Genomic DNA, 115,343 nt, shown 5'->3' with positions numbered 1-115,343 from the left:
ACATTTGAATGAAATTGAGGATAAACGCTCTTTTGATATTGGTGTGTTGTCTGGCGCACAACAATTTGGTAACGGCTCAATCCACCCAATCTGAATCTGTACGCTCATCTGGTGGGATGTATGTTGATCATGGCACGGCCATCACTTTGGACGAAGATGGAAACATGTATGTTACAGGAGGCTTCCAGTCTGAGGTACAATTTGGTGGAACTCGACTGTCATCCAAAGGTGATAGCGATGCGTTTATTGCAAAGTATAATGCCATGGGAGAGCCAATTTGGTGTAATCAAGTTGGCGGTGATACCGTACTAAGATCCAGTCTCACAGAGTATGGGGCTGACATTCTATTTTACGATGGCTTCATTTATGTGACTGGAGTTTTTCTTTCGTCTGCCAAATTTTCAAATATTGAGGTCGTATCGCATGGAATGGATGATATATTTCTTGCGAAATACGCCTTGAATGGGCAACTCATCTGGGTCAAAACGGCAGGCGGTGCAAGTCAAGATGTTCCCCATGCATTGGCCATCGACAATTTGGGGGGGATCTATCTTACCGGTTCTTTTCAGGGCAAGACAAAATTTAGTAACACGCAGTTAGAATCACAGAATTCTACGGATATGTTTTTTGTGAAATATAACACAAATGGAGACTTGCTCTGGGCAAGACAATCGCAGAGTGAACAGGAAGGTCTTGGAAGAAAGGTGACTTGCAATGAGCAGGGGTGTATTGTTGCAGCTGAGTTTAAAGGGAGATTTAAACTTGGTGACATCACCTCCACTAATACTCCAGAGCGAATCGGTCTTGCGAAGTATAGTCTGGAAGGAAAAACCTTATGGCTAAAGGAAATAGGGGAAAATAATCACGCAACCGTTGAAGATGTCGTCCTGAACAACAAGAATCTCTATATGGCAGGATCTTTTAATGGCGTTATGAAATGGGATGCGAACATGCTTTATTCCAAGGGATTGCAGGATGCCTATCTAATCAGACTCGATGAAAATGGGAATTTTGTATGGGCTAAGTCATTCGGAAGTGTAGGCAACGATACTGGCAAATCAATATCAATCGATCGGGCAAATACAGTGTGTCTCGGTGGGAACTTTCAGCAAACAATTGATTTCAACGACGGGTCCGTGCTTGAGAGCCGAGGTGCCGATGATATTTTTTTAGCTCAGTTGACTGGTGACGGAGCGCTGTTGTCATTAGAATCTATCGGAGGAGCGGGACAAGATCATCTCAATGACGTAGGCATGGCAAATGATCAAATATTTTTGACCGGATTTTTCAGAGAGTCGATCAATGTTCGTGACTTTACACAAAAATCAAATGGATATTCAGATATCCTTGTGGCTAAAATCAATAAAGAAACTCGGGAACATATTATTAGAGGCGGTGACCTTGTGAAAATATATCCAATACCATCGAAGGGAGAATTCAATATAGAATCGACGACTAAAATTTCGTCTTTAGAGTTGATTAATGAATTGGGTCAGGTCGTTAATAACGTGTATGTTAATTTTAAAACGGCAAATTGTGCTGAAGTAAAGCTCGGAAGGAACAAGGGTGTGTATTTTATTTCAGGATATGTAGATGGAAAAAAATTCACTAGAAAGGTAATTGTGGAATGAGTTGCTCAGGGTCGAGCATGGTGTCACCCACACTAAAATTTAAAAATCAGATCCTAATTTTAAATTTTTATTTGTTAGCTTTTTTAATGGCAAAGATTGGCTTTGTGGTTGCCCCAGCCGGATTCATCCAGGCAGCCACCGCCATGCGAAAGACCATCGATGCCCAAGCTAATCGCCGCCTGGTCAAATGAACCTTCTTCCCAACGATCGCCTGGAGCATTCAACCGTTGTAGCAAACAATCGGATGAATAGAGAGCGCAACGCAACAGGTGTAAATAGCTACGAACGCGACATCTGGCTGTCGCCCGTAGAATTTCTGGCCGATCGTTGCCAGAAGTCGAACGCTGTTGCATGGATGGACATCTGTTGTGGACGAGCCAAAGCACTCATTCAAACCACACTACATCTCAACCCCCAATTTCCCAGCCATCATTTCCGCATGGTAGGTGTTGACCTGGTCGATGCCTACGATCCAATACCCGCCGACCTCAATTCCATCACACTTCTCACAGAATCTTTTCGAAGCCTAAGCACGAATTTCAAATTTGACCTGATAACCTGCGTTCATGGACTACACTATATTGGCGACAAGCTAGGCGCCATTCAAAAGGCGTGCAGCCTACTAACACCCGGTGGAACATTTGTAGCCAATCTGGATCTACAGAATTTCAAAAGCCTCTCGCAAAAGAATTTTCACAAACACATATCAACCTGGCTTCACGACAGTGGGTTGACATATAACAACAAACGTCACCTGCTCACGGCAACAGGAAACCGTTCGCTAAACATTCCTTTCACATACATCGGTGCCAACGATCAGGCCGGCCCCAACTACACCGGCCAGGAAGTTGTGGATTCGTACTACGAACTTCAGTGAGTGCCCCGCACAGGGTTGCATTCTTCATTTCATCCAGCCGTCAAAAAACATGCTTACTCAGCCTTGTTTGTTTGCGCTTGCTATCGCCTAAATCTCATATCTTTGAATAGCAACGCTAAAAACTCACGGGCATGGTCTACAATATTTTAAACGGCGACGCCCTTGCTATAGTTTTCCAACTGCAAAATTGAAGGGGAGATTATGGTGGTTAGAGAAGGTCTTATTGACGGAGACTTATCCGGCGATGGCCTCCATGACTTTTGGCGATCAAGAGCCCAATATATGGGAATAACCAAAAGCGAATACCATAATTCTGTTGTAAAAGAATTTAAAAAAATAATGAATGCACCTGATCACTCTGAGTTTAATCTCTGGTTTGAATATGACTTGTTCTGCCAAGTAAATATGTGGTTCGTTATTTCAATTATTCATAGTTTGTCAATTACGAGAAACGTCTTTGTCATTTCCACTTCTTATTTAGACAAAACCAGTAAACATTTTTGGAATGGCTTGGGGCCAGCAAATTCAGATGAACTTAAGGTTGTTATTCGGATAGAATTCAGTTAAGCGAAGCCGATATTAATTTCGGGCAAACGTTGTGGACGGCTTACAAAAATGGCAACCTGGAAGAGTTGACAAATCTCTCAACGCATCAATCTTTAGCTTTTCCCTATCTGCAAGAAGTAGTAAAGGCACATGTTGACCGCTTTCCAAGAGATGGCACAAACGGAAGGCCCGAAAGAGTTATTGAAGACATCACAAAAAATATCTCCACCGATTTCCATAAAGTGTTCAAAGAATTTTGGAACCGCGAAAGCAATTATGGTTTTGGTGACACGCAACTAAAAAGTCTGTACGACAAAGTAATGCACTCGCGCTAGCAAGTGTATCTGCTGCAATGATTTGAAATTGTGCTGTCACGTGAACTTGAAAGGGAATCTCAACTAAAAATTAGAATGCCAGAAAAATTATTCACCCTCACCCCTTGTGCTTCTTTTATCCTTTGATTGTTTCGGACAATCAAAATCCATCACACATCATTTTTCCTTTAGCGAAACAGGCGATACTGTTAAAACCATAAGGGAGACCAATGAATATGATACAAACGGACGAGCGATCAGAACAACATATTTCGACAATGGAAAAATGATCAACAACTCGGAGCAAATGTTTAACGAGCGTGGCCAAGTAGTGGAGAAAAATTACAAATGATTGGATTTTCCGGCAAACTGGAATCATCTAAAACGCTCTTCTTTTATGACCAATTGGGCAGGCTCAAAAGAAAAATGGTCAACAACGAAAAGAATGAAGTCGGTAATACAGTTTATTATTACGACAGGAACGACACGCTCCTTATGAAAGAAACGCGGAGCAATGGACTTGAGGCCATCTACAGCTACGACTCTCTACGGAACAATATCCAGATACAATATTTCAGAGACGGTCGGCTTTACTACGTCATCAAGTATGACTACAATGAAAAGGCCCAACAAATTCACTATACAACGTCTTCATATCCGGGATGGCACAACTATACCCTATTTGACCGGCAAGGAAACCTCGCTGAATTTCTCAGATTTGATGAACAGAGGATCTTGACACAAAAGATAAAATATTTTTATAACCGGCAGAATAAGCTCATCCGAACGGAAGAGTTTAACGAAGTACTGAATGAACCCGAGAATGTTTACGTAACAACGTATAAGTAGAATAGTATTTGAATCAAGATCAAACCTTGATGGCATGAAAATTCAAGAAGTTGTTGTCAGGTAACAAAAATGAAAGCCCGTTCCGATTAAAATCGGAACGGGCTTTTTATTCGCAGTGAACCAAACACCCTCACTCAAACCAATCCTGTCATCCTTCGCTATAAAAAAAGTCCGCCAGCTCTTTTGAAAAAACCTGTGGCGCATCCAGTGCGGCAAAGTGTCCGCCGGTTGTCATTTTGTTGAATCGTTTTGTGTTCACTTTCCGGTTTACCCATTCCATGGGAAATGGAGCCTCGCCAGGAAACAATGATACACCTGTGGGCACATCCACTTTTTGATTTGACTTCAAACCTCCCGACCACGCTGCCTGCGCCTCCAGAGCATACGTGCGAATGGAGGTGTTGATGGTTTGCGTTACCCAATAGATCATCACGTTGGTGATGATCTCATCTTTTGTGAAGTGGTCATCCAGGTTTTCGGGGCTGCCAGACCAGCCGTGAAATTTCTCGACCATCCACGACGCTAACCCTACCGGCGAATCGTTCAAACCATAGCCCACCGTCTGGGGTTTGGTGGCTTGAAGGAGACTGAAGGCACCCTCCGAAAAAAACCATCTCTGAATAAATTGGCCAAATTCCTGTTCGGGCGCGGTCATGGTCGACCAGTCTTCCGATCCGTTCGGATACCCCACGTCGGTTAAGTGGATAGCCTTCACAAGCGACGGAAACTGATTGGCAAGCGATTTGGTTATGGTCGACCCCACGTCGCCACCGGCAGCAACAAAAGATGTGTAGCCGAGCACTTCCGTCATGAGCTTGGCCCACAAGACCGCTGTGGCATCGCTGTTGTGGGCAACTTTGTCGGAAAAGCCAAAGCCCGGCACCGACGGCACCACCACATCAAACGATTCGTCGGGGTTGCCGCCATAGCTTGCGGGGTCGGTAAGCATCGGAATCACCTTATAAAACCGGTAGAAGCTATCGGGCCAACCATGTGTTAAAATGAGTGGCTTTGGATTTTTGCCTTTTCCCTTGGCATGGATGAAATGGATGGACACGCCGTCGATGGTCACTTTAAATTGCGGGAGTTTATTGAGGGCGGCTTCCTGTGCCCTCCAGTCGTATTGATTTTGCCAGTAGTGAACCAGCTCGCGCAGGTAGGCAGGATTTGTTCCAAAATTCCATCCCGAAGATTCCGGGGCGTCGGTCCAGCGGGTTTGTTTCAAGCGTGTTGACAGATCGGTTAACACTTCGTTCGGCACTTCAATTTTAAAAGGTGTGGGCGTTTTCATATTGTTTTTTTTACAAAGCTATAGCCGATGCCTGGGCGGTCATTGTAAAAAATTTACCTCCCCAGGACCCCTTTCCAGGGCGTGGATGGACTCAGGCTATTGTGTCTGTGGGGGTTAGCGCGTGGGAGGAGAAAGGATCATGTCGGTCACCAGCTGGTTTCCTTCAATTTCCAGTTGCGACCTCAGGTATTCGGTGGGCGTGATGCCGGTGAAGTGCGCAAATTCTTTTACGAAGTGGGCTTGATCGTGGTAGCCATAGCGTTGAACAATGGTGAGCCAGTCGGTTCTTTCCCGAAGCAATTGTATTTCATTCACCACGTTTTGAAACCGGTTTAGCCGTTGAAGGTATTTGGGCGAGAAGCCGGTTTGTTTTTTCACCACACTGATAACATGCTTTTGAGAGTAGCCCGATTTATTGATCAGCCAATCGATGGGCCGGGCAATATTTTTGTCGATAAACCTTACGAGGGAGCTTTCAAACGAGGCCTCGATCGCATACTGCACAAAATAGTTTTCGATAAGGGCAAATACCGCATCTACATCCGCCGCTTCAATAAGTTTTTGATACAAATGGTTAAACGAATTACCAAAGATCGACACCGCATCGAGGCCCACATGGCCAATGGCTGTGATGGGTGTTTTGCTAAGGGCATAGAATCCACCCATGGTGAAGCGAACGCTGACAATGGTTGACTCGGGGTTGTTTTTATAATAGATGGCTTTCGCCTGCACGCCCGATATCCAGGCATTTTTTACGATATGCTTGCCACTGAAATCATGCTCTGCGAAAATAGTATTGCTGGTTTTTTCGTTCAGATCGATGACCAGGTTGATGCCACTCCCCGGCAGCTCTTTGATATATGGAATGGCCGACGAACCTCCCTTAACATATACCATATGCTGGATCACATTGCAGAGGGGGTAAGCCGGTATATGTTTTCTGAACAACATACAAAGTCAAGTCTTGAGATGTCTTTGGAAAGATACACAACGATGCCCGTGGGGCAAAATGGTTTCTGGCTGCCTTATGCCAGCGCCAATCCTAGATCACCTTTCTGTGATTCTTTCCCCAATTAATCATTTCCCGGATCAACGGCCAAAGTGTTTTTGAATATTCGGTTAGCGCATATTCGATCATTACCGGCGTGTCGTGGGTGACCTTTCTGGAGATGATTTTATTTTGTTCCAGTTCTTTCAACTCCTTCGACAACATTCGGAAGGTGATGAGGGGAATACTTCTGGCGATTTCGCGGTAGCGCGTATTTCCATTTCGCAGAGAAAGGATGATGAGCATCTTCCATTTTCCATTCAGCACATACAGCGTGTCGTGGATGTACTTCATTTCGGGACACGAATATTTGGCGGCCGGTTCTTTCAATGCCGTTTTTTTCACTTTCACGATACGGGTCTTTGCTTCCTTCACCATGGCTGATATGTGCTATACAATAGTATACTGCACACAAATGTATAGCATTCCGCACAATACATTTGAAGAAATATTTAAACCATGAAAACATTAGAAAACAAAACAGCCGTTATCACCGGCGGAAACAGCGGCATAGGACTTTCGACAGCAATTTTGTTTGCCGAACAGGGTGCCAAAGTCGGCATCACCGGGCGCAATCAAGCCACCCTTGACCAGGCCGTCAACGAAATAAAGCACGGTGCCATCGCAATTCAAGCCGACGTGTCCAACGTGCGTTCCATCACAGATTCCTACGAGCAGCTTCACAGCAAGCTTGGCAAATTCGATGTGCTCATTGTCAATGCGGGATTAGATGTCTCCGGTCCGTTCGACCACGTTTCGGAAGCGGATTTTGACAAGGTGAGCGATGTGAATTTCAAAGGCGCATTTTTTTCTATTCAGAAAGCCTTGCCTTTTCTCAACAACGGCGCTTCTGTTGTGCTTACCTCCAGCGCCGTCAACGAAAAGGGATTTCCAGGCGTCGCGGTTTATTCAGCCACCAAAGCGGCCGTGCGATCTCTGGCGCGCACGTTGTCACAAGAGCTTAGTGCCCGAAACATTCGTGTCAATGTGCTGTCTCCCGGCGCCATCGACACGCCGTTCTTTTCCCGGGGTGGTGCATCAGACGAGCAGGTTGCCGGAATAAAAGACTACATGGCCACAATCATTCCTGCAAAGCGATTGGGAAGTTCTTCAGAGATCGCCAATGGATTTTTATTCCTCGCGTCCGATCATTCAAAATATATGCTGGGTGCAGAGATCGTGATGGACGGCGGCGTAAAGACACTGTGAAGAAAAAAAACAGCCTTGACTGGTTGGCTTTTTTCGTTGATGGAGTGCTTGTTCAAATCCAAAATCAGACTAAGCATTGCCTCGATTAAACTAACTCCAGCGTAGCGCAACCCATGATCTTTGTGCTATAAAACAAAATTTAAAGGTCATGAATAGAAAATTGGGGAAAAACGGTCCGAATGTATCGGCGGTAGGACTTGGATGTATGGGTATGTCTGGCGCATACGGACAAAGCAACGAAAAAGAGTCGATTGCAACCATTGAACGGGCACTGGAACTGGGTCATAATTTTTTAGACACAGCAGACTACTACCTGGCAGGGCACAACGAACTGCTCATCGGAAAAGCCATCCGGGGCAAACGCGACAAAGCGTTCCTTTCTGTAAAAACCGGTCAGATGGTTTCGCCGATGGGACCCGGTCCTGTGAATGGACATCCTGACTACATCCGGAATATGGTTATGCATAGCCTGCAGCGTCTTAAAACAGATTATATCGATCTCTACACCACTGCGCGCGTAGATCCAAACATTCCGATTGAAGAAACTGTCGGGGCCATGGCAGAACTTGTTCGTAAGGGATTGGTTCGCTACATCGGTTTGTCTGAGGCCTCGGCCGATTCAATCCGCAAGGCCGCGGTTGTCCATCCCATCGCTGCACTTCAAATCGAATATTCCCTATGGACCAGGGACATTGAACGTGAGGTGCTGCCAACAATCCGCGAATTGGGTATTGGCCTTGTTGGTTATGCTCCGTTGAGCCGGGGGTTTCTGAGCGGCGAGTTCACAACGCCAGAAGACATCAAGGACCACCGTGCAAATATGCCACGCTACCAGGGCGAAAATTTTTACAAAAACCTTGAACTGGTTGATCAGATCAAAGCCCTGGCCGTTGCAAAAAGTTGCAGCCCGTCGCAGTTGGCCATTGCATGGGTGCTCGCACAAGGCGACGACATCATTACGATCCCCGGCACAAAACGCGTCAAGTATCTGGAGGAAAACATTGCCGCCGAAAACATACTACTCACGCCGCAGGATTTAAAAAGTATAGAGGCCATTGTGCCCGCCGGAAGTGCAGCCGGCACACGCTATCCGGAGAAGTTCATGAACGCTCTGAACCGCTAGGTAGTTTACCAGGTATGAGATGCGTAAATTAATGACATGAAAAAGGAAGAAAACAATCCTTATAAATTTGAATCCTTATCCGAAGTGCATCGGCTGCTCGGGTTGCCAAAACCCTTGCATCCGCTGATCAGTTTGGTAGAGATAAAAGACATTGCAATAGATTCAAGCAGGCTGCCGCATTCTTTTGTTTATAATTTTTACAAAATATCATTCAAAAAAAATCTCACAGGAAAATTAAAGTACGGACAAGGCTACTACGACTTCGACGAAGGAGGACTATTTTTTAAAGCCCCAAACCAGGTAGCCGCTACAAACGGAGAAAACAATGGCGACCATGCTGGTTTTACGCTACTCGTCCATCCTGATTTTCTATTGAATTACCCGTTAGGAAAAAAGATCAAACAATACGGTTTCTTTTCCTATTCGGCCAATGAGGCGTTGCATCTCTCCGAAAAAGAAAAGGACACCATCACAACGATCTTCAAAAACATTGATGATGAATTGCAGACCCGAATCGATGATTTCAGTCACGATGTGATTATTTCTCAACTGGAGACATTGCTGAACTATAGCAATCGTTTCTACAAGAGGCAGTTTATTACCCGGAAAGCCGTCAGCAATGATCTGTTGCGGAAGCTGGAAGAGACTTTGGATGAATATTTCTCTAATGATACTGTACAAACGAAGGGAATTCCTACGGTTCAATTTCTTGCCGATGCCTTGAATCTTTCACCCAGCTACTTAAGCGACATGTTGCGTAGCCTAACAGGCCAGAGTGCACAACAGCACATCCACCAGAAGCTTATTGAAATGGCAAAGGAAAAAATATCTACTACTTCGCTATCCATCCGTGAAGTCGCTTATCAATTGGGCTTTGAACATCCTTCATCCTTTAACAAATTTTTTAAGTCGAAGACGAAGCTTTCGCCTCTGGAATTTAGACGAACATTTAATTGAACGGACCAGGCTTTGTGGCCTGTAGAAACGACCACATTCGGACGGAGCAGCCACGTAAACGAACATGCCTGATCTGAAAAACGCCTCAAAATCGCAGTAGCGCCAATTGGTATGACCTTTGTCAAAGCTCGTGCAAGACCGAACCTTATGCTGAAGAACTATGCCCTGCTCTTTGTCCGCAACCTGAAGCGGCAAAAACTTTTCTCCTCCATCAACCTCCTCGGTTTGACTGTGAGCATGGCCAGCACGATGCTCATCTATCTGTATGTGAAACAGGAACTCACCTTCGACAATTTTCATCCGCATAGCGACCGTCTTTACCGCGTTAACCAAACCTTTATCTGGTCCGACAATCGTACCGATCAATTTTCGCGTACCGGTCCGGGCGTGGCACATGCCCTCATCGAAGAACTTCCCGAAGTGGAAATAACGACAAGCCTGCACACAGCCGGAGATTTTATCGTCTCCTATGAAAAAACCAACAGCGACGCGGTGGTCTTTGAAGAAACCCGCGTGCTCTCGGCCGACACCAACTTTTTTAAGGTACTGAACTTTCCCCTTATACTCGGCGACGAAGCCACCGCCTTTAGCCAGGCCAACACCATGGTGATGACGCGCTCGACTGCAACAAAGTATTTCGGCACTGAAAATCCCATTGGCAAAATGGTGCGGCTGCGTGGGCGGCAAAATAAAGAATACCAAACGTATGAAGTGACCGGCGTTATGGCCGACGCTCCCGGAAACTCAACGCTGCAGTTTCCGCTGTTGCTCTCTTCGAAAGGGTTTGCTGTTGACCGGATGCATTGGAGTTGGGTGTGGACGCAGTTGGAAACCTTTGTGCGTCTGTATCCCGGCGCCGACATCCATGCAGTGCGCGAAAAAATAAATACCATCCCCCGAAAGCGCGCAGAAGAATCTATTAAAGCAGCCATGGGCATGACCTACGCTGAATACATTGCCTCCGGAAAAAAATGGGAACTGTTTCTGCAACCCATCAACACGCTGCACTTGCCTGAATATTCTGTCGTGGGTTCGTTTCCCGACACGGGCGACCGGAAAATAATTTATTCATTCATAGGCGCAGCGCTCTTCATCGTGTTGCTGTCGTGCATCAATTTCATGAACCTGTCGACCGCGCAATTTACGCGACGCATCAAGGAAGCCAGCATCCGAAAAATACTGGGACTTGCTAAAAAAGAGTTGGCGCTCGGCTACTTCTTCGAAGCCCTGGGATTTTGCATGATCGCCCTCGTTGTGGCAGTGGCGATTTCGCAAGCGTTCTTGCCTGCGTTCAATTCCATTACGGGCAAACATCTCGTGCTTTCCCTTTTCACCGATCGTTGGCTTGTTGTTGGTGCGCTGTGCCTCACAATAATGATCGCCTTGATCTCTGCCAGCTACCCGGCGCTGTTTCTCACCACGTTTCACCCCGTAGCGGCAATCAAGGGAAGAACAAAAGTTGGCCGCACAGGCAAATCATTCCGCGATGTTCTGGTTGTCTTTCAATTCTGTGTGTCTATAATTCTCATCATCGCCACGGCCGTCGTTTTCCAACAGCTTAGGTTTATTTCTGAAAAAGACCTGGGTTTTGATAAGGAAAATCTCGTGGTGCTTCATCATGTGGAGCATGCCGACAGCCGCAAAAGCCTGGCACGAGATGTTGCCCATGTGCCGGGTGCTATCGACGCATCGTGGTGTGCTTCGGCACCGCCGTTCATCTACGGTGGCGATTCTTTTAGTGCAGAGGGAAAGACAGAACTTAAATTCCCGCTCAACTATACCTCGGGCGACGAAAACTATCTGCCCACGCTTGGCATTCCGATTTTATTGGGTCGCAATTTCGACGTTGCCATGCCGGCAGATTCTAACCGGGTGATCGTTAACGAGGCAACTATAAGACGCATTGGCTGGCCTCTTGATGAATCGGTGCTGGGAAAAAATATTCTGTATCCGACCGGACAAAATACGTTTGCCTCATTCGAGATTGTTGGCGTGGTTAAGGATTTCAACTACTGGAGCGTTGAAAGCGTGGTGGAGCCTCTGGGCATTTTCCACATGGACAACAAAATTCTGGAAGACGATGCTGTTGATTTTGCCGTTGTTAAAGTCGTACCCCAATCCAGCGAAGCGTGGCAAAACACATTGGTCGCACTGCAAAAAGTATGGAAACAACATGCCGGCAACACACCATTTCAATATTCTTTTCTAGATCAGAATTTTGAGTCACAATTTGCCAGGCAGCAACAATTCGGAAAAATATTGAGCATCATGTCCTCACTGGCCATCCTCATTGCCGGTCTTGGGTTGTTGGGCATGATTGTGTATTCGCTTGAACAGCGCACCAAAGAGATCGGCGTACGCAAAGTGGTCGGTGCATCGGTCTACAACATTTTAGTGTTAATATCCGCAGGCTATACCAAGCTTATTGTCATCGCATTTCTCATTGGGGCACCCGTTGCCTATTGGATGACGAAGATCTGGTTACAGGATTTTCCGGAGCCCGTCAAACCTTCGATGTGGATATTTTTAGCAACTGGTGCAGGCACGCTGTTGTTAGCCATGATCATTACGGGATATCACGCACTAAAAGCGGCAGCCACAAACCCGGTTGATGTCTTGAAGGATGAATAGAAAAGCTACGGCCCAATGTGGTTATCCTGGCCAGGCAGTCCTCTTTCCTAACTGAATACAAAAAAAACGTGGCAGTGACTATGGCGGTTTTTGACAAAAAACTTGATAACTTCCATTGCACAAATAACCTGTATGCCGCGCCCCTATTGTCATACATTGATCGTTGTTGCAATCATGCTCGGCGCGATTTTCTCGCCGGCCGTGCAGGCACAACACCCTTTTGTTCCCTTCCGTCATTATTCCAGTTTTCACGGCCTGTCGCACGATAAAGTGCTCTCCATCATAGAAGACCGCCAGGGCTTTATGTGGTTTGGGACCGTCGAAGGGCTCAACCGTTTCGACGGCTACACGTTCACTTCGTTCTATCATAAGAACGGCGACACCACCTCCTTGTGCGACAACGCATCCACCGCGATGCTCGAAGACCGGCAGGGCGACCTGTGGATAGGCACGACGGGCGGGTTGAGCCGATACAACCGGGCCTCCAACGACTTCACGTCCTACGTACCAAACCCGTCGCGCGAGGGCAGTATTTCCAACGGGCGCATCAACCAAATCCTGGAAGACGAAGACGGCAACTTCTGGCTTGCCTTCTCCAATGGCTATGTCGATTACTTCAACCGAACCTCAGGTAACTTCCAACATTATCGTATCGACGAAAACGCGTTCGACATAACCTCGCTGGAGTTCGACCGCACGGGCAACCTCTGGATCGGTACACGCATTGGTGTGGTGGTGATGAACAAGGCGCGGCAAATCACCAAACGCTTCTCGCACAATGCTGCCGATGCCGGCGGCCTCCCCCACAACAACGTGAACGATCTTTTCCTGGATCGCAACGGCGCGATGTGGGTGGGATCCGATGGCGGCCTGAGTCGCTATGATCGCGATCAAAAAACATTCATACACCATCGCCACCAGGCCGACGATGCCAACAGCCTCGCGTTGGACGTGATCCGTTGTGTGGGACAAGACCGTGTCGGCAGAATTTGGGTGGGCACTGAAAACGGGGGCCTGGATATATTCGATCCCGTGGCCGACCGCTTTTATCACTATGTGAACGACGAGCTCGACATGCGCAGCATCAGCGACAATTCCATCTATGTGATCTTTCGCGACCGGCAAAACAACATCTGGGTGGGTACCAACAGCCGTGGCATATGTCTGTATGACGCAAACCGAAAGCCTTTTGTGATCTATCAGAAAAACCTGAGCCATCAGCCCAATCTACCCAACAATAAAATTTCCGCCATCGTAGAGCAGCCAGGGGTTGGGTTGTGGGTTGGGTCCGACGGCGGTGGGGTCGGTTTTTTTGACGAAGCGAGCGAAACGTTCACCTCGTTCCGGCACGATCCAAAAGATCCCAACAGCATCCCGAGCGACTTTGTGGTAGACCTGGAGTGGGATGAGAAAGCCCAATGCCTGTGGATAGCGACCTGGGGAGCCGGCCTTGGTCGATTTGACCCCGTCACAAAAAAATGCCGGCGCTTCACACCCCGCGAAGGCGACCCGACCACGCTGGCGTCTGACAAGCTTTGGTGTCTTTACCTGGACAACGAAGGAACACTTTACGTTGGCACTCTCGGCAGCGGCTTCAACATCTTCAACCGAAGCACCAACACCTTTAGCACCTACAACACCACCGACGGCCTGCGCGAAGAAAACGTGGTCGCCATTTGCCGCGACGTAAACGGTTTGCTCTGGCTGGGCAGTTGGGGCAATGGCGTGAGCTGCTTTGACCCTGTGACTCGACAATTTGTGGCCCGGCCCGACGCCCTCACGCTCAAGAATGCCGAGTCAATTTCGGCTGACTCGTCGGGCAGGATTTGGATGATGGGGAGCCCGGGCTTTGAAGTGTATGATCCCGCAAGCGGATCGGTGAAACACTATGGAGACAAGGAACATGTACCCGAAACCACCATCAACAACTTTTTGCTCGACCGGAGCGGCAACCTTTGGCTCGCCACCAACAAGGGCATGGTGCGTTACAATCTCGCTACGCAGAAGGCGACCGTCTACACCGAAGACGATGGCTTGCCCACAAGCCAGTTTTATGGCAGACCCATTTATGCTTCGAGTGGAAGAATGTACCTGGCCAGTGTTCAGGGCCTGATCGCGTTCTATCCCGATAGCATTAAAGAAAACTCGATCATTCCCCCCGTGCTTATAACCGACTTAAAGATTTTCAACAAGTCGGTGTTTGCCGATAGCAGTGAAAGCCCGTTGCAGGATGTGATCAGCGAAACAAAAGAAATCTCGCTGTCGTCGCGCTACGATTTTATCTCCCTCAACTTTGTTGCATTCAACTATTCGGGGCCGGAAGGAAATCATTATGCCTACAAGCTGGAGGGCTTCGACGACGACTGGATTGCTGCCGACGTGCAACGGTCGGCCACCTACACGAGTCTCGAACCTGGCAACTATGTGTTCAGGGTGAAAGCCAGCAACAACGACGGGATATGGAACGAAACCGGCACGTCGCTGATCATCCACATTCTTCCGCGTTGGTACGAGACGCTGACATTCAATATCGCGTTGGGGTTGGCGATCGCGGCGGCGGCGTATGGTTTTTATCGTTATCGGGTGCGCACAATTGCTAACCAGGCACGGAAGCTAAGCACGATTGTGAAAGAGCGCACGCATGAGCTGCAGGAAATGAACAAAGACATCACGAAGAAAAACCAGCTCCTGCAAGACCGGCAACAGGAAATTGAAATGCAAAACGAGGAGCTAAAACAAAGCGGCGATGAGATCCTGGCCCAGCGCGATATCGTGTTTGCACAAAAAGAAAAGCTGGAGGAAGCCTATGCTACCATCGCCGAACAAAACGATGACATCCGTGCCCGCAACGAAAACCTCGAACAGGAAGTGCAGTTGCGCACCAAAGAGCTCCTGGATTATAACCAGCAACTGGAACAGTTTGCGTTTATCTCGGCCCACAATCTGCGGGCACCCGTTGCGCGTATCCTGGGGCTGGGCAACGTGCTTAATCTTGGCGATGTAAGCGACGAGGAACGTAGCATGATCTACGAAAAAATGGTTATCACTGCGGGCGAGCTGGACCGTGTAGTGCGCGACCTAAACACGATTCTCGAAATCAGGAAAAACAACGAAAGTCCCGTCACCGAAGTGCTCTTCGACGAGGAACTTGTGCTCGTGAAACGTTATATCGAAAAGGAAATTGAAGACACGCACAGTGTGATACGAGGCGATTTCTCCGATGCTCCCCGTATCTACAGCGTAAAGCCCTACGTAGAAAGCGTGTTGCAAAACCTGCTGAGCAACGCCATCAAATATCGCCACCCGGCACGCAGACCGGTGATCAGCCTGAAAACAGAAATGGTAAACGGATACGTGTGCCTCACCGTGACCGACAATGGTCTCGGCGTAGACCTGGGCCAGTTCCGGAACAAAATCTTCAGCCTATACCAGCGTTTTCATAGTCACGTTGAAGGAAAGGGTTTAGGGCTTTACCTGGTGAAGAGCCAGATACTCGCCCTCGGCGGCAAGATCGAGGTAGACAGCAAGGTGGATGAAGGCACCACGTTCAAAATATATTTCAAGAACCGCTGGCACCCAACGAATACGCCTCACATTTGACAACGCTCCTATTTTTTCAGCTTGCTCTTAAAGAGCTCGATTCGCTTCTTATATTCATCTTCAATATTTTGCCTCGTTTGGGAATCCCACTCCGTTCGTTTCTGATCTAATGCGATGGCGAGGGTAGCACAGTCAATCGCTTCCTTGTATTTCATTTGTTTCTCGAGGATGTCAACTTTTTGTCTGTAGTACCAGGATTGACTTTTCTTTGCGATGGCTTTGTCTATGAGAATCAGTGCCCGGTCTAAATTCTTGTCTAAGTAAAAATAATATTCTGCCGCGGCTGCATACTCGTCTGCATCGCTCGACTTGTCTGTCAACAAATGGTGCTGAATAAAATCATCCGCCACCTTGTCCGATTCTGTTTCCACCAAAAATGAAATCCGGGTCCTTTCCCATTCAATCGAAACAGAAGCATTGTTGGGTATCACGTCAATGTCTATTGTCAAGGACTCGTAATACCGATCTGTTGGTTGACTCTTTGTTTTGAAACGAAGTAAATCTTTCTTTTCGTCGTAGGATCCTACTCCGTACAACGTTGTGTCTGTATTTAATATTACGGTCCATTCATTCGCTTTTGGAATCGTGAACACCGAGTAGGTTCCTTGGTCTATTTTTTTATTGTCAATGGTAACGGGCTTGCTGAATTTGATCTTTGTGCAATGGCCTGCCCCAGTCCTCCACAATTTTTCATATTCGATCAACCCTCCAAATACTTTACGCCCCCGGGATGCGGGGCGCTCATAGTCAACGGAGATGTCTGTGAGTCCAATCCTTTGTTCAATTCTTCCTTTCGGACTTAAACTCGGAAAGATTGACTGCGAAAAGGAATGGATTGTTGTTGTCAGAAAAACTACTGTTAAAAGTATCTTCATTTCTTCTGTTTTTGATCGTCTGATTTGCAATAACCGCTTTTGTCACGCCAGTGTTCAGAGGGTGGCGAGATACCTAACTTTATGCATCATCATCAACGACATTTTGTATATCCAAAACCAAAACTACAAATTTATGCCGGAATAATCATTGATGAATCACGTTGTGGCCCGTTCGTGCATTCATCTTACTAACATTATTTATTAAATTCGAATTATAATCACCCCCGAGATGGACAATTCAAGAGTGTTTAAAATGTCGTTTGCCGGTGTATATCCGCACTATATTAACAAAGCCGAGAAGAAGGGGAGAACAAAAGCGGAGGTCGATGAGATTATCTTTTGGCTGACGGGATACAATGCCCAAACGCTGCAACACCACATCGAAAAGAAGACCGACTTTGAAAACTTCTTTGCCCAGGCACCACAACTGAACCCCAACGTTTCAAAAATCACCGGTGTGATCTGTGGCTATCGCGTTGAGGAAATCGAAGACAAACTGATGCAGAAAATCCGCTATCTGGACAAGCTGATTGATGAACTTGCAAAAGGCAAACCGATGGAAAAGATTTTGAGGAAGTAGGTGTTTCCTATTCTGAGTCTACATTTTTACCTGTGGCACATAACCCGCCCGAAAAGCATTTACGATTGACCTGGGCGTCAGAATGGTGAGAGGAGACTCGGGCAACGCGACACTGTTCTCGTATCCAAATGGAGTCCAACGATGAAGTCTGCCTTTCACCAGAACATAAGCATTGTCATCCAACAAGAAGAACGTCCCTTCGGGAAGGCCTGAAGCCGGAGCCTGATGCGTGATTTTCTTATGATCGCGATCAATCCTTTCGCTGTGTATGACTTCATCGATAAACTTAACCGATGTTTTCAAATTGAATTGATGTGTTGGGTTGCCGTTTATCCAGCACGCCTTAAATCGTTTTGCATCGTCTCGCCGACATTCGAAACAAGGCCTGTGGCCGGCAGCAAAGGCGGTGGCCTCATCCAGGAAAAAAAGTTCTGTCCAGCGACCAGGGGTCATCACCTCTCTTCTTCTTTCCTTAAACTCCAGCACGCATGTGATCCATGCTTTATGGTTGAAGGCTTTCTTTATTTTTTTATCGACATGAATAACCCCGCGATTGCCCATCCACAAACCGCGTGCGCTGGTTTTGATGAATTTTCCCCATGGGTCAACGCGGTTTTGAAGCATGCTTAAATTTAAAGGATTTTGGGTGTAGTGGTGAGTTTGTTAAAAATTCTTATTTTTGTATCGAACACTACAAATATGAGAGGCAGACCCACAACATTCAATCAGGACCAAATTCTGGAAAAGGCGCAACGTGCCTTTTGGGAAAAGGGGTTTGCCGCAACTTCGCTCGACGATTTACTCAACGCCACCGGCATGGGCAGCGGAAGCTTTTACAATACCTTTAAGGGAGGAAAGAAGGAATTGTTCAGCAAGGCCCTTCAGCAACGCCGGCAGGTCTTTCAGGAATTCAAAACACAGCTGAAGACAAGCCCCTCGCCTATCGACGATATCAAAGATTTTTTCAGGAGCATTGCCACTGCCGATCGCGACACGCACTTGCGCGGTTGCATCATCTCGAACACCGTGGTTGAAATGACCTTTCTGGACGATGCCCTTGAAAAAGAAGCCGTCACCATCTTAAAAGAAGTAGAAGCCATGTTTACGTGGGCCATCAAACAGGCACAGGAAAACGGAACGGTGAAAAACAAAACAGCACCCGAACTCCTGGGACGTTATTTGATTACAGTCTGGAACGGCTTGAACATCAGCAGACGCATGTATCCGAACACCAAAGCATTATCGGATCTAATCAATTTGCAATTATCAGTCATCGGCTGATATTTTTTTTGTCTATTTTGTATTAATCGATACAAAAATAACTTTAATACTTATATATGGATTTGGAATTGAAACAGAAGACGGCCTTTATCAGCGGGTCAACACAGGGAATTGGATTTGCCATTGCACAGAAGCTTGCCGAGGCCGGTGCCTCCGTTGTCATCAACGGCCGAACAGAAGAAAAAACACAACGCGCCGCAGAGCGTCTCCGTGGCCTCGTGCCCGGCGCAAATGTATCGGCTCTTGCTGCCGACTTTGGGAAAGCTGATGACGTGAAGCATTTGTTGTTGGCGCTCCCGGCCATTGATATCCTCATAAACAACGTCGGCATTTTCGAGCTCAAGGCCTTCGGCGACATTGACGACCAGGGGTGGATGAATATTATTGAAATCAATTTCATGAGCGGGGTTCGGTTGTCAAGAGCCTTGTTTCCTTCGATGTTGAAGAATGGCTGGGGACGGATTCTTTTTATCAGCAGCGAATCGGGCTTGAATGTACCGGGCGACATGATACACTATGGCATGACCAAGACCGCCTTGTTGTCGCTCAGCAATGGTTTGTCGAAACTGACTCGCGGAACGGGCGTGACGGTTAACACCTTACTGGGCGGACCAACCTATTCGGAAGGTGTGGAGCAGACTGTAGAACACATCGCGAAAGCAAAAAATATCTCGGTTGAGCAGATGAAGGCCGCCATTGTTCAGCACACCAATCCCAATGGGCTGCTGCAACGCTTTATCACTCCCAACGAAGTTGCAAACCTGGCAGTCTATCTTTCCAGTCCGCTGGCGTCCGCTACCAACGGTGCTTCCATGCGTGCCGACGGCGGAGCATTAAATGTTTTGTGACAGGTTTTAGGATACAACACCCCCCGGAAACGGATACGCTTCACGGTTGAATGGTGATCATCTTTGTGCCCGTAAAAAAAAATGAGAACGTATGAACAAGACTAAACATGCAACGCAAAAACCTGACGAGGCAAAACACAGAACAGCATATCTACAATCATGTTATCGAAAAAACACGGGAGCTGCTGACGCGGACAAACCTTTCGGTAAGTGAAATTGCCTTCGAACTGCGGGTTTATTTTCCGCAGTCTCTCAATAAACTTTTCAAAAACAAAACGGGTGCAACGCCCCTTCACTACCGGAATTCTTTCAACTAGTGATTCAGACCCTAACGCGGTTTGTTCGTTTCCCGGACGTCTGGAAACACTATCGGACCAGGGCAGTGGCAAAAGAAAATATTAACGCGTATCTTTCAGAGTCGAAATAATTATCCGTTGACTCCTAATTGAAGGAATATGCTAAGTCTGATCAAGCGCTTTTGTCCCAATCTGTTTTTTCTATTTTTCATTCTCGTCTTGTCGTGCGACACGTCGGAAGATCCGGTGAAAACAGTCGTAGATCCTACCATACACGTCAGCTCGGTAACCGTCGATCAAACACAACTCATATCCATCGTCACATTAGGCAAACAACTAACCGCCACGGTCTCGCCAGGCAACGCGGCCAACAAAAGCGTGACATGGACCAGCAGCGATATTTCGGTTGCCACGGTGGATGCAAACGGGAAAGTCACGCCAATCAAATCGGGCACCGCCGATATTGTTGTCACCAGCAATGACAACCCCTTGGCAAAGGCAACGGCCAAACTAACCGTCCTAAAAAACTACGATGTTTATGTTGTGGGCAAAGGCCTCACATCGGTTTGGCTGTCGCAAGCTGTCTCTTGGAAAAATGGTGTCAAAACCGGTTTACAGGGGGACCAAGCGTTCGCACCAGAAGCCTTTGCTATTATGTTTTCCGGGGATGATGAATATGTGGTAGGAAATGTTGTAGACGAAAAAAATTTGACTGTAGCAACGTACTGGAAAAACGGTGTGCCTCACAACGTCGGCAACAAACCCATGGAATACTCCTCCTTTCCAAAGGCAATTGCTGTTCACGACGATAAAGTTTACCTGGCCGGATTTTCATTTAACAATACAGAATGTCCGGACTATTGCAATGGGCGATTCCGGGGCTGGTATATTACCGACGATGCGGGCGTAATCACGCAGACCGATTTGTTTGATAGCAAGTCGTCGTCAGTGGCCAATGGCATCATCCTGAAAGGAAACGATGTGTTGGTCGCCGGCGGTCAGGCAAACGACAAAGGATATCGCTGGTCGGCGCTGTGGAAAAATAGTCTGGACGATGTTGCTGTGCTGTCGGAAACCACCGGATTTTATGAAGCCACTGCCATCGGGCAACGAGGCGATGATGTGTACCTCGCTGCAAACGGCGGCTGTGCCGACGTGGGTTGTAATGCCAGAGCGGTGTTGTTAAAAAATGATGCTGCGCATTCCATTCCCCTTACCGACGGGGCCTTCTATGCACAAACCAGTTGCATCGCCTTTTCGGGCGACGCCATTTATGTGGGGGGCTATGAGAAAAACGCGGCTGGCAGACCTGTTGCAAAATACTGGAAGATTGTCGGCAACACCGTGAGTGCACACGTTCTGGAGGACGGCACAAAAAATTCGTCAGTTCACGGCATTGCCGTTATGGACAATGATGTATTTCTCGTTGGCGACGAAGTGGGCGACGACTCAAAGGATCCTGTTGCCAGGTGCTGGCGCGTATATGAAGGCGTTACTCCTGCGGCAACATTGGATCTATCTGACTATTATGTGTCAGACGGCCACCGCGCGAACGGCATCTGTATCCGATAACCGGCCGACGAATCAACGATCGGTCTGTTACCTGCTGCCAGACAATTCGCCTATTTTTTTTCGTTGTTAGATTTTCTCCACGCCACGACACCACCCGATGTCCGGCTTCCGGCACACAACTACCCGAAACGGGTGATTGACTATGTGTCTTCATAAGACTTATTTACGTTTTTAAAAGCACGCCATGCGACGAAACATTGTTCGTCGGTCTCACAGTTAATAGTCGCAGGCACGTACGTGTTGACATCCGTTGAATAGGGAGTTGCAGGGTTTAAGGACATTTCTCATACATAAAAAGATAGCACTATGAAAAAGTTAAAATTGACGTTATCTCTTTCGGCTACGCTATACGTGGTATCCGTCTTTTGTGCCGGCGCTATTTTTGGGCAGACCAAAAACCCACACCTGGTTCCGGGAGAATTAAAATTCACCACCACGGGTGAACTTGAAATTCGCGCGTCCGCTACATCGTCGCAGAATGATTTTGATTTTCTGGTCGGCAACTGGGTGTTGAAAGACAAAAAGCTGAAGTCGCGGTTGACCAACAGCACCGAATGGATCGAGTTTGAATCAACCGTTGAAATGCACAAGCTGCTTAACGGAATTGGCAACATGGATACTTATCGAACGGTGGTGGACGGCAACCCTTTTGAAGGAATCGCTCTTCGCTTGTTCAATCCCAAAACAAAACTGTGGAGCATCTATTGGGTCGACAGTAATGTTGGTGTAATAGACGCACCCGTGGTTGGGTCGTTTGAAGGAAACATTGGCAAGTTCTATTGCAAAGACAAGTTCAAGGGGAAAGATATTGTGGTGGTTTTTGTCTGGGATAAAACCGATCCCGAAAACCCGGTCTGGAGTCAGGCATTTTCTCCCGACAACGGCAAGACCTGGGAGGTGAACGCTACCAACACCTCGCACAGAGCCAAGTGACGGCCGAGCTTTGTAACAAAAAAAATACAGTACTATTTCGCAATTTTCCACCACGCCAAAGCACCTTTCAACCGTTTGCTATAGGCCAAAGTTGAATGGACAAGAAAATGACAAAAGTTACCGCGTGACGTTGTATCTTTTGAGGCTTTAATTAGAGGCATTGCCGTGATGAGTTATGAATTTTTAGCGTTACCTCCTTCCAGGGAAACAGAACTTGTTGTGAAGGCTTTTTTCAAAATCACCTCTGCCGAGGGCGATGTTCGCAAAGACTTTCTGTTGCCCGATGGACTTCCGTCTTTTTTTTATCTTCAATCTTCCCAACCCATTGAAACAATTTTTGGGGAAACCGGCCAGCCCATTTCCTTGCAGAACGGGTTTTATGTTGGCTACAGCAATACACTCGTTGAGTTCATGCATGCGGGTATGAACATCGTTGGCGCGTCTATTTATCCGGTTTATTTCAAAATGATTTTTGACATAAGCCCGTCCGAAATAATAAATCGGTTTGCTCCCGTCAGGATTGAGGCGTTGCAGGCTGTGGCGGACCTTATGAACTCCGAACGCGATACGATGACTGAGATTGTGAACGTGTTTGAGCAGTATGTAACGCAGCAGCTAACTAACCATCCAGGCAACTACGATTTCGAAACGTTATACCGAAAGCTGATTGGCCCTGGTGGATACACACTAGGAGTAGAACAATTGGCCGAGAGCCTGGGATTTTCCACGCGCGCTCTCAATTCGTGGTTCAAGCAGCACTTCGGCATGTCGCCCAAACAATTCATGAAGCTGGTGAAGTTTAATCAGGCTTTAAAACATATCTACGAGCGCACAGCCGATGTGAAGTTGTCTGATATTGCGCATGAGGTTGGCTATCACGATCAGTCCCATTTTATCCGTGATTTCAAATCGATTTGTGGAAAAACGCCCAAGGAATTGCTCGGAACTTCGAACTCGTTGTCCAACCGGTTCCGTTTGTTTTAATCGATTTCCGAACCGCATTTTTTTATCCAGGATATCCCGATCCGATCCTCAAAGTAACCACTCTCTTCATCAAACATGCCTCGGCTGAGGCCGAATGATTTTCCGAAACGTACAATTTTTTGTTGCCGGACTGGTGTTTCTTTGCAAGGTAAGTTCAACGATGTGCAACGCATGGCATACACGTTTTTTGAAAATTTAAATAAAGCAACCGGGCAGTTGCCTCTCCACCACCAGGTGCCACAAGGTATCGTTTGCCTTTTTTTCTTTATCGTAACATTCCTCGCCAGGGCACTTAAGATGGTATTTAAATATTGGCTATGACAGTTGTTGGAAGGATTATCGCATTGGGTTTGTTTGCCTTCGCTTCGGCATTCGGTCCGCTTCTTGCACAAACTGCACTCCCGACTCCAGCGCCATTTAATCCCATCGACGGTGCTACGAAGGTCGACCTCTGGGCATCGCTTGTCTGGTCGTTCCCCTATGAAACGGATATTTCCGGATACACATTCGACTTGTATTTTGGAACAACGCCGACGCCGCCACTATTTCGGGCCGATGTTTACGACGGCTGGTCGCATCCCGATGGCTCGGAAGGCGTGTATAAAGTCGCCGACGATCCCCTGGTGATGATGGAGTTTTTGTCGTTCGTGCCGTTGATCAATCCCGAAACAACCTACTACTGGAAAGTTGCCGTGAAAGATGGAAGCGGACATGTTGCTGAAGGTCCGGTAGCGTCATTCACGTCGGCACGTGAAAATCCGCTTCCGTCTGAGCCCACCTTGCTCTCTCCCTCAAACAAAGCCAGCGACGTGTCGCGCAACATCACGCTGACGTGGAAGAAAAGTGTCGACCCCGATGGTGATGCCGTGTTCTACCAACTGTTCTTCGGCACAAACGCATTGAACACAAGCTACCAACCGTTGCTTGCCGACAACCTGACCACAACATCCTATTCGTTTAGCAACAACCTCTCCGATCAACAGACCTACTATTGGAAAGTGGTGGCCGTTGACAAGTATAGCGGAACACTGGTAAGTCATGATGGCACAAATGAAACCTGGTCGTTCACCGTTGAGAACTATGTAAACGACGCGCCCGGCGCACCAGCCCTGGTGGCACCAACACAAGCCGCACAAAATATTGGAAACAACGTGCTGCTGGCCTGGAGCGCATCGACCGACAAAGACGACGATGTGGTTACGTATGATCTTTACCTGGACAAAACACCCGCACCTTCAACATTACTTGCACACAACCTGGACCGTACACGTCATTCCGTTCGGCTCGACGATGCGGGAACGTACTACTGGAAAATTGTCGCGAAGGATGTACAAGGCGCCTCAACGTCGAGCGATGTTTTCTCTTTCACAACGTGGACAACACCTCCACCTTTTTCGTATGAACTGGTGCCTGTAGAGGGTGGCACGTTTACGATGGGTCAGTCCGACACAGACAAAGTGCTTTTTGGGTATCACGTGGCCACAGGCGCTCCCATCTATATGGATGCAACGATGGAGCAGCCTGCACACAATGTGAGCGTGCCCAACTTTGCGATTGGGAAATACTTGGTCACCAATGCGCAGTTTGTTACGTTCCTCAACGCTGTCAAACACATGATTACGCTGGGCGACAGCTGGACGTTTTCGGCGCATCCGCGCAAAGGTTTCTATTATACCGATGCGTTCCTCAAAGACGAAAGCACGGAGGCAGGCCAATCAATTCCCATAGGGCAGATTTATGACGCGACCCGCACAGACAGAGCGGTGGGCTACGAGAAATATTATGACTCGCCAATTATCTGGAACGGACAATCATTTTCAGTTGATCCTGGTTTTGAAAATCACCCGGTGCGTTTTGTTTATTTTGAAGCGGCGCGACATTTCGCGCAGTGGCTTGGCATGGATCTTCCCACCGAGGCCGAATGGGAGTATGCCGCCATGGGAGGCAAGTTTTCGCATGGCTATACTTTTAGTGGCAGCAACACACTCACGGATGTGATGGCCGACAAGGTGCCGGAGATTTTTCCCGGTCAATCAACACAACCTGTAGGCACCAAAATGGCCAACGAGCTCGGCATCTATGATATGTCTGGCAACGTAGGCGAAGTGTGTTTTGATTTTTATGATCGCGACTTCTACAAACGCACTACCGGTCCGGGGCTTCCCATTGGGTCAACGTATTTGCTGCGCATGGGACACACCGTGCGCGGGCTGGCCTCGCATGTTTCGGGACGGGTGAAGGCGCGCAGCTATGATGCGAACGACAGCTATGCAGAGTTGGCGGGCATCCGATTGATAAAAAGATCGACCCGGATTTTTTCGGTGTCGGGATATGTGCGTGGCAAGTCCGGTCGCATCGGCGATGTGACGTTCGACGGTTTGCCTTTCGAACTTCGCACGGAGCAATTTGGAAGTTACTTCACGGGGCTTCCAGAAGGATGGTCGGGCACCATTACGCCACGCGCCCGAGGGTATATTTTTTCACCGGCCAGTATCACCATCAACAACCTGCAGGCCGATCAACAGTTCGATTTTACCGGCACACTATCGAGTAGCTATACCGTGGCCGGAAAAATCACAGACGCAGCAGGGAAGCCCATTGCTGGTGTTGCCATTCAGGGAGCGCTGAGCCCAACCGTTACGGATGAAAACGGAGACTACACCTTTCAAACCTATACGGGATGGTCTGGAACCCTCACGCCCCTGCTCACCGGATACAATTTTTCTCCCGCCGCGCGCACCGTGGTGAATCAAACAAGCGACATAAAGCTTCAGGATTTCAGCGCCTCTTTTTCCGGCGTGTTCTTGCTGTCGGGCAAAATAGCGGATCAGAACGGTGATGCCCTGGCCGCCGTACTGCTAAAAGGATTTCCGCAGGAGGTCACCACCGATGGCGACGGCAACTATCAGACGTCAGTCACGGGAGGGTGGTCGGGCAGTGTTGTGCCGGATCTGGCGGGTTATGTGTTTGCTCCCGCCCAACGAGAAGTAACATCGGTGAATGCAGACATAACCCACTTGGACTTTAGCGGAGCGTATGTGGGCAACTATTTAATCTCAGGGATTGTAACCAACAACGAAGGAGAACCTTTGCCGGGAGTTTCAATCAGCAATGGATCGCAGTCGGTGGTGACAAACGCTGCGGGACAGTATGTGTTTACCGTCCCTCCGGATTGGACAGGAACACTAACGCCCGGATTGCAGGGATACTTTTTTGAACCTGATCATATCAGCTTATCAGCAATCAGAAACAGTATCGGTCATCAGGATTTTACAGCCCAGGAAATTCCGTTGGCCAATGAAGAAGATGTGGCAAGTGCTGTTACGATCTATCCCAATCCAACTTCCGGATCTTTTTTCGTGAAGTCGCGTTACACGAATGCTCACTATTCTGTCATGTCGGGGTTAGGCAAACCGGTTCCCATACAGGTCAGAACCTTTGAAGGTTATGTTCAGGTGACTATGGACAACATTTCGCCTGGCGTTTATGTCTTGACCATTGAAACACTGACGGCTACTCTGTCGAAAAAAATTGTTCTCACGCAGTAGTCGACGCCTGAGACACGGCTTGCGGCAATGCGCGGAATTTTCTGGCAGCCTAATATTTTTCCCAGGAGAATTTACATTTCGTTTACATTCTTTTACAATTCATTTACAAGCGACACCGCTGTGATTTTTAAGTTTGTTGAAATCAAAACACGATGTTCAAAATCATAGTCATTCTTGTTGGTCTTCTGTTTACCAATGGATTTGTTTTCGCCCAGGAGAATGCTTGGGTTAAGCGCCCTAAAGAAAAATGGCCGCCGATCGCCATGATCAACGAAGTTTGGTATCGCAACGGGGAACGTTATGTTCATTCGTCTTTTGAATATGTGACCACGGGTTTCCTCATCGATACCGGAACAGATACGCTGGCAGCAACGGTTAAACACTCGTTGTGGGTGGCCAAAACAAAAGCCATGAACACCGTTGACCTTCGCCACCTGCAGCGCTGGATCATGCATCCCAAGGGAGTTTTAAAGGACTCGGTGGTGATCGACTATTTAATCAACACCGACACCACGGAAGTGCTGAACGGGAACGAATCGACCATTACGCAACGTGATTGGCTGGTGTTCAAAACCAGATTCCGGTCTCCAGCCATCCAGCCTTTGAAGCCACGATACACCAGGATTGAAGTCGGCGAAACGATCTATTTTACGGGATGTCCCTACTCTGAAAAATCATGCGTTACCCACGAAGCCAGGGTTATTGAAACCGAGGGAAACAGAATCATCTTCACGAGACCCGAAAATTTAAACCTTGGCGGGTTTAGTGGTTCACCGTTGATTGATAAAGATGGTTATTTGATTGGCATCCTGGGCGGTTCCTCATTCGACAGAAAGCGTGGTGAGCCCGCGCTCTATGGAATATCGAACCGCTATCTTCAGGATGTGTTGAGACACAAAAAACCGCTCAACGTTCCTTTGATTCCCATTGACATCATTACCACCTCTGTCATTTCCAGGAAAGGATTAAAAGCCGGCGTGAAAGATCTCCGCGAACGGATGGCCGTTGACTCCCTTCACTATCGTTATGATTTTTCGATGGAGAAACTAAACAGTGCGGGCGACTATTTCATAGAACAGAAAAAACCCAAGTGGGCCATTGAGCTCTACAAGGTGAGTGCCGAGCAATTTCGCGCAACGGCTCCCTACCTGAAGCTGGCCAACGCGTACATATTGGCCGGAAAAAGAAAATGGCCGGGAAAACCTATCGCCAGATTCTTGCATGGTGGCCCGACGACAAAGAAGCGACCGAGGGATTGCGTAAACTTAAATGACACAACCAACGTGTCCCCCATAACAAACAATCACCAGAAATGCTTCAAACGATTTCGGATGTAATCTAGGCTCTTTTCTTACATGCTTCCGAAACGTACAATTTTATGTGACCCACACCCCGTTTCTTTGCTCGTGAAATCACAAAAAGGCACTCTCTCTAATTCATTTTTTCGACGCCTCTATTTTTTAAGTTATGTTCAAAAAAATTTCCGTTTTCTTGTTTGCGATGCTGGCCCTGGCGTGCTCCGACGAAGATTCGGCACCTGCGCCACTGGTCTGTGAGAGTGTGCTGGCGAGCGGAATTGGAATTTCCGAATCGTATGCTTACACCGGAGACACCTACACCATTGCCGGCACAAAATTTTGCAAAGCCGACCTGGTGTCTGTTCTGTTCAACGACACAGAGATAGCCCTCACAGAAACGCTGGAAACAAAGATCTCCTTTGTTATTCCCGAAACCATTACATCCGATTCGGTCGCGATTAAAATCAAAACAAAAACGAGCACCGTAGATCTGCACAAAAAAATCGCGATTTTTCCGGGCAGCGGGTCCTGGATCACGGCCCAGGCATTTCCCGGTGGTGAACGTGCATTCACGCAAGCCGCTGTTCTGAATGGGAAAGGGTATGTGTTTGGCGGCGAACGTTTCTTAGGCTATTCAGAAGGCACGTATCCAAAAACGAAGTACAACGATTTGTATGAGTTCGATCCCACGGCAAATTCGTGGACGCTGGTTCATGCAGACGACAAGTTCATAGACAAGGCCGCGACGGTTGGGTGGAACAATACTTTATTTCTGTTCTCCAATCTGGTTTCTGGTCCCGCGACAACCTTTGCCCTGGATGGAAAAGTTTTTAGCGAAACCAAATCGTATTCAACCGCGTGGGCCCTCAACGTGAAAGGATTCACCTTGGGCAACGATTTGTATACGGCCGTGACTGAAAACTCCACCAAAAAAATCGACATACGGAAATACAACATAACCACCAAGAATTGGGACATCGTTCAGTCAACGGATTTTAGCGCAACAAACACGTTTGCGGACTTCGCCTTTGAATATGACGGCATGGCATACCTGGGAATAAATGCACTCAACTCCTCAACGGTTGAATTGTGGGCCTACGATGCCACTGAAAATAAGTTAACCAAGATCAACACGATCACGCCTGTGGGCAACTCAAGCCTCATCAGCATGCGCCATCTGTTCACCATCAACGGCCTTGCCTATTTTATCGAAAACGGAGATGCATCAATCGGCCCGGACGGTGCCAGCGTTGTCGACCCAACGTCCAATCTTTATATCTATAACCTGAAAGCAAAGGCGTGGAGACAAGTGAGCCATACGTTTCCCGAAAATTTTTACGGCATCATTTCCTTTGGTGTGAATGGTCGCGGCTTTGCCGGCATCAGTGCCGACTCGGGCAAGCCGAGCTATAAGTATTCCACTAAAATTTACGAATTCAAGGCTAAATAAAATCACTTTGTGTCACTCCATTGCCCCGGCGTGGAGATCGTCAAAGCCCAAGGAATCTTCGTTGTGTATAGTTCAAGGACTTTTCGAAAGAGAAGTCCTTTTATGTTTTTGGACATTTCCTTTCTCTATGCTAAAATTTGTTGCGGGGAGCTATAAAAAAAAACATATGACGCTATGGAATTACCGGCATTGTTGCATCGTTAAAGCAAATTGATTTTCACTATGATTACAGCAAATGTTTTACGTTTCCTCCCGATATGTTTTTTGGTCCTACCCCTGCATTGCAAATCGCAGGGTCAGGTTAGCGACTACGACCTGCAACTGGCGAAGGCCAAGTTTGAAACCGAAATCATACGCAAAGGGTATTGGGAGGAATTCTCAACCGAAAATGGCAGGCTATATTTTTCACATCGCCGCGATTTCCAACTTCACGGAAGCATCAGGGTTGTACCTGTTCTGAGGCCGGTGTCACCACCTCGTTCAACCATTTCTATTAGCGATTTTCAAAGTGACTATTCCACGTTTGTTGCAATAATATACCGGAACAAGAAACTTAAAGACGTGATGTTCATCACACATGCTTACGACAAACAGGAGCGGCTCATTGAAGTGCCTTCGGTGGGCATGAAGCCAAAAAAAATCAAGTCCATTTTTCGAAAGTATGCGAACAGTGTTTTTTACGACGACAGCGCCAATGCGTTTTGCCGTTTCGAAGGGAATTCCGTTTTTGCCTGGGACGACAGCCGGGGGAGGTTTGTTGACTATTTTAAATATATAAACAGAGCCGTTTCGCCGATGCGCAGAAGATAACTTCCCCTGGGTAGCCGCATGCCGTTTGATGAAATCATTTACAAATCAGATTTCCATCGTACTTTGTAAGTATTAAACTAACGGCGCAATGCACCTCCAACAGCTCACCACCCGTCTCTTCGCCTACAACCTTTGGGCAAACGAACGCATCACGTCCTGGCTGATGACCCTTGACCGAAGCATCCTCTATGAAAAAACAGGTTCGAGCTTCGGAACCATAGACCGGACACTTCAGCATATTCTCTCCGCACAAGTCTATTGGCATGCCATCATCTTCCACGGCCAGATCAAAGACTTCCATCTGCCGGTAAAAGAAAACGCTGTCGACGAAGTAATAGCCGATCTCGTAGCAAGCTCGCAAGCGTTGGCCAGTAGCCTCACAACCTTAACCGAGCAACAATTGATTGAACGTATCCAGGTTTCCGACAGCACGCAGAGCCGATACGAATATATCCTGCACGTAGTCAACCACAGTTCATACCACCGGGGCCAGGTTGTGACGCTGTGCCGCGCGTTGGGAGTAACAGAAGAAATACCGGTAACTGATTATGATGCGTACCTTTGGTGGATAGAGAATATGTGATGACGGGCTGTCATTTCTTTGTTGCAAAAGCGGACGAACTCCTTGTTCAGATTTGAACACGTTTTCAAAAGAAAACATCAAATAAATGCCATTGCGCTGCATGGAATTGGGGCATACCAATTGCAGAGGAAGAAAATCAAAACACCTTACATGACACCAAAGATCTTCCTTCTGGCAACAGCCACGTCCACGTTGCTCTCCTTAACGCTCAGTGCTCAAAGCACCGCGGAGCTACAGGATTTAACCAAGACCATTGCTTCCATGGATAGTACTTTCTTTCACGCGTTCAATATGTGTGATGTTGAAACGTCAAAATCACTTTTCACAGAAGACCTGGAGTTTTATCACGACGCCGGAGGGCTAACAAACTACACCCAGAACCTGAATTCTATTACGCGGAGATGCGATGGGGAAACCAAAGTCAGACGAGAACTGGTTGAAGGCAGCCTTGAAGTTTTTCCGATCAAAGATTTTGGAGCCATCGAAATTGGACGTCACAGGTTTTACTATACCGAAAAGGGTAAGCAAGAAAAGCTGGACGGAACTTTCAAATTTGTTCATATCTGGAAAAATGTAAAAGGCAGTTGGAAAATGTGCCGGGTGATTAGCTATGATCACTAGTTGTGAATTTAAACGCGACGATCGAAACAAGCTCAACCTATCAGGCCCAATTTCAATAACACCAGCACCTTTCGCGTTATTCAAGTATTGCACAGTCAACGCAAAAAAAAGGACAAACGCGTTGTGACCCGTTTGTCCTTTTCAATTTCCGATTTCCTATTCAACTCATGGTTTCGTCATACAAATCATGCTGGCCAAATAGACCAATGCGTCCGGCGATTTTTCATCGATCCTCAGTACCAAATCTTTTCGCTTCTCCGGGTCAATCACCGAAGCTTGCAAAGTTATATCGGCATACTTCCAGGCTTCCGTGAATTGTTGTTTTATCGCTTCCGCTTCCGATGTCTTTCCTTGTGCGACAAGACTTTCGGCAAGGCCGTTTAGGGCAAATCCATTTTTGGGCCAGTGGGCCAAATCTTCGCGATATATTTTTTCGGCTTGTTCGTAGTCCTTGGTTTTAAGCAACACGTTTCCCAGGATGTGCCTTACGGAAAAAAACCAGTCGGGAGGTTCGTTGTAGTTCAGGCTGTCTTCGATGTGTATTGCGTCGCTCAGCAGTTGAATGGCCTCTTTGTGTTTTCCTTCTTTTATGTAGAGTTCAGCTTCCAACACTTTTGAAGATATCTTGCAGACGTCGGTCACCTTGTTAATTCCCCAATTCAGTTGCTCCGCTATAGCTGGCGACGCGCTGAGTTCGTTCAGCTTCTTCAGTTCTTCGCGGGCCTCGGCAGCTTTGTTCAGATTGGCATAGGCCATGCCTTTTGTGTAGTGCCAGATGGCCGTAGGATAAATCAAATCATCTGTCGGTTGGGGCAGCGTCAAGATCTTTTCCCATTGGCCAAACTTGATGAGGATGTGGTTGGGGATAGTCAGATAGTGTTGCACCATCTCATAGCCCGGCTCATGATAATATTTTTTGTCGATGAGGCTCGCGGTCTTGTAAGCAGCTTCAATCGAACGTGCGCCGCGACCTTCAAACGCTGCGGTGGCGGCAAGGAAGTGATAGTTGTGCGGATAATACATCTGCGGATAATATCCTTGCGACTGGCATTCGGCTATGTAGATGCTGTCGGCAAGCACCGCAGCCTCGTTGGCAACAGACCCTTCATGATAGTCGCCCGTGTTGATATAAATGTGCGAAGGCATATGCACCAGGTGGCCGGCCGACGGCACCAGGGTTTTTAATCGTTGCGCGCTGATCAACGCTTTCGACAAATCCGAACTGGCTTCGGTGGCATGGAGATAAAGATGATTGGCCAGGGGATTTAGCGAATCGATCGAGATAACTTTTTCAAGAAGCGACACCAGTTCGGGTGTCCACGCTCTGGGCGCTCCGCCTCTGCCAGCATAAAAATCCCAGGGATGCAAATTCATGACCGATTCGGCATAGAGGGTTGCCACAAACGAATTGTCTGGAAACTGGGTGAAGGCCTGCTTCATTGCATCCGCAAAACCTTCGGCGTCTGTTGCCGCGGTGTCCATCGGAAATTTGATCTGAATGGCTTTGATCACGGCTTGCTCCCAGGGAGAAGCACCGTCACTTAAGCTTACGGCTTTTGTTACCGCTTTCCGTATTTCGTTCACGGTGCCCATGTTGTCGACAGAATTAAAATTGGGTCCCAGCACGTAGGCGATTCCCCAATAGCCCATGGCAAACGTGGTGTCTTGCCGGATCGCTTCTCTGAACGACCGCTCCGCTTCCGCATGGTTAAAATTATTGGCCATGATGACGCCCTGGTTGAAGAACATCTGCGCGTGCTTCGACTCCGTTGTGACGGGAACACTATAGTGGCCAATGTTCTTTAAAACCGGCGCTTCAAACGACGGCTGATTTTGTTTACAGCCGATTGCCCACAGAAATGTGGCGGCCAGGAGAAAATGGATCTTTATGGTTTTCATATGTGGGGGATTAGGGTCAATCCGTTTTATCCAGTTACATACAATTTGGTCAGGTGCAACCTGATCCGTTTTCTGCCCCACAGCTACCGGACATCGATGAAACTAAAATACAAAATAATTTTTAGTCCCCAACAGCGCAGGAAGGGATTGTCCCTCTCTCATTCATGCTTCAACGCCTTTATCGGGTTTGCTTTCGACGCTTTGAAGAGCTCATAACTCACCGTGAAGAGCATCAACAAAAACACCAAGCCGGCACCGACAACGAAAGGCATGGCGGTGAGGCCGATGCGGAACGTGAAGGTGTTAAGCCACTGTTGGCTGAAATACCAGGTCACTGGCAAGGCGATCAGCACGGCGATCACAAACATCTTCAGGAACGTGGTGATCAGCAACACCACAATCTGCGCCGACGATGCTCCCAATGATTTGCGTATGCCGATCTCCCGCGTCTTCTGTTCGGCCATAAACGACGAAAAACCATATAACCCCAAAATGGTGATGCAAAGGGAAAGCAGCGAAAACCATTTTGCCAGGCCCGACACCTGATTTTCCTTTTTGTATAATTTTCGAAACTCATCGTCTATGAACCAATAGTCGAAGCCAACGCCGGGCAGCACTTTTTTCCAGGTTGCTTCGATGGCGCGAATTTTCTCGGCCACGCCCTTCTCCGGGAGGCGCACATATAAAATCCGATCCTGCATGCGCAAGCGTGGCGATATCACCAGGGGATTGATGGCATGGTAGGCCGACTGAAACGGGAAATCTTTTACAACACCTATCACCGTGCTACGGGTTTTCAAAAACACGTTGTCGACCTGCATGCCTAAAATGTTTTCGTTTGTTCTGTTGAGTATTTTCACGGCCTTTTCGTTGAGCAGCACCGTGTTTGAATCGGATGGAATGTTGTTGTCAAAATCGCGGCCCGCCACCAACTGCAGGTTGAAGGCCTTGCAAAAATCGAAGTCGGTGCTCATCCTGGCCCACACATATTCTTTGTCATCTATTTCCGAAAAGCGGAACGTGTTGTCCATGCCACCAAAGTAGTCGTGGCGCGGCAAGTGGTTGCTCATGGTAACGTAGGCCAGGTCTTTGTCCCGCAAGAGTTCGTTTTTTAGCGACGGATATTTTTCGTTTGGTGCCACGGTTCCAAAGCGCACCGAAAGAATGTGCTGCCCGTTTTCATTCAACTTCGACTGTTGTATAAAATCCATCTGACCCAGAATGATGATGGACGACACCGAAAGAATGACCGCAGCAGCAAACTGAAAAGTGACCAACGCCCTTCGCAGCAACTCCGATCCCTTGCCCACAACCTTGCCCTTGAGCACTTCCGTTGGTCTGAATCCCGAAAGGTAAAATGCCGGATAGCTACCGCCGAGCACGGTCACCACCAGCACAATGCCCAGTAGTCCCAACACAAAACGAATGTTGAAAAGACTGAGCACGTCGAAGTGTTTATCGGCAATCTGGTTGAAGTAGGGCAGCGCGAGCACGATCAGGATCAGGGCCAGCACCAACGACAGGGCTGTGTTGAGCGCCGATTCAAGAATAAACTGAAAGGCAATGTCGCGGCGCCGGCTGCCCAGTGTTTTGCGCAGGCCCACTTCCTTGCCGCGGGTGCCGGCGCGGGCGGTGGCCAGGTTCATGTAGTTGATGGAAGCAATCACCAGGATCAGCACACCAATCACCGACAGCGTGTACACAGTTTGCAGATTGCCCGGCGCTTCAAACACCGCCCAGTTTATCTGCGAATCGAAATGCATGTCGTCGAAGGGACGGATCACCGACCCGATTTTATTTCCCTCCGCGCGAAAAGCAGAATCCGACTCCTGCGTGATGAGCGACAACCGCTTCAGTTCCTCGTTCATGGCGTCGATGGGTGCGCCGTCGGGCATGTAGAGGAAGGTGAAGAAAAAATTTCCGGCCAGTGTGTTTCCGTCCATGGACTCGGCAAAGTTGGTGCCGCTGCTCTCGTAGGTTGTTTTCAGCCCGTTCATGTTCAACAAATATTTGGGTCTGAAAAATGTGTTGGCCGGATAGTCTTCGAACACACCCGTGACCTGATACTCCACCTCTTTGCCAAACGTGGAGAAAGGATGTTTGATGGTGAGCAACTTGTCGATAGGCGACTGGTCGCCAAACAACGTCTTAGCGGCCGACTGTGAGATGATCATGCTGTTGATGTGTTCCAATGCCTTGGAAACATCGGTGCCGCTGGTCATTTTCACATAGAGGATGTCGCCAAGCGATTGCTCTACCCAATAGAGGTCGCCGTCCTGGTTGAGGATGATCTTGTCGGTTTGTTTGTCGTGGATCGAGTGAGGAAAGCCGGTGATGAGCAGGCGTGTGTAACTTTTAACGTTCCCGAATTTTGCCTTGAGCTCGCGAGGATATCCGCCGGGCACAGCACCAAACGAATCCCGGTTTCCATTCTTGTCGGTAACGGATCCGCCGAGGGAGTAGAGTGCGTTGTGGCGCGGGTGAACGGTGTCGTAGGTGAGCTCATCGAAAACATACAGATAGATGAGCGACGATGTGGCGATGCCGATGGCTAAACCAACAACGTTGATTAGCGAGAAGATCACATTTCGCCTGAACGCGCGAACGGTGATCAATAAAAAATTCTTAAGCATGAGAGAGAGGGTTTGAGGGTTTTTATATACGTGCTTGTGGCAAGTAGCTATGGAAAGCCGTAAAGCGATGCCACCGTTTTCGGAATGGGTCATGCACGATAATGTCAACACAAATCACCCACGACTCAGTTTACGGTGGTATTGTTTTTTCTCGCTATTAATGGATACATCGATAAACCAAGCGCTGCTCTCGGGCGTCTTCTCTCACATCATTTTCAAAAGCAGACGATTGATTAAGGTCGATGATTGACGGGCAATTGAATGTAGTAAATCGGGAAGTGAATCGCAAAGGATATGGCGGGTATTCGTTGCTGCTCTGGGGAGAAATCAAACTGAGCGTGTCAACATTAATAATGCTGCTCAATGAAAACAGGGGTTTGGGTTTTCATCCGGAATGATGAGGTCTTTTCTGATTGTTGTAACTCGCCAACCTAATCTCCAAGTGTCCGGTACCAATTCTCCTCAATTTTCCAGTTGTTGTCAGCGTCACGAGAAATCCTTTTTTCAAACTCTTCTATTCTTTTTTCATCCGTTGTATACATAAGACGGGTTGATGGCGCTTCAAAATAATTTCTGAAGATCCAGAATGAAATCGTCATTCTTTCCTCGTCACTTTCCCAAACCGATATGTCGTTTCCTCCATTTGAAACAACGGGGAATTCATAAGGCAATTCACAGATCCCATTTTTTGAACCTCTGTGTGGACGCAATTCCTTTCTCTTTACTTTATCAACGACGGCCATGCGTCTGTCATATAGAATAAACCAGTCAGCTCTTTCAATAAGTCTATTTACAGGTGCGTGTTTAAATGTCAAAAAGAACAAAATTGAAAAGACCAGTACTTTCATGATTCTCAGTTTGGTAAGCGAGTTCCGTTCCTTAACTGATTTCACAATTTGAATGATGGCGATTCCAAGAAAGCCAATTGACAACAATAGCCACAACAGGGCGACTATAAAACATGGAATAAAATAAAATTCAATAACTGTCAGAACACACCAGCCAACTACTATGTAAATTAATATCCTCTTGCTCATTAAAGACTATCCTCCACCTCGCACAACACATGCGTTTATAATATTGACGAAATATAATAGCATCCCTTTTAAGGACCAACCAGCGCGTTAAAACTATCGCAAACCCGGCGGCTTTTGCGGATTATGGATTGTTTTAGGCAGCGAAGGTCAGCATAGGGCAGGATGGTTCTAATGATGAATTTGATCGAAATTAAACCTCTGAATGCTGCCGACACGGTCGTCGCAATGTGCAGACAGGGGCAGGTCGGATGGTTAAACTGTAGAGATTAAAATGGAAGTATTGTTTTTCACTGGCAATCACTGCCATATGCTGAGTGGTGTCTTTGGTTTTTGGATGTGGCAGTTTCTGGGCAGACTTCATCCGCTCATGGTACATTTCCCCGTGGCATTGCTCGTTGTGGCACTCGTGCTAGAGGCCATTGCATTTCGAAAAAAAAATGACGTGTTGCGGCCGGGCATTCAGGTGGTTCTGGCGGTAGGCGCCGCAAGTGCCGTGCTGGCGGTGATGTTTGGTCTGCTGCTGATCGCCAACGACGACTACAGCGGCGATGTTCTGAATGCTCACTTGTGGTTTGGTGTTGCTACGGCAGCTCTCTCCGTGGTCACCCTGTGGTTTCACACAAAAATTTTCAAACATCAAAAAATCAATTTCCTGAAATTGTATCGCGCCGGTTTGCTCCTCACGGTGATTGGTGTGACCGTGGCCGGGCACCTGGGTGCTTCGCTCACGCATGGCGCAGATTTCCTCACCGAAGTGTTGCCTCAGGCTGATGATGAGTCCGGGCCGGAAACGGAAAGTCCGGCGAGCATGGCGCTCATAAAAGCCGGAGGCGACCACACCTTCACCGAAAAAGAGCTCGACCTTCTCTCATTGGAAGTGCGCACCATCTTCGCCCACAATTGCTACAAATGCCACAGCGCCGACAAGATTAAGGGCGAACTGCGCCTTGACAAAAAAGAGTTTGTGATGAAGGGCGGTGAATCAGGGCCCGTCATCGATTTGAAAGATCCCGACAACAGCGAGCTTGTTCGCAGAATATCGCTGCCCAGAAGCGACGAAGATGTTATGCCTTCCAAAGGAAAATCGTTGAGCAAGGATGAGATCGCCATCATTAAACTGTGGATCAGCAAAGGTGCGCACTGGCCCGACAACGCCGGCGAGATCAAGCTCTTTCCGATGGCCGCCCTCGCACCACGAACACCCGCGCTGCCACCCGCCCGACCCGGAGACAACAACGCCGTGGACCGTTTTGTAGGCGCCTATTTTGATAAAAACAAGATTGAATGGCCAACCTTGATTGACGACAAGCTGTATATCCGCAGGGTATACCTCGACATTGTCGGACTCTTGCCGCCGCCCGAAACCATCGACGCGTTTGTCGCAAACAAAAATCCGGACAAGCGAAACCAACTGGTGAAAGAGTTGCTGGGCATGAACGACGCCTATGCACAACACTGGCTGACCTTCTGGAACGACGCCCTCCGAAACGACTACACCGGCACCGGATACATCACCGGCGGACGCTTTGGTATTACGGATTGGCTATACGAATCGCTGCGCGACAACAAACCGTATGATGCTTTTGTGCGGGAGTTGATCAGCCCGGGAAAGCGATCGGAAGGGTTTATCCGCGGCATCCAATGGCGGGGCACCATCAACGCCAGCCAGCGGGTGGAGATGCAGGCCGCACAAAATGTGTCGCAAGTGCTCCTGGGTTTAAATCTTAAATGCGCTTCGTGCCACGACAGTTTTGTGAGCGACTGGAAACTGAAAGATGCATACGCCTTTGCCAGCATCTTTTCCGACACAACCCTCGAGATCAACCGCTGCGACAAACCAACCGGAAAAATGGCCGGCACAAAAATTCTTTTCGAAGAACTGGGCACCATCGACAGCACCGTGAGTGTGGAAGAAAAACTGAAACAGCTTTCGGTTTTCCTCACCTCACCAAAGAACGGCCGTCTCTACAGAACGCTGGTGAACCGCATGTGGGCACAACTGATGGGCCGCGGCATCATTGAACCGGTTGACCTGATGGATAACAAACCCTGGAGCCAGGACTTGCTCGATTGGCTGGCGTCAGACTTTGTTGAAAACAATCACGACATCAAAACACTGATCTATACCATCGTCACCTCGCGCACTTACCAGTTGCCGTCTGTGGCGCTGGACGATGAAAATAAAATCAACAGCGAAAGCTTTGCCTTCGGAGGCCCGTTGCTCAGGCGGTTGTCGGCCGAGCAATTTGCCGATGCCGTCAGCACGGTTGTTTACCCGCTCTATCCGGACAGCACACGACAATATGTTCCCGCAGTTCCGGCATCGTCGTTTGCGCGATCTTCCCTGGTGAAGAACGACAATCTGTTGACTGCGCTGGGGCGACCAAACCGCGAAAACGTGACAACAAAACGATCATCGCAAGCCAATCTTTTGCAGGCGATGGAGCTTACCAACGGTGCCATGTTCAACACGGTGCTGGCCAGGGGCGCCAGGCAGTGGCAGGTGAAGTATGCCACGAGCGACCAGTTGGTGCACGAGGTGTATAGAAAGGCGCTGGGAAGAAATCCTGCCGAAGCAGAACGGAAAGCCGCGGTGGCTATTCTCGGACCCAAGCCCGAGGCAAACGGCGTAGAAGATCTTTTATGGTCTGTGTTGCTGCTGCCGGAATTTCAATTGATCCAATAATCATAAAAAAACAAAAAACGTCGTCGCATCACTATGGCACATACTTGGAATCGCAGGGAATTTTTGAAGAGCGCATCGGCCGCGACGTTGGGCGCATTGGCAGCAGGGGCACCGTTGTCGATGCTGAACTCGTGCGGCAAGCCTGCCCTCACCAGCACGGCCGATACGGTGATCCTGTTGTGGATGGCTGGCGGCATGGCCCACACCGAGACATTCGACCCCAAACGCTATACACCATTTGAGAAAGGCATGTCGGCCAACAGTGTGCTGAGCACGTTCAAATCAGTACCCACAGCGTTGGATGGGATCAGTTTTTCGGAAGGCCTCGAAAGCATTGGCAGTGTCATGAACCTGGGAACGATCGTGCGCTCCTATGTGGCGGCAGACCTGGGGCACATTCTGCACACGCGACATCAATATCACTGGCACACGTGTTATCAACCCCCGCAGACTGTAGCGGCGCCACACATTGGATCGTGGATGGCGCAATTGTTAGGACCAAAAAATCCCGTTATCCCCGCGTTCATCGACATCGGGCAGCGCTTCTCCGTGGGCGAAGGCGAAGAGTTGAAGGCGTTTCACTCCGCCGGTTTTCTGGGAAATGAATTTGCACCGTTCTTCATTCCCGATCCCAGCACCGGGCTCGACAGTGTGAAGCCGCCGGTGGGCATGGACTACAAACGTTTTGAAAGACGCAACCAGCTCTACAACGAACTTATCAGCAAGGGGCCGGTTGGCGAATTCGGAAGCGACTATCAGAAAGAATCGCTTCGGCGTTCCATGGAACAGGCCTATCGCTTGCTGAACTCGCCCGAAGCCAAAGCCTTTGATCTCAACAGTGAACCGAAAGCCAGCTACGACACCTACAACACCGGCCGCTTTGGCCTGGGATGCTTGCTGGCCAAACGGTTGACGCAACAGGGCGCGCGCTTCATCAGCGTGACCACGGAGTATGAGCCCTTCATGGGATGGGACACACACGAGAATGGTTTCACACGCGCCTCTGCCATGAAGAAACAGATCGACAAACCGATCGCACAATTGATCAAAGACCTCCAGCAATCCGGACACCTGGACCGCACGTTGATTATCGTGGCCAGCGAATTCAGCCGCGACATGATGGTGGAAGGCCGACCCGATGCCAAAGTGCAGGAACAGGTAAATCAACCGGATGTGATCAACGACATCAAACACTACGGCATGCATCGCCACTTCACCGACGGCTGCTCGATCCTGATGTTTGGCGGCGGCATCAAGAAAGGGTATGCCTATGGCAAGACTGCCGATGAGCGCCCCTGCAAGTCGATCGAGAAACCCATCCGCATCGATGAAATTCACCAGACTGTTTACCACGCACTCGGCATTCCCGAGGATACGCACTACGTGATCGAGAAGCGTCCGTTCTACACGACACCCGATGGAAAAGGAAGGTGTGAGATGGATTTGCTGAGCGGCACACAAGCCTAGATAACCTTATTCGAAAAAACGAATTCTTACACAAGGGCGTCAGGCATTGCGATCAGGGCGTGCACATCCTAAAAGTCCCATAAATCGACACAACGCAGGAATTTTTTCATTAAAATGAAAATTTTATTCGGGGACACATAAGGGTATTTTTGAGCGACCCAAGAGAAAATATCAATGGTTATTTGCAAACCACATTTGTATTTTATCCCATGACAGTCTTGATTCTACGATTGATTTACCGATCACGGACCAAACTGATCGGGCCCTTGTTTGCGTGCTAAACCTACCATCGCACTTGTAACAAACCTAAGCGCTATCTTCAGTGTTAACAATGTGATACAGTCATTCGATACTAAACTGAATTGTATGAAAGCGCGTCCATCAGATTCAAAAGCAACGTTGCATGCCCATCACGAGCATGTTGTTGAGATCACGATCCGGAAAGATCAGCTTGAGAAAAAAGGGTTTTCCACCTTCCCTGCATTGAGTGCATGTGCGCTCCAGCCGTTGCCCAGAATGGCTGATAAAGGCGACACCCTTTTGTTCCGGTTCCACCTCGAAGACTGGAACAATGTTGTGAATGATTTCCTGGATGACCGCACGATTTCCTTCGACAACTTTCGCGTTCTCCAACACGAAACCAATCGCGCGAAGGGCATTCAGTTCCTCGCTGAATAAATCATCTAATAGCGTATCACAAATTCATCGAACTGTGCATCCAGCGACACAGGCCCACTGAAGTGGAGTCCTGCACGTGGACTTCGGTCCCAGGGTGGCAGATAACTTATGGTGGTTAATGCGCTTGCCGAAATTTCGGTCCAGTCACCAGTTTGTTGTTTATAGAATGCCTTGCATGTGCGGTCGGCATAGGTGGCAAACTTAATCTTTACCGGCAGGTTTGCACGTATCGTGGCCGTGCCAAGAACAACACGCTTATTTTCTCTTACCATCCACAATTCCACTTTGTCGTTAACAACGCCCACGCCTATCGCAGCATTTGCATCGCCATAAAACACAAGTCCCTTCAAGGCAGCGTTGCTGTTGACCACGGTTGTTTCCATCTCGAACACATCGGAAGCAGGTCGCACAGCGAGTGCAACACCCGAAGGATTTGTCGCCTTGACTTCGCCTGATAAAAATAGCTTGCCCTGTTGTTGCTTTGCCTTGACGCTGGCATTTCTGAAGTCGCGCTGCCAGCCGACAGCCAGCGTGGTGCCGTTGAAAGAATCGTAGAATGCGTCAGGTGTTTTTTCGGGTTGGGCTATGGGCGTCAGCGATGGCCATGCGTTGTTGGAATTCCATGTCAGGCTGGCCAGCATGCCCTGCCGACCTGTGAACACATTGCTGCGTTTGTTGTAGGCATGGTAGAGATAATAAAACGTGTCGTCAGCAGCGTTAACGAAGGTGCCATGCCCGGAGCATTTCCAGAAGTCGTCTTCCTGTAGCAACGGTGTGCCGCCACGCTTTTCGTATGGACCTTTAATGTTGTTGGCTTTGGCAACGTTCACGTTGTAGCTGCACTCTGCTCCGCAGCAATTGCCCGCAGAATAGAACAAATAATAAACGCCGTCCCTTTTAAGCAGGCTTTGTCCTTCCATACCGATCCGCTCGTCGTCTTTCAATAAGGAAAATACTTCACCCTCCATTTTCAAACCGTCGGCGCTAAGCTTGCTGCCCAGCAACTCGATGGGGTGGTTGTCGAGTCCATAGGCTTTGAAGGTGATGAAGAGCTCGCTGTTTTCCTTAAACACAAAACCATCAATGGCTTCTTTGCCATACGCAACCACGATGCCCTGGTCTTTAAAATCCTTGTCGGGATATTTTGATGTGGCCACACCAATGCACGACACGTTGTCGGATTTGCGGCGGGCCGTGTAGTAGAGGTAGTATGTATTGTTGTGAAAAAAATACTCAGGAGCCCAGAACGATCCGGAAGTCCACCCGGGAAGTTTATCGAACACGTAGCCCGTCTGTGTCCAGGCTTTCAGATCGGTGCTGCGATAGATTGGAAAATGGGGCGCCCACTCCGACGATGTTCCCACGGCATAGTATGCCCCACCTGCTTTGATGATGGACGGATCGGCAAAGTCGCCGGCGATTACAGGCGATGTGCCCTGGCCGTGAACAAGCGTGACACACAGCGACAGTGTTGACAAGATGAGGAAGAAGGAAATGCGAAGGACTTTCAAAGGCAGACGATTTTAGTGTGCCTTGAAAGTAGGAGATTAATGTGAGAAATTAAACAACGAGACGGCGACGGATCAGAGCGATGACCACTTTCTTCACCTCCCTTCTACTCGCCTGACAGCCACTTCAGAAATTGCGGCATTTTCTCTCTGCTAATGGTGATGCTCTCTTTCACAGGAACAGACACATTGACCCACAACTTTCTACCCATCTGATTGGACACATCGGTCACAGCGTTTCGATTGACGAGAACCTGCCGGTTGGCGCGAAAGAAATTTTTTCCACTGATTTTCTCCAGCTCTTCCAGATTTTTTCCCGGAAAGTATTCCTTTTGATTGAAGGTGATCATGTGAACAACGTCGTTTTCCAGAAAGAACACGGCAGCGTCCTGCAGTTTTACCGGGATAATCTTATCCTTATAGGGCACCAGAATGGACGTGGCGGTTTCGGCGCCGCGATTGTCAAAACGTTTCATGATCATTTCCAACGGACCTCATTATGCGTCGCGGTCGACTGGGTGAGTCTTTTAAACTTGTCGAGTATGGCGCTGACGGTAGCGCGTGTGAAAGGCTTTAGCAGGTAGTCGATTCCGTTGGTGCTGAACGTGGTGAGGGCATATTCGTCAAATGCCGTACAAAAAATTACCGGCACGTTCAGTTTTATGGTTTTGAAAATTTCGAAGCTCAGGCCGTCGCCCAGCTGGATGTCGCTGAAGATTAGGTCGGGTTGCTCGTTGTCTAGAAAATAACGGATCGCGTCTTTCACCGACAACAGTTTAGCCGCTACAACAATAGCCGGGTCATACTGAAAAAAGTGTGTCTTCGAGGTCGTTTGCCGTGAGGCGTTCATCTTCAATGATGACTATCTTCATTGTCGAGTAGTTTTATCTTGACCGAAAATTGCGTTTCACTTTGTGTGATCACTATTTCCTCGCCTGTCAGCAAGCGATAGCGTTCCGACAGGTTGGACAAGCCCTGGCTCGTAGAGTTAGAAATCTATTGAAATGTCACCCAAAAGAGAAGCCCCCGAATTTACATCCGGGGGCTTCTCCACCACATTCAAAATTCTGTTCTCTAAAAACTAATCATCAGAAGTAATTGGGATAATCCGTAATAATCCCGTCCACCCCAAACCCGACAAGCTGCAAAATCTCTTCCTTCGTGTTCACCGTCCACGGAACGATCTTCATCTTTTGTTTGTGGCAGGCGGCTACCACATCGGCATTCACCGTTTTGTAGTAAGGGCTGTAGATGTCGGGTGTGAAGCCGAGCGTTGTCAGATTTTCGGCCAGCGTTTTGGCGTTTGCTGTGAGGTATGACAATTTCACCTTGGGATATTTCTCGTGAATGATCTGCAAGGGGCGCACGTCAAACGACTGGATGTTGTAGCGTCTTCCGAGGCGTGTCTTCTCGCAAATGGCCAGCACCAGTTCCACAAATTCTTTGGGCTCCGGGTGGGCGATGTTGTCGGACGCGGGCGAGCACTTTATCTCGATGTTGTAGTTTGGCAACGGCAGCTTGTGCTGGCGGGCGTAAGTGTCCACAGAGTCGAGCAGGTCTTCGAGCAAGGGTTTGTGTGCTTTCATTTTCTTTTGCTCAGGGAAGTTTGCTAATGGCCGCAGTCCCACGTCGTATTGCCGGATGGTGGCGTAGGGCATCTTGAATAAAAGTATCTGCTTTGCTTCTTCCGCTGTCACGTCGGTGCCGTCGGGTTTGCGCGAGATCTCGGCCGACATGTAGGTGTCGTGCGACACCACCACTTTCTTGTCTTCCGAAATCACCACGTCAAGTTCGAGAGTGGTCACGCCAAGCTCCATCGCCTTGATCATCGCAGCAACGGTGTTCTCGGGCATCAGGCCGCGGCAACCTCGGTGACCTTGTTTGTCTAACGTTGTCTGCGCACGCAGCATGGCGGGGAGCATTAACAACAAGAATAGTATTTTTCTCACGGCAGTGTCGTTAATGATTAAAAGCTGTAGCGAAGTCCAAACTGGAGTTGGTAAGGATTGCCCGAAGGTGTTACCACTCCCGCGGTGTTCACGCGGTAAACAAACTTCTGGTTTGCTTTGTCAAAGCCAGACACAGCGGGTGTTGTGGCCGTGGCGGGAATACCCAACGCATAGAGCGCCTGGCTGCCCAGCGATTTGTTTGTGCCCCACTCCTTGTTGAGCAGGTTGGCTACGTTGAAAACGTCAAGCGAAATTTCGATGGCTTGTGTCTTGTGAATTCTGAATTTCTTCATGGCTCTCAAATCCCACACGCCAAAGAAACCGTTCACGCCTCCATTGCGCTCGGCAATCTTGCCGGAGTATTTGTTGATATAGTCTTTCACACTCTGGCTGGCGTTGGGGTTATCCATCAAAGCCTGCAGGCCCGCTCTCACATTTTCTGGAACGTTGGCGCCGTTGGGATCAAAGATAAACGCGAGGTCGTTGGTGCCCGACACAAAGTCGGCGTTGCTGTTTGCGCCCGACAACAACGAGTAGCGTGTGCCGCCAATGCCCGAATAGCGCACGCCGATGCTGATGCCCCAGAACGAAGGCAACGCGCCATAGACCACCACTTTGGTGCGGAACTGGTTGTCGGAATACGTCATGGCATTCAGGTTACGGGGATCATCCTTCACAGGCAACGACAGCGTAGCGGTGTTGGCCACGTTGCCGTTGAACGAGGTGTTGTCTTTGGTGTCGTTCCAGGTATAGCTCACGGTGATCACACCGTCTTTATAATATTGGTATGTGGCGTCGGCCACCACGGCAAACTGATTGATCTTGCCATCGCTCACCAATTCCAGCACGCGACCAAACTTGGTGCTCTTGCGGCCTTGCAGCCAGTCGCCTGCACCGTTGGCCGGCATGGAGGCGAGCGGAACATATACGCCACGGCCACCTTCATCGCTCAATGTGAAGAACGGTGCATCCACCATGTTGCGATCAACATAGGTATAGTTGTTACGTCCCAGTGTAGCATAGCCGGTAACACCCACTTTCAGATGTTCGGTGATGTAGCGGTTGTAAGATGCGTTTGCCTTGTAGATCACAGGCACGCGCGCATTGGCGCTGTTGGTGTTGATGGTAGGCAACTGGAAGGCCGCAAGGCTGGGGATGTTGTTGTAGTTGTTCCGGTAGGCATTAAAATCAGGCACTGGCAAATTTGCACCGCGCACGTCAACAGTGGCCAGGTGCTTGCCGTCGAACGTGAGGTTGTTGATGAGCATGTAGTTGTTGATGTCGGAAGCAAAGATGCCACCACCCAGACGGAAGATGTCGGTGTGGTTGTCGTTCACATCCCACGTGAATTGCAAACGGGGCTGCACCACAAACGACTTGAGACGGTTGTCGGTGCGGATCTTCAGTTCGTCATACAACTCCTGGTTGAGCGGCGACTTCGGATAGAAGCCATAGTCAAATCGCAAGCCGGCGGTCACATCAAGACCGGGTGCCAGTGTGGTTTTCATTTGCGCATAGGCGCCAGCGTTGAAAATACTTCCCGTCACACCCCAATCGTCCATCAACGGCACTTCGCGGTAGTAGCGATACGGTTGCAGCGCGTCAAATTTATCGAGCGCAGTTTTGCCGGCGGCGGCGTCTACGGTATAATGGAAACGACCGTTCACTTCGCTGCCATAGACAGAATGCGAACGTGTATACATCAGGTCAACACCAAATGTGTAGTCGATCTTGTCGGTGGTCACATAGAGGTTGTCCACAACCTGCAACACGTTGTTTTTAAAACTCTCTTGTGCAAAGCGGTGTCCGCCCATCTGGATGTTGGTGGACCGTGTGGTGCCGTCGCTCAATGTTGACACCACGCCTTCCACGATGGCGCGGGGAATGTTGGCATCGGGAAGCTGGTCGCCGGGGCTGCTCTTCTGATAGGTGTGCAGGTGTTGAAATTTCAATTCGTTGGTCACACGCGAGCTAACCGATGTGCGCAACGATGCCAGCAAACTGTTGTCAACGTTATAGTCATTGCCATACGACTCATAGATGTTGATGGCGGTGTTGTCTGCAAGACCCAGCTTGTTGCGGTCGCTGGTAAAGTTGTCGCGAATGGTGAGCAGGTTTTTTTTGTTGATCTGCCAGTCGAGGCGTGCAAACCCAGCGTCCGAACCACGGCCTTTGTCGAAGCTTCCGAACTGTGGTTCTTGCGACACACCGTATTTGGCGCGGGCGATGTCGATAAACTGGTTGAGTGTGTTTTGGGTGATGTTGAAACGATTTTCATCCACGGGGCTTTTGATGTCAGCAATAATCAACGGACGTGTGTCCTGCTGGTGATCCCACGCCACAAAGAAGTGAAGTTTGTCTTTGATGATGGGGCCGCCCAGGGAGAAACCAAACTGGTTTGTCGAAAACTTGTTGTCGATTTTGTTACCGCGAATATCATACGGGCTCGACAGCCAATTGGCACGGCTGTAGAAAAATGCACTACCGCTCAACTGGTTAGTGCCCGACTTGGTCACGGCGCTGATAGTGCCACCGCCACTGCGACCATAGGTAACGTCATATTGATTGGTGACCACCTGAAACTCGCGAACGGCTTCCATCGAAATGGAATAGGGTGCACCGCTGCGGCTGGTTGTTGCACCGGCCGATGTCGGGTTCTTTGCGTTCATACCGTCGATGGTATAGTTGGTGGATGAACCCAGTTGACCGGAAATATTTCCACCGCGGCTTAATGGCGAAAGATCCATGAGCGATGTAAAGTTTCGTCCATTCACCGGAAGTTTGGTGATGTCGTTGGCCGTAATGGACGTAGACGCGCCCAGGTTCTCAACTTGGTTTCGCAAACTCGACGCCACCACTTCCACTTCTTCAAGTGCCTGATCCGTTTCCTGCATGCCCACTTTCACACGGATGGCATCACCCTGGTGAAGCACATAGCCGGTTTGTTTTTGTTCGGCATATCCAACATAGGTAACGGTCACGGTATACGGGCCACCCAACGGCAGCTCCTTAAACAAATATTCACCGCGCACGTTGGTTAACGTGCTGGTGGTGAAACCGGTCGATTCATTTTTCACTTGCACCGACGCACCAACAAGCAAAACATTTTGCTGATCGGCTACGGTGCCCGAAATAGTAGCTTGCGTATTCTGCGCCATCACGCCGCCGAAGGGAACGGAGACACAGGCACAGACAAAGAGAATAAGAAAAGTAAATTTTCGCATCATGAGTTAGGGGGTTACAACTTCAAGCGCGAAATAACCTTTTTAAAATAACCCCTATGTTAACGCATCATTATTCTATTCAAAACTTGACACCGATTTCTTTACTGCTGATTATCCGTTGTGAACTCACCGGACATCACACTCCTCTCCCGAAAATTGCGTGACGGGTTTACCTATATCACGAAAAGAAAGTGTAGAATATCTTATACAGATGCACTTCATACATTCATTCACACGAATGAAATTTCTGTTTGACTATGACAAATGCAAAACCCTTGGCTGTTTGAAAATCCCATTTGATTTTCAAACAGCCAAGGGTTTTAATATACAGACCTTCCGCGAAGGGGCAAACGCGGTAGTCTACTTCGTAATCACAAGATTGGCAAAACCTCCGGGCAGACCTTCGTTCCACAATCCAATCTTCCCGGTTTTGCGTGTGTTCAATTTTTTGACAACCAGCGACGGGGTAGTGGCGCGGTTCACGTATACTTTGATATCGTCTTGCAGAATTTCGATACGGGCATGAAACCACTCGTCGGCTTTTGGAGCCGGGTTTACAGCCTTTTCGTAGATGCCGTTGCGTTCGTTGCGCAGACGGTCCCAGGGATAGTCGGGCAGAGTCATGTATTGCACGGCGTGGATCTTGCGCACTGGATCGTCGGCCTGGAAATTGAACGGACGGAAATACACCACATCGAAGGTCGCGCTATCCACACCATGGAAGGCAATGCCCAGAAAGCTGCGTTGAAAAACATCCTGGCCCCGCAGGTCAAGCTCGATGGTGCCTGTTGAGAACTCCACTCCCGTGAGCCACGCGATGCCGGAAAAGAATATTGCATCTTTCCCACTATCGGTATAGGGAAATGGTTTCGGAAGATCAAGGGTGAACTTCTTTTCTTTCAGAAGCTGTTGCACGTTGTAGGTGGTCTGTGCAAAACCGGTTGCCGCAAAAGCCAGCAGCATGATGACAAGGATGGATCGTTTTACGTTCATGGGATTCTTTATAGAAATGGTTTAGTTGACTTGCACGCAAAGATTCGCGCGTAGTCTGGGAAAATGGCGTTCGTTAAAGGTCCATTTCCCGTTCATTTCAATATCAAAAGATCGAATTCACGTGCGTAACGATACATTTCGCATCATTCCCTGGTCGCCAGATAGTCAGAGCCGGTTTAGGCCGGGCAGTGAACAACCTGAAAGCTGTAGCCTTAAATCCTCGGCTACTTTATCCGCATCATTTCACTATTCGGCAGTTTGATTATGTTCAGGTCTTTGTCTTCCACCAGCTTGGGTAGCTTGAACAGGGTGTCATCTACTGGACCGGTCTTTTGAGAAACCAGGGTCAGCGTCACCGCCGAAAGCTTGCCGACGCGCTTCACGATTTTTAGCGGGAGTGCTTTTGCAATGGTGAGATAGTCGGACCAGCCATCGTAAATGTGTTTTGCATAGAGAGCAGGATCGATTGTGTTTTTGGTTTTGTTAAAATAATAGTCATACGAGCCGGTCTTCCATTTCACGCGCACGATCTCACAGGGCACACCGTCAACGGTTGCCGTGGTGTCGAGTTTGGTGATGGCGGGTTTGTTGCCGGTTGCCTTGAGTTCCAGGTCCACCGACATATCCGAAACCGTGCAGATGTCTTTGGCTTCTCCGTCCTGGAATGTGTAGAGTTTGTTGGCATCGTTTCGGTAGATCAACCACGCGCGCGGGTTCGAATTTATGTCGCTGCGATAGTTTCCTTGTTTGTACGTAGAACGAATGGTGTCTGTATAAGAGCCATCGGATTTCATGCGCTCCATAATCTGCTCGGCCGTGATGCCTCGGGCCTTCATTTTTTCGGACACATTTAACTGATAGTCCACTTTATAGACCAGTGTTCCTTCGAAGGACTGCGCCTGCGAAAGCAATGTTGTGCACAACAACAGAAAGGTTAACAATTGTTTCATGGGGTTGGTATGATTGGTTATTGAATTCGGGCCCAATGTTTTGATACGTGGCCGTTTAAAATGGTATATCTTCGTTCAATCCTGGATTGCTCAGGCCGGTAATATTTATCCCAAAAGCTTGTTACTGAACTTGTGCTCAGACCACAAAAGAAGCTTACTCCCGCGTCTCAAGCATCTGGTAATTCTCCGCGTGCTCCGTCTCACTATTTCCAAAAAATGTCCGCACAAAGTGTATCGTGATTTTCGCACCGTAATCGTTGCTGATGGAGAACGTGCCATTGATGTCGCCGGCCAGTCCTTTGATCAGTTTCAGGCCCAACGTTTTAACAGCATTAATATCAAAACCGGCGGGCAAGCCCACTCCATTGTCGGTGATGGTGAGCACAACCTCATCCGGCGATGTCAGATGAAGCGACACCTTGATGTTGTTTTGCACATGTGGTGGTGGAAATGCATACTTGATGGAATTGGTGATGGCCTCATTCAGAATCAACCCAATGGGCACTGCCTGCGACACGTCGAGCTCCACGGGCTCTATGTCGAGCAGGTAAGCAATTGATTTCTCCGAACGAAAGGTATCGCGCAACGACAAGACCAGGTCTTCGATGTAGACCTTCATATTGATGGAGGCCAGGTCTTCTGACTGATACAGTTTTTGGTGGACCAGCGATATGGCGTGCACACGGTTCTGACTTTCCTGTATCGCCGCCAGGGCATCGTTGTTGAGGTAGGCCGACTGTGCCTCGAGCAGACTGACTATGATTTGCAGGTTGTTCTTAACGCGATGGTGCACTTCCTTTAACAGCCACTCCTTTTCTTCTACCAGCCGGTTGAGCGTGGTGTTCTTCCGGGCAATCTCAGCTTGTTGCTGCTTTAGGTCCTCGTTGCTTTTTTTCTTCTGCTTATACTGACTGAAGAGCATGGCCAGAAAGATGATGAGCACCGCCACACCGCCGAACGTCAGGTTTCGCACCATGGCGTTGTTGCGTATTTCCACTTGCTGCAATTTGCTTTGATTGCTCAGCGACTGTATGTGTTGCTCTTTCTTTTCGGTTTCGAATTGCACCTGCAATGCCGAGATCTGTTGCATTTTGGTGGAATTGAAAATGGAATCGCTCAGCATTTTGTGACGGGCAAAGTGTTGCATGGCGGGAATGTAGCGACCGGCAGCAGAGTCTATCCGGTACAAATAGATTTCGATATCATTTTGCCAGGCCCGGGAGGCATTGTGCTGAAGGCTTAGCGCTTTTTTGAGGTAGGATTCTCCACGGCTAAACTTCTTCTGGTCAACATAAAATGTTCCGATGCAATAGTTTGCCTCGACCAGTTCGCTGATGCGACTATTTCCGAGCGGCATGTATGGTACCTTTTCCAGACTTTCCATCATCTTTAAAAATTCACCCTCCGCATTCTTATATTTTCCGATGGCTTCAAAGTAGAGTCCTTTGCCTCGCGCCACGATCGCCTTTTCGGCCCAGCATTTTATGCCCAGCTCCGGCAAGAGATCGTCTAGCGCAGCGCGCGCCTCGTCGTATTTTTTCTCTTGTACCAAGGCCTGTTGCAAACCGACTGCCAGCGAATACAACGTGAACGTATTTAACTCCCGTTGCACCAGATGATTCTTGCGCCATTCCACACACGCCTGCCGAAAATATTCAACACCACTTTCGTTCTGGCCCGTGTTGCCTGACAAAATTCCCATGTTGAACAAAACATTCGGGTCGTTGAGGGTCTCATCGTTCTCGTCTTTGGAATACTTCAGAGAGTATTCCATCGCCTTGTTCACATCCCCTTTATACCGATATAAAGATGCAAGTGCCAGATACGCCGGCGACAACCCATAATGATCCGGCGACAGTGCTGTGTAGAGTTCAACCGCCTTGGTGTATTCGCGTTCGGCCGAGTCGAGCGCGTATTCTTCGAGCCAGGAAGCGCCCAGCATCCGGTGCATTTCTGCTGTCTTGTCCGCGTCGCCTTCGGCGCTGTAGAGTTGAAGGGCGCGTTTGAACCCTGCGCGTATTTCAGCGTGGGGTGTCGTGATCACATTCAGTTTTTTTCCAAGACGCAGCCACGTGCGCGCCTCGCGTTTTCGGTCGCCGGCTTTTTGATAGTCTTCAATCACGTCCATAAAAAAACGCTTGCCACGCACATCGTCGCCCATTTGGAGGTATGTTTCTCCCAGGCGCAAAAGTGTTTCATATCGCCCCAGGCCCCGATCAAGTTTCATCTTCTTACTGAGGGTGAGGGCCTCGTTAAAAAAATAGATCGCGCTATCCAGGTCGGCGCGTGTTTCGCCGCGACGAAACAAATAGTTTTTTCCCAGGGCATGCAACGCTTCGAGGCGAACGGAGTCGACACGCGCACGGCGCAGTATGATCGTTAACTCGCCCGGGCTTTTATCGTCCAACGCCTGCCCGTGCAGCCCCGTGGTCAGCAGGAGCAACAACACGGTCGTTAAACTATAGGATAGAATTTTGAAGGTTCGAAACATGCGACCTGATTTTTTGCTAGTTGGCGAATCGCGCAAACAAATTTACTATACGCAGCGATGAAAATGCTACACTTTTCTATCTGGCGTTGTTGTTCTGCCGATTGTCCATCATCAGCTCCTGGTGGTTGTATACATATTTCACCAGCTCGCTTGTGGCCTCGTCGAGCTCTTGCGAACAGATGATTAATTTTTCGGCAATGAGTTCGAATTCGTTTTGGTCAACAACATTTTTTATCACCAGGTGGGAGAGTCCGTTTATTCGCGCCAGTGGTCCGCGAATGCCGTGCGACGCCCGGAAGGCAATGGATTCGAGCAGGGTGATGGTTTCCTCCTGAAGTTTGTCGTGCAATTTCCGCTCGGTGATTGACAACCCCAGCGTCAGAAAACTCCGGATCACGCCATTGCTGTCGCGTATCGGAATCACGATGCAGTCGAACCAAAGCAACGTGCCTTGTTTTGTTTTGTGTTCCACTTCGCCACGCCACGTCTTGCCTTGCATCAGCACTTGTCTTCTCTCGTCGAAGAACGCCTCGGGATGGTTGCCCGACGCTAATAAATTATAGTGTTTGCCCACAAGCTCCTCCTGGGTGTAGCCCGAAATGGCCAGCACCTGTTCATTCACTTTTATGAAGTTGCCGTCGAGGTCGCTCACGGTCGAGTAGATGCTCACGTCAATGGCATCGATGTAGGCCTGCAGCTGCGCGCTTTTTTGGCGCACCATCAGGTCAAGGTTTTCAGAGAATGCGGTCAGCTCTTCATTTGTGGCCTGAAGCTCTTCGTTGATGACCTGGGTATCCAGATTCGCCTTTGCCAGTTTTTCGGCATAGTCGCGGATGAGCCATCGGAACACCAGCGACTGGGCCAGCACAATAAAGCCGGAAAGAAACATGATTGAATTTTGCGCTATCGGATAGGGCACCGTCGGGTTGGGCACAAACGGCTCGTGGCTGTCATACCACTGATAGGCAACATAGCACAGGAATGCGAACAAAAAGGAAAAGACAACATTCCTCAGTTTATTGAACACCACCACAGAGCAACACCCCAGGGCAATGAGCAGATACTCTGTGCCGGCCCTCCGTTCCAGGATCGAGAGCGTGAGCACCATGCACATGAACCCGTAGGAAACGAGGATTCTCGCCGCGCGAAAATGGAATCGCGAATGCAGAAAAAGCACCAGGAGGAGCATGGGCACATAGCCCAACGCTTGCAACACACTCAGGGAACCCATCGACACAAATACCAGCACAAAGGCTACGGTGAGAAACAGCGACATCACCAGAAAGGCATTGATGGACACCAGTCGCGCACGCTCCGACTGATCCATCCCCACATGGTGGCCGAGGTGGATAAGCTTGTTCAGGTATTCTTTCATTTGCCGCAGCGTGTGTCGCTCTGGGTTGCCTAACGCTTTCCACGTGGGACATCCAGAAGGGTTGTTCAATCTTAAATATAGTAATTATTCCAAGGTTAGGATGGCTTCTGATTGCCGGTTTATGGCTCTGAATGGGCGCTTCAAAACCGGAGAACCCGGCTTTTTGCCACTGGTCAACCCCGACCTGCGCATCGCGACCGGTCGGCAACCCTTGCGCTGGCTATTGGTGATCAGAAAGGTTTATTGATATGTGCAAATGCGGAACCCAGTTCATAGCCGAAATTCACCCAGTATCTCCTGGTCGTAGTCATACCCTGCGTCGTTCGGAAAGTGTCCTTGTGTATCGGGATAAATTACCTGCACATACTCATAGTTCCCGTCCTTATAATACCAAACGCTGGACAACACATAGTCGGTCAATCGTGAGGTTGGTACGTCGATTAAGAATATGGGAAATCTGCCGCTCAAGTGCTGCAACTTTTCATTTCTTGGAACCACCCGTTTATCCTTGAAAGCTTTAACATAGTTGTCGGCTATTTCACAGCAAAGTCCGTGAGGCAATGACGGTATGAATATCTCCGGCAGGTTAAAGCTCTTATAGATGCCCGTTGAATAGAAGAACGATGGTCTTTCTTTTGATTCGAAAACATTTGTAAGATGATAGCCGAACTCATTAATGTTCTTGTCTACCTTGTCAAAGTAGTCCTTTCGTTGCTGCTCAGTCATCTCAACAATTCTTTTCTGTTATCCTTTTTCTGATTGTGCACTCATAGCCAACTGACTAGCGTGATCTTCTTCTGTAAACAACTACTCCTGCAAATGCCACAACGCCAAGCATAACAGCAATTCCCCAAAAACCGAGCTTTGCTTTCGCGCTATACGGCTGTGCCTCGTGCTCTGCATTTTTTTCACTCAGCGTCAACCGGCTTTCAATTAATGCGCCGTTAAATCCATATAATTTTGCCCGATCATAGTCACCGGCTGCATCTTTGTAGTGGCCAAGCAAGAATGCCATGTTTCCCAGATCAAAGAGCAATTGAGCCACTATTTTATCTTGGGGTTGGACAAAAGAAACCCTTTCGTTCAGCTGATAAAATAAAGCTTTGGAAAGGTCTTCCAATTCTGCATCCGACAACTCGGAAACCGGAGTATCATCATCCCCAAAATCAGTGTTCAATAAATGCTGCGTGGTTATGTATTGATCTCCTTTGATCTTTGCTTCCAGAATTTTAACATGTATCCATTCTGAGTTGTGGTGCGAGCTGGCATCAATCTCGATTGCTCTGGTAATCCACTTCAAAGCATCCTCATTTTGCCCGGCAAGTTCGTAGGCAGTTCCAATATTTGATGCTGTTGAGTAGCGGCCGGGGGCTCTCTTTTCTATGTCGAGATACAGCGCGATGGCTTCTTTATAGTGCTCAAGAATGATCAGCAGAACCCCCTTGTCAGACAAATAGTCGAAGTCTTTTGTGGCGTCAAATAAACTGTCCAACTCCGCCAGTTCTGTGTTATTTTCATATTCGCTAACATAAAACTCGTGCCCGTAAGGCACATTGCCCGGGAAGTCTTCATAGACGATAGTGCCGTTCTTGAGCAACGTTGTCTCTCCATTCAAGCACCCATAGGTGACGTAAGAAAGTGTCAGCAGGCCGGCAAGCAATACTATTGTTTTCATGATAACGAATACGGTGCTTTAGATTTTTAATATCAAGTTGAACGCAGCCTGGATCGGCATCTACAAGCTGTACTACCATCACTGCTCAACCGGCCTAAATATCTGAAAGAATGCGCAATTGTCTTAGTACCTTGCGCGCTATGCAAGAACGCCCGAGCGTAGTCTACGCCGAATTCCTTAAAAATCTATCTTTTGCCGAATTTAACCCGATGCAGGAGGCTGTCATTGAAAAAGCGGCGGCAGTCAACAACCTGATGCTGCTGGCACCCACAGGCACGGGCAAGACGCTCGCGTTTTTGGTCGCTGTCTACAACCGGCTAAATGCAAACGACAAGAAAGTTCAGGCCATCATTGTGGCGCCGTCGCGGGAGCTTGCGTTGCAGATCGAGCAGGTTTTCAAGAGCATGAAAACGTTGTTTAAAGTGAGCTGTTGCTACGGCGGTCATTCCATGAAGATCGAACAGGACAGTTTGAGCGATGCACCCGCCGTGATCATTGCCACGCCAGGCCGACTGGCCGATCACCTCGACCGCGATTCGTTTGATGCGTCGGGCGTGAAGATTGTGGTACTCGATGAGTTTGACAAATCGTTGCAGATGGGCTTTCACGGGCAACTGGAAATGCTCTTCAAAGCCCTGAACGGCAAACAGCAACATGTGCTCACGTCGGCCACCAACATGGAGGTGGTTCCAGATTTTATTCCGTTCAAACAAGCGGCGACGTTAAATTTTTTAACAAACGAATCCAGCGTCAACCTACAGCTGAAACTGATACACACCAAGAGCGCCGACAAAGTGGAAACACTCATGCGACTGGTGGCAGGATTTAACCAGGAAGTTTGCCTCGTGTTTTGCAATCATCGCGAAGCGGTGGAACGCATCAGCGCAGTTTTTAAAAGCAACAAATTTGAACACGGCATTTTTCACGGTGCCATGGAACAGATCGATCGCGAAAAAAATCTGATCAAGTTCAGGGGCGGCGCCCACAATGTGCTGATCTCGACCGACCTCGCCGCGCGCGGGCTTGACATTCCCGAGATCAAACACGTGGTGCACTATCAGCTGCCTCCCAAAGAAGATGCCTTCATTCACCGAAATGGTCGCACGGCCCGCATGCATGCCCATGGCCAGGCCTACCTGGTGCTGGGCGATGACGAATCGCTGCCACCTTATCTCGACAAGGAACTGGAAGTGCTGGCAGTGAGCCCAACCCTGAAGCTTCCTCCCCCACCCGCCTATGCGTGCATCTATATCAGCGCAGGCAAAAAAGACAAGATCAACAAGGGCGACATCGCCGGGCTGTTTATGAAAAAGGGTGAACTTCAAGCCGACGACGTGGGACTGATCACCAGTCTCGATCACGCTTCGTTTGTTTCGGTTAAGCGAACGCTGGCATCCAAGGTCGTGGCAAAGATCAAGGACGAGCGGATCAAAAAAATGAAAGTAAAAATTGAAATCGCGAACTGAACGCTATCTCGCAGATAAGTCGTTATTGCTTGCCCAGAATCTCCGCTAAACTTCCGTTCACCACGGTGATCTCAAAAGGATCGTGGGTTATCCGGTACAGATTTTTCTGATCGTCGATGCCTACAAAATCGCCGTCACCATTTTCAAGGTCGGCCAGGTGATAATATTTCTTTCCGTTGAGTTCGAGCTCATAGACATCGCTGGGGTTTATCAATTGTGCGTCTTCTTTGCTCAACAATGCCTTTGCCGGGTTAAAATTATCTTCGCCCGGATAGTGGATTGTGAAGCGGTCCACTTGCACGTTGTCCAAAACAGGGCTTGTGAGTGGGTGAAGTTTTGGAAAGAAACCCATAACAATTCCGTAGCCAACGTTTATCTGGATTTCGACATACGCATTTGCCGTTGCCTCGAATACTTTAATGCCTCTGATGGCCAGGTTCCTTCCCTTCTTGTCTTCAAACCTGTTCAACACATCGGTGTTGTAAGCAAAGGATACATAACCCGGCACGGGCGTGTCTCTCTTTTTTGAACCGACAATCAACCCTGCCTCCAGTTGCTGATGAAACTTTGCAAAGTTGCTGCCCATTGCGCTAAAGATTTGTTTCAACAACGCAACATCAGATAAGTAATCTGATGTGTTTTCCGCTTTCTTTTTCTTGAAGAGTCCAAACATATCGGTTTATGGTTTAGGTTGGTCAAATCCAAAATACAACAGGTTCCTGGAAATCCCATCGGGTCCAGGCGTGTTTTTTTTGTTGATACCTCAACTATCGCCCTATGGAATCTTATGCCGCTTGCCTCGTAATCCAAAAAAGAATTATCTTCCACATTGGTTTAACGCGACCTATGACAAAACTCATTTGCCCCGACAATAAGCCAGGTCGATCTCACGTTGAAGTGCGTTGTTGACGATTTGACCAAACCTCTTGCTCCATGCCAATTCAGCTAACAAACAAAAACCTCTAATCAATACTCTATGGGATCCGTAGCACAACCTTTTGCCGTTGACCTGGAAAGTGTCAGAAAAGTCCTTGGCTCAAACGACGTAGCCTTCATCGAAAAAGTGAAGAAAGCCAAACGCTACGATACGTACGCCGACCAGTCGGAAGATGTCGATTTCGACGAACTACTGGAAGATCTGATCGTGCGGTATATCAAACCCGAAAACAGACGACCACTCGACGGCGTTGTAGGAGTCGTGAAGGGCAAGACCGCTTCCGGGCTTCGTCGAAAATATGCGCATGAATATGGCTATGCTCTTCTTGTTATCTGCGATGCCCTCGGCACCTACTTGTCGCCGCAAGGCGATATATTTTATGCCGGCAAGGTGTGGAAGGAGGCCAATGCGCTCTTCAAAAGCAAAGGGATGAAACTTGATTTGGACAGGATGTGGAAAACCGAAAAACTTTTTGACATACCCGACATTGAGGACTTCCCGGCCATCAGCCACTACACAAAAGACGAGGTCAGCTATCTGTTGACCGAACTCAACAAGATTGGTATAGATGAAAAAAAGGCCAACCACGAAAGTGATGACTTCAGTCCGTTGCAGCAATTGTTAAAAGCCTTCCGCGACGGTCTTCAGATTTGCAAAGACAAGAATGTGGAATGGGTGTCGTTTCTTCATTGAGCGCACGTCTGCTTTTGTTTTCTTTTTTTAAGTAGAAAATAAAGATCGTTCAAGACTAAATTTACATTTCTCAAAAACAGGCAGCCGAATGACCAACGACATCACGCTCACCACCAACAGGCTCCTGCTTCAACCGCTTTCCGAGCAAAACAGTGAGTTGATCCACACCCTGGTGAACACGGACGGCTGGTTCAGGTTTATTGGCAACCGAAATGTGAACTCGAACGCCGACGCCATCACCTACATTCAAAACATCATGGCAAACACCACCACGATATACTGGACCGTAACCCTCAAAGAAACCCAAACCGCCATCGGCGTGGTGACGTTGATCAAGCGAACCTATTTGGAACACACCGACATTGGCTTTGCGTTCCTACCGGAGTTTTTCAACAAGGGCTATGCCTATGAAGCCACGCATAAAATCCTGACCCATCTGCTCCACAACAATCTCGCCACGCACATCCTCGCCGTGACCTTGCCCGACAACAGCAGTTCCATCAGGCTTATTGAAAAACTGGGACTGAAGTTTGAACGAGAAATGGAATCGAACAACGAAGTGCTGCATGTCTACAAAATATCAAAGACGACATAGAAATTTTCAGGGCGACAAAATAAAAAAGCAAGAATCCACAACGTGAATTCTTGCTTTCCTTACATGAACCAACGGTCCACGCAGATGATTCTTACTCTTTCTGTGTCGCGATAAAACTCAACACGTCTCTGATCTCTTTCTTCGTCAACAGCAGGCGCATGGGCGGCATGCTCGACGGGGCATCGGTGCGTTTCACTACATCCTGTTTTTGAACAAGCGTGTCGGGTTTGTTTCCGATCTTCAGTGCAAGCGTGGTCGGTTTTTCCTCTTGCAGGATGCCGCTGATTTTTTTGCCACCTTTTATTTCGAGTATCACCATGCCATAGCCCGGTGCCAGTCGGGCGCTGGGGTTGATAAGGGCTTCGAGCATTTGTTCGCGCGTGAGTCGTTTGGCCACACCGTTGAGGCGGGGACCGGCGTTGCCACCATAGTCGCCGAGCGAGTGGCAGCGAATACACTGTGCTGTCTGATGTTCGTAGAAGATGCGTGCGCCACGTTCTGCGTTTCCGCCCAGCAGTGCGCCGGCATAAGCTGCTTTAAGCGTGTCCTTGTCAAGCGAAGCACTGATTTTTTTGAAACGTGCTTCCAGGTCTTTGGAATGTGTGCTGTCGATGGCTTCCGACAGTTCAAGATTTATTTCGGAAGGCAGTTTCTTTTGCTCGAGCTGTGTCAACAGATTGTTGAAGACGGGCAGTGTGCTTTCGAGGGGCAGGTTGCCGAGTGTGAGCAGCGCAGCCTGTTTTTCTTCGACCGTGCGTGTGCCAATCACATCGCCGAGCATCGAGACCATGAGTGCCTTGTCGATCTTCATCTTGGGCAACAGGTCGAGCGCCGTGACGCGCACATTTTTTTCCTTGTCGGCCAGGGCCACTTTGATGGCATCGCCGATTTTGGGATCGGTGATTGCCGCCAGGGACTTCAGCGCTTCTTCGCGCACCGAAGGGTCGGCATCGGTTTTCAGGCGCGTCAGCAATTGTGTTGACGCAGACGCCACGTGAAGTTTGCCTATGGCCTTCACCGCCGCAAGCCGCACCTGCGCGTTTTTGTTGCCGGTGAGGGTGGTGAGCGCTGCGGCCGATTTTTCTTTCACCACATTTGCATCGCGATCAACTTTGCCGCGGAAACGTCCGTCCACACGATCGAGCACTGAGGGTTTTGCCCATGTGCTCAGCGCGGCCAAGGCCTCGGCACGCATGGGTGCGGGTGCTGTTTCGTTGCTGGCATAGGCAATCAGGTTTTGCATAGACGCATCCGTGCCCACACGCAGGTTGGCGTTGATGGCGCGACGCAACAATGCTTCCGATGTGAATTTTGTATCCTTCAACACATCGCCCAACGGGGCAAGCGCCCCTTCAATAGAGAGGTCGTCGTTGATGGCACGTGCGGCTTCGGTGACCACGAGTTGGTCGCTGTCTTTCAGAAATGCCGCAATGCCCGTGTCGCTCATGCGGCGAAGTGCTACCACAGCAGCCAGTCGCACCGCGCGCGAAGCATGGGTTGACAACGCCACCACGGGCGCCGCTTTTCCGATGCGCGCCAACGCGAGACTTGCGCCGTGGCGGATGTAGATGTCTTCGTCGTTATTGGCCTGCAACAATTCCACCAGGTTTGGGATAGCCGCTTCATAGGCGATTCGTCCCAGGGCTTCGGCTGCAAAGAAACGTGCGCGGCTGTTGTCGTCTTTCAGAAGTGGAATCAACGCGGCGCCGGCATCTTTGTAGCGCACATCGCCAATCCACTTGGCCGCTTGTGCGCGAATCTCGGGGTCGGCATCCTGCAGCAACGGCACCAGCACCGCGGCGTGTTTAATGTCTTTGCGGGCCAGCTGACTGATTCCCCAGATGGCGTTTACGCGTGCCAGCTGATGTTCGCGTTGCGCGATGCTTTTCTTGAACACGGTCAGGCCTTCTTCGCCACGTGTCGCCAGTTCGAATTGTGATTTTTGACGCACACGCATGTCGGCGTGTTTCAAAAGTGCTTCCAGTTGTGCGGCGTCGAGCTTGGTGAAGTCGGTCTTCAATTTGGCTTCGGTGTCCTTGCGTTCGGCGGCGTTCGGGTTGCCCACGTCGAGCTTCCACACACGGCCGTGATCTTTGGTGCCCCAGCCTTCAATCCAGTCGGCCACATACATGGCACCGTCAGGACCAAAATCGATGCCGGTGGCCAGCACGCCGCCCAATATCTTTTTGTTTTCGCCCAGCTCGAACGTTGCGCCTTTGGGGTTCAACTTGAAGGCGTGAATGCCCGACTGTGCAGGGTTACCCACAAACTCGGCAATGAAGAATGTGTTTTTCCATTCCGACCCCAGTGCGGTGCCGGGGTTATAGAGCATGCCGGTTGGTCCGTTCACATAGTTCGCGATGGCGGGTGTGATGTAGGCGGCTTGTCCTTCGTAATGGGGCACATACATCTTCTCGTCCATCCATACTTTGTAGGTGTTGTTTTCGGGGTCGCGATATTTTCCAAACTGCCAGTTGGTGCGCCAGCCAATGTCGGCGCCGTTCACCACATAGACAATGCGTTCGCTTTCGCCGGGATGATCGCCGTCGTTGTCTTCGCTGATCATGTTACCATATTCGTCAAACACAAACTCGTGTGTGTTGCGATTTCCATAGGCAAATACTTCAAAGTCGCTGCCGTCGGGATTGGCGCGCACAATCACGCCGCTGTTGGGATGGTCCCACAATTTTCCGTCTTTATCTTTGCCACTGAAACCTATATCGCCGATCTGCCAATACACTTTTCCCTCAGGGCCAATTTCCACACCCGACATGCCGTGACCGCTAAAGCCCACGTGAATGCCATAGCCGTGCGACAGTGATTCTTTTTTATCGGCAGCGCCATCGTCGTTGATGTCGTTCACGCGCCAGAGGTCGGGGCCAATGGCCACGAACAGATCTTTTCCATGTTTCATCACACCGCCAGCAGCGTCGGTGGTTTCGTCGTGAAAGTCTTCGATGACCAGCTGTGACTCATCGGCAACACCATCGCCGGAAACGTCCTGCACCATAAACACCTGTTCTTTTTCCAGGGTCATGTCGCGCCAATCGTGCGAGCCGTCTTTGTTCAGGTCGGCAAGCCAGCCGTTCTTCGCGCTGTTTTCGGGTGAGAGTGTGCGGTGAAGGAAGTCGCGTTTTTCTTCGATGTTCTTCAGGGAGATAGACTCTATTTCCCAATCCTGATGGCCGCGTATGTCGAACTCCGAATGTTTCTGACGAACGGTACGGGTGTAGTAGAGCTTGCCGTCGTCGTCGATGTCGATCGACACCGGGTCGGCAATAAGGGAATCAACGCCCCACAATTTCAGCGTGAGCCCTTCGGCCAACTGGGGCGTGACAAGAGCCTCAACGGCCGACGCCATTTCGGCGGTTTGTTTTGGATCGAGCTTCTTGATGCGAACCTCGGCGGTTTTTTCTTTGGGTCCGCAGGAAAAAATAAGCAATGCCGTCATTGCCGTGGCGGAAAGCCGCAGTGTTTTCTTCAGGGGAAACATTTCGTTCATTAGATTCATGCGTGGCGTCTGGATGTTTGACTGTCGTTTTGAAATGATTGGTGTCATAAAATTTTGTCGGCACAATGCGATAACGGCCCGACAGCCCCGAATGACCTTCGGGGCATGGCAAACCAATTTCGAAGGTACTGAAAATGGTATAAAACGTGTCCTGAAAATTTCCCTTTTTATTAGAGCGGCGCCTTTTCCGGCTATCTGCATGCAACGGGGTGCGTCGATATCGTTCTCGCTCCTGGTTTCATCAGTCCAAATGTGTCCTGATCGTGGGCTAATTACTTACTGAATCGCCCGCTCAGCAAAATCGTGCAGGCTCTTGCAGATCAAATTGTCATCGGCATACCCGTGGCCTTTGCCGTCGTAGAGTTGAATTTTGAATGTGGTATCGGGTCTGCCTATGTCCTTCAGTCGCTGCCGAAGATGTTCTGCATGCCAGGCCGTGGTTAACACATCGTTCCTTCCCTGGTGCACTTCAACATAGGGCAGGTGTTCGGCAAAATAGTAGGGTGAGCTGGCAATCATTTTTTTTCGGATTGAGGCGGGTGGGGTTTTTGGTGTATAAAAAATTTTTGGATAGTCGGAACCGACGCGTTCGTTCTTCAGCACGTCAGCGTTTACAAAATCGGTGTGTGTCGAGATCGCGATGATGTGATCGAGCTTGTCTGTTAACCCACCCACCAGGAGAGCGACCGTCGCACCCCGGCTGACGCCTACTGCCAAAATTTTTTCGTCTTCTCTTTTATGATACATCGTCTTCACGGCTTCCAGAAACGAAACGGCATCTTCTGCGGCGCCTTGCCAAACATCGCCGGTATAACCTTCCGATCTGAAACAAAATTCTTTTCCGCGCGCTATGTCGCCCCGAAACGACGGCGCCACGATCAGATAGCGGTTCATTTCATCCTCGCACGTTCCGCCGGCGATGCGATATAAAAATTCCGTTTCCAGCACGTCTGTCTCCGCACCACCACCGTGAAGCACAAGAAGAATCGGTGCTTCATCCAGGCGAAGGCCAAGGGGAATGCGAATCATTCCGTAGTGTTTTTTCCCATCCACCACATGTGAGATCACTTTGATAGAATCGCCATTCAACTGGCGTTCCACATACTCCACGCGAACCTGGCGAGGACTGAAATCTTTCGTGCGCCATTCGTCTCTCACGTCTTCAACCTCTTCCGGCGCGGGGGTTTTAAATAATTCTTCTGTCGGAACGCCGGGGTCGTTCACTATAGGGTATTGTGTTGCATTTTCAAACCCCACACATCCCGATGCACCGGTGTTGACCAGATACCGGAAGTCTCTATCGAACGAAATAAAATACAGATCCGACACGATGGCGTACAGAATGAACACCGTTAGAAAGTGCATTTTCCGAAAAAACAGAATCGCTACAGGAAGAACAATGACGGCGACAAACCCGATGTTCACAACAATGCGGTAGATGCCGGGAGGTATCAGCTCAGGCGTTTGCCATCGCACAATCCAGAACATCAGCATTAAAACCGACAACACCAGTCCCGCCTTTTGTTCCGCGCTATTGGATCGATTTCGCTTGAGACGCAACCATAAAAAATAGCCGAGGTAAAGGAAGATGAGAAATACAAAACTGTGATAAATAAGTCTGACCGTGTTGGGCAGAACTCTTGCAAAACCTAAGAAACCAATAAAGCTTATGAAGCCGGAAAGACCAATGACGGTGAGTATAAAATTTAAACTCCCTTCATCCTCGCTCTTCTGTGCATACACAACCGTGCCGTAGACAAATAGTCCGAGCAAAATAAATCCCGACACCGTGTGGAGCTGATAAAATCCAGGCAGACTAAACACGCTGCGCGCGATGGCAATGCTATAGCCCTGAAGAAAAATTTCCCCCACCACCAACACCCCCAGGCTATAGGCCAACACATCCCAGGTCAACAACCGCCCCGTCTTGAAAGCACGGTAGAGCGTAAACCCATAGAGGCACAGGATAACGGCCGACGCGGCGAGCACAACGATCGCTCCGGTCCCATATCCAACAACAATCGCACAAAGCAATCCGGCTACATAAAGAATGAAAGCCAGGTTCAATAAGACTAAACGTTTCATCTATGTATTCTGGTTTGGAAGAAAATGCCTGTCACATTTCAGTGCACATATTCAAACAAGTAGGAACTGAGGAAGACGATCAGGTAGGCACGCATGGTGTCGTGCTTTTTACAAAGAAAAATAGCAGCCACAAGCAGGATCAACACGGGCAGATTAAAAATAAACCTATCTACACTTTCGGGAATCACGCCGAGTCTCACCATGGCCCAACCCAAAAACAACACCGGAACAAAACATGCGATGAACAACGACACACTCGTGTTGCCTTCTTCCATTTTGAAAGCAAGCCAGGCAGAAACAACACTGTAGGTTGCAATCATCATCATCCGGATGTTCACCGGAATGCCGTTTCCCAGGAAGACCAGCACAAAACACGTAAACGAAACGATCAGGCCCGCAAGAACATAAGGATTTCGATGGACGGCATTTCGCTCAACGGCCCGCCAGAGCAACGCAACGAGTTGAAGACCCGCACCAAAAATAATTACCAACAATACCAGGCCACCGGCAAACCGCGGTTCACCTTGCACAATGCTGATGGTTTTGAATAGCGTGAGCGGGAGGAGCAAGAGCAACAGAAAACGTTCGATGCCGGGTGTGTACTTCTCGTGCAGGTGGGTGAGCAAATTTCCTTCGCCCGTGGCATGTCGGAAAATAAAAAACGTGTTGCTCACCAACGACCCCAGGGTGACAACCACCGCCAGCAACACAACGGTATCGGCGCCGGCCAGGTGCAATAGCCTGAAGCCATAGCCGATCATGAGGAGCACCGTTCCCAACACAACGCCCAGCACATTGAACCGTCCTGTTTTTTTCCGATTCCAGTAGAGGCCCGACACCGAACCGGCCACCAGCGAAACGGCCATCACCACAAACGAAAGCAGCAACAACTGGCCGCCAAACTGCAATTGAAATATTTTGAAAACCACACTCAAAAAAAGCAACCCAAGCGACAGGTAAGACAACCACTGCAACAGCGTAAAGCGCTTGCTCATAGACTCCACAGTGTCGCGCTGTATGATTACAAAATGATCATCCGGAATATCGTGGAGTGTGCTCTTCAGCGCTTCTTCGAACGACATCCCTCCGGCCATTTTCTCTTCTATTTCGCAGCAGGTGTGATCGATCATTTCCGCCAGCAGCGGTTTGAAAGTGAGGCCCTGACGTATCAGCAGTTCCTTCACTATGTCGCGTTGTTTCTCGCTGATCATGCTTACAAAATTTTCAGGCTAACCCTGGGCCCTGCTTCACTCAGTATCGACGATAGTATCCGGTTAAACTCCTGCAACTCCGACACCTTTACCTTGGCCACTTTTTTACCTTCGGGTGTCAGCGCATAATATTTCCGGACGCGGTTGTCTACAACCTCGGTGGTGGTGATGAGCAGCCCTTCCGATTCCAGTTTGTACAACACAGGATACAAAGCACCATAAGAAAGAATGATTTCCTTCTGAGAAAGCTCCGCCACGTGCTGGGTAATTTCATAGCCATACATCTTCTTGTTCTGCGCCAACAGTTTCAGAATAATGGTTTTTATGGTGCCGCGAATAAATTCTTTTGGAAGCATCTATATATATAATTTACTTAAATATATAAAAACAATCATATTCCTCCAACAAACCTGCTGATGAAATCGTGACGGGCTAAGGTTTCTTAGACAAAGGAAGTGTCTAAATCTCGGTTGATTTTTTGAACCACGCTGTCTATATTAATATGTTCTCCAACCCTCCTATGTATAAACTCACAATTACCATTGCCCTCATCGTCGCCCTCACACATGCCATCGCCCAACAGCAACCCGCCGTTCATGTGAAGGTGATGGACGGATTTCCACCCAATCGCGAGAGCCTTGTGACGATGAAAAATTTTCGCGAACATCCGTTCAGCCAGTGGTCTTTCCGAAATGCGGGTGCAGCACTGCACGTGTTGATGATGCCGCGGTCGGGCGCCATTCATGCGTTCCGCGAAAAACCCGACCACACCATTGCCACCACCGTTTCGCCCGACACAGAGGGAACACCAATGTCGTTTGAGGTGATGTTCAGAGAGCACGATGCCGATGGCGTTATCGTGGTGAAAGACAACACGGTTTTATATGAGCAATACTGGAACGGACTCTCCCGCGACTATCAGCACATCTGGTATTCGGTTTCCAAATCGATGGCCAGCACAGCACTGGGCATTCTGGTGGAAAACAAAAAAGTAGACCTTACCGCGTCGCCTGCACACTACATTCCCGAACTGAAAGGAAGCGCCTTCGAGCGCGTGACCATTCAAGACGTGTTGAACATGTCGACGGCCATGGGCTACACGGAGTCTTATACCGACACTGCCAATTTCTATTTTAAATACTACGCTGTTGCCGCAAATGCTCGCGAAGCCAAAGGCGCAGAGGCCGATCCGAAAACGGCAGAGGTGTGGAGCGTGTATGACTTTCTGACCAAGAAGGCGTTCATCAACAAGAACCTGGAACCCGGAGTGAAATTTGAATACTCATCGCCAAACGTCGACGTGATCAGCTGGTTGATTGCCCGCGTGTCGGGCGTGCCCTATCAGGAATTTTTACGCGAAAACATTTGGGCAAAGATCGGTGCGGAACACGACGCCTTCATCACCGTAGACAAGTCGCACACACCCATCGCCACGGGTGGCGTTAACACCACACTGCGCGATGCTGCCCTGTTCGGCCACCTGATTCTGAACCGTGGAAAAATTGACGGCAAACAAATCATTCCCGCCACGTGGGTAGATGAAACCCTCAGGCTCACTGCGGCGGATAAGGAACGCTATTCGAAAAACCATGTTTATGTCAACGCAAAAATGCCCTGGGTGAGCTACAAAAACTTCTGGTGGATACTCGACGAAACAAAAGGCGAATATGCCGGGGTCGGCATTCACGGCCAGGTCATTTACATCAACCGTAGCGCAAACTGCGTGATCGCCTATTTCTCCAGCCAACCCGTTGCGTCTTCGGTGGGCGCCTACAAGGCATTTGTTTCAAAGCTCAACGCATGCCGGGCATTGGCAAAGGGGATGAGCCGGTGAGGCAGATGTCACGCATCCATTTTCCGCCATCATCGTTACGGTAAATTATGCACCTTGCTCCTGCCGACATCTTAAAGCCTTTCATAAAAAGCTACTCCGTTGTCACGCTCGAAAAAGACCTGACCAACGAGGTGTTCTATCCCAGTGGCTACGTCGACCTGGCCATCAACATTTCGAATGGGAAAGCGGCCACCATCATCGACGGGCATCGCCGCGACATGCCCGATGTGGAAGTGCTGGGGCAACTCACGGTGCCTACGCGGCTCACGGTGGCAGAGGGCACTTCTGTTTTACTTGCACGCATTCAGCCTCACGCCAACGCGCTCTTTCTTCCCCCTCCTGCTTCCGACTTCACGAACTATGCTGTCGACATGCAAGGCGTGTTTGCAAACGAGTCGAGAGAATTTTATGAGGGCCTGGTGCATGCCGGTTCACTCGATCTTAAAATCAAAGCGCTCGATGCTTTCCTGATTCAGAAATTGAGGACAAACGAAAAAATGCACCGGAAGGCCAACGTAATTTCGCAGTTGTGCGATGCCATCGTTAAAGCGGGCGAATCGTTCGACCTCCGGACGATCGCCAACACCTATGGCCTTTCGACGCGCTACATCCAGCAACTGTTTCTCGACGTTGTGGGGCTAACACCACGTGCGTTCTTCAGCTTGCAACGTTTCAATAAGAGTGTGAACCTGGTGTTGTCGTCAAACGTGCCCCTCACCACCATTGCTTATGATTGTGGTTATTATGATCAGGCGCATTTCATCCGCGAGTTCAAGAAGTTCACGGGCATCACGCCTTCGGAAGCGCGGCCGTCGCTTTCCGAAGGTGGTGTAAAGTTTCAGCAGGCGGTAAACATCGGGTTGTGAACGTCGCTATTTTGCCGGGTGACTGCTGCTGAACATGTCGCGATACATTTTCCAGCCGTCTTTAGTCTTTTTCCAAAGCACAAGAATTTTTCCGTCGTCAAGTTTATTGCCGTTGAGGTCGGTGATCTCGTAGAGACCTTCTTCGGTCACAAACTCTTTTCCATCGCCATAGACGTGGAGCGTTGTGAATTTGCCATGTACCGGGGGCGCTTCTTTGAAAAACTTGAGGATACCTTCCTTGCCACAAAGCACGGGACCGTTGGGTTGCAATATGCACGCGTCTTCTGCATAGCGCGTCAGAATGGACCCATCGTTTTTCAGGGCCAGGTCAGAATAAATTGCATTGCTTGCCGCGATGGCTTTTTTAGCTTCTTCCAGCAAATCGTTTTGTTTCGATTGGGAAAAGGAGGCTGATGTTACGGCGAGCAGTAGCAGGGAAACGATGATTCTCTTCATGGTTTTGATTATTTTGTTTTTCTCAAAAGAACCATGGACGGAGAGCTGAAAATTGTATGAAAGCGAACAAATGCAGCATCCCTTATTCTAGCCTACTCATCGCCTTTTGTCAGGCCTTCAATATTCCCAAATAAGCCTTCCACGGACCCACCTCCTGCTCATACTGTTTTGCCATCACTCTCGAAATTTGTCCGATGTGATTGAGGTCGTGGGCTACCCATGTGGCCAGAAGCTGCGAGAGGGTTACAGGGCCAAACGCGGGATGCCGGCCCTCTTGCAGCAGGTCGTTTTGTGTTATGTTTTGTGCACGGAGGCGATTTAGGTTTTGCTTGCGCAGTGCCTTGAATTCGTTCAACAATTGTGTCAACGTTTTTGGTGCGCCTTCGTCGAATTGGGCAAAACGATCGAAGGGTTCAAATGATTTGTCGGCTTTCGAGGAGAGGATGATTTCCATTCGGGGAATCCAGTCCGTTTTTTCGCCATGGATCAGGTGGCCGACAACATCATACGGACTCCACGTTTCGGGGCCTTCGTTATTTTCTATCCATTCTTCAGAGAGGCCGCCCAACATGATCTCAAGAAGCTGCGGTGTGCGTTCAAGGATTTCGACAGATTTTTGGATGGTGAATTGCATGATTGCGCTTTAATGTTTCACGTTGCATTACCTCAGGCACGCTCCACGTTTTTATCGGGGCGATTAAAGTATGCTTTGTAAAGCTATTAATAGAGAAGAAATTACCAATGCCATAACCAACGTATAGAGAAAGCCCTTCAGGAAACCAACAAAGTGAAATCGATAATTTTTATAGCCCTTGCTGCCTTCCGTTCCAGGTATAACAACAAACCGCGGTGTGATGGTGCAGAAAAGCAGCCAGTCCAGAATGATGAGATCGTAGACATTAAAGACCAGCAGAAGCCCATACACATAAACAAACAGCGAAACGAAGTTGAGGTTGCTGGCCTGGAGATAGTGCCAACCCAAGAGCGCAGGACCTCCTATGGCGACCATGAGGAATGGAGCTCCGTAAATCCACGTGGCTTTCTTTTCTTCCTTAGACTTTGGCGGAACCATATCCTGAATTTCTTTCGGATAATCCTGCAGCATTATTCGCGGTCCCTTGATAATGATGAACAGCATGGCCACGGTGATGAGTCCGGACAGTATGCCGCCATGAATAAAGATGAGGTGAAGAGGCATTCTTTTATTTGCTGATGTGCTTGTCAACACAATTTACAGAAAATCCCGATAGACGCCGCGAACAATGAGGTGAAGCCATAACCGCTATTGAACCACCTTGAGATCCGTCAAGCTTTCTGTTTAAAATAGTCTACAACAAAAAATGGTGACCTGTTTCAAACACAAGTCACCATCTTCCGCAAAAACAAGCGTACGACTAGAACACGTTATACGCTACCGAAACGTAATACATTCCGCCAATCATCGGGTTTGCAACGCCTGTTGAATAATAGCGGTTTGTCAGGTTGGTGGCGCCCAGTTTCACGGCCGAGTGCGCACTCAGAATTTTATAGCCTACCTGCGCATCAATCACCGTCGACGAAGGCACTGTGCCATTGCCCAGGCCACCGGCCACCTGGTAGAAATATCCTGGCTTGTAGCGCAGCGTGGTGTTGAACGACCATGTTTTTTTCTTCCCGAAACCAGTGTTGCCAAACTCCATGTTGATGTGATAGTTGGGCGTGTTGAAGTTGTTGATCTGGCTATCGTTTTTGTTTTTGAGGTGATCGGAATAGTAGTTCACCTTGGCCATAAAGTTTTTGCTGAGGTCAACACTCACGCTGGCCGCATAGCCATAGGTGTTCACGGTCTGTGCACCGTTGTAGGCAATGTTATATACCGTGTAGGTGTTGCGATCCAGGAACGCCGTGGGATCGGTGCTTCCCGGTGTGTTGGCCACGTTGGTGTAGCCGATAAAATCTTTCCAGGTGGCAAAATATCCCAACACGTCCACGAGCACACGCTTTGCAATAAGGGCTGCATAACCCAGTTCAAACGAATTGGCCGTTTGTGGTTTGATGTCGTTCACGATAAATTTTTCCAGGTCTGCCGGATTGTTGGTCTCCTGATATTTCTCCACGCTCTCCAACGTGTAGGGTGCATAGACGTTGAAGTGATAGGTGTCGTTGAGCAAATAGGACGATCCGCCGGCAGAATACGAACGATAACCGTTCAGCGTATTTTGAAGCGACTGTATGTTGGATGGAAAGCTATAGGCGTTCTGAAAAGAGAATCTCAAATAATGCTGATCCACCAGCTCGAACACGGCCGACAGTCGCGAGGTTGGTTTGGCACTGGCAAACAACGAGTTCTTATCCCATCGAACAGAACCGGTAAGGGCCAGCCGATCGTGAATCAATCGTTTGATGATTTGCGCATAGGCACTGTATTCGTTCACATGGATCGGTCCGTTTTCGTCGGGGAACAACGTGCCTTTCGAGTTCAGATCATAGAGCCGGTAGTTCACGCCGCCAATCATCTCGGCCCACTTCACTACGTCGGAGAAATTATATTGAAAGGCAACGTTGTAGAGTTTGCTGCGGTCGAGAAACAACGTGCCCCCTTCGGTGATGGGCCGTTGCGACACGCTGTCCTTTAAATGGTTGAACTGGGTTGAGCCCAACGCTGGTCGACCGGTATCGGCATAGGCGCGGGCCGCGAGGTGCGCGCTGTTCACATCAGCACCCATGGCAAGCGCCTGGATGAGCGCGCCGGTGTATTGGGGGTACCAGCCATCGCCTGTGTTCGGATCATAGCTGATCTTCCATGCTTCGTTCACATATTGCGCGGTAGGCCCGGCCAACAATGTTTTGCCCGAATTCTCTTGCGTGGTGTAGGCACGGAGGAACCAGTTTTTTGAAAGCAGCTCCGCGCGGTATTGTCCCACTTTGAAATCGCGTATCTGATAGCGCGTGTCGTTGGTATACACCACGCTGCCGGTGCCATACGTGCCCGAGAGAATTGCCTGCACACCGGGCGTGAGCTTATAGCGCAGCTCCACGTTGGATTTCATGAGCTTCACATCGTTGTTCAGATAGCCGTATTCCGGATAGCCTGTGCGGGCAACATAGTTTTGCTGAGACAGAAGCGGATCGATGATGGGCGCCAGCGAAGGATCCTGCGACAGCGCATAATACAGGAACGGGTTGATGTCGGTTGACGTTGCCCCGCCATAGAGGTTCACGCCGTTATAGTTTGGGTCGGTGAATCGCGTGCCGGGTCCGTTCTTGTTTGTGGTGTCGCTGGCCACCCAGTCGTTTGCTTTGGTGTATTGAAAATTTACTTTGAAGGCAAACTTGTCGCCGATCCGCTTCGCATAGCGCAGCGTGATGTCGGTATAGGGCGAAGGGCTCACGGGATCGTTTGCCGTTTTGTTTTTCACGTGGTTCACACCCTGGTTTAACAACACACTCAGTCCCTGGTATTGAAAAGGGTCCTTGCCCGTCATCACCATGGCACCATTCAGACCACGCGAACCATAAAGGGCCGACGATGCACCGGAAAGTATTTCAACGTTGTCCACATCCAGTTGTGTGAGCCCGATCACGTTGCCCAGGGGAAAATTCAACCCCGGTGCCTGGTTGTCCATGCCATCTACCATCTGCAAAAAATTGGTATTGCCGCTGGTGTTGAAGCCGCGCGTGGTCACCGACGTGAACCCGATGCTCGACACGGTCACGTCAACACCTTTGATGCCCTGCACCATATCGTAGTAGTTCACCTGTGGTGAGTTGATGATGTCTTTGGTGCCGATGCGCTCGATGGTGACAGGCGATTCAATCTTGCGTTGCTTTGTGCGGCTGGCGGCCACCACCACTTCGTTCATGAGTGTAGACGCTGGCACCAGTGCCACCATCAGGTCTTGGGCCGACGCGACCTCCACTTCTTGTGTGGCAAAGCCGATGAATGAAAACACGAGTGTGATGGGATACTTGCTCACCTTGAACGAGAACTTTCCATCGGAGGTAGTGAAGTCGCCTTCGGCCTGGCCCTTCACGCCAATGTTCACACCGGGCAGCGGGTCTTTGGTGTCGTTGTCAACGACCGTTCCGGTAACGGCAGTTTGGGCATGCGCTGCGCCGCTCACGAGCAGCAACAGGCAAACGAGAATCAGGTGGTAGAGTTTATGCATAGGTTTAGGTTTTCGGTTGGTTCAGGTTGGTTCGTCCTCTTTTTACATAGGCTTTTGTTATGATTATTATTTTGTGAGCGATAGCATGTATTCCGCCACGGCTTTGCGGGTTTCTTCGGTCAGATAATTTTGAGGCGGCATCTCCGGATAGTCGTCGCGTTTGTGCACCGGGTTGGCAATGAAGTCGACAATGCCTTGTGCGTTGTTTTTATAGAGTGCCTGAATGGTGTTGACCGGAGGTCCCACCAGTCGCGTGCTGTAGGCATGACAACCGGAGCACACGCCATAGTATGTCATCTTGCCTTTCTCGATCGTGGCGGTGACGCGGGGTGCGACGGGCTTATCCAACAAATAGGTTTTCACACTGCGCGTGTCGCGTGCCTGGCAGTTTGCATACGCATCGAGACCAAACGTTCTGTAGCGACCGGGATTAACCACGCAACTGCCCTGGCCGCCCCCCACGGCAATGATGTCGGGCCCGAGTTTCGAAAGCTTGGTCATCATGATGGCCTTCACATCGGCCACGGGATCGGCGCCGTTGTTGCTCATGAAATTGTCGAGCAGCGTGATGCGGTCGGAGTTGGGTTCCGATTCGGGATCGCTCGCATGATCCACACCTGCATAGCCATAGTCGGTAATGGTGATGCCCGCGTTGTCGTTGCCGGTCACAATGTTGTTTTCGATGGTGATGTCGTCGGCGGCCATAATGAGCATGCCGGTGCCTTTGGGAATGTGTGAGACTGTTGAGCCTACAGCGCCAAAGTTTTTCGTATTGTTGTTGTAGACATAGTTGTTTCGGATAATCACATCATAGCATGTCTTTATCGGCAGGCCTGGGGTGAGGAATGCCAGTATGCCACCCGTGTTGTCGTGCGCATAGTTGTATTCTACCAGCGCGTGACGTGAGTTTTCAATTTCAATGCCGGCCACGTTGCCATACACTTCGTTGAAGCGCACATCCACGTTGTCGCACATGCCGATGTAGATGGCCGCGTCTTCGATGCCGCTCAGGATGTTTCGTTCCACCACGCCGTTCTTGCCAAACTGCGGGAAGATTCCATACACGCCGGTGTCTACAATCCAGTTGTTCCGGATCACATAGTTGTTTCCGGCCTGGCCCATGATGCCGTTGCCCTTGTAGTTGGTGATCTTCAGGTTCTCTACCAACACACCGTTGCCGGAATAGAGGATGGCGTCGTTTTGTTTTTTCTCGCCGTCGAGGGTGGGCCATTCGCCATTCACAATCACCCCCTGCAGGGAGATGTTGTCTTTGTCGATGTAGACTGTTTCGTGATAGACTCCCGGATAAATCCGAATGAGGTCGCCGGGACTTGCCTTGCCCACAGCTTCCTGAATGGAGCTTCCGTTTTTCACATCAATAATTTTTCCGGTCACTGTGCCGGCGCCGATGCCGACCGAATCGCCCGGCTGTGCAGACTGGCTGAAGTAGGTTGGCACGGGTGCGGGGATGTCGGAGCCGCGGCCAAAAAACAATTTCCCGCAGTAGATGCCAATCGCGAAGATGGCCACCACAAGAAGAATGCGCTTTGCAATTTTCATTTCAGAATTCAGGGTTAGGTTACGGTGTATTCGGTGAAAGAGATGATAACGTTTTTTGATTTTTGTTTTTATCGATGGCGATGCCCGACGGAAGTGATTCCGGGGCACGGGGCATAAAACTTTCGTCGGTGAGGGTCTTCACAAAATCAACAAGCCGGTCCATCTCATAGTCGGTGAGTTTGGGTTCCCAGATGTGCCAGTGAATGTGGAGCTTTTCTGTTGGGGGCACCTCGTGTCCGCGACCCGCCGAATAGAAAGCGATCATCTCGCGAAGCGAATTGAATCGACCCGCGTGCGTGTAGGGTGCTGTGCGATCGATGTTTCGCAGGCTGGGCACTTTGAATGCACCGCGCAACGACGCATCGTGAAATGTTTCCTGCGCGCCGGCATCGAACGCCGCACCTTCCGGCGAAGCCAGGCCAATCACGGCCACCTGTTGATTGGTGAACAACGGCGGCGTGTGACATTCCGCACACCGCGCCACAAACGACCTGAAAATATTAAGGCCTTCAATTTCTTCTTTCCTCAAGGCTTCATGATAGCCATGTGCATATTGATCGTAGCGACTGTTGAGCGAAATGAGCGACGACTCAAACGCCGTGATGGCCGTATAAATTTCATCCAACGCGATGGCCCCGGACGTGCGCGATGGAAACGCCTGCTGAAACAAATCCCGATAGGACTCGATAGCATTCAGCGTTTTCAACAACTGCTCGCGCGTGGTGCCCATTTCGTCGGGAGAATAGAGCGGGCCGGTCATCTGTTCCTCCAGCGACGTGGCCCGTGCATCCCAAAAGAATTTTTTATAGAAGGCCACATTCCACAAACTCGGTGCAGCGCGTTTGAGCGTTGTGTTGTGAAGACCGACACTGGTTTTCAAACCATCGCTGAATCCCTTGTCGGGTTGATGGCATGTGGCGCACGACACCGTGCCGTCGTTCGACAACACCGGGTCAAAAAAAAGATATCGGCCCAAATCAATTTGCTGTGGGGTGAAGCCGTCGCGCACGTTGGGCAACGCTGTCTTCAATCCGCCAACGCCGGGTTCATTGCCCTGTCCCGATTCGTATAGTTGATAGAGGCTTCTGAGTTTGCAAAGGTTGTTGTCTGTCAACTCAAAACCTGGCGGGCATGTGTTGCACAAGGTGATGCTGTTCGCTGCCGGCGTCGACCTTAGCGCTACGGCCACCGCCGCTGCTGCGCCAATCACGGCCAAAAAAAACAGTGCGCGCATCATTCCTTTGCCGGTTGTGTGGTTGAGCGGATGTAGGCAATCACATCGTTCACGGCTTGCTCGTCGGCAAGCAACGTCACCATGGGCACCATTTGCGCGCCGAATTTGTCGGCGGGGTGCGCACCACGCAGCGCGTTCCTGAATTTTGCGATCTGGCTTTTGAGATACCAATCCTCAAGACCATTGAGGCGTGGTGCATTCATTTTTTCGTTGCCCCGCGCACCTGGTCCATGACATGAACCACAAATGCTTTGATAGGTGCGCTCGCCTTTTTTCAAATCACCTTTCACGATGGAGGGCAATTCTACTTGTGGCAAGGTTTTGATGTAGGCCACCACGTGGCTTACGGCCAGCGAATCTTTCAACGTCTTTGCCATCGCCGCCATCTGATAGCCCGATGTATCGGCGGGCTGATAGCCACGGATGCCGTTGCGAAAATTCATCAGCTGGCGATAGAGATACCAATTGTCGGTGTTGGCCAGGGCGGGGGCTTTCAGTTTTTCGTTGCCCTGTGCGGCGTCACCATGACAGGTGATGCACGTTGCATAAAGTGTTTTTCCGACTTGCGGATCTCCCACCGGGAGTTGTGCAACATCCTGCTGTGGATTGTCTTTCTTACTTTCCTTTGAAGAACAACCCCAAAACACCAACGCCAAAACGAAATGCGAAAACCAAAATCTTCCTGCCATAGCTATCCGGACACGCGATTAAAAATGAATCGCTAAATCTCGGCCGCTCCGGCGGTTTGTAGCGTATGAAAAAAGGTTTTTGGGGTGAAATTGACTTCTGTGGGGTGAACCCGGGCCAACCGTCAGGCGCCCTGCTGAACCACGCGATCTTCAAATGCCTGCTGATAGGTGGCCGACACCATAAGCATCTGGCCGGGCGATGCGTCCATCCTAACCCGGTAGCCTTGCGACGTTCTCAGGATCGAAACAAGATTCTGTGTGTTGATCATATAGGACCGGTGAATCCGAATAAAATTGGGGAGGTTCAGCTCCTGCTCCAGCTTTTTGAGCGTGTTGCGAATCAGTTCCTTTTTCACCTCGGTGTCGCTCTTGTAATACAAAAAAATATAGTTGTCTTCCGATTTAAAGTAGAGGATGTTGCCCGCTGGCATGCGCACCACAATTTTTCCATTTTCATCGTTGATGGTGACGCTTTCGGGTGCCTGTGATTTATTTATTTTGATGGTGAGCTCCTCCACCGTGATCAGTTGTTCCTGCACGAACAACAGCAGGATGGCCAGAAAATAGGGCAACACCAGTACCATCAGCGTATACTTGAGGGTGACCAGATATTCGGGAAGGTTAATGAAAGGCAGTTGAAGGAGGATGATGTTGACGGTGTGAACGGCCACGGAAATGAAAAAGAATTCCAACAGCAGCCATGCAAAAAAACCGATACGGGTTGTCAGCTCCACCCGAAACAGCGCCCTGAACACAAACTGCGTCAGCGCCAACGCGGCCATGCCGGCGGCCGAGAAAAATGTGAGAATGGCAAACATCGGAGCCTTCACGTGGCTGAACCACTCGTTCATGTTGAAGGGGTGAAACACATTGAGAAACACACACCCAAACACGCCGCAAAAAATCACCAGCTGCCAACGCGCGCGATGCGAATCCAGCAACTTGAAAGGCTGACGAAACCAGGATATAATACCGGCCATTCCCATTGGTTAAAATGTTTCTGCGAAGGATACCGCCCTGCGCTAAACCTAAAAAGAAACAAGATACACATTGTATAAAAAATTTGCACCTCCCCGTTTTCGCCACCAGGACAGGACAAAATTGCTAAGCTATCTGGTATCGGATTTATTTTTCGCATCCTTTCCGGAGTCATGCAAAATGTGCATCTTCGGAATCCATCCATTGAAAAAAATAGCATCACCTTTGAGACGCATACTGGAACCTGTTCTTTTAGGATCGGTGGCCAATGTCATCGTCAACTACTTGTTCAATCCTCATGCCTATGCGTTTGTTGCCGGTGAATTTGTGGTGGCCTGCCTGTTGTCGGTTCCCATCACCGAACTGAATCGCTACATCAACGGCCGGCTGGACGAAAAAATGGGTTGGCTCGAAAATCCGCGAAAGCGGTTGCTCACACATTTTGCCTTGCTCGCGCTCGGTCTCTTGCTTGTGCTCAATGTTTTTGGGAATGGTTATATGTGGATTATGCATCACGGATTTTTTTCGTGGATGCAGCTTCTTATAATCAATATTGTCACGTTGGCGGTGGCCTTGTTTCTCACCTTGCTTAAATGGAGTGTTCATTTTTATGCTCACTGGGTTCGCGCCGAACGGAACATACAGGTGCTTTCAAAAACTGCTGACGAACTAAGGCAGAAGGTCGAGCAACCCCTGCAACACATCGAAGTGCAAAAAGGAACGGCCAGGATCAGGATGGAGATTCAGGAAATTCTGATGGCGAAAATAGAATCGGGCACCGTGCGGCTATACTCCACAAGCGGCGACCGGAGTGTCTACGCCGGAACCCTGAGCCAACTGGCGTCGCGACTGCCCGACTTTCTTTTCTTCCAGGTGTCGCGCGATGCCATCGTGCGCCGTGAAGCGATTCGAAGCGTGGCCGTGTCTTCGTTCGGCAAGATCCTGCTCACCACGAAAGAACCCAACGGCCAGGCCGCCACCCTCACCGTGAGCCGACCTAAAGCAGCGGCCTTCCGCAAATGGTTCAATAGCAATTCAGCCTAAAAAGAATAGCACTTCGTGTGTTTGCCCGGTTTTGTTCCGGCACCAGCGCGCGGGAAACCGTTTTTTTGTGAAATCGAAAAACGGTATGAAGAGCACACACATTTTTTTCACATTCACAGCCCTGCTATTGTTTTGCCTGATCGGGCAAGGATTTTCTCAACAGCGGCTCCCCCGAAAATATAAAAAGATCCAGACATATCTCGACCGCGCCACACACACCAAACTGGCGGGCGTGGTGGTCTACATACAAAGTCCAAAGCACGGCGAATGGACGGCCGCTTCGGGCTATGCGAATGTGGAACACAAACAACCTATCCGTCCCGACGTCATCTTTTCTCTAGCCAGCATTGGCAAACTATACAACGCCGTGGCCGTACTGAAACTGGCCGAAGAGGGCAGGCTTGGGTTGGACACCACCATCGCGCGCTACCTGCCCGCCACCATCATCGACAATCTCCCCAACGCAAAAGCGGTAACACTCCGCCACTTGCTGGGACACACGTCCGGTTTTGTAAACTATGAACAAGACCCTGAGTTGGTGAAACTCTACACCTCCGGACTATTAAGGCTCGACACCCTGAGTCACCTCAAAGCCCTGCGGCGGTATGTGTTTGGCAGGCCCGCGAATTTTGCACCGGGCACACGGTTTGACTATAGCAGCACCAACTACATGTTGCTCGCCATGATTGTTGATGCCGTGGCACCCGAAGGCCACACCGAATATCTGCGCAAGCTGATCCGTGCGCAAGGGTTCACGAACACTTACTATCGGACGACACCTCCAGAAAAAAATGTGAACTACTACGGCGACCTCCATCAGGACGGCATCGCCGACAATCTGACTGCACAGACATTCGAAACCACCAACTGGTTCATGGGCGACGACGGCGTGTATGCCCCCATCGACGAGGCCGCCCATTTTCTGCAACACCTGATGAAGGGCAAGATTCTAAACGACCAATCGCTCACGGCCATGAAAACCTGGAACGATGCCAGGAAACCCGACTATGGACTGGGCTTGATGGCCGACAAATCTTTTCCCTATAAATTTCTATTGGGCCACTCCGGCCGCGGCATCGGCGTAACAACGGATTTGTATTATTTTCCTAAGCAAGACATGACCGTAGCCATTTTTTGTAACACCGGCTTGCGCGGTGCGACCCCGGAGGTTAAAAAAACCTACGTTAAGATGAGGAGCCGGATCGTGAAGAAGTTGTTTCTGTTTTAGGATTTCGCATTTCGCGAAATGCGAAAAACTCACCACAAACTGGGTCATTGTTACAAACAGCAAGTTGCCTCCGCGCATTGTAACCTTTCCCCACCTTTCAAACGCTTCACGCGGCGCGTGCAAATCCAACTGAAAGTTTGAGAAGTGAATGATTTTGGAGAACGATCTATTCTTTTTCTAACTGAATGGTGAACGTGGTGCCGGTGCCAAACACCGACTGCACCGTGATGGTGCCGCCCAGCGTGGTCACGATTTCTTTCACGATAAATAAACCCAGGCCGGAGCCGATCGATCGTTCTGTGGCGCGAAAGTACATGTCGAAGACGCGCGATTGACTTTCCTTCTTTATGCCGATGCCGTTGTCGGCAATCACGATCCAGCAATGTTTGTGATCGTGCAGGGCAGAGATGTCGACGGAGGGATCGGGCTTGGTGGCGTCGCGGTATTTGATGCTGTTGCCGATCAGGTTGTGCAAGATAATTTTCATCCGGCTCCGGTCGGTTTTGACGCTGAAGCCTTCGGGCACGTGGTTGCGTATTGTTATTGCCCCAGCATCGGGGCCGCCCTTGAATTCGGATACGGTTTCCACCACGAGCGCGCTGAGGTCGAAAGTCTCCTGTGTGATTTTCACATGCGAGTTTCTGGAAAAATCGGCGAGGCTCTTGATCACGCGCTCCAGTTTCAAAATGCTGTCTTCAATGTAGCGGTGATATTTTTTAATGGCCTCAGGGTCGTCTTCAAGATCGGCCACGTTTATCAAACCCAGAATAGATTTCAGCGGCGAGCTAAGCTCATGCGAAGCACTGTAGACAAAGCGGTCCAGCTCCCGCAAGGTTTTGTCAAGTTTGAGTGTGCGCTTCTCTACCAGGTCTTCGAGGTGATCGTTGATTTGCTCCAGTTTTTTTTGCGTCTCTTCCAACTGCGACCGCTGTTCGCTGATGTATTCGTTCTGTGCCACCAGCTCTTCGTTCTGGGCGAGCACCTCGTTTGTGCTTTCCGCCAGTTCGTTTGTGCGGACAGCAACGAGCTGCGACAAATTTTTCTTTTGCTGTAGCAGATACCGCAGGCGAATTCTTTGCACGGCAAACAAGGCGCTGAGCAACACCGCGAACACACCAATCTTGAACCAGATGGTTTGCCACCACGCCGGGTGAATCACGATGGTGAGCATCTTCGATTCTTGCGGCCAATCCTTTTCGCGGTTCGATGCTTTCACCTTCAGCACATACGTGCGAGGCTCCAGGTCGGTGAAGGTGACCTTGCGACCATATCCCAACTGCTGCCAGCGATCGTTCAGTCCCTCCAGTATATATTGGTAGTGAATAAATTTTGATTGTGTAAAGTCAAGCGCCGAAAAGCCTACACTGAAAGAATTCTGAAAATGTTGCAGGTCTATGACCGACGTTGTTTGTATGCTCTCCTTCAATGGACCGGCAGAATCGACAGTGGTCACCTCTTCGTCGTTCAGCCAAAAGGTAGTCAACACCACAGGCGAAAAACTATCGTTGCCCTGTATGCTATCGGGATAAAAATAGTTCAGACCGTTGGTGCCTCCAAAGATCATCATGCCGTCGGCCAGTTTCAGCGCGCTGTTTTGGTTGTATTGATTTCCCTGAAGGCCATCACCCTTTGTGTAGTGGATGAATTGTTTCCGGGTGATATCAAATTTGAAAATTCCCTGGTTGGTGCCGAGCCATAAATTTTTCCGCTCATCTTCCAGAATCGATTGAATGCGATAGTTTGTCAGCCCGTTTTTGGCATCATAGATTGTTGCTTGCTTCGAATGATAGTTGTATGCGATCAAACCATATGTAATGGATCCTATCCAGAGATTTTCATCTGCACCCTTGTGGATGGAATAGACCATAAGGCCTTTGAAGATCGACTCGTTGCCAATAGGCGACACGTAGCCGCGATCGCCCGTGTAAATGTTCACGCCACCGACTTCCTGACCTGCCCATATTTTTTTGGGTTGATCCGAAGGGATCATCGAATTGATTCGCTCCACGCCGCTGTTTCGTCCAATCGTGAATGCTTTGAACGTTCCGGTTTCGTGATTGTAGTAGTTGAGCCCCCCTTTGAAGTGGCCGACCCATATATTGTTTCCTTCTGCCAGCAAGCTGATGACTTCGTTGCTGATGAGTTTGTTTCCATCCTGCCCGGACGCGCCGAAGTGTGTATACTTGCCGGTCTCTGTGTCAAGCCTGAACAATCCTCCACCCCAGGTTCCGATCCACAGGTTGTTGTCGTCATCCAGCGCCAGGCATTTTATTTTGTCTTCGCTCCGGGTGTCCACCTCTCGCATCAGCGGAACTTTCACGGCCGCGTCAAAGATGAACTTCTTGTCCTTCATGGGCACCCTGTTCAGTCCACCACCATCGGTGCCAACCCACAGGCGCCCTTTATGATCGACCACCATGGCGGTGACATTGTTGTGACTTAGCCCTCCCTTATCAAAAATGCTTGCATGATAATAGCCAAACGGCGGAATGTGGGGATCATAGATGCTGATGCCTCCCAGATACGACCCAACCCACAACCGGTTCACGCGATCGAAATACAATACCTTAATGGAATTGCTCAGCACACTGCTTTCATCTCCCGGCCGGTTCACGTGGGTGGTCAACGTCTGCGTTACAAACGGATCGTTGTTTCCATCCATCACAGCAATGCCGTTGTCGGTGGCCAGCCACACGTTAGATGCGCTGTCTTGCTGGATGGAACTCACCAGGTTGTTTCGCAGCACCTGCGGCGCAAAGTCTATGCGGCGCTGATCCTTGTCATACACCGCCACGCCGTCGTTCCACGTGCCGATCCATACGCGGTGTTGTGCATCGAGCAAAACACTTTGAACATTCTTCTCGAGGAACGGAGATTTTTTCAGCCCTTCGCTGCCATGCTCCGGATCAAAAACCAGCAATCCCGAAATTGCCGTCGCGACCCACACCGTGCCATCGGCCGACTTGCCCAGCCAGTTGATCCAGTTGTCGCGTCCTGGTGTTGCTTCCTCGTCCAGCTCCACATTGGTGAACGCAATGCTGCCACCCGAATTCAAATCTTTCAGATTGAAAAAACTCAGGGTGCTGGTGCCTATGAACATGTTCTTGTTCTCATCTTCATAGATAGCCCTCACAGAGTTGCCGCCCAGCGACTGATGATTGTTGAGGTCGTGTTTGAAATTTGTGAACTGGTTTTTCCGGCGGTCATACAGACTCAGGCCTCCGTTGCGCGTGCCCACCCACAGGTTGTGCTCTGAATCTTCGAATAGTGCCAGCACAAAATTGTCGCTTAGCGAATGCGGGTTGTCTTTCTCCGTGCGAAAGGGAACCATGTCGTAGCCATCGTAGCGATAGAGGCCATCGTCGGTGCCCACCCACATAAATCCCTGATAGTCCTGAACAAAGGTTCTGACGTTGCCGCTAAACAAACCATCGTCGGGAGAGAGGTGTCTGAATCTTATGTCCTGGGCCAGACCACAAACCGAGAAGAGCATCAACAAACCCACAACGCCAGCACGATTCACTTTTCTGTAGAGAAGGGTCATAGGCCAAATTGACGTTGTTTACCAATTCAATTTACTATTTATCCCGTTTAAAAAAAGAAAGACTCCGGCAAGGGCTCGGCCCATTAAGCGCTGAAACAGTTGCCGCACAACCTAACCTTACTAACCATCCTGCACCAACTTTGTTTACGGAACGAAATGGTGCGGGTGTTCCGGGCATTTCTGTAGCTGAAGAGCACAGCCTCCTATTTTTTAACAATAGTGCTATCGTTATGGCTTGTGCTGCCATTTGTTTCTTGCCGGAATGTGTTAATTATTTTTAGAGGTAGCCTACTCTGCCGGGTGACTAACGGGAACCTGCGCCGGGCCGGCACTTACTTTTTTGGTGACGGTGGGTTCTTTCACCACCGTTTTGTCTTCAACTTTTTCCTCTGCCTTGTTTTCTACGGGAGGTTTCTCCAGGCGACCCCATTTGATGCCGCTCCAGATGCGTTCGTGAATGTAGAAGAAGCCAATCTTGGTGAACACTTCAAAGCCACCGATCGTCAGCGCACTGATGGGCACACCGGTGATGAAGTAGGCAATGAACATGGTGTCGATAGTACCCACCGCGCGCCACGACACACCTTTGAGCAAGCTGCGCACGTGCGACGGTTTCTTTTTGTTGGTTCTTAAGAATGATGTGGTGTTCCAGATGCGTTCGTGCAAATAGTAGAGAAACACTTTGGTGAGCACTTCGGTGAAACCGATCTTCACGGCGTGCGTGATGTTGCCCGTTACCAGAAAAGAAAGTACAATCGTATCGATCGTGCCCACCACACGCCAGCTCACGCCCTTCACCAGACTCCTGGCGTGACTATCCATTGTATTGCTGTTGGTCAAGAACATGGTGGCTTTCTTTAGATGCTTTGTTGAAATTTTCCTGAAGTTACCCAGAAATGGCCTAGCCGTGCTGGCTATTTGTCTACCATTTCTATGGATTAACCAAAAGGTCACAAAGTTAACGCTGCATCACTTAGAACCTACGGTTTGCACGGTAATTCTGTGCAGGAATGCCTCTCAAAATTCGGAGACAACTACTTGAAATGCCATCACGGCAGAAAAAACCCGGCTAACGGCCGTTAAGGAGCGAACACCTGGAGAAAAGGAATTTTCGAAAGATGATTATGGAACAAAAATCACAATGCCGTATGGCCCTTGCGTGAACACGTTAGGCAAGGGTGGCCGGATCGAAGAGCAGTGGAAAAAACTGTCCTTCCATTTTTTTTCCCTGTGCAATGGGGGGAACACCACTCAACACCGGATCGTCTGTGTTTGATGTTGTGCCGTCGGCAAACACGTTCAGCACAAACGCGCGTCGCGAACGCGGCGAATGGTTGGCATACGACCCGTGCACCATGAGCGGATGATGAAACGTGGCATAACCCCGGGGCATTTCAATGGCCACCTTGTTCCCGAATTGTTCCTTCTGCGTGTCTGTTAAAAATTTGTCGAGCCCATCCATAGTGCCTGCCAGGCTTGTGCGATCGAGCAGGTTCCACCGGTGACTCTTCGGAATATAATGAAGACATCCATTCTCTTTCGATGCATCGTCGAGGGCTACCCAACACGTGAGGTGTTGCATGGGCGTGGTGCGTGTCCAATAGCTATAGTCCTGATGCCAGGCCACCACGCCGCCGTGATGCGCCGGTTTGCAAAACAACTGATCGTGCCAGAAGCGCACCGCGCGATTGCCGAAGAGCTGTGATGCCGGAATGACAAACCGCGGATTCCACAACACATCGTGAAACCCTTCGGTGAGGCGCCAGTGCCCCAGTGAATGAAACAACACGGCGTTGGCATCTTCCGATTCGTTGGAGTGAAACTCGTAAAACAAATGATGCAGGGGATGCGCCGGGTCCATGATCTCGGCCAGCTCACGGTTGAGCTGATCGACCTGCCCGCCTTCCAGCAGTTTGATGTTTGCGAGATAGCCGTTCTCTTCAAAAAAAGCGAGCTGCTCGTCCGACAGTTTACATTCCTCCCACAGCGCGCGCGTGTTTGCTTTGGGAAACATGGCGCTCAATTGACGGTGGTGTTGCGAAAGATCTCCGTGAGTCATCAGCCTGAAGTTTTAATACAAGACAAAGTAGCAAACATTTTGACCGTTTGATCTTCCGGGATTTTAACAAAAAAATACACTATCTTGATAATGAAGTATACCGCAGCATACATATTCACGACAAGATCCAGCAATGAAGGCTATATTCGAGAAAGTAAGGGCAAATGAAGAAAACAGCATCACCGCCTTTTGTTATCAGGGGCCGGCGTTTGATGCGCCCTTCCATTTCCATCCGGAATATGAACTGACCTACATTGTGGCGAGCAAAGGCATACGGTATGTAGGCAACCACATTTCTCCTTTTGCCGAAGACGACCTGGTGTTGATTGGCAGCAACGTGCCGCACTTCTGGAAGAATGAAAAAGCACGCGGACGCCATGCACAGTCGCTGGTGGTTCAATGGAAGGAAGATGTGATTCACCCGCTGCGGGAGTTCGCCGGCATACTGGCCTTGCTGAAACGCGCCGGGCGGGGAATCAAATTCAACGCACCGTTTGCCCTCACGGTGAAATCAAAAATGGAAGACCTTGTGAATGAGAAAGGCTTGAAGCGCTACCTCCTGCTGCTGGATTTGCTGGAGACCCTGGCGCGTCAGAAAAAAGTGACCTACCTCTCCACACCCGACCACACCTTCACCCTCTCGAACGACGTGCACCACCGGCTGAAACGTGTTCAGGAATTTGTTCACGACCACTACACCCGCCGCATCACCCTGGCCGAGCTGGCCGCGCAGGTGCACATGACGGAGCAGTCGTTTTCGCGCTTCTTCAGCAAGGCCATGCAAAAACCATTTTTCAGCTACCTCAACGAATACCGTGTGCAGGTGGCCGCCCGCATCCTGCTCGAAAGCACAACACCCGTGGCACAGGTGGGCTACGAAACCGGATTCGAAAGTCTCACGTTCTTCTATCAACAGTTCAAGAAATACAAACACGCGTCGCCGCTTCAGTTCCGAAAAATGCATAACGCATAGTGGGTGAAGGGCATCCGCCACCAACACAAACATCTTGAACAGAAAATCTTATCCCTTAACTTCCCCCATGATCTATTTCACACAACTCATTTACATCGTCAACGGCCAGGAAGAAACGTTCCACGAATTTGAACGCATGGCCATTCCCATCATCGGCAAATACAACGGACAACTTCTCCTTCGCGTGCGACCGGATGCCAACGCTTTCATTGAAGGAACGATGGAAAATCCATACGAAATTCACCTCGCTTCATTTCCAAGCGAAGCGGATTGGGAAGGCTTTAAGAATGATGGTGAACGAAAGAGTTTCCTTCACCTGAAGGAGAAATCGGTGAAGGCTATTTTGTTGGTGAAGGGGGCGTAGCATGCTGACCTTAACTCAGTACAAAATCGTGTGACACTTTATTTACATTCACCCTCCGCCCACCTCAACACGCCTGCATTTCTTGCACCACACTCATTGCTATAGGTTTTGTTGTCGCACCCGCAAACCGGCGCATACATCGATTCCTCTGGCTACCCGAATCAAAATGCACAATGACACCCTACCAGAACTCTGTCCATAAAAAAAGGCCACATGAATTCATGCGACCTTTCCTACTCTAAAAAAACACGCCCTACTGTGGCGCTACTCCCCTTATGAAAATATCAGTTTATTGGCCAGGGCGATTTCATCGGTTGCAATGGTGTGTCCCAGGCCTGGATAAATTTTTTCGGTGACCGATGCGTGCATGCTCTTCAGCAACGCCGTGGATGCTTGCACACGCTCTACCGGAACGTGTGGATCGGGATTGCTGCTGCCGATGAACACGGGTGTGTTCTTGAAATCGCCCGCATAGTTTTCGGTGTACAGCTTGTCGCCAATCAAACCGCCTGTGAAGGCCGCCACACCTCCCCAACGTTGTGCGTTGCGCGTCACAAACTCCAGCGTGAGACACGCCCCTTGCGAAAAGCCCGCCACATAAATGTTCTCATTCGAAATGCCCGCGGCATTGATATCCGACACAATGTCTTTTATCAACGCGAGCGCCGACGAAAGCCAGGGTTCGTTTTGATTGGGTGGTGCCAGGAAGGAATAGGGATACCAGGTGTAGTTGGTGGCCTGTGGTGCAAGCCATGCAAAGTCGGCCACGTTCAGGTGGCTGGCCAATCCTAAAATGTCTTCAGCAGTGGCACCTCTGCCGTGCAGCATAATCAGCGCCTTCTTGGCTTCTGTCAGTTTTTTGCCGCCGGTTACTATATTTTTTGTGTGCATAAATTTCTCGTTTCAAAAGTTGATGGGTTGAAAACATGGCCGTCGTCCGAAGCGGGTGTGCGCAGACGGCGGCCGTTCTTTTTTTTAGTTTATCACCGGCAGATGCTCTTCAATCTGTTTCCGGTGGCTTTCGTATTGTGAAGGCAACTTCAGGTTTTTACCCAACTCCGACACGGGTTCGTCCACAGAGAAACCGGGGTTGTCGGTTGCGATTTCGAAGAGCACGCCTCCCGGTTCACGGAAGTAGAGCGAGAAGAAATAGTTGCGATCAATTTTTTCGGTGATGCGCAAACCTTTTTCCACCACTTTCTCGCGGTAGGCCATCAGCGTTTCTTCATCCTTCACGCGGAAGGCGATGTGGTGGATGGTGCCACCTGCGTTCACCGATGCAGGGCCGTTTGGTGTTTCCACGATGTCGATGATGGCCGCTGCGGGCACAGCATCCGTCACATAGCGATAGCGATTTTCTTCTTTGCCTTCGAGGCGATAGCCGAAAATATCGGTCAGTATTTTGGCGGTCTCTTTTGCATCGCGCAACGTGAGGGTGATGCTGTGAAATCCTTTGGTTGCAACAGCCGCTTTCACGTCGTCGGTTTCCCAGGGCTTGCGGGCGTCGGCGTTTTTGGGAACCACCAGCGTGAGGGCAAGGCCGTCGGGATCTTCGAACGAAATGAATTGTTCGCCGAAGCGGGTGCCCGTGGCAGTCACCTTCACGTTGTTGTCTTTGAAACGTTTGGCCCAAAAGTCAAAACTTTTGTCGGGCACAGAATAGCCGATGTCGGTAGCCATGCCGTTGCCATTGCGACCTTTTTGTATGCCTTCCCAGGGAAAGAACGTCAATATGGTTCCGGGGGTACCCACTTCATCGCCAAAATAGAAGTGGTAGGTGCCGGGATCGTCGAAGTTCACGGTCTTTTTCACCATGCGTAGTCCCAACACATTAGTGTAAAAATCATAGTTGCGTTTTGCGTTTCCGGCGATGGCGGTGATGTGGTGTATGCCTAAGATCTTGTTTTCCATAAAGAAATGTTTTTTTGTTTGGTTCAGGATTATAAACGTAAAGCTAGGAGGCCCCGACGCCCCGAATCCTTGAACTAGGTTAAGAAAGAAATTTGGCTGCGCTACGGTAGCCTTCCGGCCATTCGGCGGCGAATCTTGCTGAGAAATTCCGGCGTCATGCCCAGGTAAGAAGCAATGCTGTGTAAAGGAGCGCACTCCATGATGAACGGATACTTCGTCATGAAATGCTGATAACGTTCTTCGGCCGACAGCGTGAGGTTGTTGATGAGGCGCTGCTGGTTGGCCACCAGCGAATTCTCTATAAGTATCCTGAAAAACCGTTCGAACTTCGGCACCTTTTCAAAGAGCAGCTGCTGATCGTCTTTCGCCAGCAACAACACTTCCGAATCGGCCAGGGCTTCGATGGTGAGGATGCCCGGCTTTTGAGAGATGAGGCTATACATGTCGGCAATCCACCAATCGCTCACGGCAAAGTTGATGACGTGCTCGCCGCCTTCCTTGTCTACTGTGTAGCCTTTCAGGGCGCCGTCAATAATAAAGGCCGAGTGTGTGCACACGTCGCCCTGCTTGAGCTGCACTTCCTTTCGCTTCAGGGTTTTGGGATGAAGAAACGAAATGAATATACGTTCCTCTTCGTCGTCGAGACGGATGTGACGTGCAACGTTGCTTAAAATGAGATCGGTGTTTTTCGGCTGACGCATCCCGGTAAAGTTACTAACAATTCAATTTTTCCGGCTATGTGCCGGCGTTCGGATAACGACGTTTGTTGTCCCGATTCTGCCCGGCACAACCGTGTGCGCTGCCCTTCACAGCGTCCATCCCAACTCTGCAAGGAAGACCTCAGACGAAGGTTGGTCGATCTCCGGGCTTTTCATGCACAGATCATCGATCTTAACCTGGTTCAAGGAGAAATGGGTTGAGGGCGCCCTACCTTTGTTTCATCAAAACAAAAACAGAATCAATTTTTATGGAAACAGCTACCGCAACAAAAACCAAATGGAACCTCGATGCCGCCCATAGCGAAATCACGTTCAAAGTAAAACACATGATGATTGCCAACGTGACGGGAACCTTCGGTTCATTTGCCGTCGACACCCAAACCGAAGGTGACGATTTCACCACCGCTGGCATCACGTTCTCTACCGCCGTGAGCTCCATCTCCACCGGCAGTGCCGATCGCGACAACCACCTGAAGTCGGGCGACTTCTTCAATGCCGAAGCCTTCCCCGAAATTAAATTTGTATCAACGAAAGTTGAAAAGAAGAGCAGCGATGAGTATGTGCTCCAAGGCAACCTCACCATCAAAGATGTGACGAAGCCCGTGAAACTCGACGTTGAGTTTGGTGGCATCGGCAAAGATCCGTGGGGCAACCAAAAGGCCGGCTTCACACTGACCGGAAAAATAAACCGCACAGACTTTGGCCTGACCTGGAACGCAGCCCTCGAAACAGGCGGTGTGCTGGTAGGTGAAGACGTGAAAATCCATGCCGAAATACAGCTCATAAAAGCGTAAGCATTTTGCCCGTGGCCCTCTTGGGTCACGGGAAGCTTTTTGCCCCGCACACAGCGTGCATCCCAGCACATCCCCACGTCATTTGCATTTCATTCTAAAAGGCCGCTAAGGCATCCAAAGTTTTTCATTGGCGATGAAAGAACTGTGATACCTTTGTGCCACCCCTCATCACATCTCTATATAAAAAACCATGAAGCATCAACTCTATACGCCCGGTGACCGGGGTCTCAAGGATTTAGGTTGGCTGAAAAGCAATTTCACCTTCAGCTTTTCGAGCTATGCCAATCCCACGCGCATGGGTTTTGGCCTGCTCAAAGTTTTTAACGACGACTTTGTGCAACCCAAGAATGGTTTTGGTCTCCATGCACACACCAATATGGAAATCATTTCGGTGATGCTCGACGGGTCCATGAATCACATCGACTCCATGGGCTACAAGGAAGTGGTCACGAAAGACTGGGTGCAGATCATGAGTGCCGGCAGCGGTGTGCGTCACGAAGAACATAACGTGGGCGACAACGATGTGAATTTTCTTCAGATCTGGATCGAACCCAAGTTGCAGAACATTGCACCGCGCTATCAGAAACGTTTCTTCCCCGAAGCCAAGCGCAAAAACAAACTTACTACGGTAGTGAGCAATGAAGAGGGTCAAGCTCATTGCTGGATCAATCAGAACGCGAAACTTTCGCTGGGCTTTTTCGACGCTGGTCAAACCCTTGACTACAGCCTCAACCCTGTGAACAAAGGTGTCTACATTTTTGTGATGTCGGGTGCGCTGACTGTGGGGGGCATTTCGTTGCCCGAGCGGCATGCTGTGGGTGTGTGGGATGCAAGTTCAATAACCCTCAACGTGGAGCGTGAATCGCGCTTCATCATCATCGAAGCGCCAATCAATCACTGACCATTTCCTGCTTTTATTTCGGGATGCACAACCTGCGAAAATGCGTAGGCCAGTTCGCGCCCAATCTCCAATGCCTTCTCGCTATACTTCTCCAAGGCATCGGGCGTGCCGTCAAATGCTTTGGGATCGGTGTAGGGAACGGCGATGCGGACGGAAGCGCCTGAGATGAACGGGCAATCGTCGTCGGCATTCGAGCAGGTCATCACAGCAGCAAAATCGTGTGATGGGTTGAAGGGATCGTAGTAAGTCTTGGAGAATGCCGGTTGGGCAGTGGTGTTTTCTGAAATTCTCACCTCATAGACCGGGTTGATGTCTTCGTTGATTTTCTGAATATCAAATCCAATTTTCTGAAGGGCATGTACTGCATTGGGGTGAAACGCCGTGGCTTCTGTTCCTCCCGAAAAACAATCCACGCGGGGCACATTGTAATAATAGGCCAGGGCTTGCGCCCACAACTGCGCCATGTGACTTCTTCTTGAATTGTGAGTGCAGATAAAATTGAGCGACACCGTCTCCTTGCGGTCGACTTTCGTCTGAATGAACCGTGTCAGCGGAGCCAGCACGGCCCGACGCGCTTCGGGAATGCGGTCAAATTCCGTAACGAGTCTCTCAATGGTGATCTGCAAGTCCAGTCGCAAGGTAGGGCCAGGTGCCATAGAGTGTGTTGGTGTACTGCAATATAGGTCATCAAACCGGAATTTGAGGCAATTGCTTGCCCCGCTTGTAACAAAAACCAAAATTCTGCTTCCGCCTCGACATAGGTGCATGCACCCAAACGCGAGGTTTCCTAAATCTGCTTTCCAAAACAATTCACCTTCTGGTTTCGATTGCAAACCACCCATTCTGGGGACATCTTTTTGGTTTGGTGTTCTGCGGCATGTCGTCGGTCTTTTTTACCTTAGTCTTCAATTCGGGTCACGATGAAAATGCAATCCTTCCGGCCTCATCCTTCTGTCGCCGCTTTCATAAGCGACATCGTAGTGCTTCACGACGGGCAACTCGCGAACGACATGGTGTTGCCCCTCATTGCAAAAGGTTTGCCGAGCATCGTTTTTCAAACCACAGACCATCACACCGCTGGCGGCATCCCAAACCGCATCAACAACCTGGTGTTGTATGGTCAGAACATCAGGCCCTTCAATTTGCTCATCTCCGGGCATCTCACCGTGATTGCCTATTTTCTGCATCCCCATCTGCTTCACACCTTTTTTGGATTTCATGCTGCTGATGTAAAAGACATGAGCATTGACCTTAGCGGCCTCGCTCCTGCGCGACAATTAAGTTTGAAGGAACAACTGTTGAATGAACACTCGCTGGAAAAACGACTGGCGCTTCTGGATGCTTTTGTGCTGAAGCTTTCGGAACGTCGCTACCTCGATGTTAATCCTGCCATTCATTTCGCCACACAAATCATCAAACGTTCGAACGGACTTGTGCCGCTTGCCCAAATTCAAACGGAGATGTCTATTTCGGAGCGCACGTTTCAAAGGTTGTTCGAAACGCATGTAGGCCTGGCACCAAAGGTGTTCAGCAAAGTCTGCCAGTTTCACAACGCCTTTCAACAGATCCGTCAGAAAAAATTTACAAGGCTCAGCGATGTGGCCTACGAAAACGGCTATGCCGATCAAAGTCACCTGGGCCGCGTGTTCCGCGAATTCACCAATCTTTCGCCAAAAGAAGTGGCCAGCGTTTTTTGGCGACAATAAACCGCCGTGTCGGGTTCGTTCTATTTTTTAACGTGATCGCGCTGTTGCTTTACGGTGAAACAAAGACATTCGAAAAACAATTAACACCCGACGCTATGACTTCTCCTCTCCACTACACCAGCATAGGCGACCTCAGCGCACAAATTCGAGATCAGAAAATTTCTCCTGTCGATGTTGTGAAGCATTGCCTGGCGCGCATTCGTGAACACAAAAAACTCAACGCCTTCATCACGGTCACGGAAGAGCAGGCGCTGACGCAGGCAAAGCTTGCCGAAGCAGAGATCAAAGTCGGCGCCTGGCGGGGTCCGTTGCACGGCATTCCCGTGGGCATCAAAGATTTTTATGACACGGCCGGCATTCGAACAACCGCGGCGTTCAACTATTTTCAACAACGCATTCCCAAAAACGATGCCGACGGCGTCGCCAAACTCAAAGCCGCCGGTGCCATCATCATTGGCAAAACAAACATGCACCAACTGGGCATGGGCACCACAGGTCTTGAAAGTTTTTTTGGTGCCGCGCACAATCCTTGGAATGCCGCCTACATTCCCGGTGGCTCATCGTCGGGCTCGGCGGTGGCCGTGGCCAGTGGTCTTTGTTATGCCACGTTCGATACCGATGCCATTGGCTCCTGCAGATTGCCCGCGGCCTGCTGTGGCGTGGTGGGTTTTAAAGGAACATACAATCGCACCAGCGTGAAGGGTATCCTGGAAGGCGAACAACCACCCGACGAAATGATTTTGTGGCTGAGCCATGCCGGCATCACCACGCGAAATGTTTCAGAAACGGCCCTTCTGCTGGATGTTCTGGCAGCAAACGACCACCCAAAACCAAAAAGATTTGCTACACTGGTGGCATCACCTCAAACGTTTCGCATTGGCATAGGCAACAATTTCATAGCCGAGCCCGATGTGGCGACCGCGTTTGAAAATGCCGTGGCTACATTGCGTAGTCTGGGGCATACGTTGCAACACATCGCTGTTCCCTTTGGCGATCTGCAGCAGGGCATCCGCAATATTGAAGCCGACAGAGCTACCATCGATTCAACACTATTTTCCGACATCGATATTCTGGTGTTGCCCACCACACCAACGCCTACCCTCACCGTGGCTGATGCGTCAGAAAATTCACAGGCACTATCACCCGAAAACACTGCCTTCGCCAACTACTATGGCATTCCGGCCATCAGCATTCCCGGCGGCTTCGACACAAACGGTTTGCCCTTGGGGTTGCAGATGGTGAGCCGACACTGGAACGAACTGGTCGTATTGCAACTGGCACATCAATTTCAAAACGCAACGGCGTTCGGGGAGAAGCATCCTGTTGCTTAAGTTGTTCGACAATATTCTCAACAAAAAAAATAGCCCCGGGGCTATTGGTTTAACGAGTTTTGGTGATCGGAGTGATGGAGTTCAGTTCTGTGGTGCAAGGTCGCTGCTGAACGAGTCTCTGAACATTTTCCAGCCTTCGGAGGTCTTCTTCCAAAGCACCAGATATTTGCCGTGATCGTAGACTACGTTGTTGGCGTCGATCGATTGCCATACACCTTCTTCCGTCACATACTCTTTGCCGTCGCCATAGATTTGTGTCATGATGAACTTTCCGTTTCGGAGGTGAAATCGTTCATAGGCCATCTTGAAAAAATCGCGTGCTGCATTTTCGCCACACATGGCCGGCGCGTTGGGCATCATGATGCAGCAGTCTTTGGCGTAGCGATCGATAAAAATCTGCGGATCATGCTTCACGAACGATTCAAAATAGACAGCATTGCTTTTGAGGATGGCCTGACGGGCTTCGTCCAGATTGTTCTGCCCTTTCCTGGTTTGTGCCGCAGCGACAAAGACCAGGAATGTGAGCGCAAGAAGTGTGAGGGTTACGATGTTTCGTTTCATAGCTATAACTTTTTTTGGCTTCCGCCATGGTTAAATTACTATGCAAAGAAAGTCGTGATGCCCGGGCCGTAATTGTATAAAACGGAACTGTCGTTTTTATTTGTGAACTGGTGATTCTGGCTAAGGCTGGCCGTCACCAAATTTATTCTGGCTATCGTAGGCCAACCCAAGCCCCACGCTCGACAATTTATTTTCATCGGCAATGGCAGCCTTCGGAAACATGCGTCTGAATTCTTCCTGCACCAGCGGCACTTCGGTAGTTCCGCCCGTGAGGATCACGAGGTCTATGTCTTCCCGACGCACTGAGGCCTGGTTCAAACATTGCGTGGCCGACGCCGTGATTTTGTCTACTTCATATTGGATGGCGTCGTCGAACTCACGACGCTGGATGTTCACAAAAAAATCGTCTTCAATAAACCCGAATGCCGCGCGGTGTTCGGCCTGGCCTGTGAGCGAAATTTTAGCTTGCTCGGCCGCCCCCAAAAGCGTGTGTCCTGTTTCCTGCTCCAACACCTGCAACAGACGCTTGTAGCGTTTCCGGTCGTGCGACTGGTGAAGGATTTGTCGCGTTTGCATGATCACCTTCGGGGTATACGTAAAGTTCACCTTGCTCCATTCGGCCAACTGGTGAAACGTGTGCAGCGGCACCTCCAGGTGTTTTTCGCCATAGGTGCTGCGATAGCCAATCTCAGGCATGATGATGGACAAGCTCAGGTCTTTGTCGAAGTCGTTGCCGCCAATGCGCACGCCCGTGCTGGCCAGGATGTCGGCCGCGCGGTCGGCCTTGCGCAGGTAGCGGTTCGAAAGCCTGATCACGGTGAAGTCTGATGTTCCTCCTCCCAGGTCGGCCACGATGGCCAGCTTCTCGCCCTGAATGTTTACCTCGTGAGCAAACGCTGCGGCAATGGGCTCGAACTGAAACTCAACATTTCGAAAACCAACCGACTGTGCAATGGCCTTCAATTCCTCCTGCGCACGACGGTCGGCCTCGGCGTCGTTGTCCACAAAATGCACGGGGCGGCCCATCACCACGTTCAGCACATCGTGTTGTGCGAACACGTCGGTCTGGGTCTTCAGATTTTGCAAAAACGCTGCGATAATCTTTCCAAACTGCATGTGCCGTGTGTTCACCAGCGTGCCTTGTGTCATCAGTGGTGTGCCCAGCACGCGCTTCAAGCTGCGCATGAAACGGCCGCCGGCACGGTCGAAAAACATCTGCACCGCTTCGCGACCAAAGTATACCGTGTTGTTGGGACGTTGAAAGAAGATGGCACTGGGGGTGGTCACATGATCGCCTTCCACCGGCACCAGACCCACGGTGCCGTCTTTCACGATCGCCACACTGGAATTGGACGTTCCAAAATCTATACCACAGGAAAGTGCCATAAAAGAGAGGTTTGAGAAAATGGGGGCGCAATTTCACGTTTGTGGCGATACTTTCAAAATGAATGTTAATCAGAATTCGGTGCGCAATAGAAGATGCCCTTAAGGTTGGCGAACGGTTCGCTGAGTGCATAGATGTAGAACTCGTCATAGCCCAGCACACCTTTCTCCACGCGAAAAATTTCGTCAACGCGCAAATCGCGGGGCAGGTAGTAGTCGCCGGTCTGAAGACAGCGCAGCTTTTCACCTATCAATTCAAAAATGCTATCATAGCCCTGGGCGTGAAGCTGGTCGATGGTTTTCGCCACGCACTGCACGTCGGCTTCGATACGCATCACAATTGTTTCGCCAAATGATGTCACCATGGCTTCTTAGATTTAGGTTCATTGTAGTATATATTCGTTGCACGATCTCTGTCCGATCTTTCAGCAGGGCGCAACCAATCGATAAGACTAAAGGTCAGGACGAGGGCCCGCATTCGCGATGTCCATTCCTTAAAATATGATGTATAAATAATCGTGTACAAGCAGGTCCGCCATGCGGCAACACATCGTCCGGATTCGATCAGCACAACCGGCATTTGCGTACAGTACCGAAGACCGGAAGCGCGAAATTTCGCGTGTGGGAGCGTTGGCAATATATTTGTTCTACAAACATTGAAATAATATCACCATGTCAGGACGTATTTATCTGGGAGAACTGGAAGAGTTGATTTTGTTGATGGTCGCGCTCTTAAACAAAGAGGCCTATGGCGTAGGGATCGTGGACGAATTGAAAGCGCAGGCCGGACGCGACATCAGCATCAGTGCCGTGCATGCCGTGCTGCACCGGCTCGAAGAAAAGGGCTTTGTAAAATCGAAGATGGGCGGTGCTTCGTCAGAACGGGGCGGGCGGCGAAAACGTCTGTTCAGCATCACCGCGCACGGACGCAACGCCCTGGAAGAACTGCGCGACACACGCCATCTCATCTGGAACCTCATCGCCAAAACATCGCCCGCATGAAGCCCAACCTCAAACCACCAGCCTGGATCAACTCGCTCATCGATTCTTTTGCACCCTCGTGGCTGGCCGAAGAAATTCAGGGCGACTTGTACGAACTGTTTGTGAAAGACATTCTCACCGACAACATTCAAAGTGCCCGAAGACGCTACGTTGTGAATGGCCTCGGTTTCCTGTTCAAAAATTTCTTTTGGAAAAGATCTCCATCTCAAAAAACCGCTACTATGTTCAGCACACATTTCAAAATGGCACGCCGCAGCCTTGCGGCCCAAAAAGGCAATGCGCTCATCAACATTCTCGGTTTGGTGACGGGCATCGCGGCCACGCTCATCATCCTCACCGTGGTGCGTTTCGAACGCAGCTTCGACGCCGCCCACTCAAACGTAGACGACATCTATCGCGTGGTGCGTGTGAGTGGAAACGACATGTCCGAATTTCGCACGGGCATTTCTTATCCCGTACCCGTCGCCATGAAGGCCGAGATTCCGGCGTTGAAAAACATGGCCGCTATGGAATACTTCGGCGGTGCCAACCTCGACATCCTCAACGCATCGGGAACCACTGCGAAACGATTTCGCGAAGAGAGCGGATGTGTGCTTGTTGAACCCAGCTTCTTCACCTTGTTCGACTATGGCCACGGCGGCATCGCCTGGCTCGCCGGCAATCCCGACAAAGCATTGGTCGAACCGTTCAGCGTGGTGTTGACCAAAAGCGCTGCCAAAAAATATTTTGGAGACGAAAATCCCATAGGTCAATCCATCCGGTTTCAAAAACAACACGACGCCAAAGTGACGGGCGTTATTGAAGACTTTCCGGCCAACACGGACTTCCCTTTCACCGTGCTTGTCTCCTATTCCACACTTACCAAACTCGCCGGCAACGGCATCAACGAATGGGTTGGGGTGAGCGATTCACATCAGGTCTTCATTCAGCTTGCTCCCGGCATCACGAAAGAAGCGATGGAAGCCCAAATCGCCAAAGTGCATGCCGCACACACCCCCAAAGAATTGCACGAGTCGCGTCACTATCTGCTTCAAGCCCTTCGCGACGTTCACTACGATCCGCGCTTTGGCAACTTCAGCGGGCGCACTATCACACGCGAAACCATTCTTGCATTGCAGTTGGTCGCGCTGTTCTTGTTGCTCACCGGCAGCATCAACTACGTGAACCTGTCCACGGCACAGTCCACCTTGCGGGCAAAAGAAATCGGGTTGCGCAAAGTGATGGGCAGCAATCGAAAAACACTGGTGTTTCAGTTTCTCACCGAAACGTTTGTAATCGTGCTCACCGCGGATATCCTGGCGCTGGCACTATCGGAAGCCTTGCTTCCCCTGCTCCAGCCCATCCTGAACCTGAAACTCAATCGCCTCAACTTCACAGACCCGGGCATCCTGTTCATTTCGCTAGGCATTGTTGTGGGTGTCACGTTGGTGTCGGGGTTCTATCCCGCGTGGACCATTTCCCGTTTTCATCCTGTGCGCGCCCTGAAAAATTCATTTGCCACGGAACGGCTGGGCGGCATGAGTCTGCGAAAAGTGCTGGTGGTTTTTCAATTTACATTAACACAAATTCTGGTGGTGGGCACCTTCATTGTGGTGAGCCAGATGCGTTTCTTTCAAAATGTAGACATGGGTTTCACACGCGAAGCCATCATCACAGCCCGCGTGCCCGATCGCAGCGCCGAAGGGCTCAAGTTGCTCGAAGATCAATTGCGTGCCCAGGCGTTTGTGAGCGATGTCAGCTTCAGCTACACCCTTCCCTCAGGCGTGAACCGAAACCGAAGCTACAGCGACATCGGCCCACCCGAATCCAAAGAGATGAAAGACTACACGGTGTATGAATACGTTTCCATCGACCCGTCATACCTCGGTCTCTACAACATCAAACTATTGTCGGGCCGCAACCTGACACTGGCCGACTCCATGCAAAACATTCTGCTTAACCGGAACCTGAGCAAAACGCTCAACCTGGGCACACCCGAAGAAGCCGTGGGCAAACAACTAAAAATGAACGGACACCTCGTCACTGTGGTGGGTATTGTAGACAACTACTATTCAAACTCCCTGAAGGAAGGCTTCGACAACATCGTGATGGTGGCCGAGCCCAAATCGTTTTCCACGGTCAGCATCAAACTCCGCGCCGGCGAACACGCCAACCTCCCCGAAGCCGTGCAGGCCATTGAGCAACTGTGGAAGAAAAATTTTCCGGACCACGTGCTCAGCTATCAGTTCTTCGACGAAAACATCAAGGCGTTCTATGCACAAGAAAATAAGTATGCCCAACTCTTTCAGCTTTTCTCACTCGTGTTTTTGCTCATCGGTTGCCTGGGCCTCTATGGATTGATCACGTTTGTAGTGAATCGCAAAGGAAAAGAAGTAGCCATCCGCAAAGTACTGGGCGCGAACGTATCGCAAATTCTGCTGATGTTCTCCCGGGAGTATGTGCAGCTGGTGGCACTATCTTTCATACTGGCCGTTCCCGTGGCTTACTATGTGGTGAACAACTGGCTCAGCAATTTTGCCTATCACATTCCCCTTTCGTGGTGGCACTTTGCCACACCGGGACTGGTGGTGTTGCTCATTGCCCTACTCATTGTCAGCACCAAATCGGCACGCACCGCCAATGCCAACCCGGTCGACAAACTGAAATACGAATAGAAGAAGCAGGTCAGAAAAAATCAAAAACGTTATTCAATAAAAAACGCCTTCAGTTCCTATCGAACTGAAGGCGTTTTCGCATGAACACAGATCACTTCCCGAGTTCAATAATGAGCATGGATTTTCCGGAAATCGAAAACGTGCTTCCAAATGCCTTTCCAGACACCACATCTTTTCCACCGACAAACGATTTGGTTCGTTCGGCATAGTCAGACAGTGACACATTTTTTGAAGCTTCGTTTAGGTTGATGACACACATGAGTGTTTGCGCGTCGTCATAGCGGAAGTAGACATACAAACCATCTTGCGGAATGTATTGCATGAGCTTGCCCGTTCTAATGGCCGACGAGTGCTTGCGGAAGTTGGCCAGTGTTTTCAAAAACTCCTGTGTCTGTTTTTCGATGGCGCTGAGGTTTTCGCCCGTGAACGCATTTTTCTTGTCGCCCTTCCAGCCGCCGGGAAAGTCAAGCCTCACCCAGCCGTCGGCCGGATGTGTAGCGCCTTTCATCAGCACTTCGTCGCCATAATATAACTGGGGAATTCCTCTGCCGGTGAGCAACCATCCCAAACCAATTTTATACTTGTCAAGATCTTCCCCAACCTGCGTATAGAAGCGGGTCATATCATGATTGTCGAGGAAGGTCACCATCTTCATGGGATCTTTGTAGGCAAAGTCGTTGCTCAGCATGGCGTAGAAACGATTCAGCCCGTCGTTTGCATTTTGCATGGACGCCACAATGCTGAACACCGTTTGAAAGTCTGTGGCGCCGGGAAGATTGCTCTTGAAGGGCGTGCTGATGTTGTTCTCCACAAAGTAGGCCTGGTTCATGGTGCCCGTCACCCAGCATTCGCCAAAGAGGTGCAGGTTTGGATATTCGTCAAGTAAGGCTGCGTTGCACCGGTTCATGAATTCAAGATCACAATAGATGTAGGTGTCGATGCGCCAGGCGTCCACACCAAATTCCTCCACACTCCACAGGGCATGTTGAATGAGGTAGTTGGCCATGTAGAGATTGCCGTGGTTGAGGTCGGGCATCATGGGCGTGAACCAGCCATCGGCCATGCGCTTGCGTTCGGCCTCGTTTCCATGCGGGTCCATCCAGGTGGCATCGCGGTAGTTGGTGTTGGTGTAGGTTGGCCATTCGTGCAGCCAGTCTTTCACGGGTTTGTCCTGCACGGTAACGTGATAGAGACCCGAGTGATTGTATACAGCATCCTGCACCAGCTTCATGCCGCGCTTGTGCAGTTCGTCACTCAGTTTTTTATAGGTGTCGCTATTTCCCAATCGCGGATCGATCTTGTAATGATTGGTGATGGCATAGCCGTGCTCGGTTCGGTTGGGCATGTTGTTCTCGATCACCGGCGTCATCCACAGGGCAGTCACGCCCATGCTTTGCAGATAGTCGAGGTGATTGATCACGCCCTGCAGGTCGCCTCCGTGGCGGTGATAGATGGAGTCGCGGTTCAGGGTTTGGTCGCGCATGCCGGCCACGCGGTCGTTGGTCACATCGCCGTTGCTAAACCGGTCGGGCATCAGCAGGTACATGAAGTCGCCGGCGTTCACACCTTGCGCATAGGTTGTTCCTTTACCGGTGCGTCGCGGCAGAAGCGACCACGCCACGGACTTCATTTTTCCTTTTGCGCCAATATCAATCGAAACGTTGCCCGGTTTGGTTCCCGGTGCCACCGTGATGTCGAGCGCATAATACCTGCTGTTTTCGAGGCGATGAACTTTGTCGAGTGTGATGCCCGGATAGGTCAGCGTCACATCGCTCTTGTTAAAATTCTCCTGCGTGCCGTGCACCAACAGCTGCACCTTATTCCATTTCATGTCGACCCACCAATGCGGCGGGTAAACTTCAACGGACTGTGCGTGGACCTGCGAACACAGGGCGACTGCACAACTCATCAACATTATCTTCAGGAACTTTGCGGACGTTCGTTTCATGCGTGATTCGTTAGGAATGGGTTATTTTTTTAGTTCCGGATGATGGAGACGGATTGCTGACGCTGGCCCTGGCTGATCTTTAATATGTATAAGCCCGGAACAAACGATGTGGCATCCCAATGGTTGCGATCCATTTTTGGAAGCAACACGGATTGTCCCATCACATTGAAGGCCTTCACATCGATGTCGCGTTTGTCGGGACCGTCAATCTGCAACACACCTTGCGATGGGTTGGGGAACACCGTGAAAAAAGCTTTCACATTTTCTTCCTCCACGGCCGTCACCGTCCTCAGCACTACGTCGGTGTAGAGTTTGTATTCTCCCGGTTGAAGCGAAATGTTCATAGAAGTTGTGGTGACTTGCAGCGGCACGGCGGTGATGTAGTCATACCACGTGCCGGTGTGCGAGAAGGTGACAGAGGCGGTTTGCGCCGTCACGTCAAAATTGCCCACCACTTGCACGTTCATCTGCGATGCGTCTGCCGGTGTTGTTGTGAATGGCACGTTGTTGAGTGTGATCTGTTTCACCAGCGCATTGCCTGTGGTCACGGTGGCGTCGCCTTTTGTGAAGACCGCGTAAGTATTCCGTAGCCGGATAAGGTCGGCCACATACTGCTGGAGTGTGCTGCGCGCTGGCACGTTCCGATATTCCCAATGCACAGGTTTAGCCGTGACACGACAATTGCTGCTGATGGTGCCATCGGTGCAGCGGTTAATGCTTTCGTCATAGCCCAGCTCGCCAAACTGCCAGATCATCTTTGGACCGGGCACGGTATAGAAAAATGTGGCGGCCGCCTTCATACGATTCAACGCCGTGTTCAACGACGCGGTAGAATAGGTGCCCGACGCATTTCCAAACTCCTGGGTTTTGTACATCATGCGTTCCTCGTCGTGACTTTCCATGTAGGTTACAAGACGCGGGTCGGTCCAGCTTCGTGTTTTATAGTAGCCCCACGAAATATCGGAGTTGCTGCCAAAGCCCATGGCGGCTTGCGTGTAGGCATTGTTGGCGTTGCCCCACAGCATCATGCCGTCGGCGGCCAGTATAGTTTCTTCCGTGTTGTCGGCGAAATGTTCAAGGATAATATAGGCATCGGGCGTGTGCGTGCGGATTTGTGCAGCCATGCGTTTCAGGATGTTGATGCGCGACTGATCAAACGACGACCATCCATTCACATCGTCGCCCGAATTTTTCTGCGTGAACCCTTTCGACAGATCGTAGCGAAAGCCGTCTATTTTATATTCGTTCAACCAGTGATAGTTGACGGTGTCCACATAGTGTTGTGTGTACACGCTCTCGTGATTCATGTCAAAGAAAACACTAAACGGGTGCGTGGCCGTCACGTTAAACCATTTGTTGGTGGGGTTTGGTTTCATGCCCGTGAAATCAAAATCCATCATCACATAGGCATTGGGCAAATCCTGATGATTCAACACCATGTCCATGATGACGGCAATTCCGTTCGCATGACATTTATCGACAAACTCTTTCAGCTTGTTTTTTGTGCCATAGAATTTATCGACCGCAAACATAAATGTGGGGTTATAGCCCCAGCTGTCGTTCCCATTAAATTCCGTGATCGGCATAAGCTCGATGGCGTTGATGCCCATCTTTTTGAAATAGCCCAGGGTGTCGATGAGGTTTTGGTAATTCTTTGCACCGTCGCCAAAAAAATCGCGGATGTGCAGTTCATAGATGACAAGCTTTTCGGAGGCCGGCTTTTGATAGGCTGACGTTTGCCATGCATACGGTGTCTGACCCGTTTGCAAAATGGCGACACGGTTAAAATACCATTGTGTGTTCAGCGCTTGCGCGGGATACGTTTTCAGGTTGGGATAGGTTGTTGCCGGAATGTATTGATCGTCGGGGTCCAGAACTTTGTCGGCAAACGGGTCTGCCATTTTTATGGATTCATCCACGAGGTATTGAAAACCATATTCCGTTCCGGAAACCAGTCCGCTCACGTCAAGCCAGAAATGTTCTCCGTCCTTTTTCATCTTGTAGGCTTCGTCGATGGTCCAGTTGTTGAAATCACCGATCACATAGACCGAAGTCTTGCCCGGTGCAAGAAGGCTGAGGGTTGCTTTTGATGCGTCGCTGCTGTTGTAGTTGATGCCGTCCACAATGCCCGCAGGACGCGGCGCGTTGGTGCTAGCCGACCGCACATAATAAGTGAAGGTGCTTGTCTTGGTTTCTGTTCCGTTGTTGGCCGAGCCGCTCACCGAAACCGAGCCTTGCGTTTCGGCAACCGTGTGGGTGTAGGTCAGCGTTGTGTTTTGCGCGAGGGTTGCTTTTGAAACACCGCCCACTTTGATTTCAAGGTCGGCCGTGGCCGATGCTTTTAAGGTTATGGGAATCTGATCGCCGGTGCTCACAAAAAAATTGGTCTGTGTTGGCGCCGTGAACTTCACCGAGAAACCCGAGGTAAAGGTGATGAACTTGTCGACATCCGTTTGTTTGTTGTCGGCCCAGCTTTTGCTTTTCAGCTTCAACCCGATCTGCGTGATTTCGGAAGCCGGCTTGTTGAAAAACAGGGTCGGTGTGAAGGTGATCTGATACTTGTCGGGATTGGTCGTGAGACGAAAACATTTCGCCGCATCCTGTCCGGGCGATGTGGCCGGGTTGATGTTGGTTGGTGCATCAATGGAACCGCTGCCGCCGGGTATCCAGGTCCAGATATACACCGGGTTGGTGTCGCTGTTCCAGGCAAACTTGTCGAGCGATGTGCCCGACACATCGACCGTGATGGTGACCGGCTGATCGGCCACAGGAAACGCAGGGCTCGTAGTAACGACCTGCGCAAGCGATAGCCCGACAACGCACAAAAAAAACTGAAGTAGTAAAATTCTTTTCATCCCGCTATATTTTTCTGATTTGAACTGCCGTGTGTTGTCGTTTTTCTCCGCCGCTGAAAAAACATCGCTTCGTGAGAAGCATGGTGCGGAGAGAACATCCCGCACATGTTGCAGGATGTTTCTCTTCCACGCCAACTCCCTACTTAAAACTTATTTCTTTGTGAGCGTATACGTGTAGCCTGTCGGCGCCAGGTTCAGCTCGATGAGGTAGACACCGGCGCCAGGCGACAAAATGTTGTCTCCGTCATATTCCAGCGAACCATTCGAACCATCGTCGCCAAGGTTGATATCCCAACCGTTGTTGGCACGGAATTTCAACTCGTGGTCGCCACCCGTCAACGTGATGTTGTCGATGGAGAGTTTATAGGTTCCCGATCCACCGGTGAGTGTCAACACGCCGGGGTCCGGATCATTCACGGGCCATCCACCGGGTGTTGCATTTCCCACAACCGCCCAGCTTGTTTTGGTGGTGGTATAGGTTTTCGCGATGAAGTCGGCCGTGATGCGATAGAATCCGTCGGTGGCCACTTGTATGTTGTTGCCGCCATCCTGCGCGAGGTTGCCGTCGGTAGACTTGCCCCAGGCTCCGGCCCAATCCTGCACTTGCAGGAATTTGAATCCGCCATCGGTGTCGGTGTGCGTGAGGTAGGCATACATTTCAAACTTGCCGTCACCCGTTTTCAAAAACTGAACAGAGCTTCCGGGATTCCATCCCACGGATGTGGCACTGCCCACCAGGTAGAGCTTGTCGGGGTAGGGATAGCGCACCAACGTGGTGGTGTATTTTAATGTGGCATCGTTGAATGTGATTTTGTAGAAACCATCGGGCAATGTCCAGCTGAAGTTCGGCGAGAACTCGGCGGCAACTCCTTCTTTACCCGAATCGCCATAGTTCTTTCCTTTGAAGTAAGGGCTCTCCGAAAATTTAAACTCATCGCCAGGCTTCAGCCTGATTTCGCCAAGCTCCCAGGTGTTGTCGGACTTCAATTGAAATTTATAGTTGTCGCCTTCAAAATTATTGAAGCCTCCCAACACAAACAGACCCGAAAGATTTGTCTTGAAATTCACAGCGGGTTTCACCGAATAGGTAAGGGTCTGATCGTTGAACTGAACATTCACCAATCCCGAGAATTTGCAATTGGTGTCTTTGTTTCCACCATCGGCTTTGTTCGATGTCATGAGACCATCGCAGTCGCCGTCGCCCCAATCCTGGTCGGTCCAGTCGGTGGTGTTCTTCAACTTCCACGCCTTGCCTTGCAGGTCGATGTTCTTGATCTCCCAGGTGAAGTCGGTGATGAGCGTCAATTCTGTAGCACCCCAGCCGTTGAACTCACCGGCGATGTACATTTTTACGTTCTTGGCGGGATACAATGTCTTAGACACATTGAACACCGACGACGACACCGTGGTGAGGTTACTGGCATTCACGGCGGTGATCTCGAGCGTGTAGGCACCCAGTGGCAATGCAGCCGAATTGAAGTCGGCGGCTTTGGCCACGATGGAGTCTTTGACTCCGCTCAATGGCTCGGTGACCGTGTATAACGTTTTTCCTTCCGCGTCTTTCAGCGTGATCGTTCCAGACGACAAGGGCGAACCCGGTCCCGTCACCAACACAGCTTTGAGGTCGAAGGTGCCCAGCTTCACGCTCACGTTAGGACTTGCGCTGAGAACTGTGGGCGGAAAATTCGTGAGCCCCTGCACGTCAAGCTTGTCCTGACAGGAATACAAAGTGGCCGCGAAGAATATCGAAAAATAGAGCAATAGCTTTTTCATGGGTAGGTCAATTTTAGTAACCATCATTTTGTTTCAGTTTGGTATTGGCCGTCAACGCAGCAGAAGGAATGGGGAACACGTTGCGGAAAGTTTCCGTTTGTTCGCCGGCGGCTTTCGCGCCACCCTTCCAGGCCCAGATGGCCCGCGCATCGCTCGACTCGCTTGTGGTGAGCAATCCGAAACGCACCAGGTCGGTTCTGCGATGACACTCCCAGCTCAACTCACGTCCGCGTTCGTCGATGATGAAGCTCAGTGTGAGGTCGCCCGTTTGAATGTTTCCGTTTGTGTTGCCATAGGCACGCACCCGGAGTTTATTCACGTAGTCGAGCGCAGTGGCCTGATCGCCACCGGTGCCACCACGTAACACAGCCTCCGCATACATGAGGTAAACATCGGCGAGACGGAACATCGGAAAGTCGGTGTCGGCAAAAGTTGAGTTGCTGCCCTTTGTTCCGGCCGACGACACATTCTGAAATTTAGGATGTGCGTAGCCCTGGTTGAAGCTGGTGTTGGGTGTGCCCGGAATGTCTTTCGTTTGTCCGTCGGTGAAGAAGATGGCGCGCGAGTCGGCGGGGCCAAACAGATTCACGATGTTGGCCGTGGTGCGAAGTCCTGCCCATCCGCCGTCCAATCCATAGTCGGCTGGTTTCATTTTGTCGCCACCCACCGAAGCATGACACAAGTATGTGGTGCCGCCATAGGTTTTGGTATTGGTGCCATCGAACGCAACCGGGAAGATGATTTCGGGCGACTTATAATTGTCGGTGAGGAACAGGTTGTTGAATACCGGATCAAGCGAGAAGGCATTGGAGGCAATGACTTTGTTGAGATACGTGAGTGCCTCGGTATATTTCTTTGTGCCCGTGTAGACTTCGGCATTGAGATACAATTTGGCCAGCAACGTCCAGGCTGCAGCCTGATCGACGCGTGCATACTCCATGGTGCCCGGTTGACCGAGGTCGTCGATCGCCGTCAGCAGTTCGCTTTCAATGTAGTTGAACACTTCCTGTTTGCCACCTTCGGGTTGACCGGGACCTTCTGTGCCGATGGGATTTGTTTCGGGCACCAGCGGAATGCTGCCAAACATGTCGAGACCATGCCAGTAGCTAAGGGCTCGCAGGAATCGAACTTCGGCGCGATACTGTTTCACATCGGCCTTGATTGCGTCGGTGTTGCCACGCGACGTCAGCAGATCGTCGGTGGTTTGACGCAGAAATTCATTGGCCATTGACACCTGAAAATACACGCGGTTGAACATGGCGTTGATGAATTCGCTTTGCGATGTCCACGTGTGGAAGTGCAGGGTTTGGATGGAGCCGTCGTTCCAGCCGATCACAGCCTCGTCGGTGGGAAGTTCCTGCAGGTTGAAGTACATGCGGATGTATTGCGAAAAGCCGCCGTTGATGCCGCTGATGTCGGAGTTGTCGTCGCCCGACGCCTGACCACCAATGGCAAGGCCGGCATACACTTTGGCCAGCGATTGTTTGTAGGCTGCGGGATCGGTGAAAACCACATCGCCCACGGCCGCATTTTTCGGAATCACATCCAGGTTGGTGCACGATGCCGTGCCCATGAGCAGGGCCAGTGTCGCTACCTTAAAAATGTTTATATTTTTCATAGTGAAATGCTATCTGTTGTGTTGAATCATGTTTGATTAAAGTCCGATGTGCACACCCAGCACGAAGGTGCGTGCGCGCGGATACAAATTGTTGTCGATGCCCGACACGGGTGCTTCCGGATCAAGACCTGTGTATTTGGTGATGACAAAGGCGTTTTGCACTGTGGCATATACGCGCACGTTTGTTTTGGTGAGCTGTTTCACCGAATAGCCAAGCGTGAGGTTGTCCATGCGCAGGAAAGAGGCGTTCTCTACATAGAAATCAGAGAAGTATTGCGGCGTGTAGTAGTTGGCGCGCAAGGCGTCGGTGATGAGGTTGTTGGGGCGGAACGAATCGGCCGCACGCTGAAACATGGAGTTGGCGGCCACGTTGTTGTAGACGTAGTTGCCCAACGCTGCACGCAACGTGAAGCTGAGGTCGAAGTTGCCATAGTTCACCTGCGAGGTGAGGCCCATCAGCACGCGGGGTGCAGGACGTTTGTAGGGCACCAGATCTTTTTCGTTGATGATGCCGTCGGTGTTCTGATCCACATACATGTTCAGCTTGTCTTCGGTGCCCAGGTTGTCGTTCACCGGTTTGCCGTCGACACCTGTTTTGTGTTGGAAAACATAGAACGCGTTCACCGGTTGGCCTACACGCAGAATCTGGATTTTGTTGCCCACACCGCCCGAGATGTCGCCGGTGGTATAGCCGGGAAAGTCAGGATCGTTGTTGCCGTCGAGCGTCACGATCTTGTTCTGGTTGTAGGAAGCGTTGAAGCCCAGGTTCCAGGTGAGCTTGGTGGTGGACACGGCCACGGCGTCGATGGTGAGCTCGATGCCTTTGTTCTGCACCTTGCCAATGTTGGTGAGAATGGTGTTGGTGAGGTTGGCGCCCGGCGCAACCGCGCGGGTGAACAACAGCTTCGATGTGTTTTTCTGATAGACTTCGATCGATCCCGAAATTCTTCCTTGCAGGAAACCAAAATCAACACCGATGTTCGACGCTGCTGTTTGTTCCCATTGCAGGTTGGTGTCGTAGCCCGAAGGGCGGATGGTGGTGTAGAACGCGCTGCCAAACTGATACTGTGCTTGCGGATCGCTTGGCGTGTAGGTGCCCAGGTAGCGGAAGTTGCCGATGTCCTGGTTACCCGTGATGCCATAGCCCGCACGCAGCTTCAGGTCGCTGAACAGATTCTGGTTGGCCATGAACGTTTCGTTCACGATGCGCCATCCCAGGGCGGCCGACGGAAACGTTCCCCACTTGTTGTTGGGACCAAACCGCGTAGAACCATCGCGACGCACGTTGACGGTGAGCAGATACTTATCGTTGTAGGAATAGTTGACACGCCCAAAGAACGATATGAGCCGGTTCTCGCCCAGCGATGGGATGGCCGTTGTGCTCAGGGGATCGAACGGCACAGTTCTGCGTGCCACGCTGGGGTTGTTGTAGCCATAGATGTTTGTGCTCAGCCCCGTTGACGTGTAGCCGTGGTTTTCGGCATAGAAGCTCTGCCACGAATAGCCGGCCGTGGCATCGATCTTACTTTTGATGGACGCGAGGTCGCGCGAGTAGTTCACATAGCCTTCGAACAACATGCTGTTCTTGTAAGGATTTTGAATCACCACTTTGCCGGTGTCGGGACTGTTCTGCGCCTTGAGTGTGCTGGGCAAAAAGTTTTTGCGCTGGCCGCGGGTCACGTCATAGCCCAGGTTGGCGTTGAAGCGAAGGCCGGGAATAAGTTTCACTTTATAGTCCACCTGCAGGTTGCCAAGGCTGCGCAGCACCTGACCGATGTCCTGGGTTTGGTTGAGGCTCGACACGGGGTTGTTGGGCGAGTTCACTTTGGGAACGCGCTTGCCGCTGATGGAGTCGTAGAATTCGTAGTAGCCGCCAAAGGGGCTCTTGCTGTCGTATACCGGATGCGTTGGATCGAAGGCAATGGCTGCACCGATAACATCGGCCGAGTAGCGGTCTTCGGTGGCGGCACCTTTTACGTTGATGTCGATCTTTAGCGCGTCGTCGAGCGCAAGCTGCGAGTAGTTGAAGCCGATGTTGGTTTTCTTGGTGTAGGACGTTTTGATGATACCGTCCTGCTCAAGGTGACCCAGCGAAATGCGGTAGTTCGATTTGTCTGTGCCGCCCGACAACGAGATGTTGTGGCTTTGGCCCACGGCCGTCTGGAAGATTTCGTTCTGCCAGTTGGTGTCGTAGCTTTTGTTGGCCACTTCGGAAGACGCTGCATCGCCAAGGTATTTCAAATTCTGTGGCGCATAGAAGGTGACGATGGAGCGAAACTGATCGGCGTTGAACACGTCATATTGTTTTGCCACCTGGCCCGCCGAAACAAAACCGTCATAGCTCAACGTGGGCGAGCCGCTTTTGCCACGCTTGGTGGTGATGAGGATGACCCCGTTGGCAGCGCGCGATCCGTAGATGGCGGCGGCCGATGCGTCTTTCAACACCGTGAAGGTTTCGATGTCGTTGGTGTTGATGAAGTTGAGCGGGTTGCGTCCGGCGGCAGTGCCATCGGAAACTACGGGAATGCCATCGACCACATAGAGCGGTTCGTTGCTGGCGTTGATAGACGTGCCCCCGCGGATACGAATGCTGGAGCCGGAGCCAGGCTGACCGTCGGCAGGAGCAATTTGCACCCCGGCCACTTTGCCGGTGATGAGTTGGTCGGGCGATACGATCGCTCCTTTATTAAAGGACTTCGAGTCCACTGCCGTGACCACGCCGGTGACGTCTTTCTTTTCCTGTTGGCCATAGCCCACCACCACAATTTCGGAAAGCGACGTGACGTCGGCCTCCAGGTTGACGTTGATGGTGGATTGTGCACCCACCGGCACTTCCTGCGAACGGTAGCCGATGAACGAAAAAACCAGCGTGCCGTTGTCGGGAACGCTGAGGGTGAACATGCCGTTGACGTCGGACACGGTGCCGTTGGACGTGCCCTTTTCCAGCACATTCACGCCGGGCAGGCCTGCGCCGTCTTCGGAGGAGGTGATCTTTCCTGTTACGACCTTGCTCTGTGCCCACGCCAACGTGCTGGAAAGAAGCAGCATTGCCGTCATCCACTTAAATCGTGTTGTAAACAGTTCTCTCATACATTTTAGGTTAGGTTGAATTTTGTAGCGAATAATTTCTGTTGCGGTTTTCGGCGACGACCCGCCCGGAGCGACTGACCGGTCGCTGCATCCGTTTGAAGTCATTTAGAAAACGATTGCAACGTACCACCCCCGAGGCCAAGAGTCGGCCCACTTTGAGGAAATCGGCGAATTCCCCAACCCTGTCGTGAATTGCGCGCTAAGTGATTGACTTTGAAATTGTTGGTGGCCCATGTAGCAGGTTCCATTTCCTAAAGTGGAACCACATTTCGGGTTTACATGAAAGCGATTGAGAGATTGCGATGAGAAAAATGCCGTGCGTTTTGCTTGCGGAGAATTGCGATGTTAAAAAAATCAGCAACTGAATTCTGCTTGCGGTGTGGTTTGTTCTGCTGTTGCGACGCCAGAAAAGGGTTGCAGATCTTGTTGCCTGAACGAGTCGTTGCGATTGGACGGACGGGAACTTTGAAGCCTATATTATAAGAGTCGGAATTGTTGGTGTGGTGCTTTGCTTGGGGTCAGGTGGTCGTCCTACCAGACAAAGAATTCTGTCAGTCTACTTATATATGGTTCCGTATGAATGAATAGAAGAATTTACACTTATTACTAGATATGTACAGTCCTATTCATTTCGACCAAGACAGTTTAAAGATGGGGAGCTGTTCCTTTAGGGATTCGGGATCTTGATACTAGGTGTTGATTTTTGTTCAGGCTCCACTGTGTGGCAGGGATGGGAAGGGTGGGCGCGTTTCGCGACCAGCCCCGCGCCTCGCGGGGCCGCAGCGAAGCGAAGCCCTGGACAGCCCGGCTGCCACCAATATAGTATAGAGTAGTTAGTATTGAGTCGTTAGTCCTTTTTGTTGTGTTGAGTGCGCTTCGCGAGAATGTGGAACCTCCCACACTTTTTGCCCCACTAAGGACTAAAAACTCAAGACTAAATACTCAAGACTCAGAACTAAATACTAAATACTAAATACTCAAGACTCAAGACTACCTCATTCCTTGAGCGTATTGAAAAACGCGCTCGGTGTTTGGCTTGTGATTTTTTTGAATGATCGGTTGAAGGCGGTTTTGGAATTGAAGCCTACGTCGAGGGCGATGCCGAGCAGGGTGTAGTTTTTGTATTGCGGGTCTTCGACGCGGCGTTTGAATTCGTCGATGCGGTAGGTGTTCACATAGTCGAAGAAATTCATGCCGAAGCCGCTGTTGATCACCTTCGAAAGAATGTGTGGCTGAAGTTTGAGACGCGACGCGAGCTCGACCAGCGACAGCTTGGGGTTGGTGTAGGGCTGGTACTTCTCCATGTAGAGCGTGAGTTTCTCTTTGAGGCTGTCGAGGTTTTCGATGGTCTCTTCTTCCTTGTCTTTGCCGATGTGGTTGAGGTAGTCGATGACCTGGTGGTCGAGTTCTACCTTGGTGAGTTCGTGTGGCTGCGAGATGGTTTGTGGCAAACGGAAGATGTCGGGTTCGTGAATGACGAAGTAGCCGAGGAAGAACGTGATGACCGAGAACGTCATCCAGAGGGTGTCGATGCTCACGTCGGTGAAGTCGGAAATTTGCCAGTCGAAAATTTCGGCCATGCCCGTGATGGCGAACGTGACAAACCACACCACCAGACACGCGGCCTGTATGAACAACACCGTGTTGAGGTATTGCAAATTCTGTTCGTAGGAGTTGCTGTTCTGGTAGTTGACCTTATAGGTGTTGATGGCCATCTGGCACTTTATCCAATAATAGATGTTGAGGGCCAGCGCGAGCGACCCCATGCAAAAACGAATGATGCGCAGCTCTGATTCAGGCTCGATGAGCTTGGCCTGGAACATGGGCTGGTCCATGAGAAAATAAATCATGTAGACAAAGAACTGCACGAACACGGGCACAAAGAACACGAGCTTCAGCTGGTTTTGTGAACGGAAAAGTAAACGCTGGATGTAGGCATAGAACAGCGGCGCATAGATGAAAAGAATGAAGTCGGGTATGAGCTGCAGCTTGGGCAACGTGTGCTCCACTTCGGGATAGGCCGACACCACCTTGATGAGCAGGATGGCCGACGTGAACCCGACCAGCAAAATGAGCCAGCGGTTAGCCTCCCGGTTGTATTCCTGAATGGTGGGAATGGTGACGATGAGCAACACGCCCTGGAACACCGAAAACAACAACAGCAGGTCATAGATGGAGTATAGCTGCAGGCCTCCGGAAATATCTTCCCAGCCTGCAATCTCCGCCCTTATCTTGCCCGTGGCCGAGGCGCGCAGCGTGACGCGGTTGGCCATGGTGCGCCCACCCGATTTGCTCTCGGCCGATTTCCATGTGCCACGCGTGAACTTGTAGTCGATGCGGTCGCCGTTGAAGTAGATGAGGATCTGGTAGCTGCCGTCGATCTGCTTGCGCATCCTGTAGTTTTTGTCGCCCGGGTTCCAGTTGTTGAAGTTGCCGGCCACATAGAGCGATGCATCGAACGGTGTGTTTTCGGGAACCTTATCGACAATGATGGTATACTCCGGCTGCTTCTCCCACCCTTCTATGACCACGCGGATAAGGTGGGGGTTGTCTTCCACCACTTTGTTGTAGACGCGGTTGGGCAGAATTTTTCCGTCGGCATAGCCCTCCACAATCTGCCAGCCCCCTTGCGTGAATTTGTATTCGAAACTCTCGAGCGTGTCGGGCAAATCGAAGTAGTACACGCCATCGGGCCGGCGCGTGAGCTTGAACGTTTCTTCGCCAGGGCTCCAGTTGTTGAACGTGCCGGAGATGAAAAGGCTGGAGTCTTTGAGAATGAACTTAGGGTGTTTGATGACTTCGATGCGGATTTGTGCGCACACATCGTTTAGAGTCAAAAGGACAATAAGAAGGGTGAGGGCGTGGCGTATGGCGTTGTGGATGGGTGTTGTTGCCGATGGGTTTAGGTGCCTCGCCATGTCTCAGTTGCAATGTGAAAGGCTAATATACGAGGTTGGGGGCAATCGGGAAAAAGAACTGTCCGTGGAGTGAGAGTAACCTCAAATAGATAATCCTTGTCCTTAAGATGAACGGATCATTGATGGAGGTTCGTAGCTAATAAACTTTCCTTATTCAGGAATGCAAGTACTGAAATTGGAATCCAACACGAACTACCCAGAATCAAGAGTAAACTACATCGCTGGGGCGTGCATAAAATTATATCCCATCATGATCGTCATTTGTAGTAGTTCCGACTTAATCTGACAGTTGGGTTAACTTAGAAGTGCAAACTATCTAAAGTCAAACCCTTTAAACTGTCAGAAAAATGAGAACAGAATCTAAGTTAATCAAAACGAAATTAG

The 115,343-nt window shown here is 50.0% G+C and carries 89 protein-coding genes and 1 pseudogene; 41 read left to right on the top strand and 49 right to left on the bottom strand.

Features of this window, described 5'->3' with window-relative positions; genetic code table 11:
- The first annotated feature begins 8 nt into the window (after positions 1-8).
- The 5 genes from JI741_RS30935 to JI741_RS30915 all read left to right on the top strand — a co-directional run bounded on the left by JI741_RS30935 (position 9) and on the right by JI741_RS30915 (position 4,217).
- A complete protein-coding gene (locus JI741_RS30935; RefSeq protein WP_202016265.1) occupies positions 9-1,631 on the top strand; it encodes a T9SS type A sorting domain-containing protein in 1,623 nt (540 codons plus the stop codon).
- A gap of 244 nt (positions 1,632-1,875) precedes the next feature.
- Positions 1,876-2,508 (top strand): methyltransferase domain-containing protein, encoded by a 633-nt coding sequence (locus JI741_RS30930; protein WP_236676363.1) that lies wholly within the window; start codon positions 1,876-1,878, stop codon positions 2,506-2,508.
- Positions 2,509-2,709: 201 nt separating this feature from the next.
- Positions 2,710-3,075: a hypothetical protein gene (locus tag JI741_RS30925; protein WP_202016263.1), complete on the top strand. Its 366-nt coding sequence runs from the start codon at positions 2,710-2,712 to the stop codon at positions 3,073-3,075.
- 65 nt (positions 3,076-3,140) lie between these two features.
- The gene (locus JI741_RS30920) at positions 3,141-3,389 is read left to right on the top strand and encodes a hypothetical protein (RefSeq protein ID WP_202016262.1); all 249 of its coding nucleotides are present in this window, start codon (positions 3,141-3,143) and stop codon (positions 3,387-3,389) included.
- A gap of 474 nt (positions 3,390-3,863) precedes the next feature.
- On the top strand, positions 3,864-4,217 hold the full coding sequence (locus tag JI741_RS30915; protein WP_202016261.1) for a hypothetical protein: 354 nt from the start codon (positions 3,864-3,866) through the stop codon (positions 4,215-4,217).
- A 148-nt stretch (positions 4,218-4,365) separates the two neighbouring features.
- Here the strand turns inward: JI741_RS30915 and JI741_RS30910 are convergent, their stop codons facing one another.
- The 3 genes from JI741_RS30910 to JI741_RS30900 all read right to left on the bottom strand — a co-directional run bounded on the left by JI741_RS30910 (position 4,366) and on the right by JI741_RS30900 (position 6,934).
- Positions 4,366-5,508 carry an epoxide hydrolase family protein gene (locus JI741_RS30910; RefSeq protein WP_202016259.1) on the bottom strand — a complete coding sequence of 381 codons (1,143 nt, stop codon included), beginning with the start codon at positions 5,506-5,508 and terminating at the stop codon, positions 4,366-4,368.
- A 114-nt stretch (positions 5,509-5,622) separates the two neighbouring features.
- Entirely contained in the window at positions 5,623-6,405 is a 783-nt protein-coding gene (locus tag JI741_RS30905; RefSeq protein WP_202016257.1) for a helix-turn-helix domain-containing protein, read from the bottom strand.
- 145 nt (positions 6,406-6,550) lie between these two features.
- On the bottom strand, positions 6,551-6,934 hold the full coding sequence (locus JI741_RS30900) for a winged helix-turn-helix transcriptional regulator (protein WP_202016255.1): 384 nt from the start codon (positions 6,932-6,934) through the stop codon (positions 6,551-6,553).
- Between the two features lie 81 nt (positions 6,935-7,015).
- On the opposite strand from JI741_RS30900, the gene JI741_RS30895 reads away from it, so the two are divergent.
- From JI741_RS30895 to JI741_RS30875, 5 genes are all read left to right on the top strand, one after another.
- Positions 7,016-7,765: an SDR family oxidoreductase gene (locus JI741_RS30895; protein WP_202016253.1), complete on the top strand. Its 750-nt coding sequence runs from the start codon at positions 7,016-7,018 to the stop codon at positions 7,763-7,765.
- Between the two features lie 148 nt (positions 7,766-7,913).
- Positions 7,914-8,888, top strand: coding sequence for an aldo/keto reductase (locus JI741_RS30890; RefSeq protein WP_236676362.1), 975 nt, complete (start codon positions 7,914-7,916; stop codon positions 8,886-8,888).
- A gap of 36 nt (positions 8,889-8,924) precedes the next feature.
- Positions 8,925-9,845: a helix-turn-helix domain-containing protein gene (locus tag JI741_RS30885; protein WP_202016251.1), complete on the top strand. Its 921-nt coding sequence runs from the start codon at positions 8,925-8,927 to the stop codon at positions 9,843-9,845.
- Between the two features lie 147 nt (positions 9,846-9,992).
- Entirely contained in the window at positions 9,993-12,476 is a 2,484-nt protein-coding gene (locus JI741_RS30880) for an ABC transporter permease (protein ID WP_202016249.1), read from the top strand.
- 174 nt (positions 12,477-12,650) lie between these two features.
- Positions 12,651-16,076: a sensor histidine kinase gene (locus JI741_RS30875; protein WP_236676361.1), complete on the top strand. Its 3,426-nt coding sequence runs from the start codon at positions 12,651-12,653 to the stop codon at positions 16,074-16,076.
- Between the two features lie 8 nt (positions 16,077-16,084).
- Here the strand turns inward: JI741_RS30875 and JI741_RS30870 are convergent, their stop codons facing one another.
- Positions 16,085-16,951, bottom strand: a complete 867-nt coding sequence (locus JI741_RS30870) for a DUF2911 domain-containing protein (protein ID WP_202016245.1) — start codon at positions 16,949-16,951, stop codon at positions 16,085-16,087.
- A 229-nt stretch (positions 16,952-17,180) separates the two neighbouring features.
- Between JI741_RS30870 and JI741_RS30865 the strand changes: the two genes are divergently transcribed.
- Positions 17,181-17,531, top strand: coding sequence for a DUF2200 domain-containing protein (locus tag JI741_RS30865; protein WP_202016243.1), 351 nt, complete (start codon positions 17,181-17,183; stop codon positions 17,529-17,531).
- 18 nt (positions 17,532-17,549) lie between these two features.
- Here JI741_RS30865 and JI741_RS30860 read toward each other — a convergent pair whose 3' ends face one another.
- The gene (locus JI741_RS30860; RefSeq protein ID WP_202016242.1) at positions 17,550-18,155 is read right to left on the bottom strand and encodes a hypothetical protein; all 606 of its coding nucleotides are present in this window, start codon (positions 18,153-18,155) and stop codon (positions 17,550-17,552) included.
- Between the two features lie 75 nt (positions 18,156-18,230).
- Here JI741_RS30860 and JI741_RS30855 point away from each other — a divergent pair, with 75 nt between their 5' ends.
- The 12 genes from JI741_RS30855 (at position 18,231) to JI741_RS30800 (ending at position 31,755) form a co-directional block, all read left to right on the top strand.
- On the top strand, positions 18,231-18,812 hold the full coding sequence (locus tag JI741_RS30855; protein WP_202016241.1) for a TetR/AcrR family transcriptional regulator: 582 nt from the start codon (positions 18,231-18,233) through the stop codon (positions 18,810-18,812).
- Positions 18,813-18,868: 56 nt separating this feature from the next.
- Entirely contained in the window at positions 18,869-19,660 is a 792-nt protein-coding gene (locus JI741_RS30850) for an SDR family NAD(P)-dependent oxidoreductase (protein ID WP_202016240.1), read from the top strand.
- A gap of 107 nt (positions 19,661-19,767) precedes the next feature.
- On the top strand, positions 19,768-19,977 hold the full coding sequence (locus JI741_RS30845; protein WP_202016239.1) for a helix-turn-helix domain-containing protein: 210 nt from the start codon (positions 19,768-19,770) through the stop codon (positions 19,975-19,977).
- 138 nt (positions 19,978-20,115) lie between these two features.
- Positions 20,116-21,528: an Ig-like domain-containing protein gene (locus JI741_RS30840; protein ID WP_202016238.1), complete on the top strand. Its 1,413-nt coding sequence runs from the start codon at positions 20,116-20,118 to the stop codon at positions 21,526-21,528.
- A 306-nt stretch (positions 21,529-21,834) separates the two neighbouring features.
- Entirely contained in the window at positions 21,835-22,461 is a 627-nt protein-coding gene (locus JI741_RS30835) for a hypothetical protein (protein WP_202016236.1), read from the top strand.
- A 168-nt stretch (positions 22,462-22,629) separates the two neighbouring features.
- Positions 22,630-23,445 carry a helix-turn-helix domain-containing protein gene (locus JI741_RS30830; protein WP_202016234.1) on the top strand — a complete coding sequence of 272 codons (816 nt, stop codon included), beginning with the start codon at positions 22,630-22,632 and terminating at the stop codon, positions 23,443-23,445.
- Positions 23,446-23,762: 317 nt separating this feature from the next.
- Positions 23,763-26,993 carry an SUMF1/EgtB/PvdO family nonheme iron enzyme gene (locus tag JI741_RS30825; protein WP_202016232.1) on the top strand — a complete coding sequence of 1,077 codons (3,231 nt, stop codon included), beginning with the start codon at positions 23,763-23,765 and terminating at the stop codon, positions 26,991-26,993.
- A 263-nt stretch (positions 26,994-27,256) separates the two neighbouring features.
- Complete coding sequence (locus tag JI741_RS30820; protein WP_202016225.1) at positions 27,257-28,330, top strand: S1 family peptidase; 1,074 nt, start codon at positions 27,257-27,259, stop codon at positions 28,328-28,330.
- A 130-nt stretch (positions 28,331-28,460) separates the two neighbouring features.
- Positions 28,461-29,741, top strand: a complete 1,281-nt coding sequence (locus JI741_RS30815) for a Kelch repeat-containing protein (protein ID WP_202016224.1) — start codon at positions 28,461-28,463, stop codon at positions 29,739-29,741.
- 564 nt (positions 29,742-30,305) lie between these two features.
- A complete protein-coding gene (locus JI741_RS30810; RefSeq protein ID WP_202016223.1) occupies positions 30,306-30,551 on the top strand; it encodes a hypothetical protein in 246 nt (81 codons plus the stop codon).
- Between the two features lie 88 nt (positions 30,552-30,639).
- Positions 30,640-31,134, top strand: coding sequence for a DinB family protein (locus JI741_RS30805; protein WP_202016222.1), 495 nt, complete (start codon positions 30,640-30,642; stop codon positions 31,132-31,134).
- Positions 31,135-31,284: 150 nt separating this feature from the next.
- Positions 31,285-31,755 carry a nuclear transport factor 2 family protein gene (locus tag JI741_RS30800; RefSeq protein ID WP_202016220.1) on the top strand — a complete coding sequence of 157 codons (471 nt, stop codon included), beginning with the start codon at positions 31,285-31,287 and terminating at the stop codon, positions 31,753-31,755.
- A gap of 165 nt (positions 31,756-31,920) precedes the next feature.
- On the opposite strand, the gene JI741_RS30795 is transcribed toward JI741_RS30800, so the two are convergent.
- The 3 genes from JI741_RS30795 to JI741_RS30785 all read right to left on the bottom strand — a co-directional run bounded on the left by JI741_RS30795 (position 31,921) and on the right by JI741_RS30785 (position 37,135).
- Positions 31,921-33,654 carry a tetratricopeptide repeat protein gene (locus JI741_RS30795; protein WP_202016218.1) on the bottom strand — a complete coding sequence of 578 codons (1,734 nt, stop codon included), beginning with the start codon at positions 33,652-33,654 and terminating at the stop codon, positions 31,921-31,923.
- Positions 33,655-33,812: 158 nt separating this feature from the next.
- Positions 33,813-36,287: an ABC transporter permease gene (locus JI741_RS30790; RefSeq protein ID WP_202016216.1), complete on the bottom strand. Its 2,475-nt coding sequence runs from the start codon at positions 36,285-36,287 to the stop codon at positions 33,813-33,815.
- Positions 36,288-36,718: 431 nt separating this feature from the next.
- Entirely contained in the window at positions 36,719-37,135 is a 417-nt protein-coding gene (locus tag JI741_RS30785) for a hypothetical protein (RefSeq protein ID WP_202016214.1), read from the bottom strand.
- Positions 37,136-37,631: 496 nt separating this feature from the next.
- Between JI741_RS30785 and JI741_RS30780 the strand changes: the two genes are divergently transcribed.
- The 3 genes from JI741_RS30780 to JI741_RS30770 all read left to right on the top strand — a co-directional run bounded on the left by JI741_RS30780 (position 37,632) and on the right by JI741_RS30770 (position 42,155).
- Positions 37,632-40,010, top strand: coding sequence for a DUF1549 domain-containing protein (locus JI741_RS30780; RefSeq protein WP_202016212.1), 2,379 nt, complete (start codon positions 37,632-37,634; stop codon positions 40,008-40,010).
- A 33-nt stretch (positions 40,011-40,043) separates the two neighbouring features.
- Complete coding sequence (locus tag JI741_RS30775; RefSeq protein WP_202016210.1) at positions 40,044-41,477, top strand: DUF1501 domain-containing protein; 1,434 nt, start codon at positions 40,044-40,046, stop codon at positions 41,475-41,477.
- Between the two features lie 366 nt (positions 41,478-41,843).
- Positions 41,844-42,155 (top strand): hypothetical protein, encoded by a 312-nt coding sequence (locus JI741_RS30770; protein ID WP_202016208.1) that lies wholly within the window; start codon positions 41,844-41,846, stop codon positions 42,153-42,155.
- A 5-nt stretch (positions 42,156-42,160) separates the two neighbouring features.
- Here JI741_RS30770 and JI741_RS30765 read toward each other — a convergent pair whose 3' ends face one another.
- The 11 genes from JI741_RS30765 to JI741_RS30715 form a co-directional block, all read right to left on the bottom strand.
- Positions 42,161-43,666 (bottom strand): glycoside hydrolase family 43 protein, encoded by a 1,506-nt coding sequence (locus JI741_RS30765; RefSeq protein ID WP_202016206.1) that lies wholly within the window; start codon positions 43,664-43,666, stop codon positions 42,161-42,163.
- Between the two features lie 104 nt (positions 43,667-43,770).
- Positions 43,771-44,139 carry a LytTR family DNA-binding domain-containing protein gene (locus JI741_RS30760; protein ID WP_202016204.1) on the bottom strand — a complete coding sequence of 123 codons (369 nt, stop codon included), beginning with the start codon at positions 44,137-44,139 and terminating at the stop codon, positions 43,771-43,773.
- Between the two features lie 2 nt (positions 44,140-44,141).
- Positions 44,142-44,513: a LytR/AlgR family response regulator transcription factor gene (locus tag JI741_RS30755; RefSeq protein ID WP_202016202.1), complete on the bottom strand. Its 372-nt coding sequence runs from the start codon at positions 44,511-44,513 to the stop codon at positions 44,142-44,144.
- A 238-nt stretch (positions 44,514-44,751) separates the two neighbouring features.
- Positions 44,752-45,612: a glycerophosphodiester phosphodiesterase family protein gene (locus JI741_RS30750; RefSeq protein ID WP_369411894.1), complete on the bottom strand. Its 861-nt coding sequence runs from the start codon at positions 45,610-45,612 to the stop codon at positions 44,752-44,754.
- Positions 45,613-45,629: 17 nt separating this feature from the next.
- On the bottom strand, positions 45,630-48,836 hold the full coding sequence (locus JI741_RS30745; RefSeq protein ID WP_202016322.1) for a TonB-dependent receptor: 3,207 nt from the start codon (positions 48,834-48,836) through the stop codon (positions 45,630-45,632).
- Positions 48,837-49,196: 360 nt separating this feature from the next.
- Positions 49,197-49,829, bottom strand: coding sequence for a 3-keto-alpha-glucoside-1,2-lyase-like domain-containing protein (locus JI741_RS30740; RefSeq protein ID WP_202016201.1), 633 nt, complete (start codon positions 49,827-49,829; stop codon positions 49,197-49,199).
- 224 nt (positions 49,830-50,053) lie between these two features.
- Entirely contained in the window at positions 50,054-50,779 is a 726-nt protein-coding gene (locus JI741_RS30735) for a hypothetical protein (RefSeq protein ID WP_202016200.1), read from the bottom strand.
- 154 nt (positions 50,780-50,933) lie between these two features.
- Positions 50,934-53,270: a histidine kinase dimerization/phosphoacceptor domain -containing protein gene (locus JI741_RS30730; RefSeq protein ID WP_202016199.1), complete on the bottom strand. Its 2,337-nt coding sequence runs from the start codon at positions 53,268-53,270 to the stop codon at positions 50,934-50,936.
- A gap of 76 nt (positions 53,271-53,346) precedes the next feature.
- Positions 53,347-54,645, bottom strand: a complete 1,299-nt coding sequence (locus tag JI741_RS30725; RefSeq protein WP_202016198.1) for a PAS domain-containing protein — start codon at positions 54,643-54,645, stop codon at positions 53,347-53,349.
- Between the two features lie 270 nt (positions 54,646-54,915).
- Complete coding sequence (locus tag JI741_RS30720) at positions 54,916-55,371, bottom strand: DUF4262 domain-containing protein (RefSeq protein WP_202016197.1); 456 nt, start codon at positions 55,369-55,371, stop codon at positions 54,916-54,918.
- A 55-nt stretch (positions 55,372-55,426) separates the two neighbouring features.
- Entirely contained in the window at positions 55,427-56,320 is an 894-nt protein-coding gene (locus JI741_RS30715) for a tetratricopeptide repeat protein (protein ID WP_202016195.1), read from the bottom strand.
- 140 nt (positions 56,321-56,460) lie between these two features.
- On the opposite strand from JI741_RS30715, the gene JI741_RS30710 reads away from it, so the two are divergent.
- Entirely contained in the window at positions 56,461-57,786 is a 1,326-nt protein-coding gene (locus JI741_RS30710) for a DEAD/DEAH box helicase (RefSeq protein ID WP_202016193.1), read from the top strand.
- Between the two features lie 22 nt (positions 57,787-57,808).
- Here JI741_RS30710 and JI741_RS30705 read toward each other — a convergent pair whose 3' ends face one another.
- Positions 57,809-58,459: a hypothetical protein gene (locus tag JI741_RS30705; protein WP_202016191.1), complete on the bottom strand. Its 651-nt coding sequence runs from the start codon at positions 58,457-58,459 to the stop codon at positions 57,809-57,811.
- Positions 58,460-58,762: 303 nt separating this feature from the next.
- Between JI741_RS30705 and JI741_RS30700 the strand changes: the two genes are divergently transcribed.
- Together JI741_RS30700 and JI741_RS30695 are read left to right on the top strand one after the other, a co-directional pair.
- Positions 58,763-59,416 (top strand): DUF7691 family protein, encoded by a 654-nt coding sequence (locus tag JI741_RS30700; protein WP_202016189.1) that lies wholly within the window; start codon positions 58,763-58,765, stop codon positions 59,414-59,416.
- Between the two features lie 88 nt (positions 59,417-59,504).
- Positions 59,505-60,011, top strand: coding sequence for a GNAT family N-acetyltransferase (locus JI741_RS30695; protein WP_202016187.1), 507 nt, complete (start codon positions 59,505-59,507; stop codon positions 60,009-60,011).
- A gap of 91 nt (positions 60,012-60,102) precedes the next feature.
- Here the strand turns inward: JI741_RS30695 and JI741_RS30690 are convergent, their stop codons facing one another.
- The 4 genes from JI741_RS30690 to JI741_RS30675 all read right to left on the bottom strand — a co-directional run bounded on the left by JI741_RS30690 (position 60,103) and on the right by JI741_RS30675 (position 67,174).
- Entirely contained in the window at positions 60,103-63,513 is a 3,411-nt protein-coding gene (locus tag JI741_RS30690) for a HEAT repeat domain-containing protein (protein ID WP_202016321.1), read from the bottom strand.
- 285 nt (positions 63,514-63,798) lie between these two features.
- Positions 63,799-65,607, bottom strand: coding sequence for an alpha/beta fold hydrolase (locus JI741_RS30685; protein WP_202016185.1), 1,809 nt, complete (start codon positions 65,605-65,607; stop codon positions 63,799-63,801).
- Positions 65,608-65,645: 38 nt separating this feature from the next.
- Positions 65,646-66,818, bottom strand: a complete 1,173-nt coding sequence (locus JI741_RS30680) for a hypothetical protein (protein WP_202016182.1) — start codon at positions 66,816-66,818, stop codon at positions 65,646-65,648.
- A 2-nt stretch (positions 66,819-66,820) separates the two neighbouring features.
- Positions 66,821-67,174 (bottom strand): PadR family transcriptional regulator, encoded by a 354-nt coding sequence (locus JI741_RS30675; protein ID WP_202016180.1) that lies wholly within the window; start codon positions 67,172-67,174, stop codon positions 66,821-66,823.
- 164 nt (positions 67,175-67,338) lie between these two features.
- Between JI741_RS30675 and JI741_RS30670 the strand changes: the two genes are divergently transcribed.
- Positions 67,339-68,652, top strand: a complete 1,314-nt coding sequence (locus tag JI741_RS30670) for a serine hydrolase domain-containing protein (protein WP_202016179.1) — start codon at positions 67,339-67,341, stop codon at positions 68,650-68,652.
- Positions 68,653-68,699: 47 nt separating this feature from the next.
- Positions 68,700-69,518, top strand: a complete 819-nt coding sequence (locus JI741_RS30665; RefSeq protein WP_202016178.1) for a helix-turn-helix domain-containing protein — start codon at positions 68,700-68,702, stop codon at positions 69,516-69,518.
- A gap of 6 nt (positions 69,519-69,524) precedes the next feature.
- On the opposite strand, the gene JI741_RS30660 is transcribed toward JI741_RS30665, so the two are convergent.
- From JI741_RS30660 to JI741_RS30625, 8 genes are all read right to left on the bottom strand, one after another.
- Positions 69,525-69,974, bottom strand: coding sequence for a YybH family protein (locus JI741_RS30660; RefSeq protein ID WP_202016177.1), 450 nt, complete (start codon positions 69,972-69,974; stop codon positions 69,525-69,527).
- A 109-nt stretch (positions 69,975-70,083) separates the two neighbouring features.
- The gene (locus tag JI741_RS30655) at positions 70,084-70,608 is read right to left on the bottom strand and encodes a DinB family protein (protein ID WP_202016176.1); all 525 of its coding nucleotides are present in this window, start codon (positions 70,606-70,608) and stop codon (positions 70,084-70,086) included.
- A 63-nt stretch (positions 70,609-70,671) separates the two neighbouring features.
- Complete coding sequence (locus JI741_RS30650) at positions 70,672-71,172, bottom strand: hypothetical protein (protein ID WP_202016175.1); 501 nt, start codon at positions 71,170-71,172, stop codon at positions 70,672-70,674.
- A gap of 196 nt (positions 71,173-71,368) precedes the next feature.
- Positions 71,369-74,122, bottom strand: a complete 2,754-nt coding sequence (locus tag JI741_RS30645; protein WP_202016173.1) for a TonB-dependent receptor — start codon at positions 74,120-74,122, stop codon at positions 71,369-71,371.
- A gap of 66 nt (positions 74,123-74,188) precedes the next feature.
- On the bottom strand, positions 74,189-75,682 hold the full coding sequence (locus JI741_RS30640; protein WP_202016171.1) for a parallel beta-helix domain-containing protein: 1,494 nt from the start codon (positions 75,680-75,682) through the stop codon (positions 74,189-74,191).
- A 19-nt stretch (positions 75,683-75,701) separates the two neighbouring features.
- A complete protein-coding gene (locus JI741_RS30635) occupies positions 75,702-76,919 on the bottom strand; it encodes a cytochrome-c peroxidase (RefSeq protein ID WP_202016169.1) in 1,218 nt (405 codons plus the stop codon).
- Entirely contained in the window at positions 76,916-77,605 is a 690-nt protein-coding gene (locus JI741_RS30630) for a c-type cytochrome (RefSeq protein ID WP_202016167.1), read from the bottom strand. Before JI741_RS30630 ends, JI741_RS30635 begins: the two co-directional genes overlap by 4 nt.
- Positions 77,606-77,727: 122 nt before the next feature.
- Complete coding sequence (locus tag JI741_RS30625) at positions 77,728-78,585, bottom strand: LytR/AlgR family response regulator transcription factor (protein ID WP_202016165.1); 858 nt, start codon at positions 78,583-78,585, stop codon at positions 77,728-77,730.
- A gap of 223 nt (positions 78,586-78,808) precedes the next feature.
- Between JI741_RS30625 and JI741_RS30620 the strand changes: the two genes are divergently transcribed.
- Positions 78,809-79,627: a LytR/AlgR family response regulator transcription factor gene (locus tag JI741_RS30620; protein ID WP_202016163.1), complete on the top strand. Its 819-nt coding sequence runs from the start codon at positions 78,809-78,811 to the stop codon at positions 79,625-79,627.
- A gap of 85 nt (positions 79,628-79,712) precedes the next feature.
- Positions 79,713-80,855: a serine hydrolase domain-containing protein gene (locus JI741_RS30615; protein ID WP_202016161.1), complete on the top strand. Its 1,143-nt coding sequence runs from the start codon at positions 79,713-79,715 to the stop codon at positions 80,853-80,855.
- Positions 80,856-81,021: 166 nt separating this feature from the next.
- Here the strand turns inward: JI741_RS30615 and JI741_RS30610 are convergent, their stop codons facing one another.
- The 3 genes from JI741_RS30610 to JI741_RS30600 form a co-directional block, all read right to left on the bottom strand.
- Complete coding sequence (locus tag JI741_RS30610; protein ID WP_202016159.1) at positions 81,022-84,399, bottom strand: ligand-binding sensor domain-containing protein; 3,378 nt, start codon at positions 84,397-84,399, stop codon at positions 81,022-81,024.
- A gap of 288 nt (positions 84,400-84,687) precedes the next feature.
- Entirely contained in the window at positions 84,688-85,245 is a 558-nt protein-coding gene (locus JI741_RS30605; RefSeq protein WP_202016157.1) for a DUF2061 domain-containing protein, read from the bottom strand.
- A 322-nt stretch (positions 85,246-85,567) separates the two neighbouring features.
- A complete protein-coding gene (locus tag JI741_RS30600; protein WP_202016155.1) occupies positions 85,568-86,458 on the bottom strand; it encodes a phytanoyl-CoA dioxygenase family protein in 891 nt (296 codons plus the stop codon).
- 133 nt (positions 86,459-86,591) lie between these two features.
- On the opposite strand from JI741_RS30600, the gene JI741_RS30595 reads away from it, so the two are divergent.
- Entirely contained in the window at positions 86,592-87,431 is an 840-nt protein-coding gene (locus JI741_RS30595; RefSeq protein WP_202016154.1) for a helix-turn-helix domain-containing protein, read from the top strand.
- Between the two features lie 34 nt (positions 87,432-87,465).
- Positions 87,466-87,795 (top strand): DUF1330 domain-containing protein, encoded by a 330-nt coding sequence (locus JI741_RS30590; RefSeq protein WP_236676360.1) that lies wholly within the window; start codon positions 87,466-87,468, stop codon positions 87,793-87,795.
- Positions 87,796-87,833: 38 nt separating this feature from the next.
- Here JI741_RS30590 and JI741_RS30585 read toward each other — a convergent pair.
- The 4 genes and pseudogenes from JI741_RS30585 to JI741_RS30570 all read right to left on the bottom strand — a co-directional run.
- A pseudogene (locus JI741_RS30585) lies at positions 87,834-87,938 on the bottom strand (Kazal-type serine protease inhibitor family protein); the annotation flags it as partial.
- Positions 87,939-88,068: 130 nt separating this feature from the next.
- Positions 88,069-88,686 (bottom strand): alpha/beta hydrolase, encoded by a 618-nt coding sequence (locus JI741_RS30580; RefSeq protein ID WP_202016152.1) that lies wholly within the window; start codon positions 88,684-88,686, stop codon positions 88,069-88,071.
- Between the two features lie 84 nt (positions 88,687-88,770).
- Positions 88,771-89,706: a ring-cleaving dioxygenase gene (locus tag JI741_RS30575; RefSeq protein ID WP_202016151.1), complete on the bottom strand. Its 936-nt coding sequence runs from the start codon at positions 89,704-89,706 to the stop codon at positions 88,771-88,773.
- A 101-nt stretch (positions 89,707-89,807) separates the two neighbouring features.
- Positions 89,808-90,407 (bottom strand): Crp/Fnr family transcriptional regulator, encoded by a 600-nt coding sequence (locus JI741_RS30570; protein ID WP_202016150.1) that lies wholly within the window; start codon positions 90,405-90,407, stop codon positions 89,808-89,810.
- A gap of 266 nt (positions 90,408-90,673) precedes the next feature.
- On the opposite strand from JI741_RS30570, the gene JI741_RS30565 reads away from it, so the two are divergent.
- Together JI741_RS30565 and JI741_RS30560 are read left to right on the top strand one after the other, a co-directional pair.
- Positions 90,674-91,219 carry a YceI family protein gene (locus JI741_RS30565; RefSeq protein ID WP_202016149.1) on the top strand — a complete coding sequence of 182 codons (546 nt, stop codon included), beginning with the start codon at positions 90,674-90,676 and terminating at the stop codon, positions 91,217-91,219.
- 190 nt (positions 91,220-91,409) lie between these two features.
- A complete protein-coding gene (locus tag JI741_RS30560; RefSeq protein WP_202016147.1) occupies positions 91,410-92,120 on the top strand; it encodes a pirin family protein in 711 nt (236 codons plus the stop codon).
- Here the strand turns inward: JI741_RS30560 and JI741_RS30555 are convergent.
- The gene (locus JI741_RS30555) at positions 92,114-92,776 is read right to left on the bottom strand and encodes a low molecular weight phosphatase family protein (RefSeq protein WP_202016145.1); all 663 of its coding nucleotides are present in this window, start codon (positions 92,774-92,776) and stop codon (positions 92,114-92,116) included. The two genes, JI741_RS30560 and JI741_RS30555, sit on opposite strands and share 7 nt — an antisense overlap.
- A gap of 264 nt (positions 92,777-93,040) precedes the next feature.
- Between JI741_RS30555 and JI741_RS30550 the strand changes: the two genes are divergently transcribed.
- Together JI741_RS30550 and JI741_RS30545 are read left to right on the top strand one after the other, a co-directional pair.
- On the top strand, positions 93,041-93,826 hold the full coding sequence (locus tag JI741_RS30550; protein WP_202016143.1) for a helix-turn-helix domain-containing protein: 786 nt from the start codon (positions 93,041-93,043) through the stop codon (positions 93,824-93,826).
- A 95-nt stretch (positions 93,827-93,921) separates the two neighbouring features.
- The gene (locus tag JI741_RS30545; protein ID WP_202016142.1) at positions 93,922-95,157 is read left to right on the top strand and encodes an amidase; all 1,236 of its coding nucleotides are present in this window, start codon (positions 93,922-93,924) and stop codon (positions 95,155-95,157) included.
- 81 nt (positions 95,158-95,238) lie between these two features.
- On the opposite strand, the gene JI741_RS30540 is transcribed toward JI741_RS30545, so the two are convergent.
- The 3 genes from JI741_RS30540 to JI741_RS30530 all read right to left on the bottom strand — a co-directional run bounded on the left by JI741_RS30540 (position 95,239) and on the right by JI741_RS30530 (position 97,466).
- Positions 95,239-95,718: a YybH family protein gene (locus tag JI741_RS30540; protein ID WP_202016141.1), complete on the bottom strand. Its 480-nt coding sequence runs from the start codon at positions 95,716-95,718 to the stop codon at positions 95,239-95,241.
- 120 nt (positions 95,719-95,838) lie between these two features.
- Positions 95,839-97,104, bottom strand: a complete 1,266-nt coding sequence (locus tag JI741_RS30535) for an Hsp70 family protein (RefSeq protein WP_202016140.1) — start codon at positions 97,102-97,104, stop codon at positions 95,839-95,841.
- Between the two features lie 65 nt (positions 97,105-97,169).
- The gene (locus JI741_RS30530) at positions 97,170-97,466 is read right to left on the bottom strand and encodes a hypothetical protein (RefSeq protein ID WP_202016139.1); all 297 of its coding nucleotides are present in this window, start codon (positions 97,464-97,466) and stop codon (positions 97,170-97,172) included.
- Between the two features lie 307 nt (positions 97,467-97,773).
- On the opposite strand from JI741_RS30530, the gene JI741_RS30525 reads away from it, so the two are divergent.
- Positions 97,774-98,103 carry a PadR family transcriptional regulator gene (locus tag JI741_RS30525; protein WP_202016138.1) on the top strand — a complete coding sequence of 110 codons (330 nt, stop codon included), beginning with the start codon at positions 97,774-97,776 and terminating at the stop codon, positions 98,101-98,103.
- Positions 98,100-100,757 carry an ABC transporter permease gene (locus tag JI741_RS30520; protein ID WP_202016137.1) on the top strand — a complete coding sequence of 886 codons (2,658 nt, stop codon included), beginning with the start codon at positions 98,100-98,102 and terminating at the stop codon, positions 100,755-100,757. The genes JI741_RS30525 and JI741_RS30520 overlap by 4 nt, the downstream gene beginning before the upstream one ends.
- A gap of 91 nt (positions 100,758-100,848) precedes the next feature.
- Here the strand turns inward: JI741_RS30520 and JI741_RS30515 are convergent, their stop codons facing one another.
- The 6 genes from JI741_RS30515 to JI741_RS30490 form a co-directional block, all read right to left on the bottom strand.
- Complete coding sequence (locus JI741_RS30515; RefSeq protein WP_202016135.1) at positions 100,849-102,705, bottom strand: alpha-amylase family glycosyl hydrolase; 1,857 nt, start codon at positions 102,703-102,705, stop codon at positions 100,849-100,851.
- 29 nt (positions 102,706-102,734) lie between these two features.
- On the bottom strand, positions 102,735-105,560 hold the full coding sequence (locus JI741_RS30510; RefSeq protein WP_202016133.1) for an alpha-amylase family glycosyl hydrolase: 2,826 nt from the start codon (positions 105,558-105,560) through the stop codon (positions 102,735-102,737).
- Positions 105,561-105,710: 150 nt separating this feature from the next.
- Positions 105,711-107,333, bottom strand: a complete 1,623-nt coding sequence (locus tag JI741_RS30505; protein ID WP_202016131.1) for a SusF/SusE family carbohydrate-binding protein — start codon at positions 107,331-107,333, stop codon at positions 105,711-105,713.
- 13 nt (positions 107,334-107,346) lie between these two features.
- Positions 107,347-108,951, bottom strand: a complete 1,605-nt coding sequence (locus JI741_RS30500) for a RagB/SusD family nutrient uptake outer membrane protein (protein WP_202016129.1) — start codon at positions 108,949-108,951, stop codon at positions 107,347-107,349.
- Between the two features lie 36 nt (positions 108,952-108,987).
- Positions 108,988-112,041 carry a SusC/RagA family TonB-linked outer membrane protein gene (locus JI741_RS30495; protein WP_236676359.1) on the bottom strand — a complete coding sequence of 1,018 codons (3,054 nt, stop codon included), beginning with the start codon at positions 112,039-112,041 and terminating at the stop codon, positions 108,988-108,990.
- Positions 112,042-113,036: 995 nt separating this feature from the next.
- Positions 113,037-114,959: a helix-turn-helix domain-containing protein gene (locus tag JI741_RS30490; RefSeq protein ID WP_236676358.1), complete on the bottom strand. Its 1,923-nt coding sequence runs from the start codon at positions 114,957-114,959 to the stop codon at positions 113,037-113,039.
- Positions 114,960-115,343: the final 384 nt, after the last annotated feature.

Source organism: Chryseolinea lacunae, from assembly GCF_016735595.1.
Lineage (GTDB): Bacteria > Bacteroidota > Bacteroidia > Cytophagales > Cyclobacteriaceae > Chryseolinea > Chryseolinea lacunae.
The sequence above is the reverse complement of the archived record's forward strand: the minus strand, read 5'-3'. Positions and strand labels throughout refer to the sequence as shown.

Coding starts and splice junctions, on each gene's coding strand:
- JI741_RS30935 (WP_202016265.1), top strand. CDS start 9: ATGAAATTGAGGATAAACGCTCTTTTGATATTGGTGTGTTGTCTGGCG.
- JI741_RS30930 (WP_236676363.1), top strand. CDS start 1,876: ATGAATAGAGAGCGCAACGCAACAGGTGTAAATAGCTACGAACGCGAC.
- JI741_RS30925 (WP_202016263.1), top strand. CDS start 2,710: ATGGTGGTTAGAGAAGGTCTTATTGACGGAGACTTATCCGGCGATGGC.
- JI741_RS30915 (WP_202016261.1), top strand. CDS start 3,864: ATGAAAGAAACGCGGAGCAATGGACTTGAGGCCATCTACAGCTACGAC.
- JI741_RS30910 (WP_202016259.1), bottom strand. CDS start 5,508: ATGAAAACGCCCACACCTTTTAAAATTGAAGTGCCGAACGAAGTGTTA.
- JI741_RS30905 (WP_202016257.1), bottom strand. CDS start 6,405: ATGGTATATGTTAAGGGAGGTTCGTCGGCCATTCCATATATCAAAGAG.
- JI741_RS30900 (WP_202016255.1), bottom strand. CDS start 6,934: ATGGTGAAGGAAGCAAAGACCCGTATCGTGAAAGTGAAAAAAACGGCA.
- JI741_RS30895 (WP_202016253.1), top strand. CDS start 7,016: ATGAAAACATTAGAAAACAAAACAGCCGTTATCACCGGCGGAAACAGC.
- JI741_RS30890 (WP_236676362.1), top strand. CDS start 7,914: ATGAATAGAAAATTGGGGAAAAACGGTCCGAATGTATCGGCGGTAGGA.
- JI741_RS30885 (WP_202016251.1), top strand. CDS start 8,925: ATGAAAAAGGAAGAAAACAATCCTTATAAATTTGAATCCTTATCCGAA.
- JI741_RS30880 (WP_202016249.1), top strand. CDS start 9,993: ATGCTGAAGAACTATGCCCTGCTCTTTGTCCGCAACCTGAAGCGGCAA.
- JI741_RS30875 (WP_236676361.1), top strand. CDS start 12,651: ATGCTCGGCGCGATTTTCTCGCCGGCCGTGCAGGCACAACACCCTTTT.
- JI741_RS30870 (WP_202016245.1), bottom strand. CDS start 16,951: ATGAAGATACTTTTAACAGTAGTTTTTCTGACAACAACAATCCATTCC.
- JI741_RS30865 (WP_202016243.1), top strand. CDS start 17,181: ATGGACAATTCAAGAGTGTTTAAAATGTCGTTTGCCGGTGTATATCCG.
- JI741_RS30860 (WP_202016242.1), bottom strand. CDS start 18,155: ATGCTTCAAAACCGCGTTGACCCATGGGGAAAATTCATCAAAACCAGC.
- JI741_RS30855 (WP_202016241.1), top strand. CDS start 18,231: ATGAGAGGCAGACCCACAACATTCAATCAGGACCAAATTCTGGAAAAG.
- JI741_RS30850 (WP_202016240.1), top strand. CDS start 18,869: ATGGATTTGGAATTGAAACAGAAGACGGCCTTTATCAGCGGGTCAACA.
- JI741_RS30845 (WP_202016239.1), top strand. CDS start 19,768: ATGCAACGCAAAAACCTGACGAGGCAAAACACAGAACAGCATATCTAC.
- JI741_RS30840 (WP_202016238.1), top strand. CDS start 20,116: ATGCTAAGTCTGATCAAGCGCTTTTGTCCCAATCTGTTTTTTCTATTT.
- JI741_RS30835 (WP_202016236.1), top strand. CDS start 21,835: ATGAAAAAGTTAAAATTGACGTTATCTCTTTCGGCTACGCTATACGTG.
- JI741_RS30830 (WP_202016234.1), top strand. CDS start 22,630: ATGAGTTATGAATTTTTAGCGTTACCTCCTTCCAGGGAAACAGAACTT.
- JI741_RS30825 (WP_202016232.1), top strand. CDS start 23,763: ATGACAGTTGTTGGAAGGATTATCGCATTGGGTTTGTTTGCCTTCGCT.
- JI741_RS30820 (WP_202016225.1), top strand. CDS start 27,257: ATGATCAACGAAGTTTGGTATCGCAACGGGGAACGTTATGTTCATTCG.
- JI741_RS30815 (WP_202016224.1), top strand. CDS start 28,461: ATGTTCAAAAAAATTTCCGTTTTCTTGTTTGCGATGCTGGCCCTGGCG.
- JI741_RS30810 (WP_202016223.1), top strand. CDS start 30,306: ATGTTCATCACACATGCTTACGACAAACAGGAGCGGCTCATTGAAGTG.
- JI741_RS30805 (WP_202016222.1), top strand. CDS start 30,640: ATGCACCTCCAACAGCTCACCACCCGTCTCTTCGCCTACAACCTTTGG.
- JI741_RS30800 (WP_202016220.1), top strand. CDS start 31,285: ATGACACCAAAGATCTTCCTTCTGGCAACAGCCACGTCCACGTTGCTC.
- JI741_RS30795 (WP_202016218.1), bottom strand. CDS start 33,654: ATGAAAACCATAAAGATCCATTTTCTCCTGGCCGCCACATTTCTGTGG.
- JI741_RS30790 (WP_202016216.1), bottom strand. CDS start 36,287: ATGCTTAAGAATTTTTTATTGATCACCGTTCGCGCGTTCAGGCGAAAT.
- JI741_RS30785 (WP_202016214.1), bottom strand. CDS start 37,135: ATGAAAGTACTGGTCTTTTCAATTTTGTTCTTTTTGACATTTAAACAC.
- JI741_RS30780 (WP_202016212.1), top strand. CDS start 37,632: ATGCTGAGTGGTGTCTTTGGTTTTTGGATGTGGCAGTTTCTGGGCAGA.
- JI741_RS30775 (WP_202016210.1), top strand. CDS start 40,044: ATGGCACATACTTGGAATCGCAGGGAATTTTTGAAGAGCGCATCGGCC.
- JI741_RS30770 (WP_202016208.1), top strand. CDS start 41,844: ATGAAAGCGCGTCCATCAGATTCAAAAGCAACGTTGCATGCCCATCAC.
- JI741_RS30760 (WP_202016204.1), bottom strand. CDS start 44,139: ATGAAACGTTTTGACAATCGCGGCGCCGAAACCGCCACGTCCATTCTG.
- JI741_RS30755 (WP_202016202.1), bottom strand. CDS start 44,513: ATGAACGCCTCACGGCAAACGACCTCGAAGACACACTTTTTTCAGTAT.
- JI741_RS30745 (WP_202016322.1), bottom strand. CDS start 48,836: ATGCGAAAATTTACTTTTCTTATTCTCTTTGTCTGTGCCTGTGTCTCC.
- JI741_RS30740 (WP_202016201.1), bottom strand. CDS start 49,829: ATGAACGTAAAACGATCCATCCTTGTCATCATGCTGCTGGCTTTTGCG.
- JI741_RS30735 (WP_202016200.1), bottom strand. CDS start 50,779: ATGAAACAATTGTTAACCTTTCTGTTGTTGTGCACAACATTGCTTTCG.
- JI741_RS30730 (WP_202016199.1), bottom strand. CDS start 53,270: ATGTTTCGAACCTTCAAAATTCTATCCTATAGTTTAACGACCGTGTTG.
- JI741_RS30725 (WP_202016198.1), bottom strand. CDS start 54,645: ATGAAAGAATACCTGAACAAGCTTATCCACCTCGGCCACCATGTGGGG.
- JI741_RS30720 (WP_202016197.1), bottom strand. CDS start 55,371: ATGACTGAGCAGCAACGAAAGGACTACTTTGACAAGGTAGACAAGAAC.
- JI741_RS30715 (WP_202016195.1), bottom strand. CDS start 56,320: ATGAAAACAATAGTATTGCTTGCCGGCCTGCTGACACTTTCTTACGTC.
- JI741_RS30710 (WP_202016193.1), top strand. CDS start 56,461: ATGCAAGAACGCCCGAGCGTAGTCTACGCCGAATTCCTTAAAAATCTA.
- JI741_RS30705 (WP_202016191.1), bottom strand. CDS start 58,459: ATGTTTGGACTCTTCAAGAAAAAGAAAGCGGAAAACACATCAGATTAC.
- JI741_RS30700 (WP_202016189.1), top strand. CDS start 58,763: ATGGGATCCGTAGCACAACCTTTTGCCGTTGACCTGGAAAGTGTCAGA.
- JI741_RS30695 (WP_202016187.1), top strand. CDS start 59,505: ATGACCAACGACATCACGCTCACCACCAACAGGCTCCTGCTTCAACCG.
- JI741_RS30690 (WP_202016321.1), bottom strand. CDS start 63,513: ATGAACGAAATGTTTCCCCTGAAGAAAACACTGCGGCTTTCCGCCACG.
- JI741_RS30685 (WP_202016185.1), bottom strand. CDS start 65,607: ATGAAACGTTTAGTCTTATTGAACCTGGCTTTCATTCTTTATGTAGCC.
- JI741_RS30680 (WP_202016182.1), bottom strand. CDS start 66,818: ATGATCAGCGAGAAACAACGCGACATAGTGAAGGAACTGCTGATACGT.
- JI741_RS30675 (WP_202016180.1), bottom strand. CDS start 67,174: ATGCTTCCAAAAGAATTTATTCGCGGCACCATAAAAACCATTATTCTG.
- JI741_RS30670 (WP_202016179.1), top strand. CDS start 67,339: ATGTATAAACTCACAATTACCATTGCCCTCATCGTCGCCCTCACACAT.
- JI741_RS30665 (WP_202016178.1), top strand. CDS start 68,700: ATGCACCTTGCTCCTGCCGACATCTTAAAGCCTTTCATAAAAAGCTAC.
- JI741_RS30660 (WP_202016177.1), bottom strand. CDS start 69,974: ATGAAGAGAATCATCGTTTCCCTGCTACTGCTCGCCGTAACATCAGCC.
- JI741_RS30655 (WP_202016176.1), bottom strand. CDS start 70,608: ATGCAATTCACCATCCAAAAATCTGTCGAAATCCTTGAACGCACACCG.
- JI741_RS30650 (WP_202016175.1), bottom strand. CDS start 71,172: ATGCCTCTTCACCTCATCTTTATTCATGGCGGCATACTGTCCGGACTC.
- JI741_RS30645 (WP_202016173.1), bottom strand. CDS start 74,122: ATGCATAAACTCTACCACCTGATTCTCGTTTGCCTGTTGCTGCTCGTG.
- JI741_RS30640 (WP_202016171.1), bottom strand. CDS start 75,682: ATGAAAATTGCAAAGCGCATTCTTCTTGTGGTGGCCATCTTCGCGATT.
- JI741_RS30635 (WP_202016169.1), bottom strand. CDS start 76,919: ATGATGCGCGCACTGTTTTTTTTGGCCGTGATTGGCGCAGCAGCGGCG.
- JI741_RS30630 (WP_202016167.1), bottom strand. CDS start 77,605: ATGGCAGGAAGATTTTGGTTTTCGCATTTCGTTTTGGCGTTGGTGTTT.
- JI741_RS30625 (WP_202016165.1), bottom strand. CDS start 78,585: ATGGCCGGTATTATATCCTGGTTTCGTCAGCCTTTCAAGTTGCTGGAT.
- JI741_RS30615 (WP_202016161.1), top strand. CDS start 79,713: ATGAAGAGCACACACATTTTTTTCACATTCACAGCCCTGCTATTGTTT.
- JI741_RS30610 (WP_202016159.1), bottom strand. CDS start 84,399: ATGACCCTTCTCTACAGAAAAGTGAATCGTGCTGGCGTTGTGGGTTTG.
- JI741_RS30605 (WP_202016157.1), bottom strand. CDS start 85,245: ATGTTCTTGACCAACAGCAATACAATGGATAGTCACGCCAGGAGTCTG.
- JI741_RS30600 (WP_202016155.1), bottom strand. CDS start 86,458: ATGACTCACGGAGATCTTTCGCAACACCACCGTCAATTGAGCGCCATG.
- JI741_RS30595 (WP_202016154.1), top strand. CDS start 86,592: ATGAAGGCTATATTCGAGAAAGTAAGGGCAAATGAAGAAAACAGCATC.
- JI741_RS30580 (WP_202016152.1), bottom strand. CDS start 88,686: ATGCACACAAAAAATATAGTAACCGGCGGCAAAAAACTGACAGAAGCC.
- JI741_RS30575 (WP_202016151.1), bottom strand. CDS start 89,706: ATGGAAAACAAGATCTTAGGCATACACCACATCACCGCCATCGCCGGA.
- JI741_RS30570 (WP_202016150.1), bottom strand. CDS start 90,407: ATGCGTCAGCCGAAAAACACCGATCTCATTTTAAGCAACGTTGCACGT.
- JI741_RS30565 (WP_202016149.1), top strand. CDS start 90,674: ATGGAAACAGCTACCGCAACAAAAACCAAATGGAACCTCGATGCCGCC.
- JI741_RS30560 (WP_202016147.1), top strand. CDS start 91,410: ATGAAGCATCAACTCTATACGCCCGGTGACCGGGGTCTCAAGGATTTA.
- JI741_RS30555 (WP_202016145.1), bottom strand. CDS start 92,776: ATGGCACCTGGCCCTACCTTGCGACTGGACTTGCAGATCACCATTGAG.
- JI741_RS30550 (WP_202016143.1), top strand. CDS start 93,041: ATGAAAATGCAATCCTTCCGGCCTCATCCTTCTGTCGCCGCTTTCATA.
- JI741_RS30545 (WP_202016142.1), top strand. CDS start 93,922: ATGACTTCTCCTCTCCACTACACCAGCATAGGCGACCTCAGCGCACAA.
- JI741_RS30540 (WP_202016141.1), bottom strand. CDS start 95,718: ATGAAACGAAACATCGTAACCCTCACACTTCTTGCGCTCACATTCCTG.
- JI741_RS30535 (WP_202016140.1), bottom strand. CDS start 97,104: ATGGCACTTTCCTGTGGTATAGATTTTGGAACGTCCAATTCCAGTGTG.
- JI741_RS30530 (WP_202016139.1), bottom strand. CDS start 97,466: ATGGTGACATCATTTGGCGAAACAATTGTGATGCGTATCGAAGCCGAC.
- JI741_RS30525 (WP_202016138.1), top strand. CDS start 97,774: ATGTCAGGACGTATTTATCTGGGAGAACTGGAAGAGTTGATTTTGTTG.
- JI741_RS30520 (WP_202016137.1), top strand. CDS start 98,100: ATGAAGCCCAACCTCAAACCACCAGCCTGGATCAACTCGCTCATCGAT.
- JI741_RS30515 (WP_202016135.1), bottom strand. CDS start 102,705: ATGAAACGAACGTCCGCAAAGTTCCTGAAGATAATGTTGATGAGTTGT.
- JI741_RS30510 (WP_202016133.1), bottom strand. CDS start 105,560: ATGAAAAGAATTTTACTACTTCAGTTTTTTTTGTGCGTTGTCGGGCTA.
- JI741_RS30505 (WP_202016131.1), bottom strand. CDS start 107,333: ATGAAAAAGCTATTGCTCTATTTTTCGATATTCTTCGCGGCCACTTTG.
- JI741_RS30500 (WP_202016129.1), bottom strand. CDS start 108,951: ATGAAAAATATAAACATTTTTAAGGTAGCGACACTGGCCCTGCTCATG.
- JI741_RS30495 (WP_236676359.1), bottom strand. CDS start 112,041: ATGAGAGAACTGTTTACAACACGATTTAAGTGGATGACGGCAATGCTG.
- JI741_RS30490 (WP_236676358.1), bottom strand. CDS start 114,959: ATGGCGAGGCACCTAAACCCATCGGCAACAACACCCATCCACAACGCC.